The organism is Rhodococcus sp. 05-2254-2, from assembly GCF_002259095.1.
Classification (GTDB): Bacteria; Actinomycetota; Actinomycetes; order Mycobacteriales; family Mycobacteriaceae; genus Rhodococcoides.
This window is the reverse complement of the sequence record NZ_NOZJ01000021.1, coordinates 1-112,036: the sequence shown is the minus strand read 5'-3', so window position 1 is coordinate 112,036 and position 112,036 is coordinate 1. Positions and strand designations below refer to the sequence as shown.

Genomic DNA, 112,036 nt, shown 5'->3' with positions numbered 1-112,036 from the left:
GCGCATCGAGAAGCGGTCGCCTTCGTCGTCTGTTGCTGCCGGACCGCGGATAGGACGTGGCGAGAAATCCTACAATTTTGCTGCGCCTGCACCGCCAAAGCCAGCGGAGTTGCCGAACTCCTGACCTACGCGAGAAGTAGGGCACGCGCGTTCCCCGCGGATTCGCAGTCGAAGAGCCCACACCATCACCCCCACCGACATCACTCCGATTACGGGCTGCACGGGTGCCCATAGATCCAGAGCACCGCTCACCCCGACCGCCACCACTACCAGTTTGTTGCATATCGGACATCCGACTGCCAACAACGACAACGCATTCGCACTGACCCCTACACGGGAAGAAACCGACGACGCCAGCCCAGTGCTCACGTATGTCGCAAGAATGAGGCCACTGAGAACTGCGGTGGCAATCCACACCGGATAGTTCCACCACAACACCGGGGTCATTCGAACGTAGAACGCAGTGTGGATGATCCCGGTGGGGATCGCCACGACCAGCGCGGCCACCGTCGCGCCCAGTAACGCGGCCACCCAACGCCGCGCCGGCCAGTCACGCATCGTCACAGTCGTCATCCCTCTCCCGGTCAGCGGATACCACCCCACCATCTACTATGAATGATAGTAGTTTGCAGGTGCGGTGAGTCGGCGTCAATCGACGCCGACTCGCCGCCCATACGGCACAGGCGTCGAGCGTCGACGCGAGCCTCAGCCGACCGTGAGGAACCGTCTACGACTGCCGATACCCGACAATGGTGACCGGCGAGGCCGGACACAGTCCCATGCGGCTCTCGCCGCGCTCCGTTTCCTTCGCTGGTGACGCAGGGAACCCACACCGACCCCAGAGGATTTCTTCTGTGCATTCTTTTTCAGGCCCGACGCGGCGTGTCCGCGCTACCCTGATCGCCTCGATCATCGTTGTTGCCGCGGCATTTTCGGTAAATGCTCCAGCTTCGGCGGACCCTGCTGCACCCCCGGTGAACGCATCCGAAGCCGTACGACAACTCGCTGAACTCAATGCGACCGCCTTCACTCTCACCGAGAGCATGTACGCCGCGCAGGACACCCTCGATCGTCGCCGCGGCGAACTGAGTACCGCAGTTCAATTCGCCCACGAGACCTCGGCGGCGGCTCGGGAAGCCGAAGTGGCCGCATCTGCCAACCGTCGAGCACTGGCCACAGCTGTCGACGCCGCGTACAAAGGTGTACCGCAATCCCCTCTCGGGGCCGTTCTGGTCGCGGACAGCCCACAGCAACTACTCGATCAGATGGTGTTGTTGGACCGGATCCTCGCCGATCGAGCCGCTGCACTCGCCGACTCGACACAGATCGACGACGAAGCGCGAGACCAGCTCGAACAAGCCCGGCAAGCACAGGCGTCCGCTGCGGTAGCCGAGGCGGACGCCGCACGTACACAACGCGACCTCGAGCAACGCCAGACCGACCTGGCCGATCAGATCGCCAAAATCACCGACCAATTCGCCGCCCTCACCGATGCGGATCGAGCTGCCATCGTCAGCCCCGGCACCACGAATCCTTCCGAGCTACCCGCCGCCGTCTCGGCTGCGAGTGGAACATCAGCGGAGGCGATGCGCATCGCCCTCGACCAACTCGGCAAACCCTATTCCTGGGGAGCTACCGGGCCGGGGTCCTTCGATTGCTCCGGACTGATCTACTTCGCCTACAAACAACTGGGACTGACCGTTCCACGCGTGGCCGCAGACCAAGCACGAGCGGGCACACCTGTCTCCCGCGAATCAGTGCAACCGGGTGACTTCATCTCTCTCTACTCACCGATCGGACACATCGGGATCTACATCGGCGACGGGAAATACGTCAACGCCCCCACCGGCGGCGACGTCGTCAAAGTCGCGCCCGTTCCCTGGGATGAAGTGACCGCAATCAACCGGCCCATCGCCACCTGATTCGATGTCCACGGTCCGGACGCCGCGACTGCGAGGAGACCGGATGCCCGTGTGGCAGACCGGTAAGATCGAACCGGTGAGGACTTCAGCCACGGAACCTATGAACCAGAAGTGGCTCCTAGGTGCTGTTTGCGCTTCGATAGTGCTGTTCGGAGTCCTTCTCATGCATTCTGCGCCGATGTCGTTCGCAACGGCGACGAGTATCGGCGAACACTCGATGACCTCGACGGTGAGCGCTCCACCTGCCGTCGACGAGCATTCGGGAGCATCATCTGCGACAGCATCGGAGAGTGGTTCCGCAGCACACTGCGGGAACGGCTGTGGCGATCACAGCTCGGTCATGCATCTGTGTCTGGCTATCATCGGTGCTGTCGCGGCGTTGGCCGTCTTACGGGCAATCGTTGTGGGCTTCGCCGGTTCTCTCGTCCACGCTGCGCGGCTGTCGGCAGTTCGTCGTCGAACCGGGCACCCGCCGCCCTGGACCATTTTCACTCTCTCCGAATTGTCTGTGCTTCGGATCTGACAGGTGACTCACCGTTGTGTGAGACACAGATGTCGACGGGTCAGTGTGCCTGTCGATCCGAACCACCCCACCATAATTTCAGGAGTTTGTTATGCGTTCGAATCGATCTACCCGTTTCACGATCGCGATAACGGCGGCTTCCGCTGTCGCCGCCGCAGTTCTCGCTGGCTGCAGCAGTAACGACGGCGAAATGAACATGCCCGGCATGTCGAGCAGCGATACACCGGCCTCGTCGTCCTCCGAGAATTCCGCCGAAGCATCGGCCGAATTCAACGATGCCGATGTCACGTTCGTCGAAGGGATGTACCCCCACCATGCACAAGCGGTGGAGATGGCTTCACTTGTCGACGGCCGAACCGAGAATGCTCAGGTCATCGAGCTGGCCCAGGCCATCGAAGCAGCTCAAGCACCGGAGATGGAGCAGATGAATGCCCTGCTCACCGCATGGGGACAGCCCGCAGCGTCCGCCGACATGGGCGGAATGGACATGGGCGGTATGGACATGGGGAGCGGTGGCATGACCGGCATGATGAGCCAGGAAGACATGGACATGTTGTCGGCCGCTAACGGAGCGGAGTTCGACTCCATGTGGCTCACCATGATGATCGAGCACCACAAGGGGGCAATCGAGATGGCTCAGATCGAGTTGGCCGACGGCTCCAATGCTGATGCCAAGGAGCTTGCCTCCACAATCATCGATGCGCAGCAGAGCGAAATCTCCACAATGGAAAGTTTGCTCGCCCAGTAACTCTCAATTCTGGGAACTATCAACCGTAGGGCGGGGCTCGGCTAATACCGAGCCCCGCCCTTCGGTTTCGAAGGACCTGGCCCTTTTAGCTGCCACACCGATCAACACGGCCCCGGAAACATGCCCTCCCCTGCTGATGCACCCGCCTGCGGGGTCCTTGGGACACGCAGATCCGCGGTAGGGACAGGGGGCGGCTCTCGGATGGGGTCATCGCGGCCCGGCGGGGGCGCGCCGTCGACAGAGAGTGGGTTCGATACCACCGGCACTGGCAGTTGGGGAGGCGTGGTCTTGCACGTGCGGCTGCTCGGTTTCCTTCTCAGATGGGTAATACAACCGAACTGACGAATTCATTGCGTATCCAGGCAATGAACAGACCCCACACCCCCGTCAGCAGGGCGACACCGACGGCGATCATGATCACTCCGCCTGCCACTTTGATTCTCTGCGAGTTCCGCCGTAGCCAGCCGACACCGCGCATCGCCGAACTCGAGCCGAACGCGAGGACCACGAACGGTAGACCGAGTCCCAGACAGTAGGCGACGATGAGAGTGACGCCGCGCGCTGCGGTTGCGCCTTCAGTTCCAGCGGCAACGGACAACACCCCGGCGAGCGTGGGGCCAAGGCACGGCGTCCAGCCGAGCGCGAACACGCCACCGAGCAGCGGCGCTCCAGCAAGAGACGAGATGGTTTGCGGCGCGAATCGAGTGTCGCGTTGGAATGCGGGAATGAACCCGATGAACGTCAAGCCCATGATGATCGTGATGGCACCGCCGACCTGCTGAAGCACCTGTTCGTTGATGCGCAGGGTGCCGATGACCCCGAAAATCGAGGCGGTGGCGAGGACGAAGACGATGGTGAAGCCGGCGACGAACAACCCCGCTGCACCTGCCACGCGCCAGCGGCTTGCCAGCTTCGGCGGTGCTTCACCAGTCGAGGCGGCGGCGAGCGACGGCACGTCGGCACCTGCGATGCCCGCCAGGTACGACAGGTAGCCCGGCACCAGGGGCACCACGCACGGTGACGCGAACGAGACCAGCCCGGCGAGCATACATGCGGCGATCGCCAGTACCAGAGGTCCGCTCGATGCCAGATTTTGGAACGTCGAGCCAACGCCGCCTTGGGCAAGAAGAACAGTCATTCGTCTGCTATCCGTTCGACGACAGGGAGCAGGTCTTCGGCGAGGAGGGCACGCATGAACACTGCCGCCACCCGGTGCTCTCGATCGAGTACCAGCGTCGAGGGAATCACGCTGGTCGGGTAGTTCCCGCCGAGGGCGATCAGCGTCCGCATCGAGGGGTCGTAGATCGAGGCGTAGGAGACATTGTTGTCGACAACGAAGTCCTGCGCTTTGTCCTTCTGCGGATCTCGAACATTGATACCGAGGAACTGCACACCGCGCTCGCGGGTTGCTTCGTAGACCTCTTCGAGGTCGTCGGCTTCGCCGCGGCAGGGGCCGCACCACTGACCCCAGAGATTGATCACGACCACCTCGCCGTCATAGTCCGACAGAGCGGTGTTCTTACCTTCCTCCATCAGATCGGGTCCGGCGAGTTCACCGATGGTTCCGCGCGTTTCGGGGGGATCGTAGACGATGTCGGTTTGACCACCGGGTGCAACGAAATCGAAGCTACCTCCGGAGGGCACGGCGTCGGCGCCTGCGGAACATCCGGAGACCAGGAGTACAACGGCAAGGATGGATGCCGTTGCCGTGGCGGGCAGACTGCTCTGTTCGCGTGTGCGAGCCCCCGTAGGGCGGCCGAGTCTCATGAAGTCGACGCCTTTGCTGCAGTACGGATCTGCGCCGATGTCTCGAACATCGTGGGATCGGTGACGCGGTCGATGCCCCAGTCTTGGCCGGTGACGAAGCTCGGGGCACTGTGACTTCCCTCTCCGGAATGCACTACGGACACGAGGCAGTCAGTTGATTCGGATCGTGGTCGTGGCTCCTGGATCCTGGTCCGGTCGATACCCGGTCGGCAACACCGGCCGGGTCGACGCGGGATTGACGCGACCGGTGCCGCATGAACTCGCCGAAGCACAGGGCGGCGGCTAGCAGGCGACATCAGTTCAAACCCGCGTACGAATGCAGTCCGGAGACCACCATGTTGATGATGAACAGGTTGAACAGCATGGCCACGAATCCGGCGATGTTGATCCACGCGGCCCGGGTGTCACGCCACCCGCTGGTGGCCCGGGCGTGCAGGTACGCGGCGTAGATGATCCACGCGATGAATGAGACCGTCTCTTTCGGGTCCCAGCCCCAGAACCGACCCCACGCGGCCTCGGCCCAGATCGCGCCGAGGATGACACCGATTCCGAACAGGGGAAACGCGAAGATGGTGGTCTTGTACGCCAGCACGTCGAGCGAGTGCGCCGAGGGGAGACGAGCGACGATCCGGCCCACTCTGCTGTCGGGGACGGCGTTGTTGTTGGGATATCGGATCCGGATCAGGAACAATGTGCTGGCTGCACCGGAGATCAGGAACACCCCGCTGCCGAGCGAGACGACGGAGACGTGCACGGGGAGCCAATACGACTGCAAGGCTGGTACGACGGGCGCCGCGTTGGCATAGAGCACAGTTCCGGCAATGAAGAGCAGGATCAAGGTCGGCACGAGGACGAACAACCATAGTGTGCGCAGTTGCTCCGAGCGCAGCACGATCAGTCCGGCAAGTATGCCGGCCGCGCATGTGACGGAGACGAATTCGTACATGTTTCCCCACGGCGGGCGGCCAGTGGCGATCCCGCGCAGGACGATCGACCCGATATGCAAAGTGAGTGCGAGCATTACCAGGGCGAGTCCCGTGCGGCCCAGGCGTTCGGACGGGGCTCTTCGCTCGGGGACCGGCACGTATCCCGGTGTCGATGATGTCGCTGCGATCAGTTGCGGATGCAGACTCGAGGCCCGGCTCAGAGTCGCTGTTCGTGTCGTTGCGAGTTGTGCGATGAACAGGATCGCGGCGAGAAGGTAGACCACGAAGGCGGTCTCGAAACTGATGTCGCTCCAGCGGGCGAGGTTGTCGTCGATCGGCATGGCGCTACACCGTTTCTGTATCGAGGGTCTCGGAGTGGTTCTTTGTCCGCGGCGTCCAGATTTCGGTGCGGAGGGTCTCGAATTCGGGTCCCCATCCGGCGTGATCGGTACGGGCGAGCCCGCCCATCTCCACGCTCGATCGGCCTGTTTCGGCCGGGAGTACACGGAACCAGACTCGACGTCGCTTGATCACCAGCGAGACCAACAGTCCGGTCATCATCGTGATCGCGAACACGAGCACCCACAACTGTGCGGGGTCGTATCCGACCTGCAGGTTGGCGAACTCCTTGGCGCCGTTGAATCGAATGTTGGTGCCGTCGGTGAGGGTCGTCGATTCACCGGGACGCAGGTTCACCCGATCCTGCTTGACAAGTCGGCCCTGGTTGATCATCTCCTGGTCCAGGGAGAAGATCGACTGGGGTATGCCGGTGTCGAGGCCGGTATCTCCTTTGTAGATATCCACTGCCACAGCAGGATCGACCAAGTCCGGGAAGCGGGAGGAGAGCAGGGTTCCGTTGAATTGCGCAGTGGGAGCGAAGAGGCCTTCGATGGCGATCTGGCCGCGGCGTCGCTCATCGGCGGTGGCATAGGTCCCGCCGGGTGGATCGAAACGCAACGCCCCGCTACTCAGGAACGTGGTGGCGTCGTCGGGCCGGAACTGCAGGGCCTCGGTTCGACTCTGACCGTCGGGGAAGGTCACGGTGAATTCCGGGGCGTATCCGTGGCCGGTGAGGTAGATGCGTTCATCTCCGAGCCGGAGGGGTTCGTTGACTTTGAGTTGATAGTCGCGCCAGGTGTCTGCGGCGATGTCGTCGGCGGACTGGTAGGAGATGTTCGAGGTGAACATCTCTGCCTGGCCGTTCTCAAGGTAGTCGGCGTTGAAGTCCTTGACTCTGATGCAGAACGGCTCCAGCCCGGTTCCGTCGGTGCTGTTGCCGGCCCGGAAGGAGTCGTAGATGGCGGGCGAGGTGTTGCAGAAACCGGGCCCGTTGTCGGCGATGACGATGACCGATCCTTCGTAACCGAAGAGCTTGCCGATGGCGATGGCCGCGAGCAGACCGATCAGCGAGAAATGAAAAAGTAGGTTTCCCGCTTCGCGGGTATAGCCCTTCTCGGCGGAGAGGGTGAGCGCCCCATCGGGCTCGGGCCTAACGGCAGTACGCCACCCTCTCAAGTGGGGCGCGATGTCGTCGATGACGGTTTTCGGGCTACCGGCGAGAGCGCCCGAATGATGAAGCGGTAGTCGCGAAAGGTTTCGGGGTACGCGAACTGGCTGTGCGCGAAGGGCTTTACCGTGTTCGATCATTCGGGGAGTCAGGCAGCCGATCAACGACACAAACAGTAGGACGTAGATGGCGGTGAACCAGAAGCTTCCGAATACGTCGAACAATTCCAGCGTGTCCATGACGGCCCCGAGAGCCGGGCGCGCTGCGATGTAGGAATCAACCGCCTGGGTGTTGAGATTGCGCTGTGGCAGCAGGGCGCCTGGGATTGCTGCGATAGCGAGCAAAAACAGCAGCACCAGTGCCGTTCGCATCGAGGTCAGTTGCCGCCACCTGTTGCGCACCGCAGCGATTGCTCTGCGTAACCGTCCCTGCGATGTGAGCGCCGGGGTTTGATCAGCTGTCACACCGCCACACCCTTTCGACGATTGCATCTCAATTACTATGCAACATAGTAGTTGATGGGCCGTGTGCAGTTGTGTGCGGTAGTCGCCTGGGCGAGAGGGTAAGTGCTGCAACCACAAACGTGGTACTTGGTCCATCCGGAACGCTGCCGGGCTGCGGTTCGGTTTAGGCCGCTTTCGGCCCCACGGTAGGCGCGGATCGGTTCTTCTACTCATGCCGTCCAAACGCGTTTCATCCCGCGGAGTAATACCTGTGCGGTGAGATCAGGCACACTTGCACTAGCTGTTTTGCGTGCCGAGTACGAAGCGGCGCGGTTCCCTCTGCAGTTGATCGAGGATGTCGCGATGTCCCAACTCGATGAGCGAGCGCCACTACGACTGGCCTACGAGGATGTACTGGTCACCGTGGATCGCGCCGCCGCGCACCTGCTCGATGACGGGCCCGCCGCCCTCTGGGTCACCACGGCCCTGCGCCAACGTCGAACCCAACAATGCCTGGCAGTTGAGGGTGCGGCCCGCATGGAACGCTGGAGGCGTCACCGCACACGGTATTCGTCGCTAGCGCGGGTAGACGGCGACATGGATCTGCTATTTTCGTCGTGTGTGTCCGATTCGGTTGAGCGAGTGTATTCGCCGAATTCTGCTCTGGTCCATCATGGCGGCCACGGCAGTGGCGGTGCTGATGATGTCGCAGGTCGCACACACCACCGCAGAGCCCGGCCACGCTCCGCTGGCTGCGGTCATCGAGAGCGTCCCGGAAATCGAGCACACGTCGGCGCCGGAGCAGGACGAGGGGATCGGCGGTAGCGCGTCCAGTCATCACGACAATCACGGATCCCTGATCGGGTCCGTCCACATAGCGGTGGCGATCCTTGCGCTAGGGCTGGCAATGTTGCTGCGCCGGACCGGATGGACAGTGCTACTGCACCAGCTTCGAGGTCTACAGGCATCGAGATCGTCGCCAACTGAGAGGTCGGTCTCTCCCCCTGCGCCGATGTCCGTGCTCGACGCGGCATGCCTTCTGAGGGTGTGAGAGGTCTGCGTTTGCGCAGATCGGTCCACCTTTCTTCTCGCGCGCCGCCTCCGCGGTGAGGGCGCGAGCCTGCCTCGTCGAGGACAACGCCATGCATATCTTCTTCAACGTTTCATCGTCTACGCCGCACCTTTGTTTCCCTCATCCCAACCCCGCCGCGCCTCCTCCCGGAGTCGCGATCGTCCTTCGCGAGGCCGGGCCGCACGATCTACCGCAGAGCGCGCAGTTGCACCTCGACGAGCTACCGATTGGCCTGTTCCCCGAGCTGGGAGCACGGTTCCTGCGCCGGTGGCACCGCAGCTTCGTCAACCGACGACACGCCATCGCTCTTGTCGCAACCGATAGCGAAGGCGCCGTCGTCGGATTCCTCCTCGGCACCCTCGATCACCATGCCCATATCGGTGATCTACTGCGCGAGAAGATGACCGTGCTGCCGTTGGCTGCACACGCCGGTGCGGCGATGGCAGTCCGCCCGTGCACCGCCATGCGGTTCGTTCGTACGCGTCTTCGCCCCTGGTGCACAGCGGTGGCGCGCGCTCGGCCCATCCCACTGCCGAACGGCGAACCCGAGACTCCCCCGGCCGACAGTGTCGCCGTCGTCGTTGCGATAGCGGTGAGCCCACGGGTGCGAGGGATCGGAGTGGGTGCACAGTTGCTCGACTGGTTCGAATCCGACTCTGCGCGGGCAGGTGCACGTTGCGCCGAGCTGTCCACCGATCTCGGGGTGGCCGACAATGCAGGCGGCTTCTACGAGCGCCTCGGATGGCAGAAAAGCGGAAACCGTCTCGATCGAGATGGCCGGACCATGCAGACCTACCGGCGAGAGCTAGACGGCCGCTGCGGCCGTGCTCCGCTCCCCTTGTCGGTCCCACCAACCCGGACGACCGCGAGCACTGCCCCGTCGACAGAAACGAGACGATGATGTCAAGCACCCGACGAACGGTGTTCGAACTCGTGGGATGCACTGCGCTCGCAGGCGTGCTGCTTGCAGGAGTGTTGTTCCCCATCGTCGGTGGCCTGGGATACGTCTCGAACCGCGCCGCTGACACCGACGACAACGTTTCCGGCGAACTCGCCGAGGGCGTAGTTCCTGCCATCTCGACGATGACGGACGTGGCAGGCAACCCGATCGCGTGGCTATACGAGCAACGCCGTTCCGAAGTGCCGAGCGCGAAGATCTCCAACGAGATGAAGCTTGCGATCGTCTCCGTCGAGGACCGGCGCTTCGCAGAACACCAGGGCGTGGACTGGCAGGGAACGTTGCGAGCGTTCTTGACCAACACCACCAGCGGGCAGGTCGAGCAGGGCGCATCGACACTCGATCAGCAGTACGTGAAGAACTATCAATTACTGGTCGTCGCTGACACCGACGCCGAGCGGCGTGCCGCGATCGAGACCACGCCGGCTCGCAAGATCCGCGAGATCCGAATGGCGTTGTCCTTGGACAGAGAATTGACCAAAGACGAGACATTGACCCGCTATCTGAACCTGGTTCCGTTCGGCAATGCCTCGTTCGGCATCCAAGACGCCGCGCAAACCTACTTCGGTGTCGATGCCAGCGAGTTAACGGCGACGCAATCAGCGATGCTGGCAGGGATGGTTCAGTCCAGTTCGGCACTGAACCCGTACACCAACGTCGAGGGAGTCACAAGCCGCCGAAACCTTGTCTTGGACAACATGATCGAAACCATCCCGAACCGAGCCGCAGAATTCGAGGCCGCCAAATCCGAGCCATTGGGGGTGCTGGCCGAGCCCAACACCCTCCCACGTGGATGCATCGCCGCCGGTGATCGAGGGTTCTTCTGCGACTACGCACTCCAATATCTTGAGGACGCCGGTATCAGCCGCGAGCAGATCGACGAGGGCGGTTATCTGATCAAAACGACTCTCGACCCGGCGGTGCAGAACTCGACCCAGGCCGCACTGACCGCGAACACAGATCCCGACCTCGACGGTGTCGCCACCGTGATGAATGTCGTCGCACCCGGACAGGACGAACACCGCATCCTCGCCATGGGCAGTAGTCGCACCTACGGACTCGATGCCGACGCCGACGAAACGGTTCAGCCGCAACCGTATTCACTCGTAGGCAACGGCGCCGGGTCGATCTTCAAGATATTCACCACTGCCGCCGCGATGGAACGCGGACTCGGCACCAACGCCACACTGCAGGTTCCCCGGCGCGTCGAGGTCAGGGGGTTGGGCGACGGCGGCGCGCGTAACTGCCCGGCGGGCGCTTACTGCGTGGAGAACGTCGGAAACTACCCACCGGCGCTGACGGTCACCGACGCACTGGCGCAATCACCGAACACGGCGTTCGTGAAGTTGCTCGAGTCCGTCGGTGTCACACCGACAGTCGACATGGCAGTGCGGCTAGGGCTTCGCTCCTACACCCTCCCCGGCTCGTCTGGATTCGACGAGCAGAGCATGGCCGACCTCCAGAAAGAGCAAAGCCTCGGCTCGTTCACACTCGGACCTACCTGGGTCAACCCGCTCGAGCTGTCCAACGTCGCAGCTACCCTCGCCTCGGGAGGTACTTGGTGCCCGCCGAACCCGATCGACTCCATCTCCGACCGCGAGGGTGTAGCTGTACCGGTCACACAACAAGCGTGCGAGCAGGTCGTCGAACCCGGCCTGGCCAACACACTCGCCAACGCGATGAGCAAGGACGACCAACCCGGAGGAACCTCGGCATCGGCGGCCGGGTCCGTGGGCTGGACGCTGCCGATGTCCGGGAAAACCGGCACTACCGAATCCAACCGATCCTCGGGCTTCCTCGGCTTCACCAACCGCTACGCCGCCGCCGTCTACACCTACGGTGACTCACCGACACCGGGCCAGATCTGCTCCTTCCCACTGCGGCCCTGCAGCTCCGGGAACCTCTACGGCGGTAACGAACCCGCACGAACCTGGTACGACGCGATGGACCCAATCGCCACGAACTTCGGCCCCATCGAGCTGCCACCGGTCGACGACAAATACGTCCGCGGCTCCGCCAACGGCCAAGTACCTGAGGTCAGCGGCATGAGCCAGTCGTCGGCCACATCGAGATTGGAAGCAGCAGGATTCTAGGTGACCGTCGTCACCACCACCGGTCAGGGCGCTCGCGGTACCGCTACCGGCACATCCCCATCCGGCGCGGCGATCCCGGGATCGCTGATCACGCTGTACATCAGTGACGGCTCCCCCGCCCCCGACCGCACGCCCACGCCAGCGCCGCCCAGTATCGACATTCCCGGCCTGCCGCTACCGCCGCCGCGGTGATCACCCACGACACTCACCCTTGAGACCCCCGCGCACGAAAGGAAACGCCATCACAGTCAGCCGTCGACAACTGCTCACAGCCGCAGCCGTTTTGCCGCTCACAGTCAGCTGCACCATCAACACCGCCGACAGACAATCCCCCAGCCTCGCACCGAGCAGTAACGCATCTCCCGCACGGTCCCCGGCCGTGAGCGCACCGAGCAGTCGATCATCGGCCCCGGTGAATCCGGGGCGGTGGATGCCGACAGCTGGCGAAGTGATGCCCGAGATCAAACGCGCAGCGACGAGCTTCCTCGAAGCAGGTGGCAACTGGAGCGAGGGAGGAGGAGTACTCGACAGCTTGCGCACCGCAGGGGTATCGCTCGAAGTCGCGGCGACGGCAGCACTGCTTCAACCCGACGAGGCCCTCGCCAGCACCCTGCGAGTGGTGTATCCGCAGTACGCCGGAATCGGTCCAGAGAGTGCTGCAGTGATCGTGCTGTTCGACCAACTCCTACAACGCCCCACGCTCGCGCAGCCGGCTGAGACGACCCGGCAGATGGCACTCGATATCCGGCTCAAGCGCGACATCGCCGCTGGCGCGGCCTGGACGGTGGAAAAGATCAACCCTTTGACCTCTCTTGGGTCCCCAGTACCACTGACCGCCGCTGCGTCGTCGGTGCTGAGCAACCCTCGCATCACGCTCTCCGAGCCTGCACGACTCGACATCGGAACCGGACGCATCAACAACAATGTGCTCCAGATCATGCTCGGACTTGCCGATCGATTCACCTACGCAGTGCAGGTGATGCACACCGGTCACATCCAGACCGTCTTCCCGCACCCGCGCTTGTCCAACCACGCAGTGGGACGAGCGGTGGACATCCGAGAAATCAACGGTCGGCGCGTTGTCGACGATCCCTTCAACAACCCAACGATCTCCGAATTCGTCACTGCGGCAGCCCTACTGGGCGCAACCGAGGTCGGAGGTCCGACCGACCTCAACGGTGACCGTCCAGGATTCTTCACCGACGACGTGCACAGCGACCACGTCCACGTCGGCATCACCCCGGGCGACGCACCGGCGCATCTGCGATGACACCGAACCGGATGGGCACTTCGGCCTGACCTGCCCGAAATACTATGCTGGTTAGTAGTTGAGTGCTCGCCACGGCGAGGCGGGTGAAGGTGTCGGAATTGTTCGCACTCAGCCGATACCGATCGTCGGTGCGATGTCGCTGCCACGGCTGTTCGCCGCCGAACGATCCGCGCTCGTACATCGCCTCAGTGATTGGAGATTAAGTGAATGGAGATGAAGGTCGATGCGTCTACGTCGTCCCGCACATACCGCCCGAGCAGTCACGTCCACCTCAGCCGCCGTATCCGGTCATGTTCACCGCGCCTGACCGGGAGATCACTTGGCGTTGACGCTCAAGCGATTACATCACCGAGCCCTCATCGACAGAACGAGAACCGCACTTTATGTCCATCTCGCTTTCCCGCATCCTGCTACCGTCTCTGATCGCAGCTCTGTCCCTCGTTGGATGTTCCGCTCCGGCAGCGACTGACGGCGCGGCCGATCCGGCAGTGGTCGACTTCACCTCCTCACTGGCTCATGTGCACGGATTGCACGTCAACGCCGATGGCACCGTCCTCGCTGGTAGCCACACAGGACTCTTCGCCATCGGTTCGTCCGGAAACCTGACCAGGGTCGGCTCTTCCGACGATGACTTCATGGGTTTGTCGGGTGTACCGGCCACCGATACCCTCTTCACCTCCGGTCATCCCGGCGAATCCAGCACGGCGGCGAACCCACTGGGACTGCGTAGCAGCAATGACGGCGGAATGTCGTGGTCGGATCGGTCACTGGAGGGACAAGTCGACTTCCACGCGCTGGCTGCCGATGGACGCATCCTCGTCGGATTCGATGGCAGTACCGGTCTACTCGTCTCCGCCGACAGCGGCTCCACCTGGACTCCCGGCGCCGCTGCGCCCGCGGCGTCGTTGGCGATTACGAGCTCCGGAGTATGGGCGGTGACACCTGATGGACTTCAGCACAGCACCGACACGGCCCGAACATTCTCTCCTGTCCTCGACGCACCGAACTTGGTATTGCTCGCCGGTGCCGGCGATGCACTGTGGGGGATCGACACCGACGGATACGCCTGGCGTAGTCGCAACGGCGCCGATTGGCAGAAGCGTTCCGCAACCGGGTCCGTCGAGGCATTGACCGCGGTCGACTACGACACCGCCTACGCAGCCAGCCCCCAGGCGTTGTACACACTGACGTAACTCGGCCCGGTCGAGACCAGCCCGACAACAGATAGCGACATTTCGACGCGACCGCAGGCGGTCACCCGCGCGGCTGATGCGGGCGCTTGCCGCTGTTGAGCGGCTTACTCCCTCTTCCTCCCCTGGGGTTCGGCCCGCCACGAGATCCCGCGATGACACCGGGGTCCGACTCCGAGATATCCAGGAATGAGGACAACCGAAATACTTGGCGTAGAGATTCCGAGGCCGTACTGGATGCTGTCATGCAGGTGTGCCGAAATGGGAGCCCTGTTCGGTGTAGTCATGGTTCGCGGACGGTTGGCGTTGATCCGATTGCCGACGATGTGTCTGGTCGCGTTCATGGCGTGTGGGTTCAGGTTGCTAATCGTCTGGCTCCTCTGCGTGATCGGCCCTCGGCGTGGGCATTCGAGTGGGACTTGACCTCAGGGGTGGCCCGGCGCAGCCCGATCGTGAGCGCGACTCAGACGTGGGCTGAGCTCGGCGTTGATCTGAGTCGGCCGATTCCGGATGGTTTGGCGAAGCTGGATCTTGGGGACGCCACAGCATCGGTGCTGGCGCAGCTCGTTTCCGGTGGGCCGGGAACTGTGCTCCAAGAGGTCGGTGTGGAATGCCGTCCATCGGGTGCACATCGGCGTATGCAGTTCACGGCACACTTTCTCCACGACGGCATCGGCCCTACTGGTGAACCTCATCGGGTTGTTCGGGGAGTGTCTGTGGATATTGGTCCTTCGGAGGGTACTGAACACATCGATCGACGTAACGCGGGTCTGGATACGCTGGTTGCACGGTCGCTGTCCGATCCCTCGGAGTATCGCGCGATCGCTGACCCCGATTCACTTCAGCTTTTGTACTGGTATGGCGACGCTCCGACTGGCATTGCATGGCAAACAAGCCACTTACCCGGCGCTAAACCGGTTCTACACCCCGGTGACATTCCTGATGCAATCCGAATCGGACAATCCTTGAAAGTTGCGCAAGCCGGGGCTGTGGAATCGGCCGAATTTCGTTTTCTGACACCCTATTCGGATTATGTCGCGGTGTCGGTGTCTGCGAGAGCTATCGACCTCGATGACCGCTCCAGAGCAATCCTGGTGACGCTCCGACCACAGGTTCCGTAATTTCTGTTTCCGTTGCCAAGACAAGCCAGCTGTTGGTAGCGTTTGCCTACGCTCACCGAGCGCCTGTGGCACGCACCTTGTAGTAGTCGGGGCGGCCTCCACGTCTTTTTCGGACGTTCCACTCTCCTGCCCGAATTCTGCCTGACGCTGCTTTTAAGCGTAATGGCGTCTGGGCAGACGGACCTTACGAGGAATCAGTGCGGAAGAAAGTCGTGAAGAAGCCAGCAGTTCGCTCGTTCGCAAGGTTGTTGGCTACTGGTCTTACCTGCTTGGTCGTCATCGCGGCACCTAGCGTCACCGCCAGCGCGCAACCAGTCGAGCCCAGCCCCTCGGGGGGCGACTCCGCTCCGGTGGAGGTTCAGGTGCCGTCGATAAACGAGGCGCCGGGCGACATAGAGGGCACTCCACCTGGCCAGAATGCGCCTCCAGTCGAGGTGCCACCGGACTCCGGAGCGACGACCACCTCAGGTCAGAAGGTGGTCGAAAAGCGGAGTTCTCGCGAAGTGACCGACCCTGCCGAAGCGGAGGAAATTGCACAAAGGCTGACACAGAAGCATGCCGAGGAGTCGGGTATATCTGCACGCCAATCCGGTCCTATATGTTTCCAAACACGTTTTCAGTCGTGCAAAACATATTCGACCATCGTCGAGCAATTCATTCAACCCAATTTCCCTAACGGCCCGTTGGAGCCGATCGGAAACTGGGTCATCGACGTCACTCTCCAGGTCCGTAGCCCTCTTCAGACACAGACCAAAGAAAACGTGATCCAATTCTACGGCGATGTCTCGTCGACTTCTCCAACAACCACCATTCCGGGTACGTACTCTTTCCAACTCGTTGTTCTCGATCTCGCCAACGACAGCACCACTACCTATCCCGCCTACGTTTTTCCGATGGTCATCGGAGGGACTGGGTACCAGCAGTACGAGCATTATGTGACGAGAAACGCGACAAACGCGTTCGACAAGCGAACGCTTCAATTCATATACATTGGAGACTCGCCGGCGAACGACTTGGATGGTACTCCCGTTCGCACGCGCACCACCGGCCAGCAATTCAGGTGTGATGCTGCTCAATCAGTCAACTACGGCACCGGCTGCGTCAACCCGAACGAGAAGCCGACTGTCCAGTACACCCAAGCAGCGTTCCCGAACATATCTCAGACAGTTAAGGCTGGCCAGGCTGCCTTTGGTTTCGGAATTCCTGGTACTGGCGCGCCGCTGACTCGTGGAAATTCTGCTGACAATCAGGCAAATCGGGACGCCGCATGCCCACGGTCGTCACAACAGCGGTTGGATCTACTCGGCGAGAAACCTCTCAACATGAAAGACCCATCCTGCGATGAATACCCTTTCGCATCGACCGTGCAGGGCGGCTACGGGTCGACCGTCCGATGGGTCCCTCTTACCGAGAACAATAAACAAGGCACCCTTATGGTCGAATTTTACCGCGGGAACAGAGTGATGCCCGGTGACGACTACTTCGTTTCGGCAATCGGCTGAACGAGCCCGTTTCATCTTCAGAATCCGATAAAAGGTACCCAACGGAAAGGCCTCGAACATGAGAACTCGACCACTACGTAAAACAGCTACCATCGCCGCCCTGCTAGGAGCGTTGGTGCTCGCCGCTCCAGGCGCTGCTAGCGCGGACGTTGTCACCGGTTGGGTCGGCCCAGCAGGAAGTAACGGCGCAGGTGTTCAGTTCCTGAACACCTCCACAATCATCAATTCGCCCAACCTGACCGCACAGTCGAAGATCTACTCTGTCTTCGGCCAGCAGGTCGCACCCGGTGACATCGGCGTGCGAGCTCGACTGTTCAAGAGCGGAGCATTGTGTGAGGCTGTCGGCTACAAGTACAGCTCCACCGGTACAGCTTCACTGACACTGGGCACGACCGCGACCTGCGGGACAGGTTCGTACAACAGTCACGGTTTCACTGCGGTATGGGATGGAAGCAAATACCGCGAAGCCCTGACTTTCCCGAGCAACCCGCTGGACTGGACCGCCCCGGCTGCCCGGTCCGCGACCACCTCCGAGTCCGAAACGACCACTGTCGAGTCGGGAACCAATGCAGCGGGTCAATCCTTCGGACCGGGCGACACCGCACCGTCCGACGCGGAATTGCCCGACCTCGTCGCTGCGATCGGCACCGACGGAGTGCAGGGATACATCCTCAAGCAGGACCTCGACAGCGGAGCCACGTCGCCGGCCGAAGCTTCTAAGCTGCGCAAGCAGAACATCGACGGCACCGAGGTGTTCGGATCTGCCCCTAAGACTGTTCCCGTGTACGCGGAGGACGGAACGACTCAGGTCAGCGAGTTCGCGATTTCCTGACACCGTCGATGGCCGGTCCCGGCGTTCTCGGGGCCGGCCATCGAGCTGCGGTTATGCCGGGCGTCGCCGTGGGGCGGGTTGCGGCGGATAGAAGACTTTCATCGCGGCCTGTAGATCCAAACTCGATGGATCCAAGAAGATCGTCCAGTAACTGTCGATCAGGGGCAGATGAATGCCATACCCCCTCCCCCCGTGCTCGAGGACTTCCAACATTTCGTCGCGACCGACTTTTAGATCAGGTCGGTGGGTTTGACCAGCCAATACGGTGTATGTGTCGTACAAATCATTATTGAGTCTCGCGGTCAGGGTGGGTGCGTGGTTCGCCTCGAGATCTTGTCGTAGTTGCTGAACGACTGGTGTCTCCTCTGCGCGGTTTGCAGCACCGACCAAATCCTCATGGTTCACGCTCCGTTCCGCCGGAAGCGGCTCCGCGGGTGTACCGCGGTACACCCCGTCAGGGTCGGCCTGGGAGCGCAGCTCGTCGAAACTCAGGTTTGCTATGGACAGGTTGTTCTCCACCACCGCGAGTCGACTGGGAATCACGCGGAACGAGGCAGGTGCGACGCCTTCTGCAATATCGAGGACGAGAACGGGATGCTCGGGCTGTTCACACGCTTGTCGGTCGACCACAAACACGTAATACGGCGGTGGTGACGGGATCAATTCGGCAAGATCGGTTGGTGTCAGGTCACTGAACTCGCTGTCGTCGACCACGGTAAGGAAAGCCTGTGCCTCGGTTCCGTCGGCTTGTCGGTGAGAAGCTTGGGCATCAGCTGCAATCTGCTGCCAGACATCGTCGGCGGCGAAATGGGTACGAACGAGCAGGGATTGACCTTCCGGGAGAGTAGGCATAGCTCGACACTACCTCTCCGGCCTGTCATCGGACGGCCAGTTGCTTTGTCTCGCTGAGTAACCCGCACATATAAGCTTTAGTCAGCGTTCATACGTTCGGCAGCTGACGGGGACGGATATTCAACTGCGCTGGTGAGCGCGTCAAGACCACCCACTGCGGTGTTGTTCCCGTTGATGGAACGTCTGGCGGCGTGGTGTAGCTGCGTCAGAGCGATTGCGCGGGCGGTCATCTCGGCGATTTCGGCGGGTAGTGGTGGTCCGTCGATGGTTCGGATTCTCATGGCTTCGAGTGTGGCATCGGGTACCGACAGATTGTGTTGCGCTGCAACGGGTTGAAGCCTGAACCGCGCGTGCACGAGCGGCCCGTCTGCGCTGTGGTCGGGGTGTAGCAGTGCGGAGCGCAGCGGAGTTCGATTCGGCGGACGCCCGCAGGGTGGCCCGACCCTGCTCCCTCACGCTTTCCCGATCCCAGGCAATGGAGAAGGCCCGCACCCGGTGTGGGGTGCGGGCCTTTCGGTCTACGGGCTGTGAGCCGGTGTCAGGGCTGTTCGGCTGGTGGGGTGGTCGGGCGCCCTTCGGCGGCGTCACGGATCCACTGGGGTACCTCGAGGCCGTCGCGTTCGTACAACGCGACCGATGCCCGTGCTGCGGCGCGCGCGACCTGTGGTCGGGCTGCGGTGGTGCGCTTCTCGGTGGTGGTCATCGTGGGTCCTCCTGCTCGTTCTGGTTGTCAGTGTCCTCGGTTTGTGCCGGTGACGCCAGTGCTCGCCACAATGCCCGGGTCGCGACGGCGCGCAGGACGTCTCGTTCGGTTCGGGTGATGAGCGGCGAGTCGGTCACCGGTGTGTAGATGTCCCATCCCAGGGCGGCTTCGGCTTCGTTGTCGCTGGTGGTGCGTTCGAGGCACCAGGTGATTCGTTGCCAGGCTTGGGCGCGTTTGTCGGCCACGGTGCGTTGGCGGACGGTCAGGGCGACGCCGACGACGGCGAGGACACCGACGATCAGGGTGACCCAGGCTTGAGCGGGCATCAGGGGCTTTCCTTCCAGGGGGGTGCGGAGTTGGTGCCCCAGTGCCGTGATGCGGCACTGGGGCGGGTTGGTCACAGTCGGGAGGTTCCGCGGACTATGTCGCCTTCGATGTAGGTGAATCCGTCTCCTCGGCCGTCACGGAGCGCGAAGTGGTAGTCCGCTTGGATCCAGACGGTATCGAAGTGTCCGGCGTCGGTGAGTGTGCCGAGTAGGTCTCGGTCGGCCCCGTTGGGGAAGAACGCGACTCCGGATGAGGGCGGGTAGTAGCGGCCCAGGGTGTCGATCAGCGTTTCGACGCTCCGGCATTCGGCGGCCGCGTCGAGGGCCTTGTCGTAGATGGTCCAGTAGTCGTCGTTGTCGTTGACGGTCATGACTTTTGCTCCTCTGTCTGGTCGATCGGTGGTGGGCGTGGCGGGTCAGTAGTCCTCGTCCCACCGCTCCCCTGCGTAGGTGGGGTCGAAGTCGGCGGGCGCGTGGGCCGGGTAGCGGCGTCGGAGGTCGTCCTCGAGGTCGAGGCGGTCTTGCCAGTGCTTGTCGCATCTCGGGTGCGCTACTCCGGTTCCGGACAGTGCGTCCCGGTATTCGACGTCGCCGGTGCAGTCGGGTCCGTCCGCGATGCAGGTGACGGTCTCGGTGTTCGTGGTCTCGGTCATAACTGTTGCTGCCCTTCGGAACTGGTGCCGGGTCGGTCTTGCGTCCTCCCCCCGTTTTTTCGCCGTTTCTGGCGTGAGGAGAGAAGGCAGCGCACGGGGCCGACGGGGCAACCCTTCGGCCGGACAGTTTTCGTGGGAGCGGAGCGAGCACGGGACGAAAAGTGTTCGGAGCCTTCGGTCGTAGCGCAGCGGAGCGAGGGGTTGAGGCGGCGGGCACGAGTGATGAATGCTCGCCGGTAGCCAGAACCGCAGTGAAAAAACGTCTGTGCTCTTTCCACGGTGCGGAGCGAAGCGGAGCTCGATTCGGTGGACACCGCAGGTGGCCTGATCCGCCGGCCGGAACATTTCGGCCGGCGAATCTCCCGGTGCACCTAGACGGTATGGAGGTCTTGGCTGGGGCCCCTCCGCATGTAAGCGTGGGTTGCCGACAGGAGTGGGTCCTGGCCGGTAGAGCCACAGATGTGGGAGGCCCCAGTGAAGAATCATCGTACGAGTGTTGGTTTGGATGTGCACGCACGATCGGTGGTGGCGTGCGGTTTGGATGGCGAGACGGGCGAGTTGTTCGAGCGTCGCATGTCGCCTGATCACAAAGAAATCCTGGAGTGGATTCGTTCGCTGCCAGGACTGGTGCATGTCGTCTACGAGGCGGGCCCGACCGGTTTCGGTCTGGCCCGTTTTCTGTTGGCCGCCGGTGTCGATTGTGTGGTGGCGGCACCGTCGAAAATTCAGCGTCCCCCTGGTGACCGCATCAAGACCGATGCCCGTGATGCCCGGCATTTGGCTCGGTTGCTTCATTTGAGTTCTATTGTGCCGGTTCTGATTCCGAGTACCGAGCAGGAGTCCGCTCGTGATCTGGTGCGAGCAAGGGAGGACTGCCGCGGCGATCTGGTGTCCGCACAGCATCGCCTGACACATGTGCTGCTGCGTCAAGGGATCATCTACAGCGGCGGCAAACCCTGGACCGCAGCCCACGATCTGTGGTTACGTCGCCAGCGGTTCGATTCACGTGCACTGCAGATCACCTACGACACCGCCTACGAGACCGTCATCGCCACCACCGAACGCCGGAATCGTCTCGATACCGCCATCGCGGACATGGCTGCGCATTCGTCGTTCACTCCGGTGGTGACCCGGCTGGGGTGCCTTCGTGGGGTGGCGACGTTGACAGCGTTCGGTTTGGCGACGGAGATCGGTGAGTGGGACCGGTTGACCGGCCGCTCGATCGGTGCGTTCGTCGGGTTGATCCCGACCGAGCATTCTTCCGGTGAATCCCGGTCGCAGGGCGGTGTCAGCAAAACCGGCAATGCTCACGTACGCCGACTGCTGGTCGAGGCTGCCTGGCATCATCGCAAGCCGTATCGGCCGGGGCGTGAACTGGTGGCACGGTGGAAGGCGTCGACTCCCAAAGCCAAAGCGCGAGGACATCAAGCGAACCGGCGGCTGCACGCACGGTGGGAACATTTCGACGAACGCGGTAAACGTGCGGTGGTCGCCAATGCCGGGATCGCACGAGAGCTGGCCGGCTGGTGCTGGTCGTTGGCCACGCTCGAGGAATGACTGAAGCTCCGACGCCGAAGTAGCGATCTGCGTCGGGATAGATGTCCGGAATGAACGGTCGACGACGATGTGGGATGTGGCCGAGCGTCTGGGAGTGACCCGCTAGCCGCCTATGAGCAATCCTCAACTGCGCGTTGGGATCACGCTCGACTCATAGACTTGCGATCCACTCCAGCCGAAACAGTCCGTCCTGCGGTAACCAACCCGCGTATATGAGAGTTGACGACGCGTCGAACACTACGACACGCTCACCTCCCACTCGCATCGATCACCATCCCGGCAACAGGAAGCGGTGGCACACACGACGGTGCGTGCCACCGCTTCACCATGCCGTCGTTGACAGGCCGACCTCCATATGAGAGCGGCTCCGCCGTGCGCCTGCGAGGTCACGAGCGCCAGCACGTCGCCGGCACGGAGATCGGCGGGCAACTCCACCGGACTGACGCAGCGTCGCCCCGGGCCGTGCACATCGACCTTGACCACCGCGCCCACCGAATGCCGGTTGACCACCACGGCCTGGCGCAGATCCCCGAATTCGGCGTCGACGCCCACCTCACCGGCGATCACCGACCGCACCCGCGTCACCAGAATCGAGCCCCACTGCACCGGAGTGCCCTGCGCATCTGCCAGATCCTCCAACGCAACGCCGTCGACGGTGATGCGGCCGCACACACAGTGTGTGTCGGCAGGCCAGAGCGCTGGATCGCACCGCGCAACGTAGGCGGCACCGAGGGACGGAAGCATGTCGAGAAGTGTCATGAGAAGCAGTCTTGCGCCGCGCGGTGGCGTCGAACAGAGGTGTTGACGCAATCTTGACGGCACCGGCAGGAAATTTGACGACTTCGGCTCGCGATGCCCTCTACTGTACCCACTGGTACATTCAGTCGGGTGATTGCAGACGACGTCTACCGCCGCGGCCGAGCCGGCCTGCCCTCGTGGATCACCGATCACGACGGCCGCCGCACCGAACTTCCGATCGCGCGCTGGATGGGCGGAACCCATTCGACGATCGAAGACATCATGGCGGACGAAGCCTCGATCGCTTTCTGCACCGGCCCCACCCTCGATCTCGGCTGTGGACCAGGGCGTTTGACCGAGGCTCTCACCCGCGCCGGCGTTCCCGCTCTGGGAGTCGATACGTCCTCGGTCGCTGTGGAGATGACGAACCATCGCGGCGGTCTCGCGTTGCAGCAGGACATCTTCTGCGCGATACCGGGCGCGGGCCAGTGGTCACACGTGCTGCTCGCGGACGGCAACATCGGCATCGGCGGTGACCCGGCTGCACTTCTGAGGACGGTTCGCTCGCTGCTGCACGAGACCGGCACGGCCGTCGTCGAAGTGGATTCCGCGTCGGGTGTCGACGATCGGAATCGAACGGTCCGGTGGGAAACCGACGACTGCGTGGGCGAATGGTTCACTTGGGCCAGCGTGGGCGCGAGTGCGCTGTACGCGCTGGCGGCCACGGCGGGCCTGCGGGTCCGCCGGACTGTCGAATCGAACGGACGAGTGTTCACCGAACTCGCTGTTCACAGCATCGACCGAGGAGTCGGAGACCCGTGAGCAAGGAACTGCCGAGAACAGCCAAGGGCAGACGAACCAGAGCGGCGATCGTCGATGCGGCCGCGTCGATGATGTACACCCACGGCGTCGCCGGAACGACTCTCGACGACGTACTCGCCGCGTCCGAAACCGGAAAATCGCAGCTGTACCACTATTTTTCCGACAAGTCGGACCTGGTCGAAGCCGTAATCGCACGTCAGCTCGAACGCGTCCTCGCCGCCCAGCCGCGCCTGGCCCACATCGACAGCCTCGAGGACATCGACGCATGGGCCGCCGAGATCGTCCGCAATCACGAACAACCAGGGGGCCCGTTCTCGTGCCCCCTCGGTTCGCTCGCCGCAGAACTCAAGAACGACGCGGCGTTCGTCCCCAGCCTCCATGCCGCGTTCCGACGCTGGGAACAACCGCTGGAACAAGGGCTTCGCCGCATGATCGACCGCGGGGAACTCGATGTGTCGACCGATCCGGCCGCTGCTGCCGCCACGCTGATCGCGTCGCTTCAAGGCGGAATGTTGATCGCGCGCATCGCGGGCGACGTGCACCCACTGCGCGACACTCTGGACGCCGCCGTAGCCGCAGTCCGTCGCCGTCGGACTCGACACTGACACCGACCCTGGCGAACGGGCCCGAAGTGCGCTAACCTCGACCTCACAGTTTGTACTAACAGGTACAAAATTGGAGACGGGAACCAGAATGCAGCGACTTCCCACGTTCCGCAGCCCGATCCGCGGCGTCTGGTTCACGTCGGTCCTGGCGTCCGTCCTGCTCGTCGCCCTGCCGATCGTGACGATCACCGGCTTCATCTCCTGGGCCGCATACGGCCCCCAGTTCGGCCAGGCCATGCCAGGCGACGTCGGGTGGCTGCGAATTCCCTCGTTCGATTGGCCGACCGAGCCCGCCTGGCTCTATCGACTCACCCAGGGCCTGCATGTGGGACTCGGACTGGTCATGGTGCCGATCGTGCTGGCCAAGCTGTGGTCGGTGATCCCGAAACTGATCGAGATGCCCCCGGTTCGCAGTGTCGCGCACCTTCTCGAGCGAATCTCGTTGCTGGCGTTGGTCGGTGGCATCCTCTTCGAGATCATCACCGGTGTGCTGAACATTCAGTACGACTACATCTTCGGCTTCAGCTTCTACACCGCCCACTACTGGGGCGCCTGGGTGTTCGTCGCCGGCTTCGTCGCCCACGTGGCGCTCAAGCTTCCGACCATGGTGACCGCGTTGAAAACGCGGCCGTTCCTGGAATTGATGCGCATTCGAGTCGCCGATACGGTGCCCGATGCCGACGACGAATCAGGTCTTGCTGCAACCGATCCCGCTCCGGCGACGATCAGCAGACGCGGAGCTCTCACACTCGTGGGCGGCAGCGCACTGTTCGTCGCTGTGCTCAGTGTCGGACAGACGACGGGCGGACCACTGCGATCGGCGGCGATCCTGCTTCCTCGCGGACGCTCGTACGGTGACGGCCCCAACGACTTCCAGATCAACCGCACCGCGCAGTCCGCAGGCGTCACCGATGCGCAGACAGGCGATGCGTGGCGGCTGACCGTACTGGCCGGCGGTACCGAGGTAGTACTCACCCGAGCTCAACTCGAGCAGATGGACCTGCACACCGTCGAACTCCCGATTTCCTGCGTCGAGGGCTGGTCGACGGTTCAGACGTGGACCGGAGTTCCGCTCCGAGATCTGGCGGCACTCGTGGGTGTCGATGCCGTCGATACCGGTGAGGTGCGGTCGCTCGAACCCGTCGGGTCGTTCAACCGCGTCACCTTCGGAGGACACCAGATGATGCATCCGGATTCACTTCTCGCACTGAAAGTGAACGGGGCCGACCTGTCCCTCGACCACGGCTATCCCGCTCGCATCATGATGCCGGCGATACCCGGAGTGCACGCGACCAAGTGGATCGAATCCGTCGAATTCTTCGAGGAGCGAGCATGACGACGTTTCGAGCCAGGTACGGCGCAGGACCGCTGCATCTCGCGGTCACGGCCTGCTGCCTCGCCCTGGCCGGCGCGGTCGTCCTGACGATCGGCTTCCCGGCCCTGTGGAACACCGATACGTGGTGGCAGTCCATCGGCCTCTGGTTCGTCGGGGCAGCGGTGGTGCACGATGCGATCCTGTTTCCACTGTACGCCGTGCTGGACCGGACGCTGGTCGCTCGTCTGGGCAGGTTCGTCAACGCGGTCCGCGTCCCCGCGCTCGGGGCGGGATTGAGCCTGCTGCTGTTCGCACCGGGGATCTTCGCCCACGCGAGCGACACGTACGAGGCCGCCACGGGTCAGACACAGGAGCCCTACGCAATGCGATGGCTGCTGTTGGTAGCGGCGATGTTCGCGGTCAGCGCCGCGTTCTACGGCGGCCGCGAAATCCTCAGGCCGAGGCGTCGACGCGATCTTGACGTGCACCGGGCACGGTTGCACGCAACGACCGTCGGTCGACGGGATTCCGCCGGTCGTCGCCGGTAGTGCGCAACCCGGCCCGCACCACGCAGCCCCGAACTACGCTCCACAACATGAGTGGCGAGTATCGGCAGGCCTTCGAGGACAGTATCGACAACCGCGAGCAATTCTGGCTCGACGCCGCGGCGGGAGTCGACTGGGACACCCCTCCCACCAGCGCGTTCGACGGCACTCACTGGTTTCCCGACGCCCGCCTGAACACCTGCTTCAACGCCTTGGACCGGCACGTCGACGCCGGACACGGCGACCGGACCGCGTTGATCTACGACTCGGCGATGCTCGGACTCACCCGCAGCTACACCTACGCCGAACTTCTCGACCACGTCGCTCGATTCGCCGGTGTGCTGCGTGAGCAGGGCGTCGGACCGGGAGACCGCGTCGTGATCTACCTCCCGATGATCCCCGAGGCCGTCGTCGCGATGCTCGCGTGCGCTCGACTCGGCGCGGTGCATTCGGTGGTGTTCGGCGGCTTCGCAGCCAAGGAGCTGGCAGCGCGAATCGACGACGCCGAGCCGGTCCTGCTGATCACCGCCAGCGGCGGGTTCGAGCCGGGTCGCGTCATCGAATATCTGCCGCTGGTGCAGCGCGCCCTGACGCTGACGACTGCGAAGGTACCGACGGTGATCGTCAAGACCCGCGAGGGAATCCCCGGCAGTCACGACTGGCTGGACTGGGACTCCCTCATCGCCGACGCCACCGCGGCACAACCGGTTTCGGTGCTGGCAACCGATCCGCTGTACATCCTCTACACCTCGGGTACGACCGGTAAGCCCAAGGGTGTGGTGCGCGACAACGGCGGTCATGCCGTCGCGCTGACGTGGTCGATGCGCAACATCTACGACGTGGGTGCCGGTCAGGTGATGTGGACCGCGTCCGACGTCGGCTGGGTCGTCGGGCACTCGTACATCGTCTATGCACCGCTGTTCGCCGGGGCCACAACGGTTCTGTACGAGGGCAAACCCGTCGGGACTCCCGATGCCGGCGCGTTCTGGCGGGTGATCCAGGATCATGGCGTCCGGGCCCTGTTCACTGCGCCGACTGCACTGCGCGCCATCCGCAAGGTCGATCCCCATGCGACCGAGCTCGAGAAGTACGACGTCTCGTCGCTCGAGACCCTGTTCGTCGCAGGTGAGCGTCTCGATCCCGATACGTACGAATGGATTTCGCGAACCCTGGACCGGCCCGTGGTCGACCACTGGTGGCAGACCGAAACCGGGTGGGCCATCTGCGCCAATCTTCGTGGTCTGGAACCACTTCCGATCAAGTCGGGATCGCCGACGGTGCCGGTGCCGGGGTTCCAGGTCGGTATCCTCGACGCCTCGGGCAATCCGGTGGACGCAGGCACCGAGGGCAACATCGTCGTGAAGCTGCCGCTGCCACCGGGTGCGTTGGTGGGGCTGTGGAACGACGAATCACGTTTCCAGCGTTCGTATCTGGACACGTTCCCCGGGTACTACCTCACCGGCGATTCGGGCTACATCGACACCGACGGCTACGTCTACGTCCTCGGCCGTAGCGACGACGTCATCAACGTCGCCGGCCACCGTCTGTCGACCGGGTCGATGGAAGCCGTGCTCGCCGGTCACCCCGCCGTGGCCGAATGCGCGGTGATCGGCATCCACGACGACCTCAAAGGCCAACGCCCCAGCGGGTACGTGGTGCTCAAGGCCGGCGAGCAGATCACCGAGGAACAGCTGCGCACCGAACTGGTGGCCATGGTCCGCGATCAGATCGGTGCCCTCGCGACGTTCCGGGACGTGACGATCGTCGGAGCCCTGCCCAAGACCCGCTCGGGCAAGATCCTGCGGAAAACCATGCGGCAGATCGTCGCCGGTGAGGAATACGGCGTGCCGTCGACCATCGAGGATCCGGCAGTCCTCGACGCACTGGAGAAGCTGCTCGGCAGATAGGCGGCGGTAATACGAGCAACCATGGCCGAAACCCGCGCGCCACAGGAGTCTCCCGCGCGATAGCGTCGTCGACATGACAGATCTCGACACCCGTCCCGCGGTGGATTGGCTTGCGCTCGGAGCCGTCACCGTCACGGTGATCTCGTGGGCCTCGGCCTTCGTGGCGATTCGCGGCGTCGGCGAATCCTTCGGAGCCGGTCCGCTCGCATTGGGCCGGTTGCTCATCGGATCCGTCGCGCTCGGTGCGATCGTTCTGGTCAGAAGGCAGTGGGTCAAGCCGAACCGCACACAGTGGCTGCAGATCATCAGCATCGGCGTGTTCTGGTTCGGTATCTACAACGTCGCCCTCAATGCCGCCGAGCAACGCGTCGACGCCGGCACGACGTCGATGATCATTCAGATCGGTCCGATTCTGGTCGCCCTGTTCGCGGGTCTGCTGCTGGGCGAGGGCTTTCCGAAGTGGTTGGTGATCGGAGCGGGCATCGCGTTCGCCGGAGCAGTGATGGTCGGTGTCGTCACAGCCGTCACCACCACGTCCACGACCAAGACAGACGCCGACTTCCTGGGCATCGCACTGTGTCTGGTCTCCGCGGTGACCTACGCCGTCGGAGTGCTCAGCCAGAAGCCGGTGCTGCGCACCATCCCCGGACTTCAGGTGACGTGGATGGCCTGCACCATCGGCGCAGTGTGCACACTGCCCTTCGCGCCTGCTCTGCTCGGCGACCTTTCCACTGCATCGGCGGGAGCCACCAGCGGATTGATCTACCTCGGCCTGGTACCGACGGCCCTGGCGTTCAGCACCTGGGCCTACGCGTTGACGCGAATGAACGCGGGCAAGCTCGGCATCACCACATATGCCGTTCCGCCGATCACCATCATACTGGCCTGGTTGCTACTGGGCGAGGTTCCGCATTACCTCGCCGTGGTCGGGGGCATGATCTGTCTGGTGGGAGTCGGGTTGTCCCGCAGAAGATAGGGGTCACTCCGCAGGCTCCGCTCGAGCGTTGAGTTCTCACAGCGCCTTGAAGCGCGCGATCGCAACTTCTCGCTCGTGTTTGTGGTCGACGATGGGCTCCACGTAGTCCTTGGGTCGCCCGAACTTCAACGTGTGCACGGCTTTTCCTTCTTCGCCACGTAGCTCCGGCACCCAGCGCCGCACGTAATCGCCGGTGGGGTCGAATTTCTCGCCCTGGGTGATGGGGTTGAACACGCGGAAGTACGGCGAGGCGTCGGTGCCCGTTCCGGCGGTCCACTGCCAGCCGTGCTGGTTGTTGGCCAGATCGCCGTCCACGAGATGCTGCATGAAGTAGCGCGCACCTCGCCACCACGGCAGGTGCAGATCCTTGACGAGGAACGATGCGACGATCATGCGGACTCGGTTGTGCATCCACTTCTCCGAGTTCAACTGCCGCATACCGGCATCGACGATCGGGAAGCCGGTCTCGCCCTTGCACCAGGCCTCGAACAACTCGTCGGCGTGCTTGCCCGAGTCGATCTCGATCTTGTCGAACTTCTTGACGTAGTTCTCTCGGGCGCTGTCGGGGCGCTGGAACAGGATGTCGGCGTAGAAGTCTCGCCAACAAATCTGCCTGCGATACGACGCTGCCCCTTCGCTGCGCAGCTTGCCGAGGTCGGCCAGCATCGTTCGTGGATGAATGGTTCCGTACTTCAGATGCACCGACATCCGGCTCGTCGAGTCGAGGTCGGGACGATTGCGCTCGTCGTCGTACGCCGAGACCTCCTCGAGGAATTCCTTCCACTGCTTCGACGCAGCCTTCTCACCGGCTGCCGCGTCGGACGCCTCTTTCTCGGTGGGAATCTTCGCCCGCCGAACGCCTTTCACCTCGTCCGGGTCGATCCATTCCACGGTCTTCGCGGACGTGTCGGCCGGTCCGCGCCACCCGTGCTCCAGCCATTGCCGGGAGTACGGCGTGAACACCTTGTACGGTTCGCCGTCAGTCTTGGCGATCCGCCCGGGTGCGATCGCGTACGGGGACCCGGTCTCGACCAGGGTCACCTTCTCGCCGACGCGCTTGTCTCGGTCGCGTCCGTACGGGCCGTAATCGGCGCTGATGTGTACGTCCTCGGTGCCGATCGCCTTCGCGACCTTGGGGACCACGGTCTCGGGGTCGCCGTGCACCACCATCAACCGGCCGTCGAGTTGCTCGTTCAGTGCTTCGAGCGAACGGAACAGAAAATCCTTGCGCGGCCCGCCCGAGGGCTTCAGTAGACGGTCGTCCAGTACGAACAGCCCGAGCACCGGATCTCCGGACTCGGCAGCGGCGGTGAGTGTGGGCAGATCCCCCAGACGGAGATCACGGCGAAACCATACGAGCGACATGGTTCCAGTCTTACCCACCGACGCGGTCGGCAATCACAGCCCGCTCTCGGCCGAACTCTCAGAGAACCGCCAACGATGGCTCACCATGGCCGCAACATGGGGCTCTACCTTGGGAAACACAGAAGAGAAAAGGAGAACATCATGACGAACACACGCCCCTTCCCCGGCGCTCTTTCCCTGGTGGACAGCACCTGCACCTTCGAGAAGTACTACGAGCAGCTCTACGCCAAGGCACCTGCACTCGCCTGGTCACTCGATGCCGACACCGGCCGCCGCAGTGCTCTCGAGGAGTTCTTCGCCAAGACGCCTGCAGAACGCCGAAGCACCGTCGACAGCTGGGTTGCATAGCATTGGAACGGTGACCGAATCGTCGAGTGCCCCCGCCACCGTCCTCGTCGTCGACGACGATGTCGACGTGCTGTCGTCGCTGCAACGCGGACTGCGCCTGTCCGGGTTCACCGTCATCACCGCATCCGACGGCGCGGAGGCGCTCGGCGTGGTGTCGCGATCGATGCCCGACGCCATCGTGCTCGACATCAACATGCCGGTACTCGACGGCGCGAGCGTGGTGACCGCGTTGCGCGCCATGGGAAACGACATCCCGATCTGCGTGCTCAGTGCCCGCAGCTCGGTGGACGATCGCATCGCCGGGCTCGAATCCGGTGCCGACGACTACCTCACCAAACCGTTCGTGCTGGCCGAGCTGGTCGCACGGATTCGCGCCATGCTTCGTCGTCGCGGCACCGGTCCGGTTGTGCCGGTTGCAGATTCGGGCGCGCCGAACTCGGCCGTCGCCATCGGAACCCTGGTGGTGGACATCCCCGGCTATCGCGTCCACCGCGGCGGAGCCGACATCGATCTGACCAAACGCGAGTTCGAGTTGCTCGCGATTCTGGCCCGCAACAAGGGCGTCGTCCTCACGCGTGAACGACTGCTCGAGCTGGTGTGGGGCTACGACTTCGTCGCCGACACCAACGTCGTGGACGTGTTCGTCGGATATCTGCGACGCAAACTCGAGGCCGACGGTTCGCCGCGCATCCTCCACACGGTTCGCGGAGTCGGCTTCGTCGTCCGGGACGCCGCATGAGCTTCTCTCTGCGCGCCCGCGTGGCCGCCGCCACGACCCTCGGTGCCACCCTCGTCGTCGCCGCACTCTCGGTGGTCACCTCGGTCGCTATTTCGCGCAACAACGTCAACCAGCTCGACGAGCGGCTGACGACGGCGTCTCAGGTGCTGATCCCGACCTCGACGACGCTGGAGGCGTTCCTCGATCAGCTCTCCGGCGCGTTCGCCGTCACCATTCGCAGTGGCGACATCGTCGTCGCGTCCACTCCGACACGGCTGCCCGCGCTCGAGACCGGGTCGCAGACCGTCGACGTCGACGGGCAACGCTTCCGGGTCTACACCGCCGTTTCGACCGCGGTGTCGTCCATCTCGATTTCCATCGGCGTGCCTGCCATCGAAGCGCAACAGGTCACCGACGAACAGCAGCGGCAAGTGATTCTGCTCGGACTCGCTGCGATCGCAGTGTCCACCGGCCTGGGCTGGCTCTTCGGTGGCAGAGCCGTCAAACCGTTGGTGACGTTGACCCGGCAGGTCAGCGCGCAACCACCGACCGCGCCCGAAACCCGCACCGGTGTCACCGAAGCCGATGCTCTCGCGGTCGCCATCGGCGGCATGTTGACCAGACTGAACGAAGCACAGGACCGCACCAATGCCGCGCTCGACACCGCACGCGACTTCGCGGCCGTCTCCGCACACGAGCTGCGAACCCCACTGACTGCGATGCGCACCGACATCGAGGTGCTCAGAACTCTCGACCTCGAGCCGGCGCAGCAGCAGGAGATTCTGGGAGATCTCGAGCGGACGCAGGGTCGAGTGGAGACAACCCTGACCGCCCTGGAACGACTCGCGTCGGGCGAATTGTCCAGTGAGGGCGACAGAGTCGAGACCGACATCATCGACGTCTGCGACGTCGCAGCCCAGGATGCGCAACGACTGCATCCGGGACTCGACATACGCGTGGAGTACGCCGCCGACTCCGAGATCACGATGCGCGCACTGCCGACCGGTCTTCGGCTGGCCGTCGACAACGTGATCGGCAACGCCGTTCGACACGGCAACGCGACGTCGATCGTCATCACCGCCGAGCGCGAGTGCAAGACGGTACGTGTCCTGCTCGACGACAACGGATCCGGCGTTCCCGTCGAGGAACGCGAGACGGTGTTCGGCCGGTTCGAGCGCGGCACCCGTGCCGCCAAGGGTGGCTCCGGGCTCGGCCTGGCACTGGTGGCGCAGCAAGCCCAATTGCACGGTGGGCGGGCCTGGTTCACCGACAGCCCGCTCGGCGGTGCCCGATTGGTGCTGGAGCTGCAGGACAGCTGAAGTTCGGCAGTCTTTACGCGGGAGAAACCTGCGGGCCCATCCGAGCCGTGGATCATGTACCCATGCACACGTTGTCGGATTTCTTCGTCCCCACCATCGACATCTCGCCGTACGTTCTGGGTGACGCCACCGCGGCAGGCGACGGGGCTGCCCGACGCAGCGTCGCGGCGGACGTCGACTATGCCTGCAGCACAGTCGGTTTCATGCAGATTCTCGGGCACGGCATTCCCGAGGACACCGTGGCCGGACTCGCGTCGGCGATGGATTCGTTCTTCGGACTCGACCTGGCGACGAAGCGAACCTACATCTGCCCACCCGAAGTGAATCGGGGATACACCGCTCCGAAGAGCGAATCGCTGAGCCTGAGCCTGGGAGTCGAATCGGCGTCGGGCATGAACGATTACTTCGAGGCCTTCAACGTCGGCACCGGAGAACCGAACACCTGGCCCGACTCCTCGAAGTTCCAGCGCGCCGTCGACGAGTATTTCGCCGAGGCAGCACGCGTGGCCCGGACGCTGACCACAGTGTTCGCCGACGCACTCGGTGTGTCACCGAATACGTTCTCCGACATCACCGGTCGATCGCTCGATACCCTGCGGATGAACAACTACGCGCTCGAACCCGGCATGCATGTGCCGGATGCCGAGCTCACCGGGATGAGCGAACACACCGACTACGGATTGGTGACGGTGCTGTGGGCCGATCGAGTGCCCGGCCTGCAGGTTCTCGGAACCGACCGACGGTGGCACGACGTGCAACCCGCCGACGGAGCCATGTTGGTGAACCTGGGAGATCTCACGGCCCGACTGACCAACGATCGCTGGATGTCGACGTTGCATCGGGTGCGTCCGCCGATCACCGACGGGACGATCCAGCGCAGGCGATCTGCCGCGTTCTTCCACGACGGCAACCTCGACGCGGTGATCGCGCCACTGCCGTCGTGCATCGAGCCCGGTGACCTGGCCCGGTACGGGCCGGTGACGGTAGCCGGGCACATTCACGCCAAGCTCGCGGGTTCCCGAGAGGGTACTGCCAATCCCGCGGCAACCCGCGAAGCCGAGCGGGTACGCAACGCCGTTGGCGGCCCTGCAGTTATTTGACGTCGAGCAGATCGATGACGAACACGAGGGTCTTGCCGGAAAGACGGTGTCCTGCACCGGCGGGACCGTAGGCGAGCTCCGGCGGAATGGTGAGCTGACGACGTCCGCCGACCTTCATTCCGGGAATGCCGTCCTGCCAGCCCTGGATCAGTCCGCGCAGCGGGAACTGGATGGACTCGCCGCGGTTCCAGGACGAGTCGAACTCTTCTCCCGAATCGAACTCGACACCGACGTAGTGCACCTCGACGGTGCCACCGGCCACTGCCTCTGCGCCGTCACCCTCGACGAGGTCGACCGTCACCAGGTCCAAGGGCGCCGGTCCGGCCTGAAATTCGATCACTGGCTTCGTCACTGAAGTCTCCTGCGGTTGATGCCGGCCCGCCGACGCCGGCTGTCTATCTCTGGGCATACACCGCTTCGACCATACGTCGTGACGCTCAGCCGATCGGAGCTGGCATCAATATCGTCTTGTATTCGCAGGTCAGAGTATTGCCGGTGGCGGGGTCGGTCATCTCGACCTTCCAGGCGTCGGAGAACTGATTCACCCCGTGGTGCATCGAGATGGTGCCCGAGATCAAAACCGTTCCACGCGAGAACAAGCCACGTTCGGTGAGCACATCGAGCCAGTACTGCGGCGCGAGAAGATCACCGAGCGTTCCGGTCTGGATGAGTGTGCCGTCGGCCCAGGCGGTCAACGTGATCTCGTCGAGTCGATCGGCTACCTCGGACAACCGCCACGCGCCGGTGCCCAGCACGTCGGGAGCGGCGTTCTTGCTCCATGCGACGCTGTGAACTTCCAGGTCACGGTCGGTGTGATCGCACGCCACCGTGAGCAGCACGTCGTTGATCGTGTCGCCGAGGATCACCAGAGCCCACTCCGCCTCGCCTGAGGTGCGACCGTGTTGGACGGCGACGGAATCGGTCTGCTGCGCCAGATACGGCGAGATGGGGTACAGCGCCGGGGTCACAGTCGGAGCCGGGACACCCAGTTCGGCCAGCTCCGCGATGTGCGACGCCACCTCGTCCTGGTTGCGTCCGGCATATCCCGCATTGAGCAGGGCGGTCACCTCGAGCGATTCGGTCGAGCCGTCGGGCAGCGTGAACGTGAGCATCAGTAAGGACCCTCTCCTCGTAAATTTTCTGTTTCCGATACGCCGAAAGCCTTGCGCATACGTCTTGTATACAGCAAGTATGGAGCACGTACAACGGATAGAGTGATCCCAGGCACACGAAGGAGTCGTCATGACCGAACCTGTTTCGGTGGATAGAAAGGGCCTGGCCAAGGCCTTCGCGGCCAGCCTGACCGGAACGGCATTGGAGTGGTACGACTTCGCCGTCTACTCGGCCGCCGCGGCGCTGGTGTTCCCTCTGGTCTTCTTCCCGGACAGCGATCCGCTGACCGGGACACTGCTGGCCTTTTCCACCTACGCCGTCGGGTACGTCGCCCGACCGGTCGGTGGATTCGTCTTCGGGCGCCTCGGCGATGTCATCGGCCGCAAGCAACTACTCGTCATCACGCTGATGCTGATCGGCGTCACCACGTTCGCCATCGGCCTGATCCCCGGATACGACACGATCGGCATCGCAGCCCCGATCATCCTCGTCACCATGAGGTTCTGCCAGGGTGTTGCCGTCGGCGGAGAGTGGGGCGGCGCGGTTCTGCTTTCCAGCGAATACGGCGATCCACGCAAGCGCGGCTTCTGGTCGTCCGCCGCGCAGATCGGACCACCGGCAGGCAACCTGCTCGCCAACGGCGCACTCGCGATACTGACTCTGTCACTGACCGACCAGCAGTTCGAGTCCTGGGGATGGCGAGTGGCGTTCCTCTTCTCGGCCGTACTCGTCGGATTCGGTCTGTGGATCCGCTTGAAGCTCGAGGACACCCCGGTGTTCAAGGCGCTGCAGGAAAGCGGCGATCGATCGGAAGCCCCGATCAGCGAGGTGTTCAAGACCGAACTGCGGCCACTGGTGGCGGGCATCATGTCCCGCGTCGCACCGGACGTCATCTACGCGCTGTTCACCGTCTTCTCCATCACCTACGGCACGCAGAAGTTGGGCTTCGAACGCAGCGAGGTGCTGACCGCCATTCTGGTCGGATCGGCGTGTCAGCTCGGTCTGATCCCGCTCGCCGGAGCGGTGTCCGACCGCATCAATCGGCGCCTCGTCTACGGAATCGCAGCGGTGGGCGGCGTTGCCTGGAGCGCGATCTTCTTCCTCGTCATCGGCGGCGGATCCCTGCCGCTGCTGATCCTGGGTGTCGTTGTGGGACTGGCGTTCCACTCGTTCATGTACGGACCGCAGGCTGCGTTCGTCACCGAACAGTTCAGCGTCCGACTGCGGTCCACCGGCAGCTCGTTGGCGTACACGATCGCCGGCGTGTTCGGTGGCGCAATGGCACCGCTGATCTTCGTCTACCTGCTGGACAGAACGGACAGCTGGGTGCCGATCGCGGGATACATCGTGATCGTCGGTGCCGTGACACTCGTCGGTCTCGCACTCGGTCGCAACCCCGACCCCACCGAGGACGAGCACTACGTGCTGCTGGGCCAGGAGCGCGAAAAGGCTACGCGCGCAGCAGAGTCTGAAGTGTGACCTCGAGGTGAGCGTCGATCTTCGCGTGCACCAGGTCCTCGTCGCCCGCACCGAGTGCGTCGATGATGGCCTGGTGCTCGGCGCACACCCGGTGCTGACGGTTCGCCGCGGTGAACAACGCGCTCAACCCGACCCGAAGTTGGCGAGCCCGCAGTCCGGCGTACGTGCGCGAGAGCAGATCGCTTCCCGCCGAATCGATCAAACTCTGATGGAATGTGCCGTCCCAGTCGATGAACTGCTTGGGTGCATCTGCGTCGTCGGAGTTCATCAGCAGTTCCTGCTGCGTCAACGCGTGCCGCATCTGCGTGATCGGCGCGTCACCGGCTCGCAGCGCACGGGTGGCCGCGTGCCGCTCGAGAACTCCGCGCAGATCCATCAGTTCGGCGATCTGGCGTCCGGACATCGCCGGCACGTGCGCGCCCCGCTTGGGCACCATCTCGACCAGCCCCTCGGACTGCAACATCAGCAACGCTTCACGAACCGGGGTACGGGATACTCCGATCTGCGTCGCGAGTTCCTGCTCGTTCAGAAAAGTGCCGGTGGCGGCCGGTGAGGACAACACCTGATCGCGCACGTACTGGTACGCCTTCTCCCTCCCCGACAGCGGCTGCATACGATATGTATACCTGTCTTCCTCCGACGAAACCAGGAGTCACACCGTGAGCTCGTCCATCCGCATCAGCCTCGCCCAGATCACCAGCGGCCAACAGCCCGCCGAGAACCTCGAACTCATCGCCACCCACACCCGCGCCGCAGCGCATGCGGGATCGGATCTCGTCGTGTTTCCGGAGGCGACGATGCGATGCTTCGGCGGACCCATCCGAAAGTTCGCGCAACCCCTGGACGGTGAATGGGCGAACGCGGTGCGCGCCATAGCGTCCGACGCTGGCATCACCGTCGTCGCCGGAATGTTCACCCCAGCCGCGGACGACAGGGTCACGAACACATTGCTCGTCACCGGACCCGGTATCGACGCGAGCTACGACAAGATCCACCTGTTCGATGCGTTCGGATTCGCCGAATCCGACACCGTCGCACCGGGTTCGGAGCCTCTCGTGGTGGACATCGCCGGCGTTCGGGTCGGCTTCGCCACCTGTTATGACATTCGATTCCCGGCACTGTTCCAGAAACTCGGTGATCTCGGCGCGGAAGTCGTCGTCGTCCCGGCGTCGTGGGGATCGGGCGACGGCAAAGTGGAGCAGTGGACCCTGCTCGCGCGGGCACGTGCCCTGGACTCGACCACGTTCATCGCGGCCTGCGACCAAGCCGAACCCGCTGCCGCCGAGGGCAATGCACCGTTGGGCGTGGGACACAGCATCGTCTGCTCCCCCACCGGCGAGATCCTCGGGCAACTCGACGCGACGCCCGGCATGCTGACGATCGACATCCACACCGAACTCGTCGACGCCGTGCGTGCAAACCTGCCGGTATTGAAAAATCGCGTCACCTTCGTGTGACCGATCCTGCTCGGTGCAGGTTCGGCCTTTCGTGAGACCTGGCGCGGGAACGCGGTTTCGAGTCACCTCCGCCGTGAAAACGTGGTGTGATGTCGCTTGTCGAATCGGAGAAGTGACGGGGCACTTCCATCGTTTCAGAAGGAGACGACGATGGTGCAGGTCAACCGACGGGATGCCTTACGACTCGGCTTGAGCGCAGCGATGCTGGGAGGGTTGACTTCCACGACGGCGTGCTCGAGCAACGAGGCCGAGAGCACCGTCGCCGGTACGAATGAATCGCCTGCACCCCGTCGCGTACTCGTTCTGGGTGCAGGCATGTCGGGTCTGACGGCCGCACTGGCCTTGCACCGGCGCGGTCACGAGGTGACGGTTCTCGAGGCTCAGGACCGAATCGGTGGTCGCCTCATCTCCGTCGAATACGAGAACGGCCAGTTCACCGAGGGCGGTGGAGGGCATTTCCGACTGAACATGCCGTTGGTCACCGGCTACGTGAGCACCCTGAAGCTCCCCATCGTCGCGATGAACGACGGCGCTCCCGAATATCTGATAGATGGCTTGCGCGGCAACAACACTCAGCTCGATCGTCGACCCTGGGATCTACTCGAGTCCGAACGTACCGTCGAACTGAGTTCCATGCTCACCAGCTACTTCGTGCCCCTCGGCGCAGATTTCACCACCGTCATCGACCCGGAGTGGCCCGATGCGGCCGCCGCCGACAAGTTCGACGGATTCACCGTTCGTGAATTGCTCGCCGACGCTGGTGCATCGGACGATTTCGCCAAACTCGTCGCAGCCCAGGCCGGCGGTTTCACACTGGAAGTCAGCGTTCTCGGTTTGCTTCCCGACTTCGCCTACCATTTCGGCGACCGCAACTTGTACCGCGTGCAGGGTGGAAACGAGCGGATACCGCGCGCCCTCGCCGAAAGGCTCCCCCAAGACCGCATCCACATGGGCTCTCGGGTGGTGGTGATCGACCAGAGCGGTTCGGACGTCATGGTGACCACAGCGGACGGTCGCGAATGGACCGGGGACGAGGTCATTTCGACGATCCCCTTCACGGTCCTGAAGGATGTCGACATCCGACCGGCGTTGCCCGATCGAGCCCGTCAGGTGGTCGACGGCATGGTGTGGAGCGACATAGTCAAGGTGTATCTGCAGACCTCGAAACCGACGTGGCTCGATTCCGGTGTGCGAGGTTGGCCCGTGGCAGCTTCCGACCGGCCGTGGGAACGACTCATCGACATCACCGGCAACGAGCCGGGCGGGCGCGGGAACGCGTTCTTCTACCTTTCCGGTGCCAACGCAACTGCCTATCTCGCGCAGCCGAAAGAAACCCGGGCACGAGATCTCGTGAACACCTTCAACGCCGACATGTCCGGAATGATCGAGGACGTCGTGGAAATCGGCGAATTCTCCTGGCCCGATCAACCCTGGATCAAGGCCGCCTTCGGCGATACGCCTCTGGACGGCGGCTGGATGCTGGACGAGATGAAAAAGCCTGTGGACCGGCTGCACTGGGCCGGCGACTTCACCACGTTCAAGTCGGGCTGGGTCGAGGGTGCGATCGAGGCGGGCCTACGCGCCGCACGCCACATCGACCCCATGGCACCGGCCGAACACGAGGTCGTCTGAACGAGACACGAGCCCCCATCCGCGATGACATACCCACTCTTTCTCTCGAACAAGGACTTTCGACGATGAATCGACCACCACTTCCGGCGCGCCACGATGGATCCACGCCGAAGTACGCCGCCTGCGGCGAGAAGTCATGACCGGAAGCACGCTTCCCGATACCGGTCACAATTCCTGGAGGCGAGGCCGACCGACGTGGGCGGCGTTGGACGCAGAGCCGTTGATCTACGGCACCGTGATCATCATGACCGTCATGGTCGTCGGGGCGGACGATACGGATGTCGATTTCGGTGACGCGACAGGAATGGTCCTCGGGCCGATGGTCGCGACTGCCGTCGCGCACCTGTTCTCGTCGTGGTTGGGGTACGTGAACAGCCACCACCGCATGCCCGACGGTGCCGACAGACGTCATCTGCTCTGGCACTCAGCGCATTTCCTGCTGCTGACGGTGGTGCCGCTCATCATCATCGGGCTCGGACGTGTGAGCGGTCTGTGGTCGGCCTACGGCGCACTCGACACCATTTCCGATCTCGCATTCCTGTTCCTGCTCGTCCTCGGAGCCGCCAGCGGCTGGCATGCGAGCAAGAGACGATGGCGTGGGGCAATCCTCGGAGGCCTGGTTGCCATCGTCGTCGGTTTGATCGTCACAGTTCTCAAGGTCGTACTCGAGCATTGACAACCGAAGAAGAGGATCCGATCATGGTTCTCCGCTCCGCCACTGCGCCCCGCCGCCGCTGGGCCACAATGGCTTTTGCAGTCGCATTCGTGCTGACGGCGTGTTCATCACCTCAGGAAGGGTTCACCGAGATGGACCCAGGCTCGGGCACACTCGTGGCCTCGTCCGGCTTCGACGTCCGACGGGACGGCTTCTCCTTCCCCAACTGGGGACCGCCGACAGCGGAGCATGGCCTAGGGCTAACACCGGCCTCGATGCAATCACTGTTCGGGGATGCGGTGTGCACTCCGGGAACCGAGAGCGACCGATGCGTTCTCTCGCCGATGGGACGGGTGACCTCGGAGGTGTTCGAGAACGGAATGAACGGTGGTCACTGCTTCGGAATGGCCGCGGTCGCAGGGTTGGCCTACCGCAACTCGATCGACACCTCGTCCTTCGTCGCCCCGGGAGCAACACTGTTCGATGCACGTCCCTCCCCCGCGACCGATGCCGTGATCGCGCGCTACTTCAACACCCAGGAGGTCGAACCGACGGCCGACTCCGAGATGTCAGCACCTGTGGACGAGGTGATCGATCGACTCACGACCGCGTGGGCCGAAGGGCAGGACCATCTACTCGCGTTCTACACCGAGGACGGAACGTCCGGCCACGCCGTGACACCGATCGCGATACGCGATCTGGGCGACAGCACACGCGGAATTGTCATCTACGACAACAACTATCCCGGCGTCGAGAAGATGATCGTCACCGATACGGCCGCCGATACGTGGTACTACACCACCTCGGCAGATCCCGCCGACGACAGCTACCTGTTCTCCGGTACCCCGGACAATCAGCTGAAGTTGTTTCCGCTGGCCGAGATGACCGGCGTTCATCAGTGCCCCTCCTGCACGGAGGTCGGTGCGCAGGACCAGGACTACCTGGTGCTGGTCACCGACAACACCAACGATCCGGTCGATCTGACCGATGTCGAATGGAGCTTGTCGGTGTCCGACAGTGACCGGGTGCGACGGTCCGCGTTCATCAACAACGACAACACAGCGTTGCTGGAGGCCTCGATCGACACACCGATGCGGCTGACGCTCTCCGACGTCGCGGACAACGAGCGCGATGCCTCGATCGACATCTCCATCCTGTCCGACGGTTGGGTGGTTCGATCGACCTCCCTTCGCCTGCCTGCGGGCGCGTCGATCGTCGCCGAGATCAGCCCGACCGAGCGATCGATGACGCTCACGACCGACACCCCCACCACGAGTGATTACACCGCCGCCACCGAGGATGCTCGGGGATCGCGGTCTGCATTCGTCAGCACCATCGACCTACCCGTCGGCGGCGAGCTCGTGGTCGGCCCGACGGATACCGATACGTTGCGCCTCACCGACGGTGCAGGACAGGTGCTGCGGGAGGTAGCGATGACCTGACCACGAACTCGAAGTTGTGGAGTCCATGACGTCGAGTTCGCAGTTGTGCAGACGAAAACGGCCATTTCACCTACGTAACCGCGAACTCGAGGCACACACGACAACGCCGCCGGCTCCCCAAGGGAGCCGGCGGCGTTGTTGTGCAGCGAGATCTAGCGGGAGCTGACGTCCTGGTAGTCGCGCTCGGTGTAGCCGGTGTAGATCTGGCGCGGACGGCCGATCTTGCCGGTCGTGTCCTCGTTCTGCTCGCGCCAGTGCGCGATCCAGCCCGGGAGACGGCCCATCGCGAACAGCACCGTGAACATGCGCGGCGGGAAGCCCATCGCGCGGTAGATCAAGCCGGTGTAGAAGTCCACGTTGGGGTACAGCTTGCGCTCGACGAAGTAGTCGTCGGTCAGCGCGGTCTCCTCGAGCTTGAGCGCAATTTCGAGCAGTTCGTCGCCGTTGCCGAGCTTGCCGAGGATCGTGTGCGCGGTCTCCTTGACCAGCGTCGCGCGCGGGTCGAAGTTCTTGTACACACGGTGTCCGAAGCCCATGAGCTTGACGCCGTCTTCCTTGTTCTTGACGCGACGCAGGAAGTCCGTTGCGTCGCCGCCCTCGGCCTTGATCTTGTCCAGCATCTCGAGCACGGCCTGGTTGGCTCCGCCGTGCAGCGGGCCCCACAGCGCGTTGATGCCGCCGGAGATCGAGGTGAACAGGTTGGCCTGCGAGGATCCGACGAGACGCACCGTCGACGTCGAGCAGTTCTGCTCGTGGTCGGCATGCAGGATGAGCAGCATGTCCAGTGCCTTGACGATCTCGGGATCGACCTCGTACGGCTCGGCCGGGAAGCCGAACGTCAGGCGCAGGAAGTTCTCGACCAGGCTCTTGGAGTTGTCCGGGTACAGGAACGGCTGACCGACGGACTTCTTGTAGGCGTACGCCGCGATGGTCGGCAGCTTGGCCAGCAAGCGGATGGTCGAGAGCTCGACCTGCTCCGGGTCGTTCGGGTCGAGCGAATCCTGGTAGTACGCCGACAGCGCGTTGACGGCACTCGACAGCACCGGCATCGGGTGCGCGTTACGCGGGAAACCGTCGAAGAACCGCTTGAGGTCCTCGTGCAGCAGAGTGTGCCGACGGATCTTGTCGGTGAACTTCTCGAGCTGATCCTCGGACGGCAGCTCACCGTAGATCAGCAGGTAGCTGACCTCGATGAACGAAGACTTGCCCGCGAGCTGTTCGATCGGGTAACCGCGGTAGCGCAGGATGCCTGCGTCACCGTCGATGTAGGTGATGGCCGACTTGGTCGACGCGGTGTTGACGAACCCGCCGTCCAACGTCGTGTAGCCGGTGGTGGCCAGCAACTTCCCCAGCTCGATGCCGTTGTTGCCCTCGGAGGCCTCGGCAATCGACATGGAGTATTCGCCACCGGGATAGGTGAGGGTGGCTTTGGCATCATTCTCAGCGGGCACGAATGGTCCCTCTCGAACTCGTGTAACGGACACGTACTTGAAGCGGACAGTTCTAACGTCGATAGTGAAACTAGTCTCTCGACGCCTCGGACGCCCAGGGAGGGTCGGCACCGGGTCGAGAAACCGTGATCGCCGCTGCTTTCGCGGCGAACTCGAGCGCTTCTCGCCAATCTTCCTTGCTCATCTCTTTCACCGCGTTCGATGTGATAATGGTCTCCTTCTGCAGAAAGCTCAGCAGAGCTCCGTGCACGGTGTCACCAGCGCCGATCGTGTCCACGACGTCGACCGCGACACCAGGGACCGTGATTTCCTCGGATGCGGTGAAGACCGAGATGCCGTCGCCACCGCGGGTCATGACCACCGCGGTGACCCCTGCCGCGAGCCAGTCGTCGACGGTGGTCCCCTGCGTTCCGAGCCCCAACCAGAACGAGTCGTCCTCGGACACCTTGAGAATGTCGATGCTGGGCAGCCACGAACGGAAGCGGTCGCGAAACCCGTCGGCGGTGATGTCTCCGCTGGTGCTGTCGATGGCAGCGGGCCGGATGTTCGGATCGAGCATCGTGAGCTTGCCCGCCACCCGGGCCCGGTGCAGCAGGCCCGCGTACATCGACGCGCCGGGCTCGTACAGCAGCGACAGTGTGCCGAACGAGAGCACGCTGATCTCGTCGGGCAGATCGCCGGGATCGGCGACGAGACGGTCGGCTGTGCCGTCGGCGTAGAACGAGTACTCGGCACTGCCGTCCTCGGCGAGCGTGGTCATCGCCAACGTCGTCGGTTCGTCGCCGCGCTGCACCCACGTGGTGTCCACTCCCGCGTCGCGCAGGCTCGCCAGGATCTGCTCCCCGAACGGGTCGCGGGAGATCCGCGAGAGATACGCGACGGGCGAACCCAGTCGACCGATCGCGACGGCGACATTGAACGGCCCGCCGCCGAGTTTGGGCGAAAGCAGCGGGCCCTCGTGCACCGGAACCAGGTCGACCAACGCCTCGCCGCACACCAGAATGGTCACTTCTCGTACCTCATTCCCCAGGTGCCCGACCAGGATTGCCCCGGATCCAGCACGATCAGATCGATCTCGGAATTCAACGCATCGGGTGGGCAGGTCATCGGCTCGATCGCCAAGGCCCGCCCTCGATCGGGATAGGCCTGATCGTTGGCGGGATCGGCGGTGAACACCTGCACCCAACCGAAGCTGCTGTCGGTCCACAGCACCGTCGCGGTGCCGTCAGGACCGCGAAGAACATGGCTCGCTCGGCCGTCGGCCTCGGGTAGCGACGCGCTGTACGGGGTGTCGAGCTGCACGCCCTGCAGCGTCCGCGGCTGCCGGAAGTCGTACTCGGTATCGGCAGTCGGCACCGAATTGCCCACGGGCAGATTGCGCACCGAGTCGAGCGGCAGCCGCGTGCCGGCCGAGAGCTCGAGCGTGCACTCGTCGAGCGGCACGTCTCCCACCCTGACGAACGTGTGAAAACCCATCCCGTACGGCGCCGGTGAATCACCGGTGTTCTTCGCCGACGCGGTGACGGTGAGACCGTCCGCCGACAGCTCGTGCGCCACGGTCACCGTCACCGAGAACGGCCAGCCCTGATGTGTCCCGACGTCCACGCTCTGCTCGACGCGAGAGTCGCTGTGCTCGTTCAGGGTCCATTCCACCCGCCGGACGAAACCGTGACTGGCGTTGTTGCGCGAAGGCTCGCTGATCTCCATCCGATGCTCGACGCCTTCGAACGTGAACGTGCCGTCGGCCGTTCGATTGGGCCACGGGGCCAACACCAGTCCCGCCGACAGCGGCGGCTTCGAACCCGCCTCCCAGGTCTCGGTGAGCGGTGCGCCGTCGTATTCGAGCACCCGCAGACCCGCTCCGACGGCAGCGATGTCTGCCCGATACTTACCGCTCGTCAACGAGTAGGTCTGTGCGTCAGCCATGAGTGCCATTCTTTACCACCGCACCCACTCGGTACCGGATGAATGCCGGAAGAGCCAACGCGGCGATCGAGACACCGATGACGACCAGCACGCCGCCGCCCGCCGCGGCGGCCGCCGTCCCCACCGACGCCGCTGCGGCCCCGTGCAGGACGTCGCCGACGCGCGGACCTCCGGCAACCACGACGATGAAGACACCCTGTAGCCGGCCACGCATCTCGTCGGTGGCGACCTGCTGCAGCATCGTGCTGCGGAAGGCCGCCGAGATCATGTCGGCTCCGCCGCCGAGGGCCAGGAACGCCAACGCGAACCACAGGGCGACGGTGGTGGCCCCGTCGGTGGCCGCGCCGACGGCCAGACCGAAGCCGATCATCGCCACGCCCCACACGACGATGCAGATCAGCACCGCCAGGCCCTGCCTGCGCACTCGTGGCAGCCAGCCGGAGAACACTCCACCCACCACCGCGCCCGCGGACATCGCTGCGAACAGCATGCCCAGCACCGGACCGCCCGACGCCGGGTCGCCGAAGCTCTCGTGTGCGATCTGCGGAAAGAGCGCGCGGGGCATACCGAACACCATCGCGATGATGTCGACGACGAACGAGGCCAGCAGCACCTTCTGCGTCGCGAGGTAGGCGAAACCGTCGAACACCGAGCGCAATCCGGCTCGCTGACCCGACTTCGCCGGTGGAATCCCCGGCAGCCGGATCACTGCCCACAGTGTGGCGAACAGTGCGATGGTGTCGATCAGGTAGAGGGTCTCGAGCCCGATGTAGTAGATGAGGATGCCTGCGCTGAGCGGTCCGGCGATAGCGCCGAAGTTCATCACCGTCATGTTCAGTGAATTCGCGGCGGGCAGCTGCTCGGCGGGCAGGATTCGCGGGAGGATCGCGCTGCGCGTCGGTTGATTCACCGCGAAGAAGGCCTGCTGAACGGCCAACAGCACCAAGATGATCCACACGTTGTTCAGGTCGAGGAACGCCTGCAACCAGAACAGGGCGGAGGTACCGATCAGACCGCAGGTGGTGATCATCAACAGCGTGCGGCGGTCCATCACATCGGCCAGCGCCCCGCCCCGCCCCACAGACCGAACACGATCAGCGGCACCAGCGCGAAGACACCGGTGAGGCCCACGTACGCCGAACTCAGCGTGATCTGGAAAACCTGTTGTGGCACAGCGACGATGGACAGCTGCGCCCCGATGACGGTGACGATGTTCGCCAACCACAGCCGCTTGTAGGCGGGGGTCTTCAGCGGAGTCGTATCGGCAAGAATGCCGCGCAATCCGCTCACGGCTGCAGACGCTCGATCACACCACTTGCCACCGTCAGGCGAATTCGGTTGTGCATGCGGCTCGTTCGGCCCTGCCAGAATTCGACCGTCTCAGGTTCGACGCGAAAACCGCCCCAGTTCGGCGGAACCGGCACCTCGATGCCGTCGAACGTCGCGGTGACCTCGGCCAGTCGCGCAGCCAGATCCTCCCGCGAGCCGATGGGCCGCGACTGCTCGGACGCCCATGCCCCCAGCTGGGAGCCGCGGGGCCGAGTGCGCCAATAGGTTTCGGTCGTCTCGGCGTCGACCCTCGCCACCGGGCCGCGCACGGTGAGCTGGCGGGCAATTCCGATCCACGGGAACGTGATCGACGCATACGGCGTCACGGTGAGTGCACGGCCCTTGTCGGAGTCGTAGTTGGTGTAGAACACCACCCCGTCCGCGTCGAAGTCCTTGCACAACACGGTGCGAGTGGCGGGTCTACCCGCCTCGTCGACCGTCCCCAACACGATGGCGTTGGGCTCGGGCAGATTCGCGGCTATCGCGTCGGACAACCACTGCTGCGCCAGCGCACACCACCCGTCCGCCAGAGCATCGACGTCGAGGTCCTCGGGCTCTCCGTAGTCCACCCGCATGTTCGCCAGGCGCTGTTCTTCTGCAGACACAAGCCCAGACGCTACTCCCGCGTAGATCCCGGCTATGGTTCTGACGAAGTACGCCCGGATGCGGCGCAGAGCCGGGTGCAGTTGCGACGAGGGAGTCCACAGGCCATGGCTGTTCAACGAGTTCCCGAGGATTTCGTCTCCGGCCTCGAAGGTGTCGTCGCGTTCACCTCCGACATCGCCGAGCCCGACAAGGACGGTGGCGCACTGCGGTATCGCGGCGTCGACATCGAGGAACTCGTCGCGCAGAACGTGACCTTCGGTGATGTCTGGGCACTGCTCGTCGACGGCGAGTTCGGTCGAGGACTTCCACCGGCCGAACCGTTCCCCCTGCCGATCCACACCGGCGACGTCCGCGTCGACGTCCAAGCCGGCCTGGCGATGCTCGCGCCCATCTGGGGCTACCAGCCGCTGCTCGACATCGACGACTCCACCGCCCGCGACAACCTCGCCCGCGCCTCGGTGATGGCTCTGTCCTACGTCGCTCAGTCCGCTCGCGGCATCTACCAGCCTGCTGTACCGCAGAGCCGCATCGATCAGGCAGCCACCGTGACCGAACGCTTCATGGTCCGGTGGAAGGGCGAACCGGATCCCGCCCACGTCGCTGCCATCGACGCGTACTGGGTCTCGGCCGCCGAGCACGGGATGAACGCCTCGACGTTCACCGCACGTGTCATCGCCTCCACCGGAGCCGACGTCGCCGCCTGCCTCTCGGGTGCCATCGGTGCAATGTCCGGTCCCCTGCACGGCGGCGCGCCCGCTCGCGTCCTGCCGATGATCGAGGAGGTCGAGAGAACCGGTGACGCACGCGCTCTCATCACCGGCATCCTGGACCGCAAAGAGAAGCTCATGGGCTTCGGGCACCGCGTCTACCGCGCCGAGGACCCCCGCGCCCGCGTGCTGCGCGCCACCGCCAAGAGACTGAACGCACCCCGCTACGAAGTCGCCGCCGCGCTCGAGCAGGCAGCGTTGACCGAACTGCGTGAGCGCCGCCCCGACCGCGCCATCGAAACCAACGTCGAGTTCTGGGCCGCGGTGATCCTCGATTTCGCCGAGGTACCCGCACACATGATGCCCGCCATGTTCACCTGTGGCCGTACCGCGGGCTGGTGCGCGCACATCCTGGAGCAGAAGCGCCTGGGCAAGCTCGTCCGACCGGCTGCCCTCTACACCGGCCCCGAACCCCGCAGCCCCGAGTCCGTCGACGGCTGGGACCTGATCCGGTAGTCGACGGTGTCATGACACCCGACTAGCCTGTGGATGCCATATTCCATCGACGCTAGGACGCGCTACTCCATGGCCGATTTGCCGATCATTCCCGCCGATCTCCTGCCCGCCGACGGACGCTTCGGTTGCGGCCCGTCCAAGGTTCGCCCCGAGCAGCTGCAGTCCCTGGTCGACGTCGGCGCTTCCGTATTCGGCACCAGCCACCGTCAGAAGCCCGTCAAGGACGTCGTCGGACGCGTGCGCAGTGGCCTGAAGGATCTGTTCTCGCTGCCCGAGGGCTACGAGGTCGTCCTCGGCAACGGTGGCACCACCGCGTTCTGGGACGCTGCTGCCTTCGGCCTCATTCGCGAGAAGTCGCTGCACCTGACCAACGGCGAGTTCAGCTCGAAGTTCGCGTCGGTAGCCAAGAACAACCCGTTCATCGGTGATCCCATCGTCGTCAAGGCCGAGCCGGGCAGCGCGCCCGAGCCCACCTCCGACCCGTTCGTCGACCTCATCGGTTGGGCGCACAACGAGACCTCGACGGGCGTGGCCATCCCGGTCAGCCGTCCGGCCGGCTCCGAGAACGCCCTCATCGCGATCGACGCCACCTCCGGTGCCGGCGGTCTGCCGGTGAACGTCGCCGACTCGGACGTCTACTACTTCGCGCCGCAGAAGTGCTTCGCCGCCGACGGTGGCCTGTGGGTGGCGCTGATGAGCCCGGCCGCACTCGAGCGCGTCAGCGAGATCGCTGCCACGGATCGATGGGTCCCGGACTTCCTGTCGCTGCCGATCGCCGTCGACAACAGCAGCAAGAACCAGACGTACAACACCCCGGCCGTGGCGACACTGCTGATGTTCGCGGACCAGATCGAGTGGCTCAACGCGCAGGGTGGCCTCGATTGGGCCACCAAGCGCACCGCCGATTCGTCCTCACGTCTGTACGACTGGGCCGAGAAGAGCGAATTCGCGACGCCGTTCGTGACGAACCCGGATCACCGCAGCCAGGTCGTCGGCACCATCGACTTCGACGAGAACGTCGACGCAGCCCAGGTTGCGAAGATCCTGCGCGCAAACGGCGTCGTCGACACCGAGCCGTACCGCAAGCTCGGCCGCAACCAGCTGCGCGTCGGCATGTTCCCGGCCATCGAGCCGGACGACATCACCGCACTGACCAAGAGCATCGACTGGGTCGTGTCGACTCTGAGCTGATCAGCAGGGCAGGAGTGGAGCCTGCGGAACGACCATTCCCAGCAAGCTCACAGCTACGGCGCTCCCTTCGCGGCCTACACTTGCTATCAAGTAAGCAAGCGTAACGACCTCGGAGGGAGCGCTCGTATGTACCGGCTCCTGACATTCGCGCTGCGCATTCGCGTGACCCTGCTGTACATCGCTCTCGCGGTGGCGGGCACCGTCGCACTGGGCCGGATCGGCCCGCACGATCGCTGGCACGTGCTGCATGCGGCGAGCACCAATCTGCACAATCTGGGCGACGGCCACCTCGCCACCCTCGTCACGAGCGTCTTTCTCACCGAAGGACGGGTGAACTGGTTGTGGTTGGCCGCGGTTGCACTGCTGTTCGCCGTCGCCGAATGGATCTCCGGTTGGCGACGCTTCCTCGTCACCTTCAGCGCGGGACACATCGGTGCGACGGTACTGGTGGCCGTCGGCCTGCTCATCGGCATTCACATTGACTGGCTCGCGGACTCACTGGCGATGGCCGTCGACGTCGGTGTCAGTTACGCAGCAGCAGCGGTAGCGGGGTCGATGATCAGGTACCTGCCGATGCCGTGGTGTGCGGGCTGGGCCGCACTGTGGATCGGCGTCGTCACGATCAGTGGGGTATCGGACCCGACCTTCACTGCCGTCGGGCACGCGATTGCCCTGAGCATCGGCTTCGGCCTGGGCGCACTGTACCGCCGCGTCGATGCATCGACGTTGTCCCACAAGACAATTGACGCAACATCGACCGAATGGGTGCAACCGAGCCCCCAGCTGTCTACCCTCTGATAGGGAAACGATGGTCGGCAGAAGCGATGCGTGTCGGACACCCACCGAATACGGCAGGTGAACTAGGCTCGAATTCGACGGTATCGCGAGCCGGCGCGATGAGGAGGTCAAGGTGCGAGACTTACGTGTGGTGGGTCTCGAGGCCGACGGAAAGTTCGTCGTGTGCGCAGATCCCAAGACCGGCGACAGATTCCGGCTTCCAGCCGACGACAAGCTCCGCGCGGCCTCACGCGGCGACATCGCTCGACTAGGACAGATTGAGATCGAAATGGACAGCTTGCTTCGGCCCAAGGAAATTCAGGCCCGTATCCGCAGCGGAGCGACCATCGAACAGGTTGCCGCCGACTCCGGAATGGCCATCAGTCGCGTCGAGGTGTTCGCTCACCCGGTGTTGCTCGAACGCTCGCAGGCCGCGTCGATGGCTCAGGCCGGTCATCCGCTGCGCCACGACGGCCCGGCCGTGCAGACCCTGCTCGAGATCGTCACCCTCGCTTTCCGCGCTCGCGGCCACAATCTCGACGACGCGGCGTGGGACGCCTGGCGCGACGAGGACAACAAGTGGGTCGCGCAGCTCAAGTGGCAGGCGGGCCGCACCACCAACAAGGCGCACTGGCAGTTCCTGCCCGACGGCCACGGCGGCACCATCAGCCCGCTCGACGACACTGCTCACGAGCTGATCGATCCGGACTTCGGACGCCAACTGCGCGGTCTGGCACCGGTGCGCGCACTGACGTCCGCCGAGGACTCCGACGACGAGACCTCGCAGCAGAGCTTCGACGAGTACTACGGCACCACCGCCGACAGCGAGATCGACGCCGAGACCATCGAGGTCGAGGTGGACGATGCGCCCTCTCCCGAGCCCGAACAGCCGCGCGAGACTGTGACCAGGGAGCCCAGGCCCGCACCCAAGCCTGCAGCCGGTCACACCAGCGGCAAGGACAAGCGCGGCAAGCCGGCCATGCCGTCGTGGGAGGACGTCCTGCTCGGCGTTCGCAGCAGCGGTCACAACTGAGTTCTGCTGTGACCGATGTGCCGCGCGGTGACGAACCGCCGACGCTCACACCGTAGGCTTCCCAGGAAGTAACGGAGAGAGAGGTGCCGGTAGTGGGGGCCAAAGCATCAACCATCTGGTACGTGGACGCACCGGATCCGATTTCTGTACTCCGAGAGGCCACCACCTCGGATTGGAACGCTGCGACCGCACTCGTCGGACGTCTGTACCCCCACCTGACGGCAGTGCCCCTCGGACAGGGCCCGATATCGACCTCGGCAGGCGTGGACGACGATCACGTCTTCATCGGTTGCTACCCCGGCGTCACCGTGGTGTGCGGATCCAATCTCGCGGTGCCCACACCGTCGACACTTCCCGAATCATTCACTCGCCCGCTGGCGTCCGAGCACACCTACCTCGTCGCCTCGGATCCCCAACACGCCTGGGGTGCGTTCGCGTACTGGGAACGCGGTGAATTCCGCCGATCCTTCAGTGCCACTCCGGTGTACATCTACGAGGACGCAGGCCTGCCATTGGTGTGGGAGCGATCGTTCTGGGCCGGTGAGCATCCGCTGATCTATCCGCCCGGAGTGATGCCGGATCCGCAGTCGCTGCCGTTCCACCCTCAGGAATTCGCCGAGGCAGCCAACGCCGAGTGGCTCGGGTTCCGCTACACCGGCGCACCACACGCGGACGAATTCGATCCGAACACCCTGCCGGTCTGCGGCTTCACGATGTACGTCCCGGGGCAGGAACCACCGCCACCGAACCAGCAGAACCGAAGCTCCAACGGCCGCGGCGCACAGGAACCGATGCCCGACGCCCCCGACGAGCAGGCACCGCGACCGAAGAAGCGTTGGTTCTCGCGCAAATAGTGGCCCGGGTGGGCACCGTTGCACGCAATCACCGCTGATCGACGGGATTTCGCCGATTGTCGCCGGTAGTGCGCAACTGTGCCCGCTGTCGGAGACCGACTGAGCAAACGACTGCTAGAACGCCAGCGCCGCCAGTGCCACGAAGCTCAGCATGGAACCGATACCGGCTCCGTACACGGCCCAGCGCCACACCGGTATGGCGAGCCATCGCATGACCGTCGGTGCCGCACCCGCGACGACGATGATGTTCAGACCGATCGCGAGCAGCGGATGAATTCTGGCGAGCTCCAGACCGAACGTCGTCAGTGCCACCCCGACGAGCGCCGCCGAGATCACGGCGATCGGGATTCCGGTCCAGCGGACGTCCGGGTCGTGGTCGGTCACGTCAGGCGCACACGTTCGTAGAACCCCATCGCCGCGGCCGTCGCAACATTGAGTGAGTCGGTGCCGGGAGCCATCGGAATGCGCGCGCGAATGTCCGTGGCGCGCATGGCATGTTCGGTCAGACCCGGCCCCTCCGCGCCGAGCAACAACGCCACCTTCTCCCCCGTCATCGCCGCCGCCAGCGACACCGCAGTCGGATTGGGCGTGAGCGAAATCAGCTGAAAGCCATGCGCGCGAACGCGATCGAGGCCGCGCGGCCACTCGGGCACCTTGGCGAACGGCACCCGCAGCACATGCCCCATCGATACCCGCACCGACCGTCGATAGAGCGGATCCGCGCACGCGGCCCCGAACAACACGGCATCCACGCCCAGGCCGGCCGCGTTACGGAACATCGACCCGAGATTCTCGTGATCGTTGACGCCCTCGAGAATCGCCACCGTCTTCGCGTCGGCCAACACCTCGTCGAGATCGAGGGCAGGCGGCCTGTTCGCCGCCGCCAACACACCACGATTGAGATGGAATCCGACGACCTCGGCCATCACCTCCGCGGACGTCCGATAGAACGGGACGTCGGAATCCGCCAGATCGTCGCGCAACGCGTCGAGCCGTCGATCCACGCCCAGCAGGCTGATCATCGGGAAGCGCGAGGTCAGCAGTCGCTGCGCAACCAACACACCCTCCGCGATCACCAATCCTTTGCCCTCGGGCAGGTCGGGCCGCCGATCCGACGAGTTGAGATCGCGAAAATCGTCCAGCCGGGGGTCGGAGGGGTCGTCGACATCGATTACATGAACCACCCGCTCATCTTGTCACCCGGCATTTCTGACGGTCCGTCGGCGAAGGCCTCCCTCTGTATGGCAGTTTTTTCGGGTCGTTCCGCGGGCTCCACTCCTGTATGGAAAAGTAAAGAACGATGACTACCGACGAATCGATCACCATCCGCACCGCCACCGACGACGACTGGGATGCCGTCGCGCTGCTCGACGCCCACGCCTTCGGCGAGCACCAGAACGCCGAGGACCTGGCCGAGACGCAGATCCTGACCCAGTCCGAGCACGTGTACCTGGCGTGGGACGGCGAGACCCCGGTGGGGGTGGCCATGCACTTCCCGATGTCGGTCACCGTTCCCGGTGGTGCGCAGGTCGAGGCGTCCGGAGTCTCCTGGGTGTCGGTCGCGCCGACGCATCGTCGACGCGGCATCCTGCGATCGATGTTCACCCAGCAGCACCGCGCTCTGAACGACGCCGGGGCACCACTGTCGCTGCTCACCGCCAGCGAGGCGACGATCTACGGACGCTTCGGCTACGGGCCGATAACCGAGGAGATCAGCGTCTCGATCGACCGTCGATTCGCGCAGTTCCGCAAGGATGCTCCCCCGGCGACCGGTGTGCGGCTGATCGAATCGGCCGAGGCCACCGAACTGCTCCCCGACATCTACCACCGCTGGCAGCAGCAGACCGCAGGCGCGCAGCCCAAGCCGCCGATCCGCTGGGAGCGGTTCTTCGCCGACCGAGAGAACCGACGCGGCGGACTGACGGCTCTGTTCTTCATCGTCCATCCCGACGGTTACGTCGCCTACCGACGCGGACGCAACCCCAGCCGGGTGGTGGTACAGGAATTCATCGCGGTGACCGATGCCGCCTACGCCGCGCTGTGGCAGATCCTCGTCGGGGTCGACCTGGTCGACACCATCGAGGTGCAACAGTCACGAGACGAAGCCCTGCCGTTCCTGCTGACCAACAACCGACTGCCGAAGGTCACCGGACACCACGACGCACTGTGGGGCCGCATCATGCACGTCGAGGCAGCGCTCGAGGCACGCACCTACGCTCTCGACACCTCGTTGATCATCGCTGTGCGAGATCCCTTCCTCGATGCGGGCGGTACCTATTCGCTCACCGTGACCGACGGCCGAGCCACCTGCACCCGGGTGGAATCCGAACCGGACATCGAACTCGACATCGATGTGCTCGCGAGCATCTACTTCGGCACCCATCGCGCCCGCTTGTTCGCCGCGGCCAACCGCCTCACCGCACGCAACGACGCGTCACTGCACGCATTGGACCTGACGTTCGGAACCGCGCGCCCGGCCGTCATGGGTTGGGGTTTCTAGACCTACCTGTTCGGCGCATCGAGTGCGGTGGCCGAGCCGCCGTGCATCCAGAGCGCCGCGCCCAGGGTCACCGAAAGCAGCACCGTCACGTAGGCGATGAACTCGACACTGCCGCCACCGCTGGTGGCGTGATAGATCAGCGGTGCCGTACCTCCGAAGAGGGAGTTCGCCACGGCGTAACCGAAGCCGACGCCCAGCGCACGAATGTGCGCTGGGAACACTTCGGCCTTGGCGATGCCGTTCACCGACAGGTAGCACGTGAGGACGACAAACGCGCACACCAGGATGACGAAGACCGCCGGCGGTGACGTCACTTTCGTGGTGGCCAGCACCAGCACTCCGGTCGCCGGTATCCCCAGTGCTCCGAATGCGACGAGCAGCGGCTTTCTTCCGATGCGGTCGCTCAGTGCACCGCCGACCGGCTGCAGCACCATCAACACCACGAAAGCAGCGAACACGAGACCGGTCGCAACGAGCTCTCCTCTGGCACCGTCCGCTGCGAAGAACGTCTCGCGAACGACTGAGGGGACCGTGACGGTGTAGGTGTAGAACGCGGCACTCCCGCCTGCGGTCAACAAGAACACCCAGACGAGCGGACGCCAGTGATCGCGACACAGCGCCTTCATCGTGGCGTCACGGTCCGCTCGTGGTGCTCCCGCTTCACGGGGCGCACGATCGAGTCCGCAAGCCCACCACAACGAGGCGACGCCTGCCGCGCCTCCCGCGGCGAAGGCGAGGCGAAAGCCCCATTCGGAGATTGCCGCGCGGTCCGTGCTCGCGAGGAGTACGAGCAGACATGCCTGCGCGAGCACGAGGCCGCCGACGATGGTCGCGGCCTGGAACGAGGCGAAGAATCCGCGATGCCCTCGCGTGCCCGATTCGGAGAGCAGCACCGTCGCCGCGGCATATTCGCCGCCGGTTGCGATGCCCTGGACGATGCTCACGACGGCGAGGATCACCGCGGCCCAGGCCCCGATCGCGTGGACGGTGGGAGTCAGTGCCAGAGCGACCGATCCGGCCGACATGAGCGTGACCGCAGCGACGAGCGCGAACTGTCGGCCTCGCACGTCCGCGAGCCTGCCGAACAGCCACGAACCGAGCGGGCGCACGACGAAGGTCAATGCGAAGAGTCCGTAGACGTACACGAGTGAATTGGTCGAAGCCGGATCGAAGAACTCGGTCCGAAAGTACGGCGCGAACGTCGCATAGAGGTACAGGTTGAACCACTGCACCAGGTTCGGTACCGAACCCGCCAGAATGACGCGTACCTGCGTACGACGGTCGGGGCTCACCGGCTCGGTGCGATTCACGTGCCGAAAATACCCGAACTCCCGGCATACCGGGCGCAGTCGAGAGCACATGACTTTTGTCATGGCCGGACCGTGACGGTGTCACCGTAGATGATGATGCGCTGCACTGTTTTCGGCGATCCCGTCCCAGCAGACTTCTAGTCATGAAGCAACCAGACGAAGGAAACCTGTTCACCGATCTGATGGAGCTCGGGCCGGCTCCTACGATGGCACGTGAGATCGTCGTCATCGTCATCAGCATCGCGATTGTCGCGGTGCTGTTCGCAATCGTCGGTACGTCGCTCCCGGCGTTCGTCGCTCTCGGCGTCATCGTCGCCTTCATGGGCGTGCGGTTCGTCATCGGACTCCGCCACTGGGAGAAGCAATCATGACCATCATCGAAGTCAGTGGCATGACTCGCCGCTACGGTTCGGGCAAGAACGCTTTCGAGGCCGTGAAGGCGCTCGATCTGAAGGTCGCAGAGGGCGAACTGTTCGGCCTACTGGGTACCAACGGTGCCGGCAAGACGTCCACTCTCGAAGTGATTCAGGGACTTTCACGGCCGAGCGAGGGCACTGTGAGGATTCTGGGAATGGATCCGGTGTCCGACCGCCGCAAGGTCCGACCGTCGCTGGGCATCATGCTGCAGAAGGGCGGCCTGCCCCAGGATCTGACCACCGCGGAGAGCCTGCGCATGTGGGCGGGCACGTGCAGCAATCCGCTGCCGACGGACGAGGTGCTGGGGCGCGTCGACCTGGCCGACCGCGCCGATACCCGGGTCAAGTTTCTCTCCGGCGGAGAGCAGCGCAGGCTGGATCTGGCGTGCGCCATCATCAGCCGCCCACGAGTGCTGTTCCTGGACGAACCGACCACCGGACTCGATCCCGAAAGTCGCCGCAACACATGGCATCTGATCCAGGAGCTGAAGAACTCCGGCGTGACGATCATGCTGACGACGCACTACCTGGACGAGGCCGAGTCGCTGTGCGACCGGCTGGCGATCATGCACCGCGGCGCAGTCGTTCGCAGCGGAACGGTCGACGAGGTGGTCGCCGACCATCCGGCGAAGATCGAACTGAAGGCCCCGGGCACGGCGTTGCCGTCACTGCCGGGTACCGACATGGACGTCTCGGGAGACACCGTCTCGATCCGGACGTCCTCGGTACAGGACACGCTCACCGACTTGTTGGTGTGGGCCCGCACAAACGGGGTGACCCTGCACGGACTCGACGCCCGGGCGGCATCGCTCGAGACCGTATTCCTCTCCATCGCAGACGAATTCGACAATCCCGAATCGACACACACGAAAGTGATGAGCGCATGAGCACGATGACCGCACTGTCACGAGCAGAGTTCACACTGCTCGGACGCAACCGAGTACTGCTGTTCAACGCGATCGTCATGCCGTTGATCTTCCCCATCGCCCTGCTGATCGTGGGTAGCCGCAGCGACGACGGATTGACCGACGCAGGCGTCGGAGCCGCACTGGAGATCTTCGCTCTGTTCCTGCTGGTGTTCATGGTCTACTACAACATGCTCTCGGTCTACGCCACGCGCCGAGACGAGTTGGTACTCAAACGACTTCGCACCGGAGAGAGTTCGGATGTGCAGATCCTGCTCGGACCGGCCATCCCCTCGCTGATACTCACCGTGGTCCTCGGACTGATCGTCGGAGCAGTGGTGCTGGCCTTCGGCGGACCCGTTCCCACCAACGCGCTACTGGTCGTGGCCGCCCTGTTCGGCGGTGCTGCGCTGTTCGCCGCCCTGGCCCTGATCACGTCGGCGTTCACCCGCAATGCAGAGGCGGCGCAGATCACCAGCTTGCCGGTGATCCTGGTCGCCATGGCCGGCTCCTCACTGCTTCGTGACGCCCTCCCGGACTCGTTCGGCAGGGTGATAGAGCTGACCCCGATGGCCGCAGTCTCGGACCTGTTGAACCTCGGCTGGTTCGGCACCACAAGCCCGGGCGACGCGTCGGCCGGGTTCGCCGCCACCTTCACCGAAGCCGGAATGCCGCTGCTGGTGATGCTCGCCTGGATCGTCGGCAGTCTCCTGATCGCCCGCACGCACTTCCGTTGGGAACCGCGGTCCTAGATCGCGTCATTCGTCGACCGTCTGCAAGGCTGGGGATCATGAAGCTGCACCAGTACCTCAATCCACTGCACGGCTGGAACGACAGCAGTGCAGTGGACAAGGTGCGCGTCTACACCCGCCAGTCGTTCCTGCTGATCTCCGTCGGTGTCGCCGTCGGTGCGATGCTGACATCTCTGCAGTACGACGACTATCGGTCGATGGCGGCAGCAGCCGTGTGTGCGGCCGCCACTTTCGTGGTTGTGCAGCGCACCCCCGCACTCGGCGGCGAGTCGACGGCCGACCCACGAATCCCGTTGGCAATCGCGGCGGTCGCCGCCGTGGTGCTGGTAGCCGGAGGGACCACGAGCAACGCAATCTGGGCCGCCGTACTCGTCACCACAGCGGTCGCGACCCTGATTCCGTTGCGTTGGTCCCTCGCGGCGGCTGTGGCCGCTGCTCTGCTCGCGGCGGCTCTGGGAACACCGGCGGTGGACACCGTGATCCTCGGCATCTTCATCGCCTTCATGGCCTTCACGGTGCAACTGTCGGCATGGCTGCTGCGCATCGTCACCGAACTCGATGCCACTCGCGACGCTGCTGCCGCGCTCTCGGTTGCCGAGGAGCGTCTGCGCTTCTCTCGAGATCTGCACGACGTTGTCGGACGTGCGCTCTCCGCAATAGCGGTCAAGAGCGAACTCGCCGCAACGCTGGCTCGCCGGGGTGACGATCGAGCGGCGGGCCAGATGGACGAGGTTCGCATCCTGGCCCAGGAATCCATGGCCGACGCTCGAAAGCTGGTTCGCGGCTACCGATCGGTCGATGTGGCGTCGGAACTCGACGGGGCTCGATCCCTGCTGTCGGCCGCAGGTATTTCCACCGAACTGGTCGGTGAGACCTCGGTTCTGTCCGAGCGCGCGGCCGAGGCGGCCGCCTGGGTGGTCCGTGAGGGCGTGACGAACATTCTGCGCCACTCGTCCGCCACTTATTGTCGAATCGAGCTGACCGACAACAGCATTCGTTTGATCAACGATCGTCCCGGTGCATCGTCCGAGCGCGACGACGGCACCGGCCTGAGCGGGTTGCGCGAACGATTGGTCGCCGTCGGAGGAGCGCTGAACACGGAGAAGACGAGCGAGGAATTCACCCTCACTGCGACGTTACCGACATCGCCCCAGAAGCCGAGGACCACACCATGATTCGAGTACTACTGGCCGACGACGAGAATCTGATCCGAACCGCTCTGGCGACCATGCTCGATCTGGAGGACGACATCGAAATCGTCGGGCAGGCCGACTCCGGCGAGAAGGCGTTGACCGTCGCAGCCTCTCTCGCCCCCGATGTGGCCGTGCTCGACCTGCAGATGGGCGGGATCGACGGCATCGAGACGGCCCAGAAGATCGCCGAGACGCTGCCCGCCTGTGCGTCGATCATCGTCACCAGTCACGGTCGGCCGGGCTACCTGAAGAAGGCGCTCGAAGCGGGCGTACGCGGGTTCCTCCCCAAGACCACGTCGGCTGCCACGCTGGCCGAGGTGGTGCGCACCGTCCACGGCGGCGGTCGCTACGTCGACCCCACGCTGGCCGCGGAAGCCATCGGAGCCGGAGACTCTCCGCTCACACCACGCGAGGCCGATGTGCTCGAGTTCGCCGCGGACGGCGCGTCGATCGCGGAGATCGCACGGCGGGCTCATCTTTCGCCCGGCACCACCCGCAACTACCTGTCCGCTGCCGCTGCGAAACTGGGGGCAGCGAACCGGCACGAGGCCTGCGCTCTCGCTCGACGCCACGGCTGGATCTGACTCACCCTCACACTTTCGTGCTCACGGCGACGGTATCGAGGGTGGGGAGCCGATGACCGTCCGCGGGCCGTACCACGGTGATCCGCAAATTGTTGTGCCGCAGCAGATACACGGCCGCGAAGAGGCCGGTGGCCAGAGAGATGGCCCCGCCGAACAGCAACGGTGCCCGCGGATCCAAGGCGTCGGCGAGCCAACCGAGAACCGGACTGCCCAGCGGAGTGCCGCCGAGGAAACACAGCATGTAGATGCCCATCACGCGTCCGCGCATGTCGGACGGCACCGACATCTGCAGAATGTTCATCGCCGACGTCGTGAACGTCAAAGTCAGGGCGCCGGTGGGTATCAGCAGAAGCGCGACGAGCAAGTAGTTGGGCATCAACCCGACGATCAACTCGAAAGCTCCGAATGCGATGACGGCACCGATGAAAAGACGCAGGCGCGGTGCGCTCGCCCGCCGTGCAGCCAGAGTCGCTCCGGCCAACGTGCCGACCGCCAGCGTCGTCGAGAGCAGACCGTAGGCGTCCGCTCCGCTACCGAACGTGTTGCGCGCCAACACCGACAGACTCAGCGGGAAGTTGAGGCCGAACGTCGAGACCATGAAGACCGTGGCCAGCAGTACTCGTAGGTCACCGCGCCCCCAGACGTAGCGAAATCCCTCCCGCACCTGCCCTTTGGCGCGTGGGGCAGGTTCGACGCGGAAGAGTTGACCGACGTTCATCGCCACGAGGGCACCGAACACCGCCGCGAACGACACGGCATTGATGAGGAACACCCAGCCGGTGCCGACGAGGGTGATGAGCACTCCGGACACGGCAGGCCCGACGATGCGCGCCATGTTGAACGTCATCGAGTTCAACGCGATCGCATTGGCGAGGGTCTCTTTGCCGACCATCTCGATGGTGAAGGATTGCCGCACAGGAGCGTCGATGGCGGACGAGCAGCCGAGGATGAACGCGATGACGTACACGTGCCACAGCTCGACCATCCCCCCGACGTCGAGCACACCGAGCACCAGACCGCAGACCGCGGCGAACACCTGGGTGATCATCAGGAGCTTGCGCTTGTCGTATCGGTCTGCCAGGACCCCACCCCAGACCGAGAGGAACAGTGTCGGCCCGAACTGCAGGGCCATGACGATGCCGACGGCGAAGCCGTTGCCGCCGGACAGCGTCAGAACGAGCCAGTCCTGGGCAACCCGCTGCATCCACGTGCCGACCAGCGAGACGATCTGCCCCGACGCCCACAATCGGTAGTTGTGAGTCTTCAGGGCGGCGAACATCGTCGAGCCGGAGGAACGGGAAACAGGGGCCACCGTTCAAATAATAAACCTAGGTAACTACTCGGAGTCGCTCACGAGGGCCCCGATGATCGTCACCGCGTCACGGAGTGTGTCGAGCTGCTCGGGTCCGAGGCCTGCGAGCTGCGCGGTCATCCACGCTTCGCGGGCGCTGGCCTCGTCGGCGATCAGCTCTCGCCCGGCCGGTGACAGCGAGACGATCACCTGCCGCCCGTCGGTGGGATGTGGGGTGCGCGCCACCAGGCCGAGTTCGGCCAACGATGCGATCACCCGCGTCATCGACGGCGGCTGTACCTTCTCTCGCGCGGCCAATGCACCCGGCGTCATGTCACCCTCCCGACTCAGCGTGGCCAGAGCCGACAGCTGAGTGAGCGAGACTTGCGAGTCCACTCGCCTACCCCGAAGGTGGCGAGTCAGCCTCACCACCGCAAGCGACAGGTCGCTTGCCAATTCCCGATTGTCCTTCACAACATTTCCCGACGTCACAGCGCAGAGAATACGCCCTGGTACCGACCTCGCATCATGTAACCGCCTCGGTGATGGGTCCGACGGCGAAATATGCGACGAACAGCAACGCCACGATCCACAACAGGGGATGGACCGACTTCGCCCGACCGGAGCCGACCGCGAGTATCACCCAGGTGATGAAACCGACGCCGATCCCGTTGGCGATGGAGTAGGTGAAGGGCATCACCACGATGGTCAGGAAGGCGGGCAACGCGTAATCGAAGCGCCGGAAGTCGATGTCGAGGACCTGTCCGATCATCAGCGCACCCACCACGACCAGTGCCGGAGCGGCCGCTTCGATCGGAACGACGGCCGTGAGAGGGGTGAAGAACATGGCCAACAGAAAGAGCAATCCGGTGACGACGTTGGCCAGTCCGGTACGCGCGCCCTCGGCGATTCCGGAAGCCGATTCGACGAACACGGTGTTCGACGACGCCGACGCACCGCCACCGACGATGGCTCCGGCCCCCTCGACGACCAGGGCCTTGCCGATGTTCGGCAATTTCCCGTCCTTGTCCAGTTTCGCTTCCTTGCCCAAACCGGTCATCGTGCCCATCGCGTCGAAGAAGTTCGCGAGCACCAGCGTGAACACCAGCAGGCTGGCGGCGAGCACGCCGATGCGCGTGAACGCTCCGAACAGATCGACGTTGCCCACCAACGACAGATCGGGAGACTGAATCAACTCGGTGGGCAGCTGCGGAACCGACAGGTTCCAGCCCTTGGGGTCGACGCCGTTCGACGGACCCACGTCGGTGACGGCCTCGACGATCGCCGCCAGCACCGTCGTCACCACGATGCCGATCAGCAGACCGCCGCGCACTTTGCGCACCACCAGCACACCCATCAGCAACAACCCGAACACGAAGACCACCGTCGGCCACGACGCGATGGACCCGTCGATGCCGAGCCCGACGGGAACCGTCGTGCCCGCGGCGTCGGGGATGCGGCGCACGAAGCCGGAGTCGACCAGTCCGATGAAGGCGATGAACGCGCCGATGCCTGCGGCGATCGCTGCCTTGAGCTCGGCCGGGATCGCATTGAACACCGCGGTGCGGAATCCGGTGACGGCCAGCAGCACGATGATGATGCCGTCGATCACGACCAGCCCCATCGCCTCGGGCCACGTCACCTGCGGTGCGATCGTCACGGCGAGCAGTGTGTTGATACCCAGGCCTGCTGCGATGCCGAAGGGATAGTTGGCGATGATGCCGAACGCGATGCTCATGAATCCGGCCACCAGTGCTGTCACGGCGGCGACCTGGGCGACCGGCAGGATGTTGCCGAGCACGTCGGTCTTGGCGGCCGCGTCGTCGGCGGAGAAGCTGCCCAGGATCAGCGGATTGAGGACCACGATGTAGGCCATGGCCACGAAGGTGACCACTCCTCCTCGGACCTCGGATCCGACCGTCGAGCCTCGTTCGGTGATCTTGAAGTAGTTGTCGAGTAGCCGCGACGACAGTTGCATGAGCGAACGATAAAGCACACCGAAGCACTTGGGTAACCGCAACGGCGCAGCCGAGACACGCGGCAGTGGCGTAACTTGAATTTCGTGGCCGACCTCCCCCAGATTCCGCGCAGCCTCACCGATCCGGTACCTGTGTTGGCAATCGGCATCCTCGGCTGGATACTCGCGTTGGTGGTGTTCACCGCCATCGGAGGTGGGGGCGGCGACGCACTGGCCACGTGTTGGTGCGGCATCGCAGTCGGTGCCGTAGGGTTCGGAATCTTCCTGATGCAGAGAGCGGCGTCACGTCGCGGGAGCAAAACCGCCCAACGCGGCCTCGATTGAGATCAGAATCACGTTAGCCCGGTCACCACAGGCCTCTGACGTGGGCAAACTAACCCCTCGACCGGTTGAGTAACACAAAGTTAACGTGGACCATGGGTTATGTCAGAAAAAAACAACCTCTTGATCCACGAAAGCCAGGCCATGAAGCTCGTCTCTCAGTACCGCACTCGCCGCAACCACGTCCGCTCGCTCCGCGCCCTCTACGCACGCGCCAACGCTGTCTCCAGCCCGGCCATGCGCGACGAGCTGCTCGTCATCGCACAGCGCTCGGATTTCTCGCGCTGATCAGCCTGACGGCATAGATCCAACTCAGCCCCCACAGGGCACCGAACACCCAGCCGGCCAGCACGTCCGTGGTCCAGTGCGCACCCAAGTAGATCCGAGAGAATCCGATCAGCAGGGACGCGAGCACGGGAAACACGAGCAGTACCGGCCGATGCAGCCACGGAGTGGACGATCGCAGCATCACCGCGATCGCCACCGTGGCAAGCACCATCGACATCATCGCGTGGCCCGACGGAAACGAATGGCTCGCAATGTCCACCAGCCGCTCCGGAAGCGGTGGACGCTCCCGCGCGAACGCGAACTTCAGCGCATTCATCAGACCCCATCCGGTCAGCATCGCGCCTGCGATCACGACGGCATCCGATCTGCGTCCGACGCGGAGCAATGCAACGACGCCCACCGCGGACAGCAGAAACATCGACACCGTGTTGCCGAGCGTGGTGATGATCCAGAACATCGTCGTGACCCACCCGACTCGATGCTCGACCATCCAGTCCAGGATCACACCGTCAAACCCCACGAGGTCGCTCCCAACTCTCCTTGCAATGGACCGTTCCGTCGGCGGTCACCCACCACGGGAGTGTCCGCTCGCCGCTCACGTCACCGGACAGCCGCACCACGAGTTCGCGATGCACCACCACCCCGCCGGACGGCAGCGGCAATCCCATGACCGCACAGGCCGATACGGCTCCGGGTTCACGATCCCAGGAGCTGACCCGTCCCACTCCCAGCACTTCTCCGCTGATCGCCTCCGACGCCGACCTGATGTCGAGAACGTCGGCCAGTGCCGCAGCGGTAGCCATGTCCGAGAGCACGGCGACCTCCGGTGGTACCACGCTCGCCAGCCACGGGGCGTCGATCACCAGCGCATCCGACGCGTCCACGACTGCGCCGCCGAGCGTGCGGACACGATCCGGGGGATCGATGTCCGAGACCTCGATGCGCCGCTCCACCACAGCGGTGGCGATGAGCGTGTGGGTTCGCGCGATCACCGCAGGGGTCGGACTCCGCTGTGGATCCGACAGCGCTGCCAGCAGCACGCGAGCAGTATCGGCGCTGTCGCAGATCGACGCGCTGAGCACCGCCTTCAGTTCGTCGGCACGCGGATGATCCAGCGGATCGAGCAACCCGGCGAACGTCTCGTCCGACGGTGCCCGAAACGCAATCGGACGCGAACCATGCACTCGCGCATGGCGTCCGATCCACCACGCGGTGTAGCCGTCCCGATCGGCCAGTGCCGCACGGGTGCTCGGGTCGTCCAACAGTACGGTCAGAGCCTCGGACCAGCCGTCCGATCGAACGAGGTCGAGATCGCGAACCGCCAAGAGTGTTTCCGGCTCCTCGGACAGCCCCGACCACCATGCCGACTCGTCGTCGAGATCGTGATCCGGCCCGGTCGGCAGTTCGTCACGCACCACCGAGAACCCCCACCCGACGCCCACTGCTCGCAGCGCCCGCTCACCGAACCTGGCCACCACCGCAGGCGCGAGCACACCGAACGGCGAATCCCGTATCAGCAGATCCGCCAACGGCGCTCCGGGAAGCAACAATTCGTCGGCGCTGCGCAATTCACCCTCGTCGTCTTCGAGGGGCAGACCGCCGAGCCAACCGGGTAGTTCGCTCGCCTCTGCCGCCAGCGCGAGCACGGCCGAGACCAGACCGTCGACCTCCTCGCTCTCGTCCCAGTCGAGATCGTCCAGCGCAGCCTCGAGCGCCGGGTCGGTGAGCAGCTCGGTCGCAGTCGACTCGCGGGCACCCAGACGCGACAGCAGCGGACTCACCGCTTCCGGGTGCACCAACCTGACCCAGGTGACCGCAGCCGAGGCGTCGGAGCCGATCACCGTCGTCCGCGGACCGGTCACCGTGCGACCGTCCGCGAGCGGAACAGGCAGCGCCGCAAGCTCTTCCGCAGCCACACCGTCGACCACGAGTGGGGTCAACGCGTCGAACAGTCGCCGCCACCAACTCGGCTCGCGATCGAGCCCACCGACCATCTCCGCCAGCCTCGCCAACCCGATCCGGTGCACACCCACTGCCGCGAGCGCCGACGCATGCCGTGCACCCGACAGTGATGTGTCGACCAGATCGGGTACGACACCTGTCAGTACCTCGGTGAGTTCCTCGGTGGCGTCGGCGACGACGTTCGCCCGCTCGGGCACCAGATCGCGTCCGTCGACACCGGGAAGCCATGGTGCGCAGGACAATCGACGAAACACGAGTTCACGCAGCGCACCGTCGACCTCGCTGCGAGCGAATCCGACCTCGGGCACGAACGACACCCTGGATGCGGCAGGCAGCGAGGCCACGAAGTCCACGTACCCGTGCGCTACCGCGTCGAACGAGACACCCGGCAACACGCGTCGCCGATCGGGTTGCATCGGTACATCGGCAATGACCAACGCGGGCAACGAGATCAGCTCGTCCGAGCGCGTCGGAGCGCGCAACACATCGGGCGCCGCGGGAACGGGCAGACCGTCGACGACCGGAGCGAGCCAGCGGACGGCCGAGGTGGTGAACTGCCGCCAGGTTCGCGCGCCGATCGTGACCTCGGAGGAATGGTCGTCCAATTCGGTTCTGCTGCAGTCGATCACGACGCCGTCGATCTCGATGGAGTTCAACGCCTCCAGTTCGAGCAGCAGGTCGACGGCCTCGTCCACAAATCCTGCCGCGAAATAATCCGCCGCCACATCGGCTCGCAATGTCAACACGATCTCGGTGTCGAAGCCGTCGGCCGGCGAATCTGCGACCGGCCATGCGAGCCGCAGCACCGGCGCGCCGGTGTCAGGCAAGGGCATGCCTCGCTCGGTCATCGCCTCAAGCGTGCGCCGTGCGCTGAACGCCACGCCGCCGTTACGGGAGCGCACCTCGATCTCGTCGGACACCGAACGCACGGCGGTGAACCCGACCCCGAACTGTCCGACGCCAGGGTCCGTCGAGCCCTTGGCCGAGGCCCGCAACGCCGTGAGTGCATGGACACCCGAGACATCGAGCGCTGCACCGGTATTGGCGACATGCAGAGCACCGAACTCATCGGTCCACACGGCCAGCCGACCCGGCACGCCGGCGCGCTGCGCGGCGTCCGCCGCGTTCTGCGCCAGCTCGGTCAACAGACGATCGCGGTAACCCCCGCGCACCAGATCGAACTCGGACGCCGAATCCTCCCGAAGCCTGGTGGGAGAAGAGCCCCACGCCGCGAGAATCGACTCCCGCAGCGACTCGGTGTCGAACGGATCGATCAGCTCGGAGATGCCGAAGCTTCTTCCTGCGCAGCACGATCGGTGGTAGTCAACGCATCGTCGGCGACGGGTTCGGCCTCGTCGACCGCAACGACCTCGTCAGCCGGCTCTTCGGAGGCAGCCTCTCGTGGAGGCACCGACGCTTCCGGGGCAGCCTCGTCCGTGTCGGCCTTCTCGATGCCGTCGGTCGTCTCGGCAACAGCAGCAGGCTCGACCGGGGCGACCGGCGAGGCGATGACGTCGAGTGCCGCGTCGTCGTACGGCTCGAATTGCGGCGATCCGGCTCCGGTGGGAAGTTCGGTGTCCGAATGCGCTCCGCAGCCGTACTCGGCGTGCACCACGTGTCCGTCGGCCGCGAATTCGTTGCCGCACACCCCGAATGCGGCGGACATGGACCCGGCGATGGGGAGGTAGAAGCCACACAGCCCGCAGGTCGACGGCGCAGCCTTGGCCATCTCGGTATCGGGCCCGAAGTCGCCGTCGTGCCAACGCTGGGCGGCGTCGAGGCGTCCTTCGAGGCTGATGACCTTGCTTCGGCCGAGGCCGATCTCGCCCGCCACCTCGTCGATGGCGGGGTCGCCGGATTCGACGTACCCGGGTACGAGCCGGGGATCGTCCTGGCGCGGAGACAGCAGATCGCCGGGTCCCAGGTCGCCGGGACGGATGCGCTCGTCCCAGGGCACCCAGGTCGGTGCCACGAGAGCGTCGGGGCCCGGGAGCAGAACCAGCTCACTGACCGTGGCGTGATCCGCGTCCTCCGGGGCGGCGACCACGACGGCCCACTGCCATCCGCGGTACCCCTCGAGATCGCTGGCGAACCGGTGCGTGGCCGCACTGGCGTCTTCGGCGGTGACTCCGAGGTACTCGCCGATACCGCCCTCTCCCAGGTCGAGCAGAGCCTGCCGCGCGAGGTCCACGGCATCGGCCAAGACGGGGCGGATGGAATCGAGCTCTGGAGAAGATACGAAACTCACACATTCAGTTTGCCGCATCGACTCGGTGACGCCCAGTTCGGGCTGCCATCATGGGTGCAATGACCGTCCGTGCTCGCACCTACGCTGCCCTCGTGGCCTCGCTGCTGGCCGTGTCCGCCTGTTCGTCGACGACGCAGCCGACCCCGGTGACGTCCGACTCGGTTCCGGCACTGACCACCGAGATCCTGCGCGAATACGACCGTGGCAACGACGCCTTCACTCAGGGCTTCGAGATCGACGGCGACGTGCTCTACGAGGGCACCGGATTGGAAGGCTCCTCGTTCGTCAGGCGGACGTCGCTCGAGACCATGACCGAACTCGATCGCGTGGATCTGCCGTCCGACCTGTTCGGCGAAGGCATCACCGTCGACGGCGACACGCTGTGGCAGATCACCTGGCAGGACGGTGTCGCGATCGCCCGAGACCGGGACACTCTGACAGAACGACGCCGAGTGAACTACGAGGGCGAAGGCTGGGGGCTGTGCACGCAGACGCCGGACAACCGCCTCGTCATGAGCGACGGCTCGTCTACCCTCACCTTCCGCGACCCCACGTCGTTCGAGGCCGAGGGCACCGTGAACGTCACACTCGACGGCAATCCGGTGGAGCGCCTCAACGAACTCGAATGCGCCGACGACGGATCGGTGTACGCCAATGTGTGGCAGACGTTCGACATCATGCGCATCGACCCCGAGACCGGCGCGGTGACGGCCGTCATCGACGGCACCCCACTGTGGGATTCGATGTCGGCCTCCCAACGAGGGGGTGCCGACGTGTTCAACGGCATCGCGCAGATCCCCGGCACCGACCGGTTTCTCGTGACCGGCAAATACTGGCCCACGATCTTCGAGGTGCGATTCACCGATACCGCACCGGTAGGACAGAATTGACACCGTGACCGATCCCCGTCTCCCCCACACCCCACCGGGTGCGGACGACCCCGAAAAGGTTCACCCCGCAGGCTCCGCTCCTGACCCGCTCGAGCACCCCGCAGGCGCCGCTCCTGACCCACTCGAGCACCCCGGTCTGGCCAACTACCCGGCCGCAACTCCTGTGACCGCCCATGTTCCGAGTCGCCGCGAGCCGTTGCCGCCGTTGCACCCGCCGCGTACCGAGCAGATCACCGCGGCACGCGGCAAGGCCGGCGCACGCAAGCCGCCGCCGATGCCCAAGAAGCTGACCGTCACCCGCGTCGCCGCCATGCGTGGACGCGAGCTGACCGGCAAGGGAATCGCATCGTTCCAGCGAGCCGCGAAGGCCGACGGTGCCGACAAATCCGGTCTGACGGCACTCACCTACGCGACCATGGCGAACTTCGCATCGGATGCCGCCTTGGCGATCGCCCTGGCCAACACACTCTTCTTCTCTGCCGCCACCGGTGAGGACAAGACCAAGGTCGCGCTGTATCTCGTCATCACCATCGCGCCGTTCGCGTTGATCGCCCCGCTCATCGGTCCGCTGCTGGACCGATTGCAGCAGGGCCGACGCATCGCACTCGCCATGTCCTTCGGGTTGCGCACCGTGTTGGCGGTGGTGCTGGTGTTCAACTTCGACAGCTGGGTGTTGTATCCGGCCGCGCTCGGCATGCTCGTCCTGAGCAAGTCGTTCGCGGTGCTCAAGAGCGCGGTGACGCCGCGGGTACTGCCGCCGGAGATCGACCTGGTCCGCGTCAACTCACGTCTGACGGTGTTCGGTCTGCTCGGCGGCACCATCGCGGCCGGGGCGGTCGCCGGCGGCATCGCGTTCGTCGCGGGTTCGCCGGGTGCCCTGTGGTTCGTCGCCGCGATCACCGTGCTCGGTGCCTACCTGAGCATGCGCATTCCGTCCTGGGTGGAGATCACCGAGGGTGAAGTGCCCGCAACCTTGAGTTACCACGCCGATCAGCACGGTGATCGCGATTACGCCGGAAGCGGGGCTCCCACCGAGAACATCCGCCGCACGCCCCCGTCGCCCCCGGCGTCGGGCACCACCAAGAACCGCAGACAACCCTTGGGCCGGGCGGTCATCGTCGGGCTCTGGGGCAACGGCACCATCCGGATTCTCACCGGCTTCCTGACGCTCTACATCGCGTTCGTCGCCAAATCCCGTACCGAACACGAGCCGCTTCAGCAGGCCGCGATGCTTGGACTCGTCGGAGCCGCCGCCGGTCTCGGCAACTTCTCCGGCAACGCGCTCGGAGCCAGGATCAAGCTCGGCCGGCCGTCCCTGGTGGTTCTTCGCTGCACCCTCGCAGTCACGGTCGTGGCCGTCGTCGCCGCGGTCACCGACAGCCTGCTCACCGCAGCGGTGGCAGCGCTCGTCGCGTCGAGCGCCAGTGCACTCGCCAAGGTCTCCCTCGACGCGTCCCTGCAGGCCGATCTGCCGCCGGAATCGATCGCGTCGGGATTCGGCCGATCGGAAACCGTCATGCAGCTGTGCTGGGTCCTGGGCGGCACGCTCGGCGTGCTGCTCCCCACCGAGTACTGGCTCGGTTTCACCGTGGTCTCGGTGTTGCTTACGATCGGGCTCGTGCAGACATTCCTCACCTACCGCGGCAGATCACTTCTGCCCGGCTTCGGCGGCAACCGCCCCGACCACGTCGAACAAGAAGTGTCCGACGGTTCCTTCGGCGAAAACGTGACCAAGTGAATCTCGCTCCCCGCACCAAGAAGATCGCGGCCCTGGTCGCCGCAGGTCTACTCGTCGTCGCCGTTGCCTTCGTCGCGGTACTCGCGCTGCTGATCGGGAACGCGCCGGACAAGGAACCGACCGTCTCCGCCTACGCCAACGGCCGAGCCGTCGACGTGGAGCCGTACCTGTACTGCGCCGTCAGCGACCCACTGTGCACCAACGTCGGAGAAACCACCGAAATCCAGGTCGGCAAGGCTCCGACGGTGCAGCTCTCGCTTCCCGAGGCCGTCTACTCGGCTCCGTGGGTGCTCGCCCTGGTCTACGGCGACGACAGCGGAAACGTCGTGGAGGACAGCGCGTTCAACGAACCGGGAACCAGGCTCAGCGTCACGGTGCCCACCACGGACGACAGCGGCCGAACCCTACTCGGGATCGAAGTGCGTCTGCCCACCGGCATCATCGACACCGACACCAATCAGGAGGGCTTCGTCAGCCACGCCATATGGTCGATCGGCACGCTGCCGTAGGTCGTTCCCGAGATCAGCTGTCGAGCTCGCGGGCGACGGCCCGGACCACCTCGGAGATGCGTTGCGCGATCTTGCGGTCCGGGTACTTGCCCTTGCGGAGCTCGGGCTGCACCGTCGCTTCGAGCAGAGTGATCATGTCCTCGACCATCCCGTGCAGCTCGTCGGGAGTGTGCTTGCGCTCGACGGGTTCGCGGCGGGTGCTGCCGGTGTTCTGACGCACCGACGGTGCCGGCTCGAGCACCTTAAGGCTCAACGCCTGCGGTCCGCGACGGCCTGCGGCCATCCCGAACTCGACTCGCTGACCGGCTTTGAGGCCCTCGACGCCCTCGGGCAGCGCCGAGGAACGCACGTAGACGTCCTCGCCTTCCTCCTGCGAGAGGAATCCGAATCCCTTGTCGACGTCGTACCACTTCACCTTGCCGGTCGGCACTGAGCTCACCCGTTCATCTGTTGCTGTGACAGTTGCGTTGTCCGTGGGACCGATGTTCGGCCCGCACAAGTTTCGCGCCCCACGAGGACGTAGGACGCGAATACACCAGTCTAGCGCGGTGAGCCCGGATAGGGCATTCGAGTTGTTCACCGCACGGCGCTCTTCACAGCGTCGCGATTCGCACTACCGTGGTCGATGTGGACACAACGACCCGTAAGAGCAGCACCGCTCTGCTGCGCATCGCGCTGGCCCTGTTCGCGATCGGCCTCGTCGCCATCGTCGCGATCCTGATGTTTCCGATCTTCTCCGACGCGAAGCCCCCACTCGGGCTCTATCTGACGGCCATGTTCTCCGCGCCGACCGGCTTCGTGCTGGCGCTGGGCTACGCGCTGGCATCCGGACGAAGGGCGCGCTGACCATGCGGTTGATACTGAACGTCATCTGGCTGGTCTTCGGCGGCCTGTGGCTGGCACTGGGCTACTTCCTCGCCGGACTGCTGCTGTGCATCCTGATCGTGACCATTCCGTTCGGCATCGCGTCGTTCCGCATCGGCGTCTACGCGCTGTGGCCGTTCGGATCGACGATCGTCGACAAGCCGGGGTCCGGATCCGGTGCGCTCGTCGGAAACGTGCTGTGGCTGATTCTGGCCGGTTGGTGGCTGGCCCTGACTCACGTGGTCACCGCCGTCGCGATGGCGATCACCATCATCGGCATCCCGTTGGCGATCGCGAACCTGAAGATGATCCCCGTGTCCCTGATGCCCCTCGGCAAGGACATCGTTGCCGTTCGGTGACCTCCGGAACCGGTTGCCGTCGATGTGACTTCCATCACATCACGCTCCGGTAACGGACAGGCAACGGACAGGGGTTCAATGCCCGGCACGTCCACTAGCTGGGCCGACTCGAGCGACCCGAAAGAGGTACAAAATGTGCTCTCGGCGACGCTCCGAAATCGACAGTTACCAAATAGTGACGTAAGGCGGGAATTTCAGTACGGTCAGCAGCGGCCGGAAAGTTCGGCCGAATTCCGGCCCGCAGCGCCAAACCTCGTCCCGCGGGAACCGGAACACCCTCGACGATCACCCAGGGGACGAGGACGGGGGACCCACGTCCCTCCACGGACAACCGGGAAGTTGTAGCGACTCACGAAGTCGCGCCGACTTCCCTTGGGGTGAAGCCCAATTGCCCACTCGCAGGAGTGTGTGAGACGGCCGGGCTACCTCTCAGCCCGAACCCGACAGCTGACCTCGCAGGCGCGTGTGGAGAGGATTTCAACTCGTATGAGCGGACGTCATCGCAAGCCGAGCACCACTGGCAAGACCGTCGCAAAGGTCGCAGTCACCGGAGCCATCATGGGCACCGCAAGCATCGCCTTCACCGGCACCGCGAACGCGGCACCGGATTCCGACTGGGACCGCCTCGCACAGTGTGAAGCCGGCGGCAACTGGGGCATCAACACCGGCAACGGCTACCAGGGTGGGTTGCAGTTCTCCCCCAGCACCTGGAACGCGCACGGCGGCCAGCAGTACGCGGCCACGGCCAACCAGGCCAGCCGTGAAGAGCAGATCGCAGTCGCAGAGAAGGTCCTCGACTCGCAGGGCTGGGGCGCATGGCCGTCCTGCTCCTCGAGCCTCGGCCTGAACAGCGCGCCCACCGAGCGCAGTGTTCCGGTCACCCCCAAGGCACCGGAAGCTCCCGCGTTGCCCGATCTGACGTCCATCCCGGCAGTCGACAACTCGGCCGAGGTCGTCGAGGGCATCGTCACCGCCGTCCAGAACCTCACCAACGATCCGCAGATCGCCTCGTTCGTGCAGAACGCGGCTCAGGGCATCCAGCTCGATCCTCAGATCGTCAACTTCTACCAGGCAAACAAGGCATTCCTGCCCCAGTAAGCGCCCGGAGACGGTTCAGCTCGTACGAAAGAAGCCCCCGACGGATTGTCGGGGGCTTCTTTCGTGCTCGAGGGCCGCGGCTAGCGATTGACCACGGTCACCGGATGGGCGTACGGAAGGTCTTCGACGGGCAGCGGGAACTCGGTGTCCTCGCCGAAGGGTGACAAGCCACCCGAGCGAGCGGACGAGAGTTCGGTCACCGCGTGGTCACCGCGAGCGGTTTCCGGCCAGCCTGGATCGACATAGGGCTTCTTCGACTTGTTCACCATGCGCCTATTTTGACACCTGCCCTGCGGCAAGCACCAGCCCAGGTCTCTAATCTGATAGACGATGACCGACACGACTGCGCACCGACACACCGATACGCCCCCGGATCTGCCTCGATGGATCGCAGCTCGCAGCGACGCCGAGCTGATCAGGGCCATGTCGCTGCGTCCGGATCTGACCGCGCCGCCGCCCGCATCCCTTGCCGTACTGGCCGGACGGGCCGAGCAGCGCCGATCGATCCTGCACACCGCGGACACCCTCGACACCCTCGCTCTGACGGTCCTCGAGATCCTCGCCATCGAAGAGGCGTACGAGCGGCCCGTCACCCGCGCCGCGCTGCTGGCCGTGGTCGCCAAACGCGCACCGGCCAAGAGCGTGGACAAGGCACTGTCCCACCTGCGCGAACGCCTGCTGGTGTGGGGCGATGCAGCAGGCTTCCGCATCAGCGCCGCAGCGGCGGACGCGGTGCCGTGGCGCATCGGTCGCGCACTCGACCCGGTGGACAACCTCACCGAGGCCCACATCACCGCGGCCCTGGCCGAACTCGGTGACGGCGAACGCGGCCTTCTCGATACCCTCGCCAGATCGTCCCCCACCGGCCGCACCCGCGACGCCGCACCGGGCACGCCGCCGGACCGACCCGTCCAGAAGCTGCTCGCCGCAGGTCTGCTGATCTGGTTGGACGAACAAACCGTCGAGCTGCCCGTCCAAGTGGGCCAGATCCTGCGCGGCGAACCGATGTCGGACCCGCGCTCGCTCGCCGAACCCAAACTCGACACCAGCTCGTATTCGCTCGCCGACGTCGACGCCGCTGCCGCAGGAGAGGCACTGGAGCTGGGTCGGCACTGCGTCGCGGTGATCGAGGCACTGTCCGCTTCGCCTGCACCCGCCCTCAAGGCGGGCGGACTGGGAGTGCGCGAGCTCCGCAAGATCACCAAGGCCACCGGCCTCGACGACGATCGAGTGAGCGTTCTCGTCGAGTTGCTGGCCGCCGCCCACCTCATCTCGAGCGGAACACCGGACCCGGTTCCTGCGTCCGACAACGGCGACGACTACTGGGCCCCGACACCGGCGGTCGAGGCCTGGCTCACCGCCGCCCCGGCAGCGCGCTGGCACACCCTGGCCTCGGCCTGGCTCGAAGTTCCGCGGGCACCCTGGGTCATCGGAATGCGTGACCCCAACGACAAACCCATCGCCGCCCTGTCCGAGGAAGTCCGCTCTCCGGCCGCACCGCGGGATCGACGCATGATCCTGGAATTGCTCGCAGAACTCGGCAGTGGACACGCAGCGCAGCCCGCCGACCTCGCGCGCACCCTGGCCTGGCGTCGACCCCGGTGGTCCGGGCGCTTCGGCGTCACACCCGTCGGACATGTTCTCGCCGAAGCGACCGCTCTCGGCATCGTCGCTCGCGGGGCGATCTCGACCCCGGGCCGCTCCCTGCTGCACGACGGCAATGCCGAGGCAGACATGCGTGCTGCCCTGCCCGAGCCCATCGACTACGTCCTGGTGCAAGCCGACCTCACGTTGGTGGCGCCCGGCCCGCTCGAGCCGGACCTGCAGGATCGAATCGAACTGGTCGCCGACGTGGAATCCGCGGGCGCAGCCACGATGTACCGGATCAGCGACACCAGCCTGCGCCGCGCTCTCGATGTGGGACTGACCGCCTCCGAGCTGCACGCGTTGTTCGCCACCCACTCGAGAACGCCGGTGCCGCAGGCTCTGACCTACCTGATCGACGACGTGGCTCGTCGGCACGGCCGCCTGCGCGCAGGCGTCGCCGCGTCGTTCGTCAGGTGCGAGGACCCGGCACTGCTGGCCGAGGTGATGGCATCCCCGGCAGCCGAATCGTTGGCCCTGCGAGCGCTGGCTCCGACCGTCGCGATCTCACAGGCCCCGCTCGCCGAAGTACTGACGGTCCTGAGCGGAGCAGGATTCGCGCCTGCGGGCGAGGACTCGTCCGGCACCATCGTCGATCTGCGTGCCCGCGGGTCGAGGGTGTCGGCGCGGCGGCCACGCCAGGCGTTCCGCACTCCGGCCGTCCCCACCGAGGAACAGCTGGGTTCGTTGGTGCGCGGGATGCGCGCTGCCGACAGAGCGGCAGGCAACGGCGGTGCCGTGGTGCGCGCCGACGGGTCTCGGGCCAGCAGCACCGCGACGATGACGCTCCTGCAGACCGCGACGAAGGTCAAACGGAGCGTGAGCATCGGCTACGTCGACGCCCAGGGCGTGGCGACCCATCGCATCGTCGATCCGATCAGCATCGGCGGTGGCCAACTCGACGCGTTCGACCCCGCCACCGGTGGGGTTCGGCGCTTCACCCTGCACCGGATCACCTCGGTCGCATTGGTCGAGTAGACCGGGCTCACGTGCACGCACGCCCCTACCTGTGGACAATGGAGAAGTTGCGCTCTTTCGGGCGCAGCAGATGTCTCTAGGAGGAACCGTGACCGACGGCCCGCTGATCGTCCAGTCCGACAAAACGCTGTTGCTCGAGGTCGATCACGAACTCGCGGGTGCAGCGCGGGCGGCCATCGCACCGTTCGCGGAGCTCGAACGTGCCCCCGAGCACGTGCACACCTATCGCATCACCCCGCTGGCACTGTGGAACGCCCGTGCCGCCGGCCACGACGCCGAACAGGTGGTCGACGCGCTGGTGAATTTCTCGCGTTACGCAGTGCCGCAGCCGCTGCTGGTCGACATCGTCGACACGATGGCACGCTACGGCCGGTTGCAGTTGGTCAAGAGCCCGGTGCACGGCCTGGTGCTGATCAGCCTGGACCGCGCGGTGCTCACAGAGGTGATGCGCCACAAGAAGATTGCGCCCATGCTCGGCGCGATGGTCGACGAGGACACGGTGATCGTGCATCCGAGCGAACGCGGCCACGTGAAGCAGATGTTGCTCAAGATCGGCTGGCCCGCCGAGGACCTCGCCGGCTACGTCGACGGCGAAGCTCACCCCATCGAGCTCGACACCGAGGGCGGCAACTGGACGCTGCGCGACTACCAGGAGATGGCAGCAGATTCCTTCTGGGCCGGCGGCTCGGGAGTCGTCGTACTGCCCTGCGGCGCAGGCAAGACGATGGTCGGCGCGGCCGCTATGGCCAGAGCCAAGGCCACGACGCTGATTCTGGTCACCAACACCGTCGCCGGTCGGCAGTGGAAGCGCGAACTCATTGCACGCACCTCGCTCACCGAGGAGGAGATCGGCGAGTATTCGGGCGAGCGCAAGGAGATTCGCCCTGTGACAATCGCCACGTACCAGGTGATCACGCGTCGTACCAAGGGTGAGTACAAGCACCTCGAACTCTTCGATTCCCGCGACTGGGGATTGGTGATCTACGACGAGGTGCATCTGCTCCCCGCGCCGGTGTTCCGCATGACAGCCGATCTGCAGTCGCGTCGACGCCTCGGCCTCACCGCGACGCTCGTCCGCGAGGACGGCCGCGAGGGCGACGTCTTCTCGCTGATCGGGCCCAAGCGCTACGACGCACCGTGGAAGGACATCGAGGCACAGGGCTGGATCGCGCCGGCCGAGTGCATCGAGGTTCGCGTCACCCTCACCGATGCCGAGCGCATGTCGTACGCCGTGGCCGAGCCCGAGGAGCGCTACAAGCTGTGCTCGACGGCGCACACGAAGATCGCCGTCGTGAAATCGATCCTCGCCAAACACCAAGATGCTCCGACGCTGGTCATCGGCGCCTACCTCGACCAGTTGAACGAGCTCGGTGAAGCGCTGAACGCTCCGGTCATTCAGGGCTCGACCAAGAACAAGGAACGTGAAGTGCTGTTCGACGCGTTCCGCAAGGGCGAGATCCAGACGCTCGTGGTGAGCAAGGTGGCGAACTTCTCGATCGACCTTCCGGAAGCCTCTGTGGCAGTCCAGGTTTCGGGAACGTTCGGCTCCAGGCAGGAAGAGGCTCAGCGCCTGGGCCGACTGCTCCGGCCGAAGCACGACGGTGGTCAGGCGCACTTCTACTCGGTGGTCTCCCGCGACACCCTCGACGCCGAGTACGCAGCCCACCGTCAGCGCTTCCTCGCCGAACAGGGCTACGCGTACCGCATCACCGACGCGGACGATCTGCTCGGTCCGGCGATCTGAGACTTCGGGTCGGCTCGGTGCCGTGCTAGGAATACCTGTGTGCGCAAGTTCGAGTTCCCTGTAGACGTAGCCCACGCGAAGTCGGTCAACGAGACGTTCACCGAGCTTCGCCGGTTGCGGGCATCCGCAGCGCTCACCGCCGTGTTCCTCATCGCACTGGGAGCGTGGTTCATCTGGATCGCCGCCCCGTGGTCGTACATCCTCGGCGCGGTGTTCCTGATCGCGGCGGCCACCTCGCTCTGGGTGATGCTGTGGGCACCCCGAAAGATGGGTTCCATCGAATCACAATATGGCGCAGGCGATCTGGTGCCGGCGGTGGTGGCCGAGAAGTTACCGGGTGGAGCGACGCTACTGGCCCTGGTCGACATCGCGAAGCCCGGGGTGGACGAGCCGCATTATGTGCTGATCACCCGCGTCGTACGGGCCCTGCCCGGACACGCCGTCGAGTGGGGCGCACAGGTTCCCGCGGTGTCGGTTCTCGCGGACCGTGGCCGAAACACCGGCGGGCGAGCGTGGCAGTTGGCCTCGGTGATGCCCATCGCCTGGGGAACCACCGATCCGGCGGTCATCGCACGCGCCACCCGGGAGATCACCGAGGGCGAGTGGGCGTTGTTGCACGCCAACATCGGCCTGTCGGAGAAGGTCCGCACGGCCAAGAACCAGCAGTTGCTCATCGACCCGGCGGATCTTCCCGACGACCTGCGCTAGAGCCTGCAGCGACCCACTAGGCCAGTGCGGCGATCACGTCCCGCTCGAAGAGTTCGATACCGGAGCGTTCGTAGGCCGCTTCGGGGAAATAGAAGATGCCGTACGTCATCCCTTGTTCCTGCAGTGCCGTCAGGTTCTCCACGATCTGCTCAGGAGTTCCCACTGCGGGCATGCCGCGGTACGCGGCGAGTGCGCTGTGGGCCTTCTCCGCACCCACGTACTCGGTCAGACGAGCCTCGAGGGCGCGCAGCTTGTCTTCCACCTCGGCCTCGGTCGCCGCGACGACGACGTTGTAGTTCGCCGAGCGGACGATGGCATCGAAGTATGTACCCACTGCTGCGCAATGCTCGCGCAGCAGAGCGGATTTGGCGGCGAAACCGGCGGGGGTTCCGTCGAAGTTGGTGTAGTTCGCGTACTTCGCGGCGATCTTCAGAGTCACCTTCTCCCCGCCGCCCGCGATCCACAGCGGGATGCCTCCCTCCTGCAACGGCAGGGGCCGCACCACGGCACCGTCGATCTCGTAGTACTTTCCGTCCAGGAACACTTCTCCGGCCGTCCATGCCTGCTTGAAGATCTGCACGCCCTCGTCGAGCCTGCCCAATCGCTCTCCGGCAGAGGGGAACCCGTAGCCGTAGGCGCGGAACTCGTGCTCGTGCCAGCCGCCTCCGATGCCCATCTCGACGCGTCCTCCGGAGATGATGTCGACTGTGGCAGCAACTTTGGCGAGGTATGCCGGGTTACGGTACGACATCGCGGTGCACATCTGGCCGAGCCGGATTCGCGACGTGGTCGCGGCCAGAGCGGACATCAGCGACCAGGCCTCGTGCGTCGCCTCGTCGGTTGCGGTGGGAACGGTGTGGAAGTGGTCGTAGACCCACAGGGATTCCCACGGACCGGCCTCGGCAGCGAGCGCGTGATCGCGCATCGCACTCCAGTGCTGGGCAGGGTCGATGCCGACGAGATCGAGACGCCACCCCTGTGGCACGAACAATCCGAATCGCATGACAGGCACAGTACAGACGCAGGGCGAAAGACCGGTTGCCGTCTGTGAACTACGCTGCAGGAATGTCCGAGTTGTTCCCCTCGCGCACAGTGGCACGGTTGCGCCCGTTCGCGTCGACGATCTTCGCCGAGATGACCGCACTCGCCGTCGAGAAGAAGGCCGTCAACCTCGGGCAGGGCTTCCCCGACACCGACGGCCCACCAGCCATGCTCGAGACCGCGCGTGAGGCCATCGCGAGCGGCCTCAACCAGTACTCCCCCGGCCCCGGCATGCCGGTGCTGCGGGCGGCCATAGCCGACGACAGGGCGGCCCGATTCGGTCTGCGCTACGACCCCGATTCGCAGATACTCGTCACCGTCGGTGCCACCGAGGCGATCTCGGCGACACTTCTCGGCCTGATCGAGTCAGGTGACGACGTCCTGCTGATCGAACCGTTCTACGACTCCTACGCGGCCGCCATCGCACTCGCCGGTGCCACTCGAACCGCCGTGCCACTGGTGTCCGACGGCAACGGATGGACCGTCGACACCGACGCCCTCGAACGCGCCATCGGGCCCCGCACGCGCATGCTGATCGTCAATTCCCCGCACAACCCCACCGGCACGGTCTTCGACCGGGACACCATGATCCGCATCGCCGACATCGCGGTCACCCACGATCTGCTGGTCCTCACCGACGAGGTCTACGAGCACCTCACCTTCGACGGCACGGTGCACACGCCGATCGCGACACTGCCCGGGATGTTCGAGCGCACCGTCACGGTGTCGAGTGCCGCCAAAACCTTCAACGCCACCGGATGGAAGACGGGCTGGGCGCTGGGGCCTGCCGAATTGATCGACGCCGTCCGCGCGGCCAAACAGTTCATGACCTTCGTCGGCGGCACTCCCTTCCAACCGGCCGTCGCCTACGCGCTCGAGCACGAGCAGGCGTGGATAGCGCAGATGCGCGACGGCCTGCAACGCAAGCGAGACACACTCTCGGCCGCTCTGGCAGCGACAGGTGCCGATGTGAAGTACAGCGCAGGAACGTATTTCGTCTGTGCCGACATCGCACCGATCGGACGCGGTGACGCCTACGAGTTCTGCCGCTCCCTGCCGGATCTGGTGGGCGTCGCGGCGGTTCCGGTCACGGCGTTCGTCGACGAGCCGACTCCATGGAAGTCGTTGGTGCGCTTCGCTTTCTGCAAGCAGGACAAGGTTCTCGCCGACGCGGCCGAGAGGCTACGGAAGTTGTGACTGCGCAACCGACGATCCCGGCCTACTTCGTCAGGCAGGCCGTCGACCTCGCGACGAGGAGCGGGGTCGACCTGACCTACCCGCTGTCGATGGCCGGCATCGGATCCACCATCCTCGACAATCCGGCCGAGCGTCTGACCACCCGGCAGGTCACTGCATTCACCCAGGCGGTCTGGACGATGACCGGCGACGAACTGTTCGGTCTCGCTGCAGTACCGGTGCGGCGCGGCAGCTTTCGCGTGGTGTGCCAGACCCTCATACACACCGAGAACCTGCAGGCCGCACTGATTCGAATGTCCGAGACCATGCGGGTACTGATACCGGTACGCCCCATGACGATCGATCGAACCGAAGAATCCACGGTCCTGACGGTGCACGTCACACCCACCACCCACCTGAGCCCGGAAGGCAACGAACTCGCCGAGCGACTGCTGACCGACTTCCTGTTGATTCTGCTGCACCGATTCGCGGCGTGGCTCATCGGCAACCGGGTCAAGCTTCTGTCGGTGCAACTGCCCTACGCGCTGCCGGGCCCCGAGGCGGGAAAGATGTACGACGCCATCTTCGGAACCCACGTGGAGTTCGGAACCGAGCTCGCCACACTGGAATTCGACAGCGCGGTGATGCGGGCACCGATCGTGCAGACCGAGGCGACTCTGGCGGAGTATCTCGCGGAGTCGCCCAATCTGCTGTTCTCGTCCCGAGATTACGACAGCACTGCGTCGAGCCAGGTTCGCCGCGCCCTGGAAACCGGATTCAAAGGTGGCGCACCGGGAACCGACGAAATCGCGGCGATGTTGAACATCAGCCCGCCACACCTGCGCCGAATTCTTCGACAGGAGGGCACCTCCATCAACCAACTGCGCGAAGAAGTGCTGCGCGATGCAGCGATTTCCGGTTTGAGCCGCGGAGACAGCGTCGACGACATCTCGACCAGGTTGGGGTTCTCCGAGCCCAGCGCCTTCCGCCGAGCCTTCAAGCGATGGACCGGCCAGACCCCCGGCTCGTACCGTCTCAGCTGACGCAGAACTCGTTGCCCTCGGGATCGGTCATCGTGATCCAGACACTGGGTCCCTGACGTCCTCGATGCAGTACCGACGCGCCCCGTGCTTCCAGTTGCGTGACCACCGATTCACGCTCGTCGCCGACGCGAATGTCGAGGTGCAACCGATTCTTCACCGATTTCGGCTCGGCCACCGATTGGAACAGCACCCGCGGGCTGTCGGGCGACTCGGGATCGGTGATTCCCGCGCCCGCCTGCCACACGAGAACGCCCTCGAACGTGGTCGTGTCCTCCTCGCGCGCATGCCCCGCGGCGATCATCTCGCGAATGAAGTCCTCGTTGCTGGGTTCGGACTGCCAACCCAGCGTCTGCGCCCACCACTTCGCCAGTGCATGCGGGTTCGCACTGTCGACAACGACCTGAAATCGATATCCCATGACGGCACGGTACCGCCGCGCACTGGAAATGGGAACACACGTTCGATACAGTGACGGTCATGTCGCTCGCCATGCAGGGCTCGTTGTTCGGTGACGCCGACGGTGGCGTCGGGTCGCTCGAGTCCGTCACCCGTCGCGAACTGACACTCGGGGCGTGGGTGGACGTTCGACCGGGCTGGTTGTCCGATACCCACCTGTTCGATTCACTGGTGGACTCCGTCGATTGGCGGGCCGAGCGCAGGCAGATGTACGACCGCGTGGTCGATGTCCCGCGCCTGGTTCGGTTCTACGCCGAGCGCGAGCGGTGGCCCGACGCCGCACTCTACGACGCACGCGATGCCCTCGACGAGCACTACCGCGCCGAACTCGGAGAATCGTTCACCACCGCCGGACTGTGCTACTACCGCGACGGATCCGACAGCGTCGCCTGGCACGGGGACAACATCGGTCGTAGCGCTACCGAGGACACCATGGTTGCGATCGTATCCCTCGGTGCCTCACGGCAACTCATGCTCCGACCGCGCGGCGGTGGAACGTCGTTGAAGTTCACGCTCGGTCACGGCGACCTGGTGGTGATGGGTGGCTCGTGTCAACGAACCTGGGAACATGCCGTCCCCAAGTCCACCCGCGCGACCGGCCCACGCATCAGCGTGCAGTTCCGACCGCGCGGGGTCCGCTAGCGCGAGGCCCGGCGCTTCTCCACCGCGGCCGCAAGTGTGTCCAATTGCGTTGCCGTGGTGGCCCAGTCGAGGCACGCGTCGGTGATCGACTGCCCGTACAGCAGATCGTCACGGTGGCCCAGCTCGAGATCCTGACGCCCCGCGACCAGGAAGCTCTCGAGCATCAGACCGACGATGCCGTGTTCGCCTGCCGCGACCCGTGCTGCCACGTCGGTGACCACGTCGACCTGCTTGTTGTGGTCCTTGCGGCTGTTGCCGTGGCTGGCGTCGATGACGACTCGCTCCGGTAGACCCGACTTACGCAGGCGTGCAACGGTATCGGCGACCGATTCGGCATCGTAGTTCGGCCCGTCGACGCCGCCGCGCAGAATGACGTGACAGTCCGGGTTTCCTACGGTGCGGATCAGAGCCGCCTGGCCGTCGAGGTCGGTGCCGGGGAAGACGTGGCTCGCGGCGGCAGCACGGGTGCCGTCGACCGCGACCTGGATGTCGCCCTCGGTGGAGTTCTTGATCCCCACCGGCATCGACAACGCACTGCACAGCTGGCGATGCACCTGACTGGCCGCAGTCCGCGCACCGATGGCGCCGTAGCTGACCAGGTCTGCGATGTACTGCGGGGTGATCGGGTCGAGGAACTCGCACCCGACCGGCAGACCGAGCGCGGAAATATCGAGCAGCAGTTGACGTCCCACGCGCAGGCCGGCATTGATGTCGAAGCTGCCGTCGAGGTGCGGATCGTTGATCAATCCCTTCCACCCGAGCGTCGTCCTCGGCTTCTCGAAGTAGACCCGCATGACGATGTGCAGTCGATCGCCCAGTTCGGACGCCTTGGCCGCGAGGCGTCGGGCGTAGTCGAGGGCAGCATCGGTGTCGTGCACCGAGCACGGGCCGACGACGACGATCAGTCGATCGTCACGGCCGTCCAGCACGTCGACCACGCCGGCGCGGCCGCTTCTGACGGTGGCAGAGATGGCGTCGTCCACTGCATGGTCGCGGCGCAGCACCGACGGAGCAACCAGCGGACTGATGCTGATGGTCCGCTGATCATCGAGAGGTGGGGTGTCGAGAGAGAGTGTCATGACGGGTCGTTCCTGTTCCCAGGCCGGCTCCTCATGCTCCACACGCACTTCGAGCCGGTCTGTATCCGGCTCGTGGGGTGGAGGGTCAGCGCATGGCGTCGCTGGCTGACCCACCCGGGGCCGGCCTGCTAAACCAGAAATACGTGCGCTGCATGAAAAGCACCGTAGCAGATTCGCCGTCGATGCATCTATGCTCGTCCCTGCAGTCGGTTCGCCAGGTGTCCATGAGGAGCCCCGAAGTTCACCACGGCGTCGAAGCGATGCGCGGCAGTTCCGGCGCATCGTGAGAGGGAACCCGGTGAGAATCCGGGACTGTCCCGCAGCGGTATGCAGGAACGACCGCCGTCACCACAAGCACTGAAGAAGCCTCTTCGGGAAGCGACGGCCAGTAGGAGTGGGCTTCTCGTCCACGCGCCCGCGAGTCCGAATACCTGCCGTCTGTGCTGCGCACGCCGTGCGCAGCGGTTCACCGCCTCGTGGAATGGGCGCGTAACCCTGGTTCGGCTGCTCGTGGGGCTCTCCGGGATGTGCGCGTCCGAGAAGGCGGTGCACCGTCGATGCAGCAGTCACCTGGAGACCAACCGTGAGTATCGAATTCACTGCCACCGTGCTCGGCTCGGCCCGTATCGGACCGAACCGAGAACTGAAGAAAGCCGTCGAAAACTACTGGGCCGGAGGGCTCGACGCCGTCGGACTCGAAGCCGTCGCGCGGACATTGCGCGAGAACACCTGGCGAGAACTCGCTGCCGCCGGAGTCGATTCCGTTCCGGTGAACACCTTTTCGTACTACGACCACATGCTCGACACAGCTGTGCTTCTCGGAGCGCTGCCACCGCGAGTGACGGGACTGGGCACCGAGCTGGACCGGTACTTCGCGGCAGCCCGCGGCACCGACACCGTCGCACCGCTCGAGATGACCAAGTGGTTCGACACCAACTACCACTATCTCGTCCCGGAGATCTCCCCCGACACCACCTTCTCCCTGCACTCGGAGAAGGTAGTGGACGATGTGAAGGAGGCTGTGGCACTCGGCATTTCGGCCCGACCGGTGATCATCGGACCGATCACGTTCCTGCTCCTGTCCAAGGCAGTCGGCGGCAGCGCCCCTCTGCTGGACCGCCTCGACGAGATCCTGCCGCTGTATGCGGAGCTGCTGACGACACTCGCCGATGCCGGAGCCGAGTGGGTCCAGATCGACGAACCTGCGCTCGTGGCCGATCGCACCCAGAGCGAGATCGAGTCCGCGAAGAAGGCCTACGACTTTCTGAGCGCAGTGTCGACCAGGCCTGCCATAGTGCTGGCGTCGTACTTCGGTGACCTCGGCGCTGCGCTGCCCGTGCTCGCATCGACCGGAGTCGAGGGATTCTCGATCGATCTGACGGTGCCGGGCACCGTCGAGCAGATTGCCGTGGTACCTGCGCTGGCGGGCAAGCACATAGTCGCGGGCATCGTGGACGGGCGCAACATCTGGCGGACGGATCTCGACAAGGCACTGGCAACGTTGGCGAGCCTCTTGGGTAGTGCAGGCACGCTTGCGGTGTCGAGTTCGTGCTCGCTGCTGCATGTTCCGTACACCCTCGACGCAGAGACCGACATCGTCGATCCGCTCCGATCCTGGTTGGCGTTCGGTGCCGAGAAAGTCGCCGAGGTGACACTCCTCGCCCGAGCGCTGCGAGACGGGACCGAATCGGTGTCGTCCGAGCTCGAGCAGGCCCGCACCGCGCTCGAGACCCGTCGCACCGACCCGCGCCTGCACGACTCGGCCATCCGAGCACGCATGGAGGCGGGTGTCTCCGTCGACCGCACTCCGGCCGAGGAACGTCGTCGAGCACAGGCCGAGCGGCTGGACCTGCCGTCGTTGCCGACGACCACCATCGGCTCGTATCCACAGACGACGCAGATACGACGTGCTCGGGCAGCGCTGCGAACGGGCGCGATCGACGATGCCGAGTACGCATCCCGGATGCGGTCCGAGATCGCCGATGTCGTTGCACTGCAGGAGAAGATCGGACTCGACGTGCTGGTGCACGGCGAGCCGGAGCGAAACGACATGGTGCAGTATTTCGCCGAACGACTCAGCGGCTTCGCAGCGACGTCGAACGGCTGGGTCCAGTCGTACGGAACTCGATGCGTTCGGCCGCCGATTCTGTACGGCGACGTCTCGCGTCCCGAGCCCATGACCGTGCAGTGGTCGGAGTATGCGCAGTCGCTCACCGACAAGCCGGTCAAAGGCATGCTGACCGGCCCGGTGACAATTCTGGCGTGGTCGTTCGTCCGAGACGACCGACCGTTGGAAGAGTCCGCAGCCCAGATCGCACTGGCGATTCGGGACGAGACGATCGACCTGGAGGCAGCGGGCATACGCATCGTCCAGGTGGACGAACCTGCCCTTCGCGAACTGCTACCGCTGCGTGCGAAAGATACAGCGGCGTACCTGGAATGGGCAGTGCGGTCGTTCAAGATCTCGACTTCCGGCGTCGCCGACGACACGCAGATTCACACGCATCTGTGCTACTCGGAGTTCGGTGAGATCATCGACGCGATCGTCGCCCTGGACGCGGACGTGACGTCGATCGAGGCGGCCCGCTCACACATGGAGGTACTCGACGATCTGAACTCCGTCGGCTTCGACCTCGGCGTCGGCCCCGGCGTGTACGACATCCACTCACCGCGGGTGCCCAGTTGCGACGAGATCACCGAGTCACTGCAGGCGGCACTGAAAGCGGTTCCCGCCGAACGACTCTGGGTCAATCCCGACTGCGGGCTCAAGACCCGCGGGCCGGCCGAGGTGGAACGGTCACTGACGAACATGGTGCGGGCGGCGGCCGCGCTGCGCTGACACCGGGTGAGCGGAACCTCGACCCCTGCTACGAAGTTCCGCTCACCTGCGTCGCCGGATACAGGCTAGGCTTACCTGCCTACGTCCGACTGTGAAAGAGAACGAAGTGAAACGTCTACTCCTGGCCACCACGATCGTCGCGGTCACCGCACTGACCACCGTTGCCTGCGGCGGCACCGCCGAGCAGACGGCCACTCCCTCCACCAGCGCTGCGTCCGGAACCGACAACGCCACCTCGGACGCTCCCGGCCCCACCGGCATCCCCGACGGCATGGGTTCGGGTGCCGCGGACGGAGTGTTCCCCCGCACGGTCGGCCACTTCGGCGGCTCCACCGAGATTCCCGCCGAACCGAAGAAGATCGTCGTCATCGCCACCGGTCAGCTCGACGCAGCCCTCACTCTGGGCGTCGTACCCACCGGAGTCGCCTACGGAGACGGTGCCGCTCTGGTCCCGGACTACATCAGCTTCTCGTTTCCGCAGTACGCGGACCGGATGGACCGGTTCGTCGACGTCGGCAACCGGCAAGAGGTCGACATCGAGGCCATCGCCGCCATCGAACCGGATCTCATCCTGGCGAACGAGGCCGGCTCCGAGGACATCTACTCGACGCTGTCGACCATCGCGCCGACCGTACTCACCGAGGGCACCGGAGTGAACTGGAAACAGGACTTCCTGCTTCTCGCCGACGCGTTGGGCCGCACCGAGCAAGCACAGAGCTTCGTCGACACCTTCGCCTCCGATGCTGCGGCACTGGGTGATTCGTTCGCGAGCGGTGGCGCACCCACGGTCTCGTTCGTCCGCTTCACCGCCGACCGGGCACGCGTGTTCGGCATCCCGTCGTTCGCGGGCTACATCGCCTGGGACGCCGGACTGGCCCGACCGGAAAGCCAGCAGTTCGACAAGACCTCGCAGGACTTCAGCGAGGAAGAAATCCAACTGGCGAACGCGGACTGGGTGTTCGTCTCCAGCCAGGACGCCGAAGCCGACTCGAGCGCCGCGTCGTACACCACCAACCCGCTGTGGACCGGAATGAGCGCGGCCACCGAGAACCACATCGTCCGAGTCGACGACGACCCGTGGTACCTCAACGCAGGCCCGACGGCGGCAACCATCGTGCTCGACGGCCTGAAGAACGCGCTGCAGAACTGACCCCGACGTGCGCGGAAACTCGTAGCAGGCTACGAGGTTCCGCTCACATCGGACAGGTAGGTTGCGCACAACTCAACCGTGCGCTACCGTTCATGAAGTGACCAACGAACTCGCACTCGACCGTCAGGTGTGTTTCGCGTTGTATTCCGCTTCGCGGGCTACCACCGCGGTGTACCGCCCGATGCTCGACGAACTCGGAGTCACGTACCCGCAGTACCTCGTACTGCTGGTGCTGTGGGAGAAGGACGGCCGCGGCGTCAAGGACATCTGCGCCGAACTCGATCTCGACACCGGCACTCTGTCCCCGATGCTCAAGCGGCTCGAAGGTCTCGGATTCATCGAGCGCCGACGCCTGAGCACCGACGAACGCCGCGTCGAGATCCACCTCACCGAGGCCGGAAGTGCCATGCGCACCAAGGCACTCGACATTCCACGCAAGCTCGCCGAGAAGACCGGCATGAACGTCGACGATCTCGTCAAGCTCAAGGAGTCGCTCGACGCATTGACGAGCGCTCTGCATCACACCGATTCCGGCAAGACAGAAGGAGCATCATGAAGACCATCTACACCGCCGAGGCACTGGCCACCGGTGAAGGCCGCAACGGCCACGCCCGCACGTCCGACGGACGCCTCGATCTCGATCTCGCCATCCCAGAGGCCATGGGCGGCAGCGGCAACGGCACCAACCCCGAGCAGCTCTTCGCCGCCGGCTACGCCGCATGCTTCCACTCCGCACTGCAGATGGTGGCACGTCAGGACAAGGCCGACGTCACCGATTCGGCCGTCGGCGCTCGTGTCGACATCGGCCCCAACGACGCAGGCGGCTTCCAGCTCGCCGTCACCCTCGAGGTGACGCTGCCGAACCTGAGCCGCGAGAACGCACAGGCATTGGCCGACCAGGCCCACCAGGTGTGCCCGTACTCCAACGCCACCCGCGGCAACATCGACGTCACCGTCACGGTCACCGAAGACGAGTAGGGAGACACCATGAAGGCACACGAAATTCACCTCGCGTCCCGCCCACAAGGCTGGCCGACGGAGGACAACTTTCGCGCGGAGGTCGTCGATCTCCCGGAGCTCGCCGACGGGCAGATCCTCGTCCGCAACATCGTGATGTCGGTCGATCCGTACATGCGCGGCCGGATGAACGACGTCAAGTCGTACGTCCCACCGTTCCAGCTCGACGCTCCGCTCGACGGCGGCGCAGTCGGCGAGGTCGTCGAGTCCAAGGCCGAGGGCTTCGCTGTCGGCGACGCCGTTCTGCACGGCAAGGGGTGGCGCGATCTCGCCGTCGTCCCGGCGAAGGGCGCAAGCAAGGTCGACCTCGACGCCGCGAAGGCCTCGGCATACCTCAGCGCACTCGGAATGACCGGCACGACGGCGTACGCAGGCCTGACCGACGTCGCGTCGTTCAGGGAAGGCGACGTCGTGTTCGTGTCCGGTGCAGCCGGTGCCGTCGGATCGCTCGTCGGCCAGATCGCCAAGGCGCTCGGCGCATCTCGGGTCATCGGCAGTGCGGGCTCACCCGCCAAGGTGGCTCGCTTGCTCGAGCTCGGTTTCGACGCGGCATTCGATTACCACGACGGCCCGGTTGCCGAGCAGCTCCGCAAGGCGGCACCCGACGGCATCGATGTGTACTTCGACAACGTCGGCGGCGAGCATCTCGAAGCTGCCATCGGTTCTATGAACAAGTACGGCCGAATTGCCATGTGCGGAGCCATCGCTCAGTACAACTCCACCGAGCCGACGCCCGCGCCGCGCAATCTCGCGCTGGCCATCGGCAAGGAACTGACGCTCAAGGGTTTCATCGTCGGCTCCTACGCGCACCTCACCGAGGAATTCCGCACGAAGATGACCCAGTGGTTGGACAGTGGCGCAATCGAATTCGACGAGACAGTCGTCGACGGTCTGGAGAACGCTCCGTCGGCGTTCATCGGACTGATGAAGGGTGAGAACACCGGCAAGATGGTCGTCACCATCTGAGTCGGACCCGAAAGGTTCTACCGCAGTCCACACCCCGGTCGGAATTTCCGACCGGGGTGTTTCCATGCTCGAGCGGTTAGAGTCGATGCATGCCCGCCGCTCCCCTGCCGTTGCGCGACGGTCTCGACCCCACCCGGGTGCGAATGCCGGACAAGGCAACCGGGGTGACCGTGCTCGAGCATCTACGCGCCCGGTTCCCCCAGGACGCAGCCAGGCTGACCGAGAAGGTCGCCGGCGGCGAGGTCGTCGACGCGGCAGGCGTACCCATCGATTCGACGACGGTCGCGAAACCGCGATCGGACATCTATCTCTACCGCGATCCGCCGGTGGAGCCGACGGTGCCGTTCTCCCTCGACGTCCTTCACCAGGACGAAAACCTGCTCGTCGTCGACAAGCCGCACTTTCTGGCCACCACCCCACGCGGTGCCTACGTCGCGCGATCTGCCCTCGTCCTGCTCCGACGCCGGTTCGACCTGCCCGAGCTGAGTCCGGCGCATCGCCTGGACCGCCTCACCGCCGGCGTTCTGGTGTTCACCGTCAGGCAGCAGGCTCGGCGGCCGTACCAGGAGTTGTTCACTCAACGCGCGATCACCAAGCAGTACGACGCCATCGCCCCACTCGCCCAGGACATGGACTTTCCGCTGACCGTACGCAGCCGAATCATCAAGGAACGCGGCGTCCTTCAGGCTCGTGAGGTACCCGGCGAGCCCAACGCGGACACTTTCGTAGAACTCGTCGACACGCTCGGAACCCACGGCCTGTACCGATTGCATCCTCGAACCGGAAAGACCCACCAACTTCGAGTTCACATGTGCTCGTTGGGAATTCCGATCGTCGGCGACAATTTCTACCCGGCGTTCCGCAATGTCGCCGACGACGATTACTCCGACCCGCTCCGCCTGTTGGCCCGTTCGATCGAGTTCGTCGATCCGCTCAGCGGCCTGGTTCGACGGTTCGAGAGCGATCGGAGTCTCGAACCACCTGCGATGCAGCAGATTCGGCCGTGACGTCGGCGATCTCGGCGGTACGCACCGTGATGCGATGCGAGATGACTGCGAGCGCGAACAATCCGATCGCAACGTTGACCAGCGCGGCAAATCCTTCCTGAGCGAAGTCCACGAGGGCGTTGAGCAGAGTGAATATCAACGCGGACACTCGGAGGATGCGCAGAGGCCAGAGCGGGCCTTCCGGGCGCAACCGCAGCATCGCCGGCAGCGCCGTGGCGAAGGTGAGGCAGGCACTGACGAACAGGATCCCGCTGGCAATTCCCATGCCGTCGATGTCGATCGACAGATCGCGCCGATCGATGTCCAGGTCCCCGATCACGAGTTCGACGATTCCGAACACCACTCCGGCCCCGGAGAGCAGAACCAGTCCCCAGCCGACGACGGGAATCCACCGAGGGCTGGTGAAGAAGGCGGGGATCAGCCGGGGAACGAAGTTCCACAGCGAGTGAGTCCGCGACGTCGACGAACGACAGCGACCGAGCAACAGTCTGATCCCGGCCACGGTGTCCGCGTCGGCCCCCTCTGCCTCGGCGCGCGCGAGCATCCGTAACGCCCAGTCGCGCCGATGCTCGGGCAGTCCGTGCGCGACGCCGTCGGCGGCGATCGCAGCCGCATTGGCCAGAGATTCGTCGACCGAGGGCCGGCGGAACTCCCGGACGATCCTGCTGAACACCAACAGCAGGACCACCAGGACGTACATGATCTCCGACGAGGGTCCGTAGAAATAGTCGTTGTCCTTGGTGACGAATTTGCCGACTTCGTCGAGGAACAACCCGAATCCGATCCCACCGAGCAGCACCGTGAACACCCGAACGCCGAACCCGATGAACATCCACCCGATCAGCAGCGCGAGCATCATCGCCGCTCCGCCGTACAGGGCATGAGCGATGTGCAGCGACTTTCCCCCTACCTGGGGATAGTGGGTCAGCTCCAGGTATGCCCTGGTGATCAGAATGGTCGCGATGGCCACGACCATGAATGCCTCGGATGCGGGGCTGCCGTAGGCATCGCGAATCATGCCACTGCGGTATGTGGTCCCCGAACGACCCGTCATCGATCGATTATGTGCCGCCCGCCGCGCCCACGGGCGGTTTTCGGTCGCCTCTATTTCCCGAGTTGACAAATTCGGTTGCCGAAACTGCAATGGAGTCATGGACGACACGAACAAGGGTCTGGACGAGGTCATCGCAGGCCTCGGTCCCCGCCTCAAGCGCATCAGGATGGAGAAGAACACCACCCTGGCATCACTGTCGGACACCACGGGAATTTCGATCAGCACACTGTCACGGCTCGAGTCCGGTGACCGCAAGCCCAGCCTCGAATTGCTGTGGCCCATCGCTCGCGCCCATCAGATGAAACTCGACGATCTGGTGACTGCGCCTCCCGTGGCGGACCCTCGGGTGCGCACCACAGCCACCGTTCGCGAACATGTGACGATCCTTCCCCTGACGCTGCGTCCCGGCGGCCTACAGGCGTACAAGCTCCTGATCCGCCCGGAGAGCTCGGAGCCACGCCCCCGAACCCACGAGGGGTACGAGTGGTTCTACGTCCTCGACGGCACCCTGCGGCTGATTCTCGGCGAGCACGATCTGACGATGAAGGCCGGTGAGGCAGCCGAATTCGACACTCGTGTGCCGCACTGGTTCGGTGCCGTCGGAAACCGGCCGGTCGAGCTTCTGAGCTTGTTCGGACCCCAGGGAGAGCGGATGCACGTGCGGGCGAAACCGACGGTATGAAATGTCATGTCCATGTGAGACAGTGAAGCCCGCTCGACCCAAGGAACCGCTTCGGTCATCCGCACCGACCACACCATCTCGAGGAAAAAGATGACCGACAGACTGCCCGAATCGCCTGCATCTCGCACTCACGTGGACATCGCAACCGGCGTGCTCATCGGGATCCACGGCGGCTCCGTCGCCGACGCCATCGACGAGCTGTTCACGACCGCGAGGAATCACCGGGTCAGTCTGTTCGAGCTCTCTCGCACACTCATCACCGTCGCGGAGGGCCGCGACATCGAGCGATCCTCCGCAACCGATGCGGTGTACGAGGTGTGGGGCTCGGCACTCGGCCGTCGAGGCGCGGAGACGACCTTCGGTATCGTCACCGATTCCGCAGCTGTCTGATCGAACCCGGGAGTCAGCCGCGAACGGATGGATCGCTGCGCAGCTCGGGAAAGCGCGCCGTCATCGCATCGATGTGTCGGTACATCTCGTACAGCTCGGTCCTGAGTGCCGACGCCTCGGACTCGAATGCTCGAGCCTTGGATTCGGCGCGATCCGCGCGAGCTCGAAATGCCCTGGACTGCGCCAGTTCGATGGAGGCCGAACACGTCTCGATGTGTTCGGCCAGTCCTCTCGCGAACACCTTTGCCTGCTCGAGGTTGACGGCATAGTTGTCGTCTCGCGGAGCCGGTGACGCCGCGCCGTTCGCTGTGCCCATGGAACTCGTCACCCTCGATCGTCGGCCGGAAATTCTTTCGCGACTCTACGCTCGGCGTCGAATGCTTCGTTCGTGAACCGGGTCACCCGAAGACGAGCGCCAGGACCACGGACGCCGAGGTGGCGGCGATAGCGATCACGATGGTCGCCGCTATGGCTCGCTGTCGCACCGTGCGGTAGCTCGCCCCCGCACGAACACCGGCGAAGTCGTCATCGCCGGCACCGAGATCGGAGTCGTAGAAGTCGTCCGAGTTCAGCCCGTCCTCGTCGAAATAGACGACGTCTCGCGGCGGCACCCACTGTTGCCCGTTGGCTTCGATCGCGGCCCCGAGCCGTTCGAGCCGAATCCGCGCACGGGTGGGGTACCAATCGGAGGGCGCATGGATCGGTAGGGCCCGCGCCATCATCAGGGGCGATCTGTACTGCTTCTCCAGCGCGGCGAACGCAGCGGACGCCGTCGGATCGTCGTCGGACTTGTCGGTGAGAAACCATGCCGCTCCGGCCGCCGCACGATCGCCGAGTACCAGATACGTGTACGCGAGCAATTCGAGAATGCCGGGCGACGTCGGGTTTCGGACCAATGCGCCGACCAGTCGATCCCTGGCAGCGATGCTGTCTCCGCGCGCCAGATCCTCCTGCGCTCGATCGATCACGTCCACGCGTCGACAATAACTCGTGGACGCGAAAAAGCCCCTGCCGGAGTACCGGAAGGGGCTTTCATCGTGTTCGTCGATACATGAGCTCGTCGATCCACATCGTGGTGGCCAGGGCCGGGATCGAACCGGCGACCTTCCGCTTTTCAGGCGGACGCTCGTACCAACTGAGCTACCTGGCCGGGCGGCACCGGTACTACAATGCCATCGCAATGCCGATACTCTCGTATCGATGTTGCGACCCTGACGGGACTCGAACCCGCGACCTCCGCCGTGACAGGGCGGCGCGCTAACCAACTGCGCCACAGGGCCTTGCTGTTGTTGCCGCGCTATTTCTAGCGTAGAAACTCTCCGAACTGCAAATCCGCATCTCGCGGAGAGCGAGACGAAGAATGCTGTACTGCCGACCGGGTTGTCAAACCGATCTCTTCCTACGTACCCCCTACGGGATTCGAACCCGCGCTACCGCCTTGAAAGGGCGGCGTCCTAGGCCGCTAGACGAAGGGGGCCCGCCGAACTGCTTCGACGTTACCCTCAACGGCGTTCCGTTGGGAGCTGGGATAGCTTAGGACACTTTCGCTGTAAATCTCAAACCGGCAGGTCAGAGGCGGTTTTTGCGCAGTTTTCACTGTAGTGATCCCACCCGTGCAGTTTGAACTCGGCGAGCCAACGCTCCGACGCCATCGCAAGCAGCACGACCTCGACGGATTCTTCGAACCGCTCGCGCAGATCAGCGTTGTCGGCCACCAGATCCGACATGTAGCGCTGACCCGCCATCGACGCGGCGAGCACTCGCACGAACTTGGTCGCGTCGAACTCCGGCTTCAGGTCACCCATCGCCAGCGCACGCTCGGCCTGCGCGAGCCCCTGAGCGCCCCAGACTCGACCGCCGCCCGAATGAACCTCCGCGTAGAACTCCGGCTCGACTATCAGTCGGAACTCCGCGCGCACGATCACATCGTTCTGGAAGTTCTGCGCGATGTCGTCCACGATCCCGCGGATGACGTAGAACGGATGCGCAGTGGTGTCGGCCCACTTCTCCGTGATGGCGACGTACCGATCCAGTCCGGCAGCGAGCACAGCTCGGGCCAGATCTTCCTTGGACTGGAAATGGAAATACATCGCGCCCTTGGTGGCATTGGAGCCCTCCAAGATGGTGTTGACGGATGCAGCTGCGTATCCGCGTTTGGCGAATTCCGCCGCCGCCGCCTCCACAATGGCCGCCCGGGTCCGCCGTGCGCGCTCTTGTTGTGCCATGTATTCCGTGCCTCCGAGCCCCAAGCGCCCTGCGTATCCGCAGGTAGTACAGATAGAGAGTACTTCACCCGAACGACATGCGAGTCGACTCACCTACGGTTCGCTTCGACACATACACCCGACAGAAAAATCGGTTAGGCAACCGAAACAAGCCGAATGGTATGATCTGCGCGGCTCGAGTGCGCTGCAGGGGGTGCGCACTCGAGCCGCACTTCTGCGCCCTTCCCCGCGCCGAATCAAGCGCCGAACCCCGCGCCGAACCAGTCGCTTTCGGCGGTGCTCGAGACACCGTCCGTTCCCCGCGAACCGAACGGTCGACGCGTCGCCCACGCCGCTCCAGGAGCACGGGACAACTTTCGGTTGAAATCCGAATTACATTTCACGGGAACGGATCTCGAGCGCCAACTGCTTCGCCTTGCTCGTTAGCATTTCAAATCTATTGCCCACCAAACGAATACGTCGTCGGTACCGAGCGCGTTCGGTCAAATCGATTGCACGATAGTCGATATGAGAAAGACCGCTCGGTAACGTTTTCGACACGTTCACGGTCTTCGACCGAGCTCGCGCCCGCGCTGACTTACTGTGAAATACACCACAGGGGGAGATCGGCCGATCCGAGACGAGTGAATGCCATGAAGGTATCGATCTGCGCATTTCGTTCCATCACGACAGTGATCGCGGTGGCCGTGCTCACGCTCTCGACGACCGGAACGGCGACCGCAGACCCTCTGGCCAACTTCGTGGCACCCGTCGCCGATCCAGCGCTCTACCTACCCACCCCACTGGGCGAGCCCTGGTTCGATCCGCCCGCAGGCTACGAACAACGACCTCTCGGGTCGGTGCTGGCAACCCGACAGGTGACCGTCGGGCCGCTGTTCACGCCGGTCACGTCGACGCAGATCCTGTTTCGTACCAACGACTCCAAGGACCGGCCCGTTGCTGCGGCCACCACCGTGATCGTGCCGATCGCACCGTGGACCGGGCCCGGAAGCCGGCCCGTCGTTGCGTACAACATGGCCATCAACTCACTCGGCAACACGTGCGCACCGTCCTGGCTGCTCCCGCGCGGGTTGGCCCGGGAGATTCCGGCAGTGCAGGCCTTCCTGGCCAAGAACTACGCCGTCGTCGTCACCGATCACGAGGGGCCACGGCAGGCATACGCCGCCGGGCGCATGGCCGCGCACGCGGTACTCGATGCCCTCCGAGCGATGGTCCGGCTACCCGAGCTCGGTTTGCCCGCGTCGTCTCCCATCGCTGTCACGGGATATTCGGGTGGGGCGATCGCCACAGGATGGGCCGCGCAAGTGGCCCCCTCGTACGCGCCCGACGTCAACCTGGTCGGCGCGGCGTTCGGTGGTCCGCCGACCGATTACCGGATTCTGCTGACGTCGATGAACGGAACTGCGGCATCGACGCTTTTCCTGTCCGCAGCGCTCGGAGTGGCCCGCGAGTACCCCGAACTGTTCTCGCTGATGAACGCCAACGGACTGCGCCTGGCCACCGTCGCCAAGGACATGTGCGTCAGCCTGCTCGCCCCCGGTGGACTGGTGGCCCCGATCCCCGCGCAGGCGCTCTCGGACATCCCCGACGTCGACCGCACCGAGATCGCCGAGAGCGTCATCGCCGCGACCCGCCTCGGCGGCGACCTCGCCCCCACCATCCCCACGATGATCTACCAGGGACAACAGGAGTTCTGGATTCCACGACAGGGAGCCGAGACCCTCTACGACGAGTGGTGCGCGCAGGGTGCGAACGTCCGACTCGAGGAGTATCTCGGCGAGCACCTGATCGTCGCGTTCAGCGGCATCCCGGGCGCGTACGCCTGGATCGACGACCGACTGGCCGGCATTCCGGTACCGAGCGGATGCAGCAGCTTCGGACGCTGACCCCGGTCGACACCACTGCCGGGGGTACTGCCCGTCGGCACCGCGCGGCCCATTACACTTTCGAGCCGCGCCCCTATAGCTCAGTTGGTAGAGCTACGGACTTTTAATCCGCAGGTCGTAGGTTCGAGTCCTACTGGGGGCACCGGAGGTGCTGGAGTCGGCGTTTCGCCGTCCTCCAGCCACGCATACGGCACACCTGTCCGCAGAGCCCACAGCCGCGTCGTCTGAATCGACGGAGCTACACGGCCGTTGATCCAATTCCCCACGGTCCCTCGGGTCACGCCGAGATAGTCGGCCATCTCCTGCACGGTGATATCTGTCACGCGCAGCGACTTACGGAAGCGATCGGCCTTATCGAAGGCCAGCTTCCCCACGATCGCGTTGTCCACTTCCGCTCCGTTACTCATGCACTAACTATTGCATTAAGGTCCGACAACCGCAATACGGAAACATTCCGTCGGTTGGTTCTTGATTGTCCAATGGACAATTGAATGCCACATGTGTAATTGTTCGTGCATGGACTCCGCAGACGATCTAATCGGCACCCCCGAGGCCGCGTCGATCCTTGGCGTATCTCGCGCCACCATGACCCGTTGGGTGCAGGCCGGCGAACTAGAGCCGGCAACCAAGCTCCCCGGTCTCACCGGCGCAGCGTTGTTCCACCGATCCGACATCGTGGCCAAGGCCGCACTGCGCAAGCGCGCGGTGAGCGCATGAGCGGCCGATACGTGACCCCCACCGAGCGCCCGCAGTGGCCCAGCGAGCAGCTGCGTGCGTTAGGCCGCAAGCTGTTCTTCTGGTGGCTGCTGCCGTCGTGTGGGTTCGCCTGCGTCCTGCTGGCGCTGCTGGCCGGCTATGTCCTCGCCGGCGGTCAGGGCTGATGGCGAACAGGTGGCTTGTCGCCTCGGCGGCGGCGCTAGACGCGGCTCGCGGCCTGGGGTTGACGCGAGCCGAAGCTGAGGGGCTGGCGAAGCTGGCTCTGTCAGTTGGTGACACCGATGGCGCGTCGCCCGAGCAGAAGCTCAGGGCGACGCGCCGTTTGGGCGTTCTGGACGACGATGGCCGGCGAACTGTGAGAAGCCACCCTGCCGATCCCGACGACCGGGCCGCGTTGCGCACGCTTGCGTTGACGGCCCACGAATGCCAGGTGCTCGCTGCTGCTGCCTACCGGCGCGCCGAGCTGGCGTACGTGGAGTCCGACACGATCACTCAGGCCCACGAACTCGATCGAGCGCACTACTGGCAGATCGCGGCTGGAGACAAGCCATGACCGAGCACGGCACGGTCTCGATGTACACCAACCGTTCGTGCCGCTGTGTCGAGTGCAGGGCGGCGAACGCTGCTGTCCAGGCTGCATTCCGCTCTGCTCGGCGTGCGGAGCGCATCGACGTGGATGGTGTGCTCGTTCACCCCACCGCCCGTCATGGCACCACCACGGCGTACAACGCGTACGGCTGCCGGTGCGATGCATGCAAGGCCGGCCACAACACCGCTCGATGGGCGGTGGCTCGATGATCGACCACGGAGACCGGCTGCACCGCGTCGTGTGCGACGTGTGCGAGCGCCCATTCAACCCGAAGCGAATCATTCCCGTACCGCACGTGTGCCGTGACTGCCGCGATGCGATGAACAGGCTTGCGTATCCCCCTCAGTTGGACGGTGATGCCGCTGCGCCATAAATCCCCATAAACGGCTGTACGTCGCTATCTGGTGAGTCCGACGTTAACCGACCGCTCTAGTCATGTGGACCCTTACGAAGCTCGGCAGAACTAGCTGCTGGGACCTGCCCGTACCTGATCAGTGCGACGTGGGTAATACCTGAAAGGCCTTGCGTCCCAGTGGACGTGAGGCTAGAGGCGTTGGCGCGGACAAACGGGGTTCGGAAATTTGGGAGGTGGCTTGGGAGGTCCCCAAGCAAGGCCCCAATTCCGTCTTCGGTTGGGTGACCCACCGCTATCGATAGGGAGGAGTTATAGGTGAGCAACATCGTTGTACGTCTCTACAGTTCGTCGCCGTCGATAGTGAAGGCAGTCGAATCCGTATGTGCGGAACATGACTTCGAGTTCGAGCACAGCACCGGCCCTCGCCCTGAGACGGCATCGTTCGTTGTATCGACCGCTGCTCACAACCGAGACGTGGTGATCCTCGCCAACAACTACACGTCACCGATTCGTCGGTGCGAACCGATCACTCTGCCCGAGGCCGGCCTGTATATGGCAGCGGCGGCTCGGTATTCACGCGGCCTGACTCTCGTTGGGTCCGATCACATTCGAGGCCCAGTGCCCGTACCTGAAGGGATGTTGTTCTGATGATGGACAAGGAGTTGGCGACGTTGCTCGATGCGACCTCGTTCCAAGTAGCGGATCTGGTGGGGCCGGCCATCGTGATCGAGGGAGCGGCGAATCATCTGCTCTCGCGGCTACCGGAGACGGACGATAACCGGTGGAATGTGACGCAGGCGCTCGGCTCGATCGTGGCGGCGCGCAAGTCGTTGGAGTCGGCCGCTGAATCGTTGCTGCACATAGTCGCCCAGGACGGTGCCGACATGCTCGCAGTCGAGGTCAACAGCGGCGAGATCGTAGAGAAGGAGCAGTGCCCGTCGCGGTATGCCGTCCCAGGCGATACGGAGATGGATCAGCCCACTCGGTGCCGGCGCGATGCCGGCCACTGGGGCATGCACGACGACCACGAGTACTTGTGGACCTCGCTCCGTGCGGTCAATCCGAAGGACCTGGTCTGATGGCGGGCCAGTTGGTGCCGCTCGATGGCCTGCCGGGTCGGTTCGCGTCGGTGTCGTATGACGCTGAGCGGAAGATGATCGTGGTCCAGGTCGATGACGCGGCCGGCAACGTGATGGGTTCGATGTCGTGGGGCTACACCGAGCCGGAGATCATCGAAGAGCCGGTGACCGAGCCATGACCGCGCAGTGCTTCACGTATTGGGTTCACGACGTAGACCCCACGGCTGGGTTGTTCGACTACGCGACCCACCGCTGCCTGCTTGCTGGCGACCACGACGGCCCGCACGAGTGCGAGTGTGGCGACCGGCGATGAGTCGTTGTCGAGGGCGTGCTGCTGAGTACGAGTATGCGAATGTGCCTGGCGGGCAGTGGCGTACGAAGCGTGAGGCTGCTGAGCAGCTGTGTGCGGGTTGCCCTGTCATGGCTCAGTGCGCGCATATCGCGCTCAAGCATCACGCTCTCGGCATGGTGTGGGCCGGCGTGCCGATACCGCCCGAGCATGACTCTCCGCACGTAGTGAAGGCACGGATGGAACTGATCGAGAGGGCGCTGCATCATGGCTGACGAACGTAGGCCGGATATACCGAAGGACATGGCCGCTCGTGTCCGATCGAGGGCCGGCTACGTGTGCCAGAAGTGTGGCAGTGACGACCGATGCGAGATCGACCATATCGTTCCGTGGGTGATAGTCCGCTGCCACGAGGAGGACAACCTGATGCTGCTGTGCTTCGGCTGCAACAGGCGCAAGGGCGACAAGGTGGAGGCCGGCCGCAAGACGTGGTTCCACCCAGAGTTCTTCGGTGCAGTCTCGTGACTGAGTGTGTACGTACGAACACCGTGTCGGTGTGGTGCTACGAGTGCCATCAGTTCTATTCGGTGGTGGTGTGTGAAGTGATGGAGCCCAAGCATCGTGTTCATCGCACCCGAGACTATGAGCGTGGTGCAGTGGCGCATGCAGCTGTGTGTGTGCCCTCGATGCTGCTGCCTAGTGGTGAGCTACCCACGCCACGTAAGCCATGCCTATGCATCAAGGGCTTGCGATGCAAGCATGACAACGATGCATCAGATCATGCATGATGCTGGATATTCATTCATGCATAACTATCCACTACCATGCATGAAACGGGTGGATGGCTGGGTGTCGCAGGCCCCTTGGCTTTTGCCAAGGGGACAGTCGACACCGAGGGGCTTCCCGAATTTGCACCCCCGAGGCTGCTGGAGGTCGAGTACCGCGATGTGGGATGAATGGCGAGTGCATATTCATGCATCGACCGGCGGATGGTTCGCCGGATATTCATGCATGATCCGTTCGATGGTAGAGAGGTGGTGGTCCCGGTGGCGATCGTGCTGAACGAGACATATGAAGAGTCGGTCACAACGTTCCTGTCTGCGAACGAGTGGGTGGATGATTCGGAAGCGCCGCTGGTCACGTCTCTGATCCATGTGGCTCGGTCGCTGGACGTGAAAACTGCTAAGGGGCAGGCACTCCCGGCCGGGCTGACGATGGAGTTCCGGATGCTGTTCGTGGAGTTGCGCAAGCTTAAACCAGCGGACCCGGCCGGCGCTGAGAAAGCCGACGCGTTCGATGCCGGACTCGCGAAGATCCTCGGGTTCGACACGCCATGACCGCGCCGGCGATGGTCGACGCACCGCCGGTTTGGATGCCCTCCAGGTACACGCAGCCGATCGAGAACCCCGACTACAGCGAGGGGGACATGCTGATCCGTCTCGCTGAGGCGGTGTTCGTGTTCGAGCAGTCCGACGAGTTCGGCCTGGACGCCTGGCAGAAGTGGCTCATTCGCGAGGTGCTGCAGAAGTACCCGGCCGACTACGAGAACCCTGCGCTGGCCGGCAAGCTCGTGTACCAGCAGGTCGTCATCAGCATGGGTCGGCAGAACGGTAAGACCGTGCTCGGCGCGGTGTTCGCGCTGTACGGGCTGATTCTGATGGTGCGGCGTGCCCCCGACGTGATCTCTCTCGCGTCGACCGTCGAGCAGGCGAAGAACCTGTATCGCAAGACGCGGTACTGCGTGGACAATGTCCCGCTGCTCGAATCCCGGTTCAAGACCACCGACCGGTCCGGTATCACCAGCAAGAATCCTCGCAAACCAGCGAACTACGTCGTCAAGGCTGCCGGGGATGGCAAAGGGCTACAGGGCTTTTCGGGCAATCTGATGCTGCTGGACGAGCTGCACATCCTCAAACCCGGCGCATGGAACGCACTCGTGCTCGGTGCATCGGCGCAGCCGAAGGCGCTCGTGCTCGGCCTGACCACCTCCGGTGACGACAATTCCGAGCTGCTGAAACTGCTCTACGCCACGGGTGAGGCTGCCGTCGCGAAGGCCGAGGATCACAACCCGAGATTCGGGTTCTTTTTCTGGGTGGCCGACCCCGAGCTGCCGCTGTATTCGCCTGAGGCACTGATCCAAGCGAACCCCGCCATTGCGTCCGGTCGCATCGACCTGGAGTCGGAACTGCGCAACGGAAAAGGCATGCAGGAGAGTGAGTATCGGCGCTACCGGCGAAACGAGATGGTGTCGGTCGAAAACATTTGGATGCCGATGCCGGTGTTCAACGCGACGAAACACGGGCCGATTCCCGACGCAGCTCGGCGGCAACCGCTGATCATTTCGTTCGCTCGGTCCCGTCGATCGTGGGACTACGTGTCGATATGCGCGTCGGTGAAGTATCAGGACGTGGTGTATACGCAGCTCATCGGCACCATCACGTTCGGCAATACCGAGCTGCTGGAGCGGAAGCTGATCGAGCTGTCCCGAGCCGTCTCGGTGGAGAAGTTCGTCACCGATGCCGAGACCATGCGTCAGACCGTTCTCGCCCTCGGCCAGCAGCACCACCTGCCGGCCGAGTACATGACCCGAGGCAACATCGCGAACGCCACCGCGACGGTGCATTCGATGATCAAGGACGGCCGACTCAAGCACGCCGGCGACCCCGAGATCGAGCAGCAGATCCCTCGCACGGTCACCGTCTCGGCCGGCCAGGGCGTCGTGATCGACATGAACAAATCGCTGGGCGATATCGACGCGGTGTACGCGATGGTGATGGGCGCGTTCATGGCCGAGCAGCAGCAGCCGATGAGTGTCCCCATCAGCATCTTTTGAAAACCTCCGCAGGAGAATGACACGGTTGGGATTAGCGTTCCCGAGCAATGAACGCAATCGGCAGGTACTTCGGATTCGGACGCGACGTGGAGACACGCGGCGGCTCGGTCGACTCAGCGGGCGGCGACTCACCGTTACCCGCTGTAATGCCGCCTGCCCGTGAGGGATTCGGCGTCGTATCGTGGCGTGAGGCGATGAAGGTGAGCGCCTACTCGCGGTCGAAGGACGAGATTACGACCATGCTCACGTCGATGGCCGCGAACGTTCGCGAGGGGCGTACCGGCCCGCTGCTCGATCCCGCCGGTTACAACTTCCCGTCGATCGTGTTGCGGCCCAACCTCGATATGGACTACGAGGAGTTCGTGGAGGTCTCGGTCAGCGACCTGATCGACCACGGCGAATACATCTGGCGCAAGGTCGGAACGTCGCAGGTGGTCAACCTGATTCCGATCTCGCCCGAAGAGATGACCATCACCCGTGAACGCCAGCCCGATGGCACGTGGGGCCGAACTCGGTACGCGCACATGGGCAAGGACATTCCGCGTTCGCAGATCATCCATAAAAAGCACACCGCGGTCACCAACGAGGCACGCGGCACCGGCCCACTTCATCACGCACAGAACGACATTCGGGCCGCGCTGATCCTTGCCGAGTTTCAGCGGGATTGGTTCAAAGGCGGTGTGCCGTCGTCCACGCTCTCCACCGACCAGCATCTCAGCGCGACGGAGACCGACGAGATACAGAAGCGGTGGAACAAATGGGTGTCCTCCCACAACGGACAGACCGTGATCCTGTCTGCCGGCGTGAAGCTCGAACCGATCCACCTCAAGCCCGCCGAAGCGCAGATGCTCGAGGTGCAGGACGCGATCGACCGCAAGATCGTCCGCACGATGGGCACGCCGGCGTTCGACCTGATGGTCCCCGGCGGCACCGAGTCGCGCACCTATCAGAACCTCGAACAGTCCACCCTCCAGTTCCTCACCACCACCCTTGCCCGGTACATGAACGCAATCGAGCGTGGCCTGTCCGAGGCGCTGCTGCCCGGCCTACGCGTCGAGCTGGACGAGACCGGGCTGCTGCGCATGGACAGCAAAACCAAGGCCGAGGTCGACACCGCCAACATCGCCAACGGCACCCGCACCACCGACGAGCTACGCGCCCGCGACGGACTCAAGCCACTCCCGAAAGCCGAGACGCCGGCCGCGCCGAAGAAGGTCGCATCCGAGCGCGTCGACCAGCCCAAGGAGATCGGCGCATGATCCACGTCGTCACCGGGCCACCGTGCGCCGGCAAGTCCACGTTCGTCGCAGAGAACGCGGCCGAAGGCGACGCCATTGTCGACTTCGACCGTCTGGCAAAGGCATTCGGATCGCCGGCTCACCATGACACACCCGGTGCCCTACGCCGGGTAGTCGCTGCCGCCCGGCACGCAGCCATCTCACAGATCCTCATGGGCCGCGTCGACAACGCGTGGATCATCGACACCGATCCCCGCCCGTCCGCGCTCGCGGACTATCGCCGCGCCGGCGCGAAGTTCCACATCATCGACCCCGGCCTTGCCGCCTGCCTCGAACGCGCCGTCAGCGACGAGCGCCCCAAATGGACACCCGACCAGATCCGACGCTGGTACCGACTGAACAAGAGGATCGCCCGATGAGCCAACACCCCGCCACCGCGCACCTGCTCGACCTGTTCGAGTACAAGCACCTACCCGAGCACTTGCAGGACGTGAGCCGTCCACTGAACACGGTCGCGCACTCAATGGCCGCCAACCTCGGGTCCGGTCCGGAACTGACGACCGGCCTGCGGAAGCTATTGGAGGCGAAGGACTGTTTCGTGCGTCAGGCCGTCATCGACGCCCACGCGATCGAGACTCGATCCGCTCCGGCGAGTACGGATGTCGAGATCCGAACATCGGCGATCGGCGTCGTGGACGAGCAGGCCCGCATCATTTCCGGCATCGCTGTTCCGTTCAACCAGCCGACCGAGATCCGCACCACCGCCGGCACCTACCGCGAGTCGTTCGTGCGCGGCGCAGTGGACGACAACGCTCCCGCATCGGTCCACGCAAACCACGGCTGGCAGACACGCGGAGACCTCCCGGTCGGCACCGTCGTCAAGTCGCAGAACCGCGACGACGGCCTGTACGTCGAGTGCCGCATCGCCAATACCGCTCGCGGTGACGAGGTGCTCGAACTCGCCCGTGACGGTGTCCTGAAGTACTTCTCGATTGGGTTCGTGCCCGGCACCCACGAGACGCGTGACGGCGTGGTCGTCCGCACCAAAGTGGCACTGCGTGAGGTGTCCATCGTAGAAACCCCCGCCTACCGTGGCGCGGTCATCGAAAGCGTGAGAAGCGCTGCAACAGAACAGGAAACGGACATGACCCCCGAAGAGATCCAGGCACTCGTAGACGCCGGCATTAAGGGTGCGCCCGAGGTGGTGGCCATGCGCACCGAGCGCGAGACCCTGCTGCGCCGCATCGCTGTGCTGGAGGACGGCAACACCGGCGGCGGCTCTCAGACCCGCTCGTTCAAGTACCAGACCGCCGGCGCGTTCCTGAAGGCATTTGCCAAGGGCGAGGCCGACGCGCTCGAGGAGTTCCGCGCCGGCATCGAGTCGGTCGAGACTCGCGCCTACGAGGGGCAGACCCTCGCTGACACGGCGATGCAGCCGGCATGGATGGCGAAGTCCCTCAAGCTGATGGACGAGCGTCGGCCACTCAAGGGTCTGTTCACGCAGGAACCGCTGCCGAGCAAGGGTATGACCATCGAATACCCGGTGGTCACCAGCGAGACCGGCGACGTCGAGGAACAGCTCGAAGAGGGCGACGACCTCGCGTACACCGAGATCAAGATCGGCACCCGCAACGCAGCGGTGAAGACGTTCGGCGCGTATACCTCGCTCTCCCGTCAGGTCATCGAGCGCGCCACCGTCGACCACCTCGGCGCGGCGCTGAAGTACCAGACGATCTCGTACGCACGGAACACCGAGCGTCAGGTGCGCGCATTCTTCAACGCACTCAGCGCGACCGTGCCCGGTGAGAATCAGGTCCAGGGCCTCGACGCCGGCGTCGGAATCCCCGACTCGGCACCGCTGATCAACGACCTGGTGATCGACGCCAAGGCGATGATCGAGGACAACACCCCCGGCGGTGCACTGGCCGACTTCACCGTCATCAGCCGTGACGTGTTCAAGGTCATCGCCGCGATCGTGGACTCCACCGGCCGGCCCCTGTTCGACATCAACAACGACGGACAGAACACGTTCGGTACCCTCAACATCCGCTCGCAGGAACTTGGCGGTGTCTCGGCCGGCCTCCCGTTCGTGGTCGTTCCCCGTATCGCACCGAACACGTTCGCGGTCTGCTCCAGCTCCGCGATCACCACGCAGGAGTCCCCCGGTGCGCCGTTCACGCTCCAGGACGAGAACATCGTCAACCTGACGAAGGACTTCTCCGTCTACGGCTACCAGACGATCTACAGCGAAGAGCCCAAGGGCATCGTCAAGCTGCGCTGGACCGTCTAATGACCGCTCCAGCAACGCCTCCCGAGGACGCGGTGCCGTCGCTGGAGGAGTTCGCCAGTTTCGTCGGCGCGGAGAACGACGACACAAAGACCGTCGCGCTGACACGGGACCTTGCAGCGGCCGTCGAGCTACTGAACGACTTCTGCAAGGACCCGTACAAACCGATCCCGCCGGCCACCATGCGCCGCTGGTATCTGAAAGTGGGGGCCGAGATGTTCGACGAGAACAACGGACCGAGCCAGTACACCGACCGGTTCGAGAACGTCGTCACCGCTCGATCGTCAAGGGACCCAATGAATGTGGTCATCCGTGAGGTGCGTCGATACGTGAGCTTCATCTGATGAACATCACCACGACGCAAGCCACAATCATCGACACCCTGCGCGATCAGGGCCTCAATGTGCAGGGCTGGGAGAAGCCGAACGTGGTGCCTCCAGCTGTGGTGGTCTGCCCTGCTGTCCCGTCGATCGAGACCAACGTGCCCGGTGTGACCCACGGCAAACCCTTTATGTCGCACTGGCTCATCCAGATCGTCGCCGGCAAAGGCACTGAGAACACCGTGCGCGACTCCCTGAACGACATGACGGCGCGTGCTCTGCTCGCCCTACGCCCGTACATGACCGACATCGAGGTCGAGACCCCGAAGTTCACACAGGGCGACCCGAAGTACCTCGGCGCTGAAATCGCAGCGTCGATCGCTATCGATATGAAGGAAGAGTGACCGCAATGGCTCCGTTCAAAGGCACCAAAGGCAAGGATCTCTCGATCCTGATCGATGAGACCGAGTACAACACCGACATCAAGGGCTTCCGCGTCGAGCCCGACGACGGCGACGACGCAGCGTTCGTCACCTTTGCTCGACTGGCTACTGGCGACACCAAGACCTGGTACCTGCGCGGTACCGCATTCCAGGACTTCCAGACGACCTCGTTCTGGACGTTCGTGTGGGACCACGCCGGCGAAGAGGTCGAGTTCGTCGCCCGCCCGTACGGCAACCTGGTGCCCACCGAGGACCAGCCGCACTTCAAAGGCGTGGCCACGATCGCCTCGAAGCCCGGCTTCGGTGGCGACGCCGACGAAGAGTTCGAGTTCGAGGTCGAGTGGGAGTGCACCGGCGTGCCCGAGAAGATCACGACCGCTGCGTAACTCATGGCCACCATGAAGATCCAGCTGTCGATCGAGGGCAAACGCCCTCTGCTCGAGAAGCTGACGGTCTTCTACAAGACGGTTCGACAGCTCAAGCCGGCGTTCGACCAGATCGCAGCGAGGACGTTCACCATCGCGAACGTCCTCGCCCCGGTCTACTCCGGCCGCACAAAGAAGTCGATCCGCGCCAAAGGCTCGAACATGCGGGCCTACGCGAAAGCCGGTGGCGCTAGCCGGAAGTCGCACGGTGGCGGCATCTACGTCGCGATGAACCACGCCGGCACACGCTGGGATCCGCAAGCGCCCTACCCCTTCATGTTCATCACCCTAGAACGAGTCACCCCCTTCGCGGTGCTACGTGTACGCCGCGAGGTCATCCAACGAAAGAGAGACGCAGGACTATGAGCACCACAGGATTCCAGGACAAGTTGCAGGGACTCACCGGACGCGCACTCAAGCGAGTGCAGTCCCTCACCGGTGCAGAGGTCTCCGAGAGCGACAACATTCAGCTCATCTTCGCGGTCGCCTACGTCGCAGCACTGCACCCCGAGCAGATCAAGAACTGGTCGAAGGCCGAGCAGGCCGGCTGGGACGAGTATCTCGACAACACCAGCTATGCCGCAGCGCGCGTGGCTGCCGGTGTGGTCGAGGAGGATTCGGACCCAAAAGACGCGCCCGCAAACTAGCGAAGCGGCAGGCAAAGCGACTGGCCGAGTTCTGCATGCTGACCGGCCAGTCGCCCACAGTGTTCGAGGAGCTGACCCTGCTCGAACGAAACGCATTCATCGAGCGCGCCAACAAACGAGCGAAGAGGAAATGATGGTCACCACCGAGAACGGATGGGCCTCGATCCCACCGAGCAAGGTCGTACGACGTGGCATCACCGGAACGAACATCGTGCTCCCCCTGCACCCGCACGACGCCGGGTTCGTGCTCATCAGCTTCGCGGCAATGTACAACCGCGACATCGAGCCGCTGACCGGTGGCGCATCCGATGAAGGCGGCTACACCGAGACCAACTCGGTGTACACCTCGAATCACAAGTCCGGCACAGCAATCGACCTGAACTGGAACCGCTACCCATTCCGGCGCTACACCATGCCTGCCGATCGAGTGCGCCGCGTGAAGCAACTCCAGGCAGGATTCCGCGGCTTGATCGACTGGGGCCGTGACTGCTGGGGCGGCAACCCGGTGGACGAGATGCACTACCAGGTCGCCAAGGGCAAACCGATGGACGCCTACGTCGAGTTCGCGAACGAGCTGCGCGCCGGCAAGTTCGCCCTCTACGGCGCAACCGCTCCGACCCTCGATCCGGTCGTGGTCCCGAACCCCGGCGTCGGCGGTCTGCTCATGCGTGGCTCGACAGGCAACGCAGTGCGCACCCTCCAGGAACGGCTGAACCGGGACTACCCCCGGTACTCCCGACTGGCAGTCGACGGCGACTTCGGGCCTGCAACCGAGGCAGTGGTGCGCGAGTTCCAACAGCGCGCCGGACTGCTCGTGGACGGCATCGCGGGGCCGGCAACTCTCAAGGCTCTCGGACTGTGAGGGCGCTCCATACCCTCGCCACTGCGGTGGTGATCGGCGTCGTCGCCGGCACCACCGCAGTGGCGAGCTACCTGCTCCGCACCGAACTGCCCACCGAGGCACAGCTCATGGAAGAGAAGTCATGACCGCACCGCAAGGCCCCCTCGATCTCGTGCGGAACGAGATCATGCGCCGGCTCGGACCGATGATCGATGCCAAGTTCGAGGAGCTGACGCCGAAGCTGCTCAAGGCCGTCAACGACGACCTGCCGCTGTCCTCGGTACCCGAGGACCCCGTCGTGCCCGCAAAGACCGCAGCGGCCCGCACAGCCATACAGGCAGGCATCGCACTGCCACTGTCGGCAGTGCTGGCGTACGCGGCCGAGACCATCGGAGGCGACGACTTCGAGCTGTTCGACCTCACCGACTGGAAAGGGCTCGGCAGCGGCGCAGTGGTGGCCGGCATCATGGCCGTCCTCGCCTTCGGCGCACGCAAGATCGGCCGCTGATGAACGAACGCGCCGTCCTCGCAGCAACCAGACTGCTGTCGATGTTGCTCGGACTCGGTGCGATCGCAGTCGGCTACCTCTACGCCGGCCCCGAGTCACTGGTTCGCCGGCCACTGCCCGCCGGACAGGAAACACTCGTGGTGCTGATCGAATCTGCATTCCCTGTGTGGCCGTTCCTGTTCGGCATCAGCGGGACCGTGCTCATTCTGTGCGCCTACCTCCAACGCCACATCCTCTACGCCCACGGACTGGTGGTCTTCGCATGGTCGTTCTGGGGATTCTGTCTGATCATCGCGCCGCTGCGCAGTGTCCCACCCACACCGATCATCGTCGGCGTCATCGCCTTCGCGTGCTGCGTCGCGGCCAACATCGGCACTATGCGCCTCTGGGCGGCACTCGGAGTGAAGTAATGGATGTCGTCTCGATCGTCGTAGCCGCAATCGGCGCACTCGCCACCGCAGTCGCGACGGTCGTATCCGTCAAGGGACGGATTCAGACCGAAAACGTTGTCGCACTTGTGAAGTCGAACAAAAGTCTCAACAGTCAAGTTGCTCGACTGGACGAGTGGAAGATCGCCGGCCGGTACTACATCGCACGACTGCGAGGGCAACTGGCAGACAATGGGATCGAGGCATTGCCCCTTCCCGCCGAACTACGGGAGGACTTGAGCGGTGAGTAATTCCGTCGATATCTACATCAACGGTCACGAGCGTGATCTGCTCCAGGCGATCGAGCGCACCAAGGCCGCAATAGCATCGCTCCGTGACTCGAAAGCCACCGTCACCGTCGACGTGGACGACGCCGCACTGAACGTACTCAAGGCGAAACTCGCCGCCCTGCGCGACGGTGACGTGACCGTAGACGTGAACGTCAACGACGCGAAGCTCGCAGCGCTCCGAGCGAAAATGGATGCGCTCCGAAACACCCGCGTCAAGGTCACGGTCGACGTCGACCGTACCGAGCTGAACATCCTCCGCGCCGAACTCGCCGGCCTCCGTGACCGTTCCATCAACGTCGACATCGACTCCGACCTCGCAGGGTTCCGCGCCGCCCTCGCCGCGTCCACCCTCGGCAACGCCAACGCGCGTATCAACCTCGATCTAGACACCGGCACCGCCGCAGCCGAACTCACAGCATTCCTCGCCGCCGTGCCCCGATCGGTGACCATCAACCTCGACGTCGATACTGCCGGTGCCGCAGCGGAACTCGCAGCGTTCCGTGTCGCGATGCTGGCACTGAACAATGACTCGATCCGTCTCGGTGCCAGCACCGGCGGCAACGCAGCGGCCGGCATCGCACGTATGGGTGCGTCGGCAGGGTCGTCGCTGCCCCTGATCGGTGCCCTCGCACTCGCCGTCGCGCCGATCGCCTCCGGTGCTGTCGGGGTCGGCATCCTCGGCACCGCTGCCGCTCTCGGCGCGGTGACCGCTGCCGCCGGTGGTATGTCCGTCGCGTTCGGTCTCGGCGTGGCCGCGCTGCCCATCGCCGCAGCCGCCGCCTCTCAGGAGGTCAAGGACTCCTTCTCCTTCATGAAGGACGACGTGGTCTCCACGATGAAGGAGATCGCACAACCGGTCGAGCAGCCACTGATCGACCTCGCGACATCGGTCGGTGCCGCGTTCCACTCGATCCGCCCGAGCCTCGATGTGGTGACCGCCGGCGCAGCCCGACTCGTGACCGAGCTGTCCGGCAAGATGCCGGCCATCGCCAACGAGGTCGGCCCCGCCCTGGAAAAGATGTTCGCCGGCGCAGAGCCGCACATCAAGAATCTGATCGGCAACATCCCCGAGTACGTGCGAGCGTTCGGTGACTTCGCCGGCAAGCTCGGAGATCCCGCCATAGTCGAGGGCGCGCAGCGAGTCTTCGGTGCTATCCCCGGCATCATCGACGGCGCGGGAGACGCGCTGGTCGGTGCCGGCGAAGCCTTCAACGGCCTCATGGGTTGGCTCGATGAAGGCAACCTCTCCGGGTTCACTGACGGCATCGGCAAGCTGTTTGAGAACCTGGGGAACACCGATTGGTCCGGTGTCACAGCAGGATTGGCCGAAGCGGGCAACGCATTCGGTGACTTCATGGCGAACATCGACACCCAGAATCTCGCCACGAACATCGAGGGTTTGACGCAGTTCACAGCCGATCTGACATCTGCTGCTGACAAGGTTGTCTCCGAGTATCAGCGCATGGACGAAGCGTTCCGACAGTCCAACGAGGATGCCGGCGGTGGCCCCATTGAATGGGGCGCAAAGATCGCAGACGGGCTGCGTAGCTCACTGCTCGACAGCCTCGGAAGTTTCAGCACCAGTGGACTGTTCGACACACTGTTCCCCCCTGGGGACGCCCCCGTCATCCCCGCCCCCGAGGTGACCCCGCCGGACACGTCGGCCATCAACGACCCGTTCGCGAACCTGCCGCCGGCTGTCCTGCCGGCTCCCGAGATGACTCCCCCGGACACGTCGGTAATCGCCGGCGCGTTCGAGAACATCGCACCAGGTGTCATCCCGGCTCCCGAGGTGACTCCCCCGGACACGTCGGTAATCGCCGGCGCATTCGAGAACCTCGCACCGCCGACGATCGAGGCCCCAGTGGTGCCGGCCCCCGAGGTGACTCCGGCCGCGCCGATCCCCGCCCCCGAGGTCACGCC

The 112,036-nt window shown here is 64.4% G+C and carries 124 protein-coding genes, 4 tRNA genes, 4 pseudogenes and 2 riboswitches (1 of these 134 cut by a window edge); of the genes and pseudogenes, 88 read left to right on the top strand and 44 right to left on the bottom strand.

Going from position 1 to position 112,036, the window contains the following annotated elements; all coding sequences use genetic code 11:
* On the top strand, positions 1–53 hold the 3' portion of the coding sequence (locus tag CH283_RS23295) for a TVP38/TMEM64 family protein (protein WP_094639788.1). 676 nt of this gene lie to the left of the window's left edge; the window shows 53 of its 729 coding nt (coding positions 677–729); its start codon lies off the left edge, out of view; its stop codon occupies positions 51–53.
* A 16-nt stretch (positions 54–69) separates the two neighbouring features.
* On the opposite strand, the gene CH283_RS23290 is transcribed toward CH283_RS23295, so the two are convergent.
* Positions 70–573, bottom strand: a complete 504-nt coding sequence (locus CH283_RS23290; protein ID WP_176457804.1) for a hypothetical protein — start codon at positions 571–573, stop codon at positions 70–72.
* Positions 574–974: 401 nt separating this feature from the next.
* On the opposite strand from CH283_RS23290, the gene CH283_RS23285 reads away from it, so the two are divergent.
* From CH283_RS23285 to CH283_RS23275, 3 genes are all read left to right on the top strand, one after another.
* Complete coding sequence (locus CH283_RS23285; protein ID WP_032375702.1) at positions 975–1,922, top strand: NlpC/P60 family protein; 948 nt, start codon at positions 975–977, stop codon at positions 1,920–1,922.
* 4 nt (positions 1,923–1,926) lie between these two features.
* Complete coding sequence (locus tag CH283_RS29080; protein ID WP_353852273.1) at positions 1,927–2,445, top strand: DUF6153 family protein; 519 nt, start codon at positions 1,927–1,929, stop codon at positions 2,443–2,445.
* A 196-nt stretch (positions 2,446–2,641) separates the two neighbouring features.
* Positions 2,642–3,193 carry a DUF305 domain-containing protein gene (locus CH283_RS23275; RefSeq protein WP_306436764.1) on the top strand — a complete coding sequence of 184 codons (552 nt, stop codon included), beginning with the start codon at positions 2,642–2,644 and terminating at the stop codon, positions 3,191–3,193.
* Positions 3,194–3,509: 316 nt separating this feature from the next.
* Here CH283_RS23275 and CH283_RS23270 read toward each other — a convergent pair whose 3' ends face one another.
* Both CH283_RS23270 and CH283_RS23265 read right to left on the bottom strand, forming a co-directional pair.
* Positions 3,510–4,331 (bottom strand): cytochrome c biogenesis CcdA family protein, encoded by an 822-nt coding sequence (locus CH283_RS23270; protein WP_032375700.1) that lies wholly within the window; start codon positions 4,329–4,331, stop codon positions 3,510–3,512.
* Entirely contained in the window at positions 4,328–4,960 is a 633-nt protein-coding gene (locus tag CH283_RS23265; RefSeq protein ID WP_080736598.1) for a TlpA disulfide reductase family protein, read from the bottom strand. Before CH283_RS23265 ends, CH283_RS23270 begins: the two co-directional genes overlap by 4 nt.
* A 154-nt stretch (positions 4,961–5,114) precedes the next feature.
* Between CH283_RS23265 and CH283_RS23260 the strand changes: the two genes are divergently transcribed.
* The gene (locus CH283_RS23260; RefSeq protein ID WP_080736597.1) at positions 5,115–5,246 is read left to right on the top strand and encodes a DUF3703 domain-containing protein; all 132 of its coding nucleotides are present in this window, start codon (positions 5,115–5,117) and stop codon (positions 5,244–5,246) included.
* Between the two features lie 9 nt (positions 5,247–5,255).
* Here the strand turns inward: CH283_RS23260 and ccsB are convergent, their stop codons facing one another.
* The 3 genes from ccsB to CH283_RS28465 form a co-directional block, all read right to left on the bottom strand.
* Positions 5,256–6,227, bottom strand: a complete 972-nt coding sequence (ccsB, locus tag CH283_RS23255; RefSeq protein WP_032375699.1) for a c-type cytochrome biogenesis protein CcsB — start codon at positions 6,225–6,227, stop codon at positions 5,256–5,258.
* 4 nt (positions 6,228–6,231) lie between these two features.
* Positions 6,232–7,884, bottom strand: coding sequence for a cytochrome c biogenesis protein ResB (gene resB / locus CH283_RS23250; RefSeq protein WP_052061714.1), 1,653 nt, complete (start codon positions 7,882–7,884; stop codon positions 6,232–6,234).
* 342 nt (positions 7,885–8,226) lie between these two features.
* Positions 8,227–8,394, bottom strand: coding sequence for a hypothetical protein (locus tag CH283_RS28465; RefSeq protein ID WP_155288775.1), 168 nt, complete (start codon positions 8,392–8,394; stop codon positions 8,227–8,229).
* Between the two features lie 115 nt (positions 8,395–8,509).
* On the opposite strand from CH283_RS28465, the gene CH283_RS28460 reads away from it, so the two are divergent.
* From CH283_RS28460 to CH283_RS23210, 8 genes and pseudogenes are all read left to right on the top strand, one after another.
* The gene (locus CH283_RS28460) at positions 8,510–8,887 is read left to right on the top strand and encodes a hypothetical protein (protein WP_155288774.1); all 378 of its coding nucleotides are present in this window, start codon (positions 8,510–8,512) and stop codon (positions 8,885–8,887) included.
* A gap of 91 nt (positions 8,888–8,978) precedes the next feature.
* Positions 8,979–9,809 carry a GNAT family N-acetyltransferase gene (locus tag CH283_RS23240; protein WP_141215301.1) on the top strand — a complete coding sequence of 277 codons (831 nt, stop codon included), beginning with the start codon at positions 8,979–8,981 and terminating at the stop codon, positions 9,807–9,809.
* A pseudogene (locus tag CH283_RS23235) lies at positions 9,809–12,151 on the top strand (transglycosylase domain-containing protein). The gene CH283_RS23240 and the pseudogene CH283_RS23235 overlap by 1 nt, the downstream one beginning before the upstream one ends.
* Positions 12,152–12,389: 238 nt before the next feature.
* Entirely contained in the window at positions 12,390–13,229 is an 840-nt protein-coding gene (locus CH283_RS23230; RefSeq protein ID WP_094639400.1) for a hypothetical protein, read from the top strand.
* Positions 13,230–13,612: 383 nt separating this feature from the next.
* On the top strand, positions 13,613–14,422 hold the full coding sequence (locus CH283_RS23220; protein ID WP_032401329.1) for a F510_1955 family glycosylhydrolase: 810 nt from the start codon (positions 13,613–13,615) through the stop codon (positions 14,420–14,422).
* A gap of 449 nt (positions 14,423–14,871) precedes the next feature.
* Positions 14,872–15,540 (top strand): hypothetical protein, encoded by a 669-nt coding sequence (locus tag CH283_RS28090; RefSeq protein WP_141215302.1) that lies wholly within the window; start codon positions 14,872–14,874, stop codon positions 15,538–15,540.
* Between the two features lie 503 nt (positions 15,541–16,043).
* Positions 16,044–17,042 (top strand): NucA/NucB deoxyribonuclease domain-containing protein, encoded by a 999-nt coding sequence (locus CH283_RS23215; protein WP_032401328.1) that lies wholly within the window; start codon positions 16,044–16,046, stop codon positions 17,040–17,042.
* 115 nt (positions 17,043–17,157) lie between these two features.
* On the top strand, positions 17,158–17,874 hold the full coding sequence (locus tag CH283_RS23210) for a hypothetical protein (protein ID WP_052061712.1): 717 nt from the start codon (positions 17,158–17,160) through the stop codon (positions 17,872–17,874).
* 51 nt (positions 17,875–17,925) lie between these two features.
* Here CH283_RS23210 and CH283_RS23205 read toward each other — a convergent pair whose 3' ends face one another.
* The 6 genes from CH283_RS23205 to CH283_RS23185 form a co-directional block, all read right to left on the bottom strand.
* The gene (locus CH283_RS23205; protein ID WP_052061711.1) at positions 17,926–18,726 is read right to left on the bottom strand and encodes a DUF6924 domain-containing protein; all 801 of its coding nucleotides are present in this window, start codon (positions 18,724–18,726) and stop codon (positions 17,926–17,928) included.
* 77 nt (positions 18,727–18,803) lie between these two features.
* Positions 18,804–19,007: a hypothetical protein gene (locus CH283_RS23200; RefSeq protein WP_141215061.1), complete on the bottom strand. Its 204-nt coding sequence runs from the start codon at positions 19,005–19,007 to the stop codon at positions 18,804–18,806.
* A gap of 257 nt (positions 19,008–19,264) precedes the next feature.
* Complete coding sequence (locus CH283_RS28455) at positions 19,265–19,429, bottom strand: hypothetical protein (RefSeq protein ID WP_155288773.1); 165 nt, start codon at positions 19,427–19,429, stop codon at positions 19,265–19,267.
* Positions 19,426–19,755: a hypothetical protein gene (locus tag CH283_RS23195; RefSeq protein WP_032401360.1), complete on the bottom strand. Its 330-nt coding sequence runs from the start codon at positions 19,753–19,755 to the stop codon at positions 19,426–19,428. Before CH283_RS23195 ends, CH283_RS28455 begins: the two co-directional genes overlap by 4 nt.
* A gap of 71 nt (positions 19,756–19,826) precedes the next feature.
* A complete protein-coding gene (locus CH283_RS23190) occupies positions 19,827–20,126 on the bottom strand; it encodes a hypothetical protein (RefSeq protein WP_032401326.1) in 300 nt (99 codons plus the stop codon).
* A 45-nt stretch (positions 20,127–20,171) separates the two neighbouring features.
* The gene (locus CH283_RS23185) at positions 20,172–20,408 is read right to left on the bottom strand and encodes a hypothetical protein (RefSeq protein ID WP_032401325.1); all 237 of its coding nucleotides are present in this window, start codon (positions 20,406–20,408) and stop codon (positions 20,172–20,174) included.
* 474 nt (positions 20,409–20,882) lie between these two features.
* On the opposite strand from CH283_RS23185, the gene CH283_RS23180 reads away from it, so the two are divergent.
* Positions 20,883–21,965 (top strand): IS110 family transposase, encoded by a 1,083-nt coding sequence (locus CH283_RS23180; protein ID WP_426374983.1) that lies wholly within the window; start codon positions 20,883–20,885, stop codon positions 21,963–21,965.
* 237 nt (positions 21,966–22,202) lie between these two features.
* Here CH283_RS23180 and CH283_RS28450 read toward each other — a convergent pair whose 3' ends face one another.
* On the bottom strand, positions 22,203–22,724 hold the full coding sequence (locus CH283_RS28450; protein ID WP_176460587.1) for a hypothetical protein: 522 nt from the start codon (positions 22,722–22,724) through the stop codon (positions 22,203–22,205).
* Positions 22,725–22,853: 129 nt separating this feature from the next.
* Here CH283_RS28450 and CH283_RS23170 point away from each other — a divergent pair, with 129 nt between their 5' ends.
* The 6 genes from CH283_RS23170 to CH283_RS23145 all read left to right on the top strand — a co-directional run bounded on the left by CH283_RS23170 (position 22,854) and on the right by CH283_RS23145 (position 28,873).
* Positions 22,854–23,525: a methyltransferase domain-containing protein gene (locus tag CH283_RS23170; RefSeq protein ID WP_231893862.1), complete on the top strand. Its 672-nt coding sequence runs from the start codon at positions 22,854–22,856 to the stop codon at positions 23,523–23,525.
* Positions 23,522–24,130, top strand: coding sequence for a TetR/AcrR family transcriptional regulator (locus CH283_RS23165; RefSeq protein WP_176460368.1), 609 nt, complete (start codon positions 23,522–23,524; stop codon positions 24,128–24,130). Before CH283_RS23170 ends, CH283_RS23165 begins: the two co-directional genes overlap by 4 nt.
* Positions 24,131–24,218: 88 nt before the next feature.
* The gene (locus CH283_RS23160; RefSeq protein WP_094639787.1) at positions 24,219–25,466 is read left to right on the top strand and encodes a molybdopterin-dependent oxidoreductase; all 1,248 of its coding nucleotides are present in this window, start codon (positions 24,219–24,221) and stop codon (positions 25,464–25,466) included.
* The gene (locus CH283_RS23155; RefSeq protein ID WP_255183310.1) at positions 25,463–25,993 is read left to right on the top strand and encodes a hypothetical protein; all 531 of its coding nucleotides are present in this window, start codon (positions 25,463–25,465) and stop codon (positions 25,991–25,993) included. Before CH283_RS23160 ends, CH283_RS23155 begins: the two co-directional genes overlap by 4 nt.
* A gap of 47 nt (positions 25,994–26,040) precedes the next feature.
* Positions 26,041–27,897, top strand: a complete 1,857-nt coding sequence (locus CH283_RS23150; RefSeq protein WP_094639786.1) for a propionyl-CoA synthetase — start codon at positions 26,041–26,043, stop codon at positions 27,895–27,897.
* Between the two features lie 73 nt (positions 27,898–27,970).
* Positions 27,971–28,873, top strand: coding sequence for a DMT family transporter (locus CH283_RS23145; protein WP_094639398.1), 903 nt, complete (start codon positions 27,971–27,973; stop codon positions 28,871–28,873).
* A gap of 36 nt (positions 28,874–28,909) precedes the next feature.
* Here the strand turns inward: CH283_RS23145 and CH283_RS23140 are convergent, their stop codons facing one another.
* Positions 28,910–30,238, bottom strand: coding sequence for a cryptochrome/photolyase family protein (locus CH283_RS23140; protein WP_068047738.1), 1,329 nt, complete (start codon positions 30,236–30,238; stop codon positions 28,910–28,912).
* 141 nt (positions 30,239–30,379) lie between these two features.
* On the opposite strand from CH283_RS23140, the gene CH283_RS23135 reads away from it, so the two are divergent.
* The 4 genes from CH283_RS23135 to CH283_RS23120 all read left to right on the top strand — a co-directional run bounded on the left by CH283_RS23135 (position 30,380) and on the right by CH283_RS23120 (position 33,723).
* Positions 30,380–30,586 (top strand): hypothetical protein, encoded by a 207-nt coding sequence (locus tag CH283_RS23135; RefSeq protein ID WP_068047758.1) that lies wholly within the window; start codon positions 30,380–30,382, stop codon positions 30,584–30,586.
* A gap of 10 nt (positions 30,587–30,596) precedes the next feature.
* The gene (locus tag CH283_RS23130) at positions 30,597–31,325 is read left to right on the top strand and encodes a response regulator transcription factor (protein ID WP_068047741.1); all 729 of its coding nucleotides are present in this window, start codon (positions 30,597–30,599) and stop codon (positions 31,323–31,325) included.
* Positions 31,322–32,623, top strand: coding sequence for a sensor histidine kinase (locus CH283_RS23125; protein ID WP_176460369.1), 1,302 nt, complete (start codon positions 31,322–31,324; stop codon positions 32,621–32,623). The genes CH283_RS23130 and CH283_RS23125 overlap by 4 nt, the downstream gene beginning before the upstream one ends.
* 62 nt (positions 32,624–32,685) lie before the next feature.
* Complete coding sequence (locus CH283_RS23120; protein WP_094639397.1) at positions 32,686–33,723, top strand: isopenicillin N synthase family dioxygenase; 1,038 nt, start codon at positions 32,686–32,688, stop codon at positions 33,721–33,723.
* On the opposite strand, the gene CH283_RS23115 is transcribed toward CH283_RS23120, so the two are convergent.
* Complete coding sequence (locus tag CH283_RS23115) at positions 33,716–34,075, bottom strand: FKBP-type peptidyl-prolyl cis-trans isomerase (protein ID WP_032377394.1); 360 nt, start codon at positions 34,073–34,075, stop codon at positions 33,716–33,718. The two genes, CH283_RS23120 and CH283_RS23115, sit on opposite strands and share 8 nt — an antisense overlap.
* A gap of 85 nt (positions 34,076–34,160) precedes the next feature.
* Positions 34,161–34,835, bottom strand: a complete 675-nt coding sequence (locus CH283_RS23110) for a DUF2848 domain-containing protein (RefSeq protein WP_094639396.1) — start codon at positions 34,833–34,835, stop codon at positions 34,161–34,163.
* 130 nt (positions 34,836–34,965) lie between these two features.
* Between CH283_RS23110 and CH283_RS23105 the strand changes: the two genes are divergently transcribed.
* Positions 34,966–36,315, top strand: a complete 1,350-nt coding sequence (locus CH283_RS23105; protein WP_068047780.1) for an MFS transporter — start codon at positions 34,966–34,968, stop codon at positions 36,313–36,315.
* Here CH283_RS23105 and CH283_RS23100 read toward each other — a convergent pair.
* Positions 36,287–36,928, bottom strand: coding sequence for a GntR family transcriptional regulator (locus tag CH283_RS23100; RefSeq protein WP_068047784.1), 642 nt, complete (start codon positions 36,926–36,928; stop codon positions 36,287–36,289). The genes CH283_RS23105 and CH283_RS23100 overlap by 29 nt on opposite strands.
* Before the next feature lie 58 nt (positions 36,929–36,986).
* Here CH283_RS23100 and CH283_RS23095 point away from each other — a divergent pair, with 58 nt between their 5' ends.
* The 4 genes from CH283_RS23095 (at position 36,987) to CH283_RS23080 (ending at position 41,501) form a co-directional block, all read left to right on the top strand.
* Positions 36,987–37,772: a carbon-nitrogen hydrolase family protein gene (locus tag CH283_RS23095; protein ID WP_197477947.1), complete on the top strand. Its 786-nt coding sequence runs from the start codon at positions 36,987–36,989 to the stop codon at positions 37,770–37,772.
* 150 nt (positions 37,773–37,922) lie between these two features.
* A complete protein-coding gene (locus tag CH283_RS23090; protein ID WP_217901135.1) occupies positions 37,923–39,404 on the top strand; it encodes a flavin monoamine oxidase family protein in 1,482 nt (493 codons plus the stop codon).
* A 136-nt stretch (positions 39,405–39,540) separates the two neighbouring features.
* Positions 39,541–40,080, top strand: coding sequence for a hypothetical protein (locus CH283_RS23085; RefSeq protein WP_068047790.1), 540 nt, complete (start codon positions 39,541–39,543; stop codon positions 40,078–40,080).
* Positions 40,081–40,103: 23 nt separating this feature from the next.
* Complete coding sequence (locus CH283_RS23080; RefSeq protein WP_141216252.1) at positions 40,104–41,501, top strand: hypothetical protein; 1,398 nt, start codon at positions 40,104–40,106, stop codon at positions 41,499–41,501.
* Positions 41,502–41,653: 152 nt separating this feature from the next.
* On the opposite strand, the gene CH283_RS23075 is transcribed toward CH283_RS23080, so the two are convergent.
* The 5 genes and pseudogenes from CH283_RS23075 to pdxH form a co-directional block, all read right to left on the bottom strand.
* Entirely contained in the window at positions 41,654–42,952 is a 1,299-nt protein-coding gene (locus CH283_RS23075) for a citrate synthase (RefSeq protein WP_094633051.1), read from the bottom strand.
* A gap of 70 nt (positions 42,953–43,022) precedes the next feature.
* A complete protein-coding gene (locus CH283_RS23070; protein ID WP_094639393.1) occupies positions 43,023–43,961 on the bottom strand; it encodes a carbohydrate kinase family protein in 939 nt (312 codons plus the stop codon).
* Positions 43,958–44,887 (bottom strand): aldose 1-epimerase family protein, encoded by a 930-nt coding sequence (locus CH283_RS23065; protein ID WP_068047799.1) that lies wholly within the window; start codon positions 44,885–44,887, stop codon positions 43,958–43,960. Before CH283_RS23065 ends, CH283_RS23070 begins: the two co-directional genes overlap by 4 nt.
* Positions 44,871–46,159 (bottom strand): annotated as a pseudogene (locus CH283_RS23060) (MFS transporter). The gene CH283_RS23065 and the pseudogene CH283_RS23060 overlap by 17 nt, the downstream one beginning before the upstream one ends.
* A gap of 5 nt (positions 46,160–46,164) precedes the next feature.
* Complete coding sequence (gene pdxH / locus CH283_RS23055; protein WP_068047802.1) at positions 46,165–46,782, bottom strand: pyridoxamine 5'-phosphate oxidase; 618 nt, start codon at positions 46,780–46,782, stop codon at positions 46,165–46,167.
* Between the two features lie 135 nt (positions 46,783–46,917).
* On the opposite strand from pdxH, the gene CH283_RS23050 reads away from it, so the two are divergent.
* From CH283_RS23050 to CH283_RS23030, 5 genes are all read left to right on the top strand, one after another.
* Positions 46,918–48,036 carry a citrate synthase 2 gene (locus CH283_RS23050; protein WP_094639391.1) on the top strand — a complete coding sequence of 373 codons (1,119 nt, stop codon included), beginning with the start codon at positions 46,918–46,920 and terminating at the stop codon, positions 48,034–48,036.
* Positions 48,037–48,105: 69 nt separating this feature from the next.
* Positions 48,106–49,227, top strand: coding sequence for a phosphoserine transaminase (gene serC / locus CH283_RS23045; RefSeq protein ID WP_094639390.1), 1,122 nt, complete (start codon positions 48,106–48,108; stop codon positions 49,225–49,227).
* A gap of 126 nt (positions 49,228–49,353) precedes the next feature.
* Entirely contained in the window at positions 49,354–50,025 is a 672-nt protein-coding gene (locus tag CH283_RS23040) for a rhomboid-like protein (RefSeq protein WP_094639389.1), read from the top strand.
* A 112-nt stretch (positions 50,026–50,137) separates the two neighbouring features.
* Positions 50,138–51,037: a septation protein SepH gene (gene sepH / locus CH283_RS23035; RefSeq protein ID WP_094639388.1), complete on the top strand. Its 900-nt coding sequence runs from the start codon at positions 50,138–50,140 to the stop codon at positions 51,035–51,037.
* Between the two features lie 83 nt (positions 51,038–51,120).
* Positions 51,121–51,891 carry a DUF6928 family protein gene (locus CH283_RS23030; protein WP_441344168.1) on the top strand — a complete coding sequence of 257 codons (771 nt, stop codon included), beginning with the start codon at positions 51,121–51,123 and terminating at the stop codon, positions 51,889–51,891.
* Positions 51,892–52,005: 114 nt separating this feature from the next.
* Here the strand turns inward: CH283_RS23030 and CH283_RS23025 are convergent, their stop codons facing one another.
* Both CH283_RS23025 and CH283_RS23020 read right to left on the bottom strand, forming a co-directional pair.
* Positions 52,006–52,275 (bottom strand): DUF2537 domain-containing protein, encoded by a 270-nt coding sequence (locus CH283_RS23025; RefSeq protein ID WP_068047820.1) that lies wholly within the window; start codon positions 52,273–52,275, stop codon positions 52,006–52,008.
* A complete protein-coding gene (locus CH283_RS23020; protein ID WP_094639386.1) occupies positions 52,272–53,075 on the bottom strand; it encodes a TrmH family RNA methyltransferase in 804 nt (267 codons plus the stop codon). Before CH283_RS23020 ends, CH283_RS23025 begins: the two co-directional genes overlap by 4 nt.
* Before the next feature lie 116 nt (positions 53,076–53,191).
* On the opposite strand from CH283_RS23020, the gene CH283_RS23015 reads away from it, so the two are divergent.
* Positions 53,192–54,391, top strand: a complete 1,200-nt coding sequence (locus tag CH283_RS23015; protein WP_094639385.1) for a GNAT family N-acetyltransferase — start codon at positions 53,192–53,194, stop codon at positions 54,389–54,391.
* A 2-nt stretch (positions 54,392–54,393) separates the two neighbouring features.
* On the opposite strand, the gene CH283_RS23010 is transcribed toward CH283_RS23015, so the two are convergent.
* A complete protein-coding gene (locus tag CH283_RS23010; RefSeq protein ID WP_176460586.1) occupies positions 54,394–55,701 on the bottom strand; it encodes an MFS transporter in 1,308 nt (435 codons plus the stop codon).
* Between the two features lie 143 nt (positions 55,702–55,844).
* Here CH283_RS23010 and CH283_RS23005 point away from each other — a divergent pair, with 143 nt between their 5' ends.
* The 5 genes from CH283_RS23005 to CH283_RS22985 are packed head-to-tail and all read left to right on the top strand — an operon-like array spanning position 55,845 to position 59,551.
* Complete coding sequence (locus CH283_RS23005) at positions 55,845–56,072, top strand: hypothetical protein (RefSeq protein WP_176460371.1); 228 nt, start codon at positions 55,845–55,847, stop codon at positions 56,070–56,072.
* Entirely contained in the window at positions 56,069–57,004 is a 936-nt protein-coding gene (locus CH283_RS23000; protein ID WP_094639383.1) for an ABC transporter ATP-binding protein, read from the top strand. Before CH283_RS23005 ends, CH283_RS23000 begins: the two co-directional genes overlap by 4 nt.
* Positions 57,001–57,774, top strand: a complete 774-nt coding sequence (locus CH283_RS22995) for an ABC transporter permease (RefSeq protein ID WP_068047845.1) — start codon at positions 57,001–57,003, stop codon at positions 57,772–57,774. The genes CH283_RS23000 and CH283_RS22995 overlap by 4 nt, the downstream gene beginning before the upstream one ends.
* A gap of 38 nt (positions 57,775–57,812) precedes the next feature.
* Positions 57,813–58,949, top strand: coding sequence for a sensor histidine kinase (locus CH283_RS22990; protein WP_094639382.1), 1,137 nt, complete (start codon positions 57,813–57,815; stop codon positions 58,947–58,949).
* Positions 58,946–59,551, top strand: a complete 606-nt coding sequence (locus tag CH283_RS22985; RefSeq protein ID WP_094639381.1) for a response regulator transcription factor — start codon at positions 58,946–58,948, stop codon at positions 59,549–59,551. The genes CH283_RS22990 and CH283_RS22985 overlap by 4 nt, the downstream gene beginning before the upstream one ends.
* A gap of 7 nt (positions 59,552–59,558) precedes the next feature.
* Here the strand turns inward: CH283_RS22985 and CH283_RS22980 are convergent, their stop codons facing one another.
* From CH283_RS22980 to CH283_RS22970, 3 genes are read right to left on the bottom strand one after another with little or no spacing between them, the layout of a single operon-like run.
* A complete protein-coding gene (locus CH283_RS22980) occupies positions 59,559–60,830 on the bottom strand; it encodes an MFS transporter (protein ID WP_068047854.1) in 1,272 nt (423 codons plus the stop codon).
* 57 nt (positions 60,831–60,887) lie between these two features.
* Positions 60,888–61,316 carry a MarR family winged helix-turn-helix transcriptional regulator gene (locus CH283_RS22975; RefSeq protein ID WP_037188786.1) on the bottom strand — a complete coding sequence of 143 codons (429 nt, stop codon included), beginning with the start codon at positions 61,314–61,316 and terminating at the stop codon, positions 60,888–60,890.
* A 52-nt stretch (positions 61,317–61,368) separates the two neighbouring features.
* A complete protein-coding gene (locus tag CH283_RS22970) occupies positions 61,369–62,820 on the bottom strand; it encodes an NCS2 family permease (RefSeq protein ID WP_094639380.1) in 1,452 nt (483 codons plus the stop codon).
* A gap of 84 nt (positions 62,821–62,904) precedes the next feature.
* On the opposite strand from CH283_RS22970, the gene CH283_RS22965 reads away from it, so the two are divergent.
* The gene (locus CH283_RS22965) at positions 62,905–63,144 is read left to right on the top strand and encodes a DUF2530 domain-containing protein (RefSeq protein ID WP_094639379.1); all 240 of its coding nucleotides are present in this window, start codon (positions 62,905–62,907) and stop codon (positions 63,142–63,144) included.
* A gap of 99 nt (positions 63,145–63,243) precedes the next feature.
* On the top strand, positions 63,244–63,429 hold the full coding sequence (locus tag CH283_RS28085; RefSeq protein ID WP_141215306.1) for a hypothetical protein: 186 nt from the start codon (positions 63,244–63,246) through the stop codon (positions 63,427–63,429).
* On the opposite strand, the gene CH283_RS22960 is transcribed toward CH283_RS28085, so the two are convergent.
* Genes CH283_RS22960 through CH283_RS22950 form a run of 3 tightly spaced genes read right to left on the bottom strand, consistent with a single transcriptional unit; the run spans position 63,398 to position 67,657 of the window.
* Positions 63,398–63,949 carry a phosphatase PAP2 family protein gene (locus CH283_RS22960; RefSeq protein WP_176460372.1) on the bottom strand — a complete coding sequence of 184 codons (552 nt, stop codon included), beginning with the start codon at positions 63,947–63,949 and terminating at the stop codon, positions 63,398–63,400. The genes CH283_RS28085 and CH283_RS22960 overlap by 32 nt on opposite strands.
* Positions 63,939–66,668, bottom strand: coding sequence for a sacsin N-terminal ATP-binding-like domain-containing protein (locus CH283_RS22955; RefSeq protein ID WP_094639378.1), 2,730 nt, complete (start codon positions 66,666–66,668; stop codon positions 63,939–63,941). Before CH283_RS22955 ends, CH283_RS22960 begins: the two co-directional genes overlap by 11 nt.
* Positions 66,665–67,657, bottom strand: coding sequence for a DUF3027 domain-containing protein (locus CH283_RS22950; RefSeq protein WP_094639377.1), 993 nt, complete (start codon positions 67,655–67,657; stop codon positions 66,665–66,667). Before CH283_RS22950 ends, CH283_RS22955 begins: the two co-directional genes overlap by 4 nt.
* Before the next feature lie 41 nt (positions 67,658–67,698).
* Between CH283_RS22950 and CH283_RS22945 the strand changes: the two genes are divergently transcribed.
* Genes CH283_RS22945 through CH283_RS22935 form a run of 3 tightly spaced genes read left to right on the top strand, consistent with a single transcriptional unit; the run spans position 67,699 to position 70,776 of the window.
* A complete protein-coding gene (locus CH283_RS22945; RefSeq protein ID WP_373557640.1) occupies positions 67,699–68,529 on the top strand; it encodes a glutaminyl-peptide cyclotransferase in 831 nt (276 codons plus the stop codon).
* A 4-nt stretch (positions 68,530–68,533) separates the two neighbouring features.
* Entirely contained in the window at positions 68,534–70,267 is a 1,734-nt protein-coding gene (locus tag CH283_RS22940) for an MFS transporter (protein WP_179275571.1), read from the top strand.
* Positions 70,264–70,776: a DUF2771 domain-containing protein gene (locus CH283_RS22935; protein ID WP_094639375.1), complete on the top strand. Its 513-nt coding sequence runs from the start codon at positions 70,264–70,266 to the stop codon at positions 70,774–70,776. Before CH283_RS22940 ends, CH283_RS22935 begins: the two co-directional genes overlap by 4 nt.
* A gap of 13 nt (positions 70,777–70,789) precedes the next feature.
* Here the strand turns inward: CH283_RS22935 and CH283_RS22930 are convergent, their stop codons facing one another.
* On the bottom strand, positions 70,790–71,206 hold the full coding sequence (locus CH283_RS22930) for a cold-shock protein (RefSeq protein WP_008719325.1): 417 nt from the start codon (positions 71,204–71,206) through the stop codon (positions 70,790–70,792).
* Positions 71,207–71,403: 197 nt separating this feature from the next.
* Between CH283_RS22930 and CH283_RS22925 the strand changes: the two genes are divergently transcribed.
* The 3 genes from CH283_RS22925 to CH283_RS22915 all read left to right on the top strand — a co-directional run bounded on the left by CH283_RS22925 (position 71,404) and on the right by CH283_RS22915 (position 73,097).
* On the top strand, positions 71,404–71,622 hold the full coding sequence (locus tag CH283_RS22925; protein ID WP_082898830.1) for a hypothetical protein: 219 nt from the start codon (positions 71,404–71,406) through the stop codon (positions 71,620–71,622).
* Positions 71,623–71,624: 2 nt separating this feature from the next.
* On the top strand, positions 71,625–71,999 hold the full coding sequence (locus CH283_RS22920) for a YccF domain-containing protein (RefSeq protein ID WP_037187421.1): 375 nt from the start codon (positions 71,625–71,627) through the stop codon (positions 71,997–71,999).
* A 276-nt stretch (positions 72,000–72,275) separates the two neighbouring features.
* A riboswitch (cyclic di-AMP (ydaO/yuaA leader) is annotated at positions 72,276–72,477 on the top strand.
* A gap of 8 nt (positions 72,478–72,485) precedes the next feature.
* The gene (locus CH283_RS22915; protein ID WP_068047889.1) at positions 72,486–73,097 is read left to right on the top strand and encodes a resuscitation-promoting factor Rpf1 domain-containing protein; all 612 of its coding nucleotides are present in this window, start codon (positions 72,486–72,488) and stop codon (positions 73,095–73,097) included.
* An 80-nt stretch (positions 73,098–73,177) separates the two neighbouring features.
* Here the strand turns inward: CH283_RS22915 and CH283_RS22910 are convergent, their stop codons facing one another.
* On the bottom strand, positions 73,178–73,366 hold the full coding sequence (locus CH283_RS22910; RefSeq protein WP_008719333.1) for a hypothetical protein: 189 nt from the start codon (positions 73,364–73,366) through the stop codon (positions 73,178–73,180).
* Between the two features lie 61 nt (positions 73,367–73,427).
* Here CH283_RS22910 and CH283_RS22905 point away from each other — a divergent pair, with 61 nt between their 5' ends.
* From CH283_RS22905 to CH283_RS22895, 3 genes are all read left to right on the top strand, one after another.
* A complete protein-coding gene (locus tag CH283_RS22905; protein ID WP_094639374.1) occupies positions 73,428–75,719 on the top strand; it encodes a helicase-associated domain-containing protein in 2,292 nt (763 codons plus the stop codon).
* 88 nt (positions 75,720–75,807) lie between these two features.
* On the top strand, positions 75,808–77,463 hold the full coding sequence (locus CH283_RS22900; RefSeq protein WP_094639782.1) for a DNA repair helicase XPB: 1,656 nt from the start codon (positions 75,808–75,810) through the stop codon (positions 77,461–77,463).
* A 39-nt stretch (positions 77,464–77,502) separates the two neighbouring features.
* Complete coding sequence (locus tag CH283_RS22895; protein WP_094639373.1) at positions 77,503–78,171, top strand: DUF3239 domain-containing protein; 669 nt, start codon at positions 77,503–77,505, stop codon at positions 78,169–78,171.
* Between the two features lie 16 nt (positions 78,172–78,187).
* Here the strand turns inward: CH283_RS22895 and CH283_RS22890 are convergent, their stop codons facing one another.
* Positions 78,188–79,174 carry an LLM class F420-dependent oxidoreductase gene (locus CH283_RS22890; RefSeq protein ID WP_094639372.1) on the bottom strand — a complete coding sequence of 329 codons (987 nt, stop codon included), beginning with the start codon at positions 79,172–79,174 and terminating at the stop codon, positions 78,188–78,190.
* 62 nt (positions 79,175–79,236) lie between these two features.
* Here CH283_RS22890 and CH283_RS22885 point away from each other — a divergent pair, with 62 nt between their 5' ends.
* On the top strand, positions 79,237–80,409 hold the full coding sequence (locus CH283_RS22885; RefSeq protein ID WP_094639781.1) for a pyridoxal phosphate-dependent aminotransferase: 1,173 nt from the start codon (positions 79,237–79,239) through the stop codon (positions 80,407–80,409).
* Positions 80,406–81,431 carry an AraC family transcriptional regulator gene (locus CH283_RS22880; RefSeq protein ID WP_094639371.1) on the top strand — a complete coding sequence of 342 codons (1,026 nt, stop codon included), beginning with the start codon at positions 80,406–80,408 and terminating at the stop codon, positions 81,429–81,431. The genes CH283_RS22885 and CH283_RS22880 overlap by 4 nt, the downstream gene beginning before the upstream one ends.
* On the opposite strand, the gene CH283_RS22875 is transcribed toward CH283_RS22880, so the two are convergent.
* A complete protein-coding gene (locus CH283_RS22875; RefSeq protein ID WP_094639370.1) occupies positions 81,424–81,849 on the bottom strand; it encodes a VOC family protein in 426 nt (141 codons plus the stop codon). The two genes, CH283_RS22880 and CH283_RS22875, sit on opposite strands and share 8 nt — an antisense overlap.
* Before the next feature lie 59 nt (positions 81,850–81,908).
* Between CH283_RS22875 and CH283_RS22870 the strand changes: the two genes are divergently transcribed.
* Entirely contained in the window at positions 81,909–82,529 is a 621-nt protein-coding gene (locus CH283_RS22870) for an alpha-ketoglutarate-dependent dioxygenase AlkB (RefSeq protein ID WP_068047907.1), read from the top strand.
* Here CH283_RS22870 and CH283_RS22865 read toward each other — a convergent pair.
* The gene (locus CH283_RS22865; RefSeq protein WP_068047946.1) at positions 82,526–83,608 is read right to left on the bottom strand and encodes a 3-deoxy-7-phosphoheptulonate synthase; all 1,083 of its coding nucleotides are present in this window, start codon (positions 83,606–83,608) and stop codon (positions 82,526–82,528) included. The two genes, CH283_RS22870 and CH283_RS22865, sit on opposite strands and share 4 nt — an antisense overlap.
* A 239-nt stretch (positions 83,609–83,847) precedes the next feature.
* Positions 83,848–84,061: riboswitch (cobalamin riboswitch) on the top strand.
* 130 nt (positions 84,062–84,191) lie between these two features.
* On the opposite strand from CH283_RS22865, the gene metE reads away from it, so the two are divergent.
* The 6 genes from metE (at position 84,192) to CH283_RS22835 (ending at position 90,587) form a co-directional block, all read left to right on the top strand.
* The gene (metE, locus tag CH283_RS22860) at positions 84,192–86,447 is read left to right on the top strand and encodes a 5-methyltetrahydropteroyltriglutamate--homocysteine S-methyltransferase (RefSeq protein ID WP_094639369.1); all 2,256 of its coding nucleotides are present in this window, start codon (positions 84,192–84,194) and stop codon (positions 86,445–86,447) included.
* 106 nt (positions 86,448–86,553) lie between these two features.
* Positions 86,554–87,597, top strand: coding sequence for an ABC transporter substrate-binding protein (locus tag CH283_RS22855; protein ID WP_094639780.1), 1,044 nt, complete (start codon positions 86,554–86,556; stop codon positions 87,595–87,597).
* A gap of 97 nt (positions 87,598–87,694) precedes the next feature.
* Positions 87,695–88,153: a MarR family winged helix-turn-helix transcriptional regulator gene (locus CH283_RS22850; protein WP_068047913.1), complete on the top strand. Its 459-nt coding sequence runs from the start codon at positions 87,695–87,697 to the stop codon at positions 88,151–88,153.
* The gene (locus tag CH283_RS22845; RefSeq protein ID WP_094639368.1) at positions 88,150–88,575 is read left to right on the top strand and encodes an organic hydroperoxide resistance protein; all 426 of its coding nucleotides are present in this window, start codon (positions 88,150–88,152) and stop codon (positions 88,573–88,575) included. Before CH283_RS22850 ends, CH283_RS22845 begins: the two co-directional genes overlap by 4 nt.
* A 9-nt stretch (positions 88,576–88,584) precedes the next feature.
* On the top strand, positions 88,585–89,580 hold the full coding sequence (locus CH283_RS22840) for an NADP-dependent oxidoreductase (RefSeq protein ID WP_068047916.1): 996 nt from the start codon (positions 88,585–88,587) through the stop codon (positions 89,578–89,580).
* A gap of 89 nt (positions 89,581–89,669) precedes the next feature.
* Positions 89,670–90,587, top strand: a complete 918-nt coding sequence (locus CH283_RS22835) for a pseudouridine synthase (RefSeq protein ID WP_094639367.1) — start codon at positions 89,670–89,672, stop codon at positions 90,585–90,587.
* Here CH283_RS22835 and CH283_RS22830 read toward each other — a convergent pair.
* Entirely contained in the window at positions 90,514–91,641 is a 1,128-nt protein-coding gene (locus CH283_RS22830) for a hypothetical protein (RefSeq protein ID WP_231893858.1), read from the bottom strand. The genes CH283_RS22835 and CH283_RS22830 overlap by 74 nt on opposite strands.
* A 97-nt stretch (positions 91,642–91,738) precedes the next feature.
* Here CH283_RS22830 and CH283_RS22825 point away from each other — a divergent pair, with 97 nt between their 5' ends.
* Together CH283_RS22825 and CH283_RS22820 are read left to right on the top strand one after the other, a co-directional pair.
* Positions 91,739–92,323, top strand: a complete 585-nt coding sequence (locus CH283_RS22825) for a helix-turn-helix domain-containing protein (RefSeq protein WP_068047922.1) — start codon at positions 91,739–91,741, stop codon at positions 92,321–92,323.
* Between the two features lie 90 nt (positions 92,324–92,413).
* Positions 92,414–92,713, top strand: coding sequence for an ANTAR domain-containing protein (locus tag CH283_RS22820; protein ID WP_094639366.1), 300 nt, complete (start codon positions 92,414–92,416; stop codon positions 92,711–92,713).
* Between the two features lie 13 nt (positions 92,714–92,726).
* Here the strand turns inward: CH283_RS22820 and CH283_RS22815 are convergent, their stop codons facing one another.
* The 6 genes from CH283_RS22815 to CH283_RS22790 all read right to left on the bottom strand — a co-directional run bounded on the left by CH283_RS22815 (position 92,727) and on the right by CH283_RS22790 (position 94,938).
* The gene (locus CH283_RS22815; protein WP_068047928.1) at positions 92,727–93,029 is read right to left on the bottom strand and encodes a hypothetical protein; all 303 of its coding nucleotides are present in this window, start codon (positions 93,027–93,029) and stop codon (positions 92,727–92,729) included.
* 82 nt (positions 93,030–93,111) lie between these two features.
* Positions 93,112–93,687, bottom strand: coding sequence for a DUF6584 family protein (locus CH283_RS22810; protein WP_094639365.1), 576 nt, complete (start codon positions 93,685–93,687; stop codon positions 93,112–93,114).
* A 99-nt stretch (positions 93,688–93,786) separates the two neighbouring features.
* Positions 93,787–93,863: transfer RNA gene (locus tag CH283_RS22805), tRNA-Phe, on the bottom strand.
* Between the two features lie 56 nt (positions 93,864–93,919).
* Positions 93,920–93,993 (bottom strand) — tRNA-Asp (locus CH283_RS22800).
* 124 nt (positions 93,994–94,117) lie between these two features.
* A tRNA-Glu gene (locus CH283_RS22795) sits at positions 94,118–94,190 on the bottom strand.
* 79 nt (positions 94,191–94,269) lie between these two features.
* Positions 94,270–94,938, bottom strand: a complete 669-nt coding sequence (locus tag CH283_RS22790) for a TetR/AcrR family transcriptional regulator (protein WP_068047934.1) — start codon at positions 94,936–94,938, stop codon at positions 94,270–94,272.
* 632 nt (positions 94,939–95,570) lie between these two features.
* Here CH283_RS22790 and CH283_RS22785 point away from each other — a divergent pair.
* Both CH283_RS22785 and CH283_RS22780 read left to right on the top strand, forming a co-directional pair.
* Entirely contained in the window at positions 95,571–96,824 is a 1,254-nt protein-coding gene (locus CH283_RS22785; protein WP_094639364.1) for a lipase family protein, read from the top strand.
* Between the two features lie 69 nt (positions 96,825–96,893).
* Positions 96,894–96,966, top strand: a tRNA-Lys gene (locus CH283_RS22780).
* 46 nt (positions 96,967–97,012) lie between these two features.
* On the opposite strand, the pseudogene CH283_RS22775 reads toward CH283_RS22780, so the two are convergent.
* Positions 97,013–97,231, bottom strand: a pseudogene (locus tag CH283_RS22775) (helix-turn-helix domain-containing protein); the annotation flags it as partial.
* A gap of 109 nt (positions 97,232–97,340) precedes the next feature.
* Between CH283_RS22775 and CH283_RS22770 the strand changes: the two are divergent.
* The 24 genes and pseudogenes from CH283_RS22770 to CH283_RS22660 form a co-directional block, all read left to right on the top strand.
* The gene (locus CH283_RS22770; protein WP_176460373.1) at positions 97,341–97,541 is read left to right on the top strand and encodes a helix-turn-helix transcriptional regulator; all 201 of its coding nucleotides are present in this window, start codon (positions 97,341–97,343) and stop codon (positions 97,539–97,541) included.
* Positions 97,538–97,705, top strand: coding sequence for a hypothetical protein (locus tag CH283_RS28445; protein WP_176460374.1), 168 nt, complete (start codon positions 97,538–97,540; stop codon positions 97,703–97,705). The genes CH283_RS22770 and CH283_RS28445 overlap by 4 nt, the downstream gene beginning before the upstream one ends.
* Positions 97,705–98,094 carry a hypothetical protein gene (locus CH283_RS22765; protein WP_094639362.1) on the top strand — a complete coding sequence of 130 codons (390 nt, stop codon included), beginning with the start codon at positions 97,705–97,707 and terminating at the stop codon, positions 98,092–98,094. Before CH283_RS28445 ends, CH283_RS22765 begins: the two co-directional genes overlap by 1 nt.
* The gene (locus tag CH283_RS22760; RefSeq protein ID WP_094639361.1) at positions 98,091–98,339 is read left to right on the top strand and encodes a hypothetical protein; all 249 of its coding nucleotides are present in this window, start codon (positions 98,091–98,093) and stop codon (positions 98,337–98,339) included. The genes CH283_RS22765 and CH283_RS22760 overlap by 4 nt, the downstream gene beginning before the upstream one ends.
* A gap of 793 nt (positions 98,340–99,132) precedes the next feature.
* The gene (locus tag CH283_RS22750) at positions 99,133–99,564 is read left to right on the top strand and encodes a hypothetical protein (protein ID WP_094639359.1); all 432 of its coding nucleotides are present in this window, start codon (positions 99,133–99,135) and stop codon (positions 99,562–99,564) included.
* On the top strand, positions 99,564–99,743 hold the full coding sequence (locus CH283_RS22745) for a hypothetical protein (protein WP_094639358.1): 180 nt from the start codon (positions 99,564–99,566) through the stop codon (positions 99,741–99,743). The genes CH283_RS22750 and CH283_RS22745 overlap by 1 nt, the downstream gene beginning before the upstream one ends.
* A 130-nt stretch (positions 99,744–99,873) precedes the next feature.
* Positions 99,874–100,128, top strand: a complete 255-nt coding sequence (locus CH283_RS29075) for a WhiB family transcriptional regulator (RefSeq protein WP_094639357.1) — start codon at positions 99,874–99,876, stop codon at positions 100,126–100,128.
* Positions 100,121–100,378, top strand: a complete 258-nt coding sequence (locus tag CH283_RS22735) for an HNH endonuclease (RefSeq protein ID WP_094639356.1) — start codon at positions 100,121–100,123, stop codon at positions 100,376–100,378. The genes CH283_RS29075 and CH283_RS22735 overlap by 8 nt, the downstream gene beginning before the upstream one ends.
* Positions 100,379–100,809: 431 nt before the next feature.
* A complete protein-coding gene (locus CH283_RS22730) occupies positions 100,810–101,190 on the top strand; it encodes a hypothetical protein (RefSeq protein WP_141215307.1) in 381 nt (126 codons plus the stop codon).
* On the top strand, positions 101,187–102,686 hold the full coding sequence (locus CH283_RS22725; protein ID WP_094639354.1) for a terminase large subunit domain-containing protein: 1,500 nt from the start codon (positions 101,187–101,189) through the stop codon (positions 102,684–102,686). Before CH283_RS22730 ends, CH283_RS22725 begins: the two co-directional genes overlap by 4 nt.
* 47 nt (positions 102,687–102,733) lie before the next feature.
* On the top strand, positions 102,734–103,945 hold the full coding sequence (locus CH283_RS22720) for a phage portal protein (protein WP_094639353.1): 1,212 nt from the start codon (positions 102,734–102,736) through the stop codon (positions 103,943–103,945).
* Complete coding sequence (locus CH283_RS22715; RefSeq protein WP_094639352.1) at positions 103,942–104,343, top strand: hypothetical protein; 402 nt, start codon at positions 103,942–103,944, stop codon at positions 104,341–104,343. The genes CH283_RS22720 and CH283_RS22715 overlap by 4 nt, the downstream gene beginning before the upstream one ends.
* A complete protein-coding gene (locus CH283_RS22710) occupies positions 104,340–106,214 on the top strand; it encodes an HK97 family phage prohead protease (RefSeq protein ID WP_094639351.1) in 1,875 nt (624 codons plus the stop codon). The genes CH283_RS22715 and CH283_RS22710 overlap by 4 nt, the downstream gene beginning before the upstream one ends.
* The gene (locus CH283_RS22705) at positions 106,214–106,555 is read left to right on the top strand and encodes a hypothetical protein (RefSeq protein ID WP_094639350.1); all 342 of its coding nucleotides are present in this window, start codon (positions 106,214–106,216) and stop codon (positions 106,553–106,555) included. Before CH283_RS22710 ends, CH283_RS22705 begins: the two co-directional genes overlap by 1 nt.
* Complete coding sequence (locus tag CH283_RS22700) at positions 106,555–106,935, top strand: hypothetical protein (RefSeq protein ID WP_094639349.1); 381 nt, start codon at positions 106,555–106,557, stop codon at positions 106,933–106,935. Before CH283_RS22705 ends, CH283_RS22700 begins: the two co-directional genes overlap by 1 nt.
* Before the next feature lie 5 nt (positions 106,936–106,940).
* Entirely contained in the window at positions 106,941–107,360 is a 420-nt protein-coding gene (locus tag CH283_RS22695; protein ID WP_094653735.1) for a hypothetical protein, read from the top strand.
* 3 nt (positions 107,361–107,363) lie between these two features.
* Positions 107,364–107,765: a hypothetical protein gene (locus CH283_RS22690; protein ID WP_094639347.1), complete on the top strand. Its 402-nt coding sequence runs from the start codon at positions 107,364–107,366 to the stop codon at positions 107,763–107,765.
* Entirely contained in the window at positions 107,762–108,046 is a 285-nt protein-coding gene (locus tag CH283_RS22685; RefSeq protein ID WP_094639346.1) for a hypothetical protein, read from the top strand. The genes CH283_RS22690 and CH283_RS22685 overlap by 4 nt, the downstream gene beginning before the upstream one ends.
* Positions 108,047–108,176: 130 nt before the next feature.
* Positions 108,177–108,908 (top strand): peptidoglycan-binding protein, encoded by a 732-nt coding sequence (locus tag CH283_RS29150; RefSeq protein WP_094639345.1) that lies wholly within the window; start codon positions 108,177–108,179, stop codon positions 108,906–108,908.
* Positions 108,905–109,033: a hypothetical protein gene (locus CH283_RS28860; RefSeq protein WP_255183309.1), complete on the top strand. Its 129-nt coding sequence runs from the start codon at positions 108,905–108,907 to the stop codon at positions 109,031–109,033. The genes CH283_RS29150 and CH283_RS28860 overlap by 4 nt, the downstream gene beginning before the upstream one ends.
* Entirely contained in the window at positions 109,030–109,395 is a 366-nt protein-coding gene (locus CH283_RS22675; protein ID WP_094639344.1) for a hypothetical protein, read from the top strand. The genes CH283_RS28860 and CH283_RS22675 overlap by 4 nt, the downstream gene beginning before the upstream one ends.
* The gene (locus CH283_RS22670) at positions 109,395–109,805 is read left to right on the top strand and encodes a hypothetical protein (protein WP_094639343.1); all 411 of its coding nucleotides are present in this window, start codon (positions 109,395–109,397) and stop codon (positions 109,803–109,805) included. The genes CH283_RS22675 and CH283_RS22670 overlap by 1 nt, the downstream gene beginning before the upstream one ends.
* On the top strand, positions 109,805–110,074 hold the full coding sequence (locus CH283_RS22665) for a hypothetical protein (RefSeq protein ID WP_094639342.1): 270 nt from the start codon (positions 109,805–109,807) through the stop codon (positions 110,072–110,074). The genes CH283_RS22670 and CH283_RS22665 overlap by 1 nt, the downstream gene beginning before the upstream one ends.
* Positions 110,067–112,036: pseudogene (locus CH283_RS22660) on the top strand (hypothetical protein); the annotation flags it as partial. The gene CH283_RS22665 and the pseudogene CH283_RS22660, both read left to right, overlap by 8 nt.

Bases quoted from the DNA above. Each gene is read 5' to 3' on its own strand.
- CH283_RS29150 (WP_094639345.1), top strand. From the start codon at position 108,177: ATGATGGTCACCACCGAGAACGGATGGGCCTCGATCCCACCGAGCAAG.
- CH283_RS29080 (WP_353852273.1), top strand. From the start codon at position 1,927: ATGTCCACGGTCCGGACGCCGCGACTGCGAGGAGACCGGATGCCCGTG.
- CH283_RS22675 (WP_094639344.1), top strand. From the start codon at position 109,030: ATGACCGCACCGCAAGGCCCCCTCGATCTCGTGCGGAACGAGATCATG.
- CH283_RS23220 (WP_032401329.1), top strand. From the start codon at position 13,613: ATGTCCATCTCGCTTTCCCGCATCCTGCTACCGTCTCTGATCGCAGCT.
- CH283_RS22785 (WP_094639364.1), top strand. From the start codon at position 95,571: ATGAAGGTATCGATCTGCGCATTTCGTTCCATCACGACAGTGATCGCG.
- CH283_RS22815 (WP_068047928.1), bottom strand. From the start codon at position 93,029: ATGGGCACAGCGAACGGCGCGGCGTCACCGGCTCCGCGAGACGACAAC.
- CH283_RS23205 (WP_052061711.1), bottom strand. From the start codon at position 18,726: ATGCCTACTCTCCCGGAAGGTCAATCCCTGCTCGTTCGTACCCATTTC.
- CH283_RS28445 (WP_176460374.1), top strand. From the start codon at position 97,538: ATGAGCGGCCGATACGTGACCCCCACCGAGCGCCCGCAGTGGCCCAGC.
- CH283_RS23135 (WP_068047758.1), top strand. From the start codon at position 30,380: ATGACGAACACACGCCCCTTCCCCGGCGCTCTTTCCCTGGTGGACAGC.
- CH283_RS23065 (WP_068047799.1), bottom strand. From the start codon at position 44,887: ATGGCACTCATGGCTGACGCACAGACCTACTCGTTGACGAGCGGTAAG.
- CH283_RS22945 (WP_373557640.1), top strand. From the start codon at position 67,699: ATGACCGTCCGTGCTCGCACCTACGCTGCCCTCGTGGCCTCGCTGCTG.
- CH283_RS22835 (WP_094639367.1), top strand. From the start codon at position 89,670: ATGCCCGCCGCTCCCCTGCCGTTGCGCGACGGTCTCGACCCCACCCGG.
- CH283_RS22840 (WP_068047916.1), top strand. From the start codon at position 88,585: ATGAAGGCACACGAAATTCACCTCGCGTCCCGCCCACAAGGCTGGCCG.
- CH283_RS22825 (WP_068047922.1), top strand. From the start codon at position 91,739: ATGGACGACACGAACAAGGGTCTGGACGAGGTCATCGCAGGCCTCGGT.
- CH283_RS23120 (WP_094639397.1), top strand. From the start codon at position 32,686: ATGCACACGTTGTCGGATTTCTTCGTCCCCACCATCGACATCTCGCCG.
- CH283_RS22845 (WP_094639368.1), top strand. From the start codon at position 88,150: ATGAAGACCATCTACACCGCCGAGGCACTGGCCACCGGTGAAGGCCGC.
- CH283_RS22710 (WP_094639351.1), top strand. From the start codon at position 104,340: ATGAGCCAACACCCCGCCACCGCGCACCTGCTCGACCTGTTCGAGTAC.
- CH283_RS22735 (WP_094639356.1), top strand. From the start codon at position 100,121: ATGGCTGACGAACGTAGGCCGGATATACCGAAGGACATGGCCGCTCGT.
- CH283_RS23085 (WP_068047790.1), top strand. From the start codon at position 39,541: ATGACCGGAAGCACGCTTCCCGATACCGGTCACAATTCCTGGAGGCGA.
- CH283_RS22760 (WP_094639361.1), top strand. From the start codon at position 98,091: ATGACCGAGCACGGCACGGTCTCGATGTACACCAACCGTTCGTGCCGC.
- CH283_RS23290 (WP_176457804.1), bottom strand. From the start codon at position 573: ATGACGACTGTGACGATGCGTGACTGGCCGGCGCGGCGTTGGGTGGCC.
- CH283_RS22980 (WP_068047854.1), bottom strand. From the start codon at position 60,830: ATGTTCGCCGCCCTGAAGACTCACAACTACCGATTGTGGGCGTCGGGG.
- CH283_RS23185 (WP_032401325.1), bottom strand. From the start codon at position 20,408: ATGACCGAGACCACGAACACCGAGACCGTCACCTGCATCGCGGACGGA.
- CH283_RS28455 (WP_155288773.1), bottom strand. From the start codon at position 19,429: ATGACCACCACCGAGAAGCGCACCACCGCAGCCCGACCACAGGTCGCG.
- CH283_RS23270 (WP_032375700.1), bottom strand. From the start codon at position 4,331: ATGACTGTTCTTCTTGCCCAAGGCGGCGTTGGCTCGACGTTCCAAAAT.
- resB (WP_052061714.1), bottom strand. From the start codon at position 7,884: ATGCAATCGTCGAAAGGGTGTGGCGGTGTGACAGCTGATCAAACCCCG.
- CH283_RS22665 (WP_094639342.1), top strand. From the start codon at position 109,805: ATGGATGTCGTCTCGATCGTCGTAGCCGCAATCGGCGCACTCGCCACC.
- CH283_RS23195 (WP_032401360.1), bottom strand. From the start codon at position 19,755: ATGCCCGCTCAAGCCTGGGTCACCCTGATCGTCGGTGTCCTCGCCGTC.
- CH283_RS23150 (WP_094639786.1), top strand. From the start codon at position 26,041: ATGAGTGGCGAGTATCGGCAGGCCTTCGAGGACAGTATCGACAACCGC.
- serC (WP_094639390.1), top strand. From the start codon at position 48,106: ATGGCCGATTTGCCGATCATTCCCGCCGATCTCCTGCCCGCCGACGGA.
- CH283_RS23190 (WP_032401326.1), bottom strand. From the start codon at position 20,126: ATGACCGTCAACGACAACGACGACTACTGGACCATCTACGACAAGGCC.
- CH283_RS23105 (WP_068047780.1), top strand. From the start codon at position 34,966: ATGACCGAACCTGTTTCGGTGGATAGAAAGGGCCTGGCCAAGGCCTTC.
- CH283_RS22910 (WP_008719333.1), bottom strand. From the start codon at position 73,366: ATGGTGAACAAGTCGAAGAAGCCCTATGTCGATCCAGGCTGGCCGGAA.
- CH283_RS22730 (WP_141215307.1), top strand. From the start codon at position 100,810: ATGGCGAGTGCATATTCATGCATCGACCGGCGGATGGTTCGCCGGATA.
- CH283_RS23265 (WP_080736598.1), bottom strand. From the start codon at position 4,960: ATGAGACTCGGCCGCCCTACGGGGGCTCGCACACGCGAACAGAGCAGT.
- CH283_RS28460 (WP_155288774.1), top strand. From the start codon at position 8,510: ATGGCGGCCACGGCAGTGGCGGTGCTGATGATGTCGCAGGTCGCACAC.
- CH283_RS22985 (WP_094639381.1), top strand. From the start codon at position 58,946: ATGATTCGAGTACTACTGGCCGACGACGAGAATCTGATCCGAACCGCT.
- CH283_RS23155 (WP_255183310.1), top strand. From the start codon at position 25,463: ATGACGACGTTTCGAGCCAGGTACGGCGCAGGACCGCTGCATCTCGCG.
- CH283_RS22765 (WP_094639362.1), top strand. From the start codon at position 97,705: ATGGCGAACAGGTGGCTTGTCGCCTCGGCGGCGGCGCTAGACGCGGCT.
- CH283_RS22690 (WP_094639347.1), top strand. From the start codon at position 107,364: ATGGCCACCATGAAGATCCAGCTGTCGATCGAGGGCAAACGCCCTCTG.
- CH283_RS23200 (WP_141215061.1), bottom strand. From the start codon at position 19,007: ATGAGAATCCGAACCATCGACGGACCACCACTACCCGCCGAAATCGCC.
- pdxH (WP_068047802.1), bottom strand. From the start codon at position 46,782: ATGCGGGTGGACTACGGAGAGCCCGAGGACCTCGACGTCGATGCTCTG.
- CH283_RS22865 (WP_068047946.1), bottom strand. From the start codon at position 83,608: ATGACACTCTCTCTCGACACCCCACCTCTCGATGATCAGCGGACCATC.
- CH283_RS22705 (WP_094639350.1), top strand. From the start codon at position 106,214: ATGACCGCTCCAGCAACGCCTCCCGAGGACGCGGTGCCGTCGCTGGAG.
- CH283_RS22715 (WP_094639352.1), top strand. From the start codon at position 103,942: ATGATCCACGTCGTCACCGGGCCACCGTGCGCCGGCAAGTCCACGTTC.
- CH283_RS22750 (WP_094639359.1), top strand. From the start codon at position 99,133: ATGATGGACAAGGAGTTGGCGACGTTGCTCGATGCGACCTCGTTCCAA.
- CH283_RS23275 (WP_306436764.1), top strand. From the start codon at position 2,642: ATGCCCGGCATGTCGAGCAGCGATACACCGGCCTCGTCGTCCTCCGAG.
- CH283_RS23125 (WP_176460369.1), top strand. From the start codon at position 31,322: ATGAGCTTCTCTCTGCGCGCCCGCGTGGCCGCCGCCACGACCCTCGGT.
- CH283_RS22790 (WP_068047934.1), bottom strand. From the start codon at position 94,938: ATGGCACAACAAGAGCGCGCACGGCGGACCCGGGCGGCCATTGTGGAG.
- CH283_RS29075 (WP_094639357.1), top strand. From the start codon at position 99,874: ATGAGTCGTTGTCGAGGGCGTGCTGCTGAGTACGAGTATGCGAATGTG.
- CH283_RS22685 (WP_094639346.1), top strand. From the start codon at position 107,762: ATGAGCACCACAGGATTCCAGGACAAGTTGCAGGGACTCACCGGACGC.
- CH283_RS22725 (WP_094639354.1), top strand. From the start codon at position 101,187: ATGACCGCGCCGGCGATGGTCGACGCACCGCCGGTTTGGATGCCCTCC.
- ccsB (WP_032375699.1), bottom strand. From the start codon at position 6,227: ATGCCGATCGACGACAACCTCGCCCGCTGGAGCGACATCAGTTTCGAG.
- CH283_RS23160 (WP_094639787.1), top strand. From the start codon at position 24,219: ATGCAGCGACTTCCCACGTTCCGCAGCCCGATCCGCGGCGTCTGGTTC.
- CH283_RS22995 (WP_068047845.1), top strand. From the start codon at position 57,001: ATGAGCACGATGACCGCACTGTCACGAGCAGAGTTCACACTGCTCGGA.
- CH283_RS22885 (WP_094639781.1), top strand. From the start codon at position 79,237: ATGTCCGAGTTGTTCCCCTCGCGCACAGTGGCACGGTTGCGCCCGTTC.
- CH283_RS23090 (WP_217901135.1), top strand. From the start codon at position 37,923: ATGGTGCAGGTCAACCGACGGGATGCCTTACGACTCGGCTTGAGCGCA.
- CH283_RS22990 (WP_094639382.1), top strand. From the start codon at position 57,813: ATGAAGCTGCACCAGTACCTCAATCCACTGCACGGCTGGAACGACAGC.
- CH283_RS23110 (WP_094639396.1), bottom strand. From the start codon at position 34,835: ATGCTCACGTTCACGCTGCCCGACGGCTCGACCGAATCGCTCGAGGTG.
- CH283_RS22905 (WP_094639374.1), top strand. From the start codon at position 73,428: ATGACCGACACGACTGCGCACCGACACACCGATACGCCCCCGGATCTG.
- CH283_RS23145 (WP_094639398.1), top strand. From the start codon at position 27,971: ATGACAGATCTCGACACCCGTCCCGCGGTGGATTGGCTTGCGCTCGGA.
- CH283_RS23140 (WP_068047738.1), bottom strand. From the start codon at position 30,238: ATGTCGCTCGTATGGTTTCGCCGTGATCTCCGTCTGGGGGATCTGCCC.
- CH283_RS23015 (WP_094639385.1), top strand. From the start codon at position 53,192: ATGACTACCGACGAATCGATCACCATCCGCACCGCCACCGACGACGAC.
- CH283_RS23100 (WP_068047784.1), bottom strand. From the start codon at position 36,928: ATGCAGCCGCTGTCGGGGAGGGAGAAGGCGTACCAGTACGTGCGCGAT.
- CH283_RS22950 (WP_094639377.1), bottom strand. From the start codon at position 67,657: ATGCGGCAAACTGAATGTGTGAGTTTCGTATCTTCTCCAGAGCTCGAT.
- CH283_RS22695 (WP_094653735.1), top strand. From the start codon at position 106,941: ATGGCTCCGTTCAAAGGCACCAAAGGCAAGGATCTCTCGATCCTGATC.
- CH283_RS28450 (WP_176460587.1), bottom strand. From the start codon at position 22,724: ATGACACTTCTCGACATGCTTCCGTCCCTCGGTGCCGCCTACGTTGCG.
- CH283_RS22915 (WP_068047889.1), top strand. From the start codon at position 72,486: ATGAGCGGACGTCATCGCAAGCCGAGCACCACTGGCAAGACCGTCGCA.
- CH283_RS23230 (WP_094639400.1), top strand. From the start codon at position 12,390: ATGCCGACAGCTGGCGAAGTGATGCCCGAGATCAAACGCGCAGCGACG.
- CH283_RS23040 (WP_094639389.1), top strand. From the start codon at position 49,354: ATGTACCGGCTCCTGACATTCGCGCTGCGCATTCGCGTGACCCTGCTG.
- CH283_RS22890 (WP_094639372.1), bottom strand. From the start codon at position 79,174: ATGCGATTCGGATTGTTCGTGCCACAGGGGTGGCGTCTCGATCTCGTC.
- CH283_RS23050 (WP_094639391.1), top strand. From the start codon at position 46,918: ATGGCTGTTCAACGAGTTCCCGAGGATTTCGTCTCCGGCCTCGAAGGT.
- CH283_RS22745 (WP_094639358.1), top strand. From the start codon at position 99,564: ATGGCGGGCCAGTTGGTGCCGCTCGATGGCCTGCCGGGTCGGTTCGCG.
- CH283_RS22870 (WP_068047907.1), top strand. From the start codon at position 81,909: ATGTCGCTCGCCATGCAGGGCTCGTTGTTCGGTGACGCCGACGGTGGC.
- CH283_RS22820 (WP_094639366.1), top strand. From the start codon at position 92,414: ATGACCGACAGACTGCCCGAATCGCCTGCATCTCGCACTCACGTGGAC.
- CH283_RS28085 (WP_141215306.1), top strand. From the start codon at position 63,244: ATGTCAGAAAAAAACAACCTCTTGATCCACGAAAGCCAGGCCATGAAG.
- CH283_RS22670 (WP_094639343.1), top strand. From the start codon at position 109,395: ATGAACGAACGCGCCGTCCTCGCAGCAACCAGACTGCTGTCGATGTTG.
- CH283_RS23000 (WP_094639383.1), top strand. From the start codon at position 56,069: ATGACCATCATCGAAGTCAGTGGCATGACTCGCCGCTACGGTTCGGGC.
- CH283_RS22700 (WP_094639349.1), top strand. From the start codon at position 106,555: ATGAACATCACCACGACGCAAGCCACAATCATCGACACCCTGCGCGAT.
- CH283_RS22920 (WP_037187421.1), top strand. From the start codon at position 71,625: ATGCGGTTGATACTGAACGTCATCTGGCTGGTCTTCGGCGGCCTGTGG.
- CH283_RS22875 (WP_094639370.1), bottom strand. From the start codon at position 81,849: ATGGGATATCGATTTCAGGTCGTTGTCGACAGTGCGAACCCGCATGCA.
- CH283_RS22970 (WP_094639380.1), bottom strand. From the start codon at position 62,820: ATGCAACTGTCGTCGCGGCTACTCGACAACTACTTCAAGATCACCGAA.
- CH283_RS23240 (WP_141215301.1), top strand. From the start codon at position 8,979: ATGCATATCTTCTTCAACGTTTCATCGTCTACGCCGCACCTTTGTTTC.
- CH283_RS22720 (WP_094639353.1), top strand. From the start codon at position 102,734: ATGAACGCAATCGGCAGGTACTTCGGATTCGGACGCGACGTGGAGACA.
- CH283_RS22830 (WP_231893858.1), bottom strand. From the start codon at position 91,641: ATGACGGGTCGTTCGGGGACCACATACCGCAGTGGCATGATTCGCGAT.
- CH283_RS23080 (WP_141216252.1), top strand. From the start codon at position 40,104: ATGGTTCTCCGCTCCGCCACTGCGCCCCGCCGCCGCTGGGCCACAATG.
- CH283_RS22770 (WP_176460373.1), top strand. From the start codon at position 97,341: ATGGACTCCGCAGACGATCTAATCGGCACCCCCGAGGCCGCGTCGATC.
- CH283_RS23005 (WP_176460371.1), top strand. From the start codon at position 55,845: ATGAAGCAACCAGACGAAGGAAACCTGTTCACCGATCTGATGGAGCTC.